The sequence below is a fragment of the Mycolicibacterium iranicum genome (genome assembly GCF_014190915.1).
GTDB lineage: Bacteria > Actinomycetota > Actinomycetes > Mycobacteriales > Mycobacteriaceae > Mycobacterium > Mycobacterium iranicum_B.
In genome coordinates this window covers 1-114,963 of sequence record NZ_JACHVU010000011.1, presented here as the reverse complement: position 1 = coordinate 114,963, position 114,963 = coordinate 1, and the positions used below count along the sequence as shown (strand labels likewise).

At 68.9% G+C, this 114,963-nt stretch carries 105 protein-coding genes (1 of these 105 only partly in view); 57 read left to right on the top strand and 48 right to left on the bottom strand.

Annotated elements, in window-relative coordinates; translation table 11 throughout:
• Positions 1-107, bottom strand: the start of a protein-coding gene (locus FHR72_RS20895) for a competence/damage-inducible protein A (protein WP_183471710.1). Its footprint begins 1,171 nt before the window's first position; only the first 107 of its 1,278 coding nucleotides appear in the window; it begins with the start codon at positions 105-107; its stop codon lies beyond the left edge, outside the window.
• Positions 108-184: 77 nt separating this feature from the next.
• Positions 185-931 (bottom strand): glucose 1-dehydrogenase, encoded by a 747-nt coding sequence (locus FHR72_RS20890; protein ID WP_183471708.1) that lies wholly within the window; start codon positions 929-931, stop codon positions 185-187.
• A 79-nt stretch (positions 932-1,010) separates the two neighbouring features.
• Here FHR72_RS20890 and FHR72_RS20885 point away from each other — a divergent pair, with 79 nt between their 5' ends.
• Positions 1,011-2,087: an NAD(P)H-dependent amine dehydrogenase family protein gene (locus FHR72_RS20885; protein ID WP_183471706.1), complete on the top strand. Its 1,077-nt coding sequence runs from the start codon at positions 1,011-1,013 to the stop codon at positions 2,085-2,087.
• Here the strand turns inward: FHR72_RS20885 and FHR72_RS20880 are convergent, their stop codons facing one another.
• Both FHR72_RS20880 and FHR72_RS20875 read right to left on the bottom strand, forming a co-directional pair.
• Positions 2,088-2,534 carry an ATP-binding protein gene (locus FHR72_RS20880; protein WP_183471704.1) on the bottom strand — a complete coding sequence of 149 codons (447 nt, stop codon included), beginning with the start codon at positions 2,532-2,534 and terminating at the stop codon, positions 2,088-2,090.
• 45 nt (positions 2,535-2,579) lie between these two features.
• Positions 2,580-2,969 carry an STAS domain-containing protein gene (locus FHR72_RS20875; protein WP_183471702.1) on the bottom strand — a complete coding sequence of 130 codons (390 nt, stop codon included), beginning with the start codon at positions 2,967-2,969 and terminating at the stop codon, positions 2,580-2,582.
• Between the two features lie 262 nt (positions 2,970-3,231).
• On the opposite strand from FHR72_RS20875, the gene FHR72_RS20870 reads away from it, so the two are divergent.
• Together FHR72_RS20870 and FHR72_RS20865 are read left to right on the top strand one after the other, a co-directional pair.
• Positions 3,232-3,981: an HAD family hydrolase gene (locus tag FHR72_RS20870; RefSeq protein WP_311736215.1), complete on the top strand. Its 750-nt coding sequence runs from the start codon at positions 3,232-3,234 to the stop codon at positions 3,979-3,981.
• 54 nt (positions 3,982-4,035) lie between these two features.
• Complete coding sequence (locus tag FHR72_RS20865; protein WP_183471698.1) at positions 4,036-5,169, top strand: nitronate monooxygenase; 1,134 nt, start codon at positions 4,036-4,038, stop codon at positions 5,167-5,169.
• A gap of 40 nt (positions 5,170-5,209) precedes the next feature.
• Here the strand turns inward: FHR72_RS20865 and FHR72_RS20860 are convergent, their stop codons facing one another.
• A complete protein-coding gene (locus FHR72_RS20860; protein ID WP_183471696.1) occupies positions 5,210-7,594 on the bottom strand; it encodes an ATP-binding cassette domain-containing protein in 2,385 nt (794 codons plus the stop codon).
• Between the two features lie 107 nt (positions 7,595-7,701).
• Between FHR72_RS20860 and FHR72_RS20855 the strand changes: the two genes are divergently transcribed.
• Together FHR72_RS20855 and FHR72_RS20850 are read left to right on the top strand one after the other, a co-directional pair.
• Complete coding sequence (locus tag FHR72_RS20855) at positions 7,702-8,289, top strand: TetR/AcrR family transcriptional regulator (protein WP_183471695.1); 588 nt, start codon at positions 7,702-7,704, stop codon at positions 8,287-8,289.
• 7 nt (positions 8,290-8,296) lie between these two features.
• Positions 8,297-10,558, top strand: a complete 2,262-nt coding sequence (locus FHR72_RS20850) for a molybdopterin-dependent oxidoreductase (protein ID WP_183471693.1) — start codon at positions 8,297-8,299, stop codon at positions 10,556-10,558.
• Here FHR72_RS20850 and FHR72_RS20845 read toward each other — a convergent pair.
• Complete coding sequence (locus tag FHR72_RS20845; protein WP_183471691.1) at positions 10,555-11,055, bottom strand: hypothetical protein; 501 nt, start codon at positions 11,053-11,055, stop codon at positions 10,555-10,557. The genes FHR72_RS20850 and FHR72_RS20845 overlap by 4 nt on opposite strands.
• Positions 11,056-11,229: 174 nt before the next feature.
• On the opposite strand from FHR72_RS20845, the gene FHR72_RS20840 reads away from it, so the two are divergent.
• The gene (locus tag FHR72_RS20840) at positions 11,230-12,483 is read left to right on the top strand and encodes a cytochrome P450 (protein ID WP_183471689.1); all 1,254 of its coding nucleotides are present in this window, start codon (positions 11,230-11,232) and stop codon (positions 12,481-12,483) included.
• Here FHR72_RS20840 and FHR72_RS20835 read toward each other — a convergent pair.
• Positions 12,480-13,844, bottom strand: a complete 1,365-nt coding sequence (locus FHR72_RS20835) for an FAD-dependent oxidoreductase (RefSeq protein ID WP_183471686.1) — start codon at positions 13,842-13,844, stop codon at positions 12,480-12,482. The genes FHR72_RS20840 and FHR72_RS20835 overlap by 4 nt on opposite strands.
• Positions 13,845-13,900: 56 nt before the next feature.
• On the opposite strand from FHR72_RS20835, the gene FHR72_RS20830 reads away from it, so the two are divergent.
• The gene (locus FHR72_RS20830; protein ID WP_183471684.1) at positions 13,901-14,545 is read left to right on the top strand and encodes a TetR/AcrR family transcriptional regulator; all 645 of its coding nucleotides are present in this window, start codon (positions 13,901-13,903) and stop codon (positions 14,543-14,545) included.
• Here the strand turns inward: FHR72_RS20830 and FHR72_RS20825 are convergent.
• Positions 14,535-14,852, bottom strand: coding sequence for a hypothetical protein (locus FHR72_RS20825; RefSeq protein WP_183471682.1), 318 nt, complete (start codon positions 14,850-14,852; stop codon positions 14,535-14,537). The genes FHR72_RS20830 and FHR72_RS20825 overlap by 11 nt on opposite strands.
• Before the next feature lie 152 nt (positions 14,853-15,004).
• Here FHR72_RS20825 and FHR72_RS20820 point away from each other — a divergent pair, with 152 nt between their 5' ends.
• Positions 15,005-15,736, top strand: coding sequence for an MmyB family transcriptional regulator (locus tag FHR72_RS20820; RefSeq protein ID WP_183471861.1), 732 nt, complete (start codon positions 15,005-15,007; stop codon positions 15,734-15,736).
• 86 nt (positions 15,737-15,822) lie between these two features.
• Positions 15,823-16,248, top strand: coding sequence for a lipoprotein LpqH (locus FHR72_RS20815; RefSeq protein WP_183471680.1), 426 nt, complete (start codon positions 15,823-15,825; stop codon positions 16,246-16,248).
• Positions 16,249-16,258: 10 nt separating this feature from the next.
• Here FHR72_RS20815 and FHR72_RS20810 read toward each other — a convergent pair whose 3' ends face one another.
• From FHR72_RS20810 to FHR72_RS20795, 4 genes are all read right to left on the bottom strand, one after another.
• Positions 16,259-17,047 (bottom strand): L,D-transpeptidase, encoded by a 789-nt coding sequence (locus FHR72_RS20810; RefSeq protein ID WP_183471678.1) that lies wholly within the window; start codon positions 17,045-17,047, stop codon positions 16,259-16,261.
• 102 nt (positions 17,048-17,149) lie between these two features.
• Complete coding sequence (locus tag FHR72_RS20805; protein WP_183471676.1) at positions 17,150-17,773, bottom strand: Pr6Pr family membrane protein; 624 nt, start codon at positions 17,771-17,773, stop codon at positions 17,150-17,152.
• Between the two features lie 51 nt (positions 17,774-17,824).
• Entirely contained in the window at positions 17,825-19,126 is a 1,302-nt protein-coding gene (locus FHR72_RS20800) for a DUF7159 family protein (RefSeq protein WP_183471674.1), read from the bottom strand.
• A gap of 67 nt (positions 19,127-19,193) precedes the next feature.
• Positions 19,194-20,147 (bottom strand): threonine ammonia-lyase, encoded by a 954-nt coding sequence (locus FHR72_RS20795; RefSeq protein WP_183471672.1) that lies wholly within the window; start codon positions 20,145-20,147, stop codon positions 19,194-19,196.
• A gap of 98 nt (positions 20,148-20,245) precedes the next feature.
• Between FHR72_RS20795 and FHR72_RS20790 the strand changes: the two genes are divergently transcribed.
• Both FHR72_RS20790 and speB read left to right on the top strand, forming a co-directional pair.
• The gene (locus tag FHR72_RS20790; protein WP_183471859.1) at positions 20,246-20,644 is read left to right on the top strand and encodes an acyl-CoA thioesterase; all 399 of its coding nucleotides are present in this window, start codon (positions 20,246-20,248) and stop codon (positions 20,642-20,644) included.
• Positions 20,645-20,735: 91 nt separating this feature from the next.
• On the top strand, positions 20,736-21,758 hold the full coding sequence (gene speB / locus FHR72_RS20785; RefSeq protein WP_183471857.1) for an agmatinase: 1,023 nt from the start codon (positions 20,736-20,738) through the stop codon (positions 21,756-21,758).
• Here the strand turns inward: speB and FHR72_RS20780 are convergent.
• A complete protein-coding gene (locus FHR72_RS20780) occupies positions 21,742-22,623 on the bottom strand; it encodes a cyclopropane mycolic acid synthase family methyltransferase (RefSeq protein ID WP_183471670.1) in 882 nt (293 codons plus the stop codon). The genes speB and FHR72_RS20780 overlap by 17 nt on opposite strands.
• A gap of 223 nt (positions 22,624-22,846) precedes the next feature.
• Here FHR72_RS20780 and FHR72_RS20775 point away from each other — a divergent pair, with 223 nt between their 5' ends.
• From FHR72_RS20775 to FHR72_RS20755, 5 genes are all read left to right on the top strand, one after another.
• A complete protein-coding gene (locus tag FHR72_RS20775; protein WP_183471668.1) occupies positions 22,847-23,050 on the top strand; it encodes an Rv3202a family protein in 204 nt (67 codons plus the stop codon).
• A 67-nt stretch (positions 23,051-23,117) separates the two neighbouring features.
• Positions 23,118-24,293, top strand: a complete 1,176-nt coding sequence (locus FHR72_RS20770; protein ID WP_183471666.1) for a serine hydrolase domain-containing protein — start codon at positions 23,118-23,120, stop codon at positions 24,291-24,293.
• Positions 24,294-24,312: 19 nt separating this feature from the next.
• Positions 24,313-24,774, top strand: coding sequence for an SRPBCC family protein (locus FHR72_RS20765; protein ID WP_183471664.1), 462 nt, complete (start codon positions 24,313-24,315; stop codon positions 24,772-24,774).
• A gap of 19 nt (positions 24,775-24,793) precedes the next feature.
• Positions 24,794-25,189 carry a hypothetical protein gene (locus FHR72_RS20760; RefSeq protein WP_311736212.1) on the top strand — a complete coding sequence of 132 codons (396 nt, stop codon included), beginning with the start codon at positions 24,794-24,796 and terminating at the stop codon, positions 25,187-25,189.
• A 17-nt stretch (positions 25,190-25,206) separates the two neighbouring features.
• A complete protein-coding gene (locus FHR72_RS20755; RefSeq protein ID WP_183471660.1) occupies positions 25,207-26,520 on the top strand; it encodes a cytochrome P450 in 1,314 nt (437 codons plus the stop codon).
• A 6-nt stretch (positions 26,521-26,526) separates the two neighbouring features.
• Here FHR72_RS20755 and FHR72_RS26615 read toward each other — a convergent pair whose 3' ends face one another.
• The 3 genes from FHR72_RS26615 to FHR72_RS20740 all read right to left on the bottom strand — a co-directional run bounded on the left by FHR72_RS26615 (position 26,527) and on the right by FHR72_RS20740 (position 29,389).
• A complete protein-coding gene (locus tag FHR72_RS26615; protein ID WP_260156147.1) occupies positions 26,527-27,126 on the bottom strand; it encodes a hypothetical protein in 600 nt (199 codons plus the stop codon).
• Between the two features lie 125 nt (positions 27,127-27,251).
• The gene (locus FHR72_RS20745) at positions 27,252-28,358 is read right to left on the bottom strand and encodes a glycosyltransferase (protein WP_183471658.1); all 1,107 of its coding nucleotides are present in this window, start codon (positions 28,356-28,358) and stop codon (positions 27,252-27,254) included.
• 83 nt (positions 28,359-28,441) lie between these two features.
• Positions 28,442-29,389, bottom strand: coding sequence for a dienelactone hydrolase family protein (locus FHR72_RS20740; protein ID WP_183471656.1), 948 nt, complete (start codon positions 29,387-29,389; stop codon positions 28,442-28,444).
• 108 nt (positions 29,390-29,497) lie between these two features.
• Here FHR72_RS20740 and FHR72_RS20735 point away from each other — a divergent pair, with 108 nt between their 5' ends.
• Genes FHR72_RS20735 through FHR72_RS20725 form a run of 3 tightly spaced genes read left to right on the top strand, consistent with a single transcriptional unit; the run spans position 29,498 to position 33,521 of the window.
• Positions 29,498-31,288 (top strand): N-acyl-D-amino-acid deacylase family protein, encoded by a 1,791-nt coding sequence (locus FHR72_RS20735; protein WP_183471654.1) that lies wholly within the window; start codon positions 29,498-29,500, stop codon positions 31,286-31,288.
• 43 nt (positions 31,289-31,331) lie between these two features.
• Positions 31,332-31,748, top strand: coding sequence for a nuclear transport factor 2 family protein (locus FHR72_RS20730; RefSeq protein WP_183471855.1), 417 nt, complete (start codon positions 31,332-31,334; stop codon positions 31,746-31,748).
• A 9-nt stretch (positions 31,749-31,757) separates the two neighbouring features.
• Complete coding sequence (locus tag FHR72_RS20725; RefSeq protein WP_183471652.1) at positions 31,758-33,521, top strand: N-acyl-D-amino-acid deacylase family protein; 1,764 nt, start codon at positions 31,758-31,760, stop codon at positions 33,519-33,521.
• On the opposite strand, the gene FHR72_RS20720 is transcribed toward FHR72_RS20725, so the two are convergent.
• The 7 genes from FHR72_RS20720 to bfr form a co-directional block, all read right to left on the bottom strand.
• A complete protein-coding gene (locus FHR72_RS20720) occupies positions 33,518-34,003 on the bottom strand; it encodes an SRPBCC family protein (protein WP_183471650.1) in 486 nt (161 codons plus the stop codon). The two genes, FHR72_RS20725 and FHR72_RS20720, sit on opposite strands and share 4 nt — an antisense overlap.
• Positions 34,004-34,005: 2 nt before the next feature.
• Entirely contained in the window at positions 34,006-34,341 is a 336-nt protein-coding gene (locus FHR72_RS20715) for an ArsR/SmtB family transcription factor (RefSeq protein ID WP_183471649.1), read from the bottom strand.
• 46 nt (positions 34,342-34,387) lie between these two features.
• Complete coding sequence (locus FHR72_RS20710) at positions 34,388-35,494, bottom strand: amidohydrolase family protein (RefSeq protein WP_183471647.1); 1,107 nt, start codon at positions 35,492-35,494, stop codon at positions 34,388-34,390.
• Positions 35,495-36,847, bottom strand: a complete 1,353-nt coding sequence (locus FHR72_RS20705) for a type I glutamate--ammonia ligase (protein WP_183471645.1) — start codon at positions 36,845-36,847, stop codon at positions 35,495-35,497. It lies immediately after the preceding gene.
• 29 nt (positions 36,848-36,876) lie between these two features.
• Positions 36,877-37,359: a carboxymuconolactone decarboxylase family protein gene (locus FHR72_RS20700; protein ID WP_183471643.1), complete on the bottom strand. Its 483-nt coding sequence runs from the start codon at positions 37,357-37,359 to the stop codon at positions 36,877-36,879.
• A 21-nt stretch (positions 37,360-37,380) separates the two neighbouring features.
• A complete protein-coding gene (locus FHR72_RS20695) occupies positions 37,381-39,477 on the bottom strand; it encodes an MDR family MFS transporter (RefSeq protein WP_183471641.1) in 2,097 nt (698 codons plus the stop codon).
• 119 nt (positions 39,478-39,596) lie between these two features.
• Positions 39,597-40,076: a bacterioferritin gene (bfr, locus tag FHR72_RS20690; RefSeq protein WP_183471639.1), complete on the bottom strand. Its 480-nt coding sequence runs from the start codon at positions 40,074-40,076 to the stop codon at positions 39,597-39,599.
• 240 nt (positions 40,077-40,316) lie between these two features.
• On the opposite strand from bfr, the gene FHR72_RS20685 reads away from it, so the two are divergent.
• Both FHR72_RS20685 and FHR72_RS20680 read left to right on the top strand, forming a co-directional pair.
• A complete protein-coding gene (locus tag FHR72_RS20685; RefSeq protein WP_183471637.1) occupies positions 40,317-40,949 on the top strand; it encodes a fatty-acid--CoA ligase in 633 nt (210 codons plus the stop codon).
• Positions 40,950-40,952: 3 nt separating this feature from the next.
• Positions 40,953-41,147, top strand: coding sequence for a (2Fe-2S)-binding protein (locus FHR72_RS20680; protein ID WP_183471635.1), 195 nt, complete (start codon positions 40,953-40,955; stop codon positions 41,145-41,147).
• On the opposite strand, the gene FHR72_RS20675 is transcribed toward FHR72_RS20680, so the two are convergent.
• On the bottom strand, positions 41,148-41,900 hold the full coding sequence (locus FHR72_RS20675) for an enoyl-CoA hydratase/isomerase family protein (RefSeq protein ID WP_183471633.1): 753 nt from the start codon (positions 41,898-41,900) through the stop codon (positions 41,148-41,150).
• Positions 41,897-42,643, bottom strand: a complete 747-nt coding sequence (locus FHR72_RS20670) for an EthD domain-containing protein (RefSeq protein WP_183471632.1) — start codon at positions 42,641-42,643, stop codon at positions 41,897-41,899. Before FHR72_RS20670 ends, FHR72_RS20675 begins: the two co-directional genes overlap by 4 nt.
• Before the next feature lie 31 nt (positions 42,644-42,674).
• On the opposite strand from FHR72_RS20670, the gene FHR72_RS20665 reads away from it, so the two are divergent.
• Positions 42,675-44,687 (top strand): FUSC family protein, encoded by a 2,013-nt coding sequence (locus FHR72_RS20665; protein WP_183471630.1) that lies wholly within the window; start codon positions 42,675-42,677, stop codon positions 44,685-44,687.
• Here FHR72_RS20665 and FHR72_RS20660 read toward each other — a convergent pair.
• The gene (locus tag FHR72_RS20660; RefSeq protein WP_183471628.1) at positions 44,659-45,285 is read right to left on the bottom strand and encodes a PaaI family thioesterase; all 627 of its coding nucleotides are present in this window, start codon (positions 45,283-45,285) and stop codon (positions 44,659-44,661) included. The genes FHR72_RS20665 and FHR72_RS20660 overlap by 29 nt on opposite strands.
• Before the next feature lie 182 nt (positions 45,286-45,467).
• Here FHR72_RS20660 and FHR72_RS20655 point away from each other — a divergent pair, with 182 nt between their 5' ends.
• From FHR72_RS20655 to FHR72_RS20630, 6 genes are all read left to right on the top strand, one after another.
• The gene (locus tag FHR72_RS20655; RefSeq protein WP_183471626.1) at positions 45,468-46,937 is read left to right on the top strand and encodes an FAD-dependent oxidoreductase; all 1,470 of its coding nucleotides are present in this window, start codon (positions 45,468-45,470) and stop codon (positions 46,935-46,937) included.
• Between the two features lie 104 nt (positions 46,938-47,041).
• Positions 47,042-47,665, top strand: coding sequence for a TetR/AcrR family transcriptional regulator (locus FHR72_RS20650; RefSeq protein WP_183471624.1), 624 nt, complete (start codon positions 47,042-47,044; stop codon positions 47,663-47,665).
• Entirely contained in the window at positions 47,658-48,719 is a 1,062-nt protein-coding gene (locus tag FHR72_RS20645) for a hypothetical protein (RefSeq protein ID WP_183471622.1), read from the top strand. Before FHR72_RS20650 ends, FHR72_RS20645 begins: the two co-directional genes overlap by 8 nt.
• Positions 48,655-50,334 (top strand): tetratricopeptide repeat protein, encoded by a 1,680-nt coding sequence (locus FHR72_RS20640; RefSeq protein WP_183471620.1) that lies wholly within the window; start codon positions 48,655-48,657, stop codon positions 50,332-50,334. Before FHR72_RS20645 ends, FHR72_RS20640 begins: the two co-directional genes overlap by 65 nt.
• 41 nt (positions 50,335-50,375) lie before the next feature.
• Positions 50,376-50,855 carry a nucleoside deaminase gene (locus FHR72_RS20635; protein WP_183471618.1) on the top strand — a complete coding sequence of 160 codons (480 nt, stop codon included), beginning with the start codon at positions 50,376-50,378 and terminating at the stop codon, positions 50,853-50,855.
• A complete protein-coding gene (locus FHR72_RS20630) occupies positions 50,852-52,156 on the top strand; it encodes an alpha-amylase family protein (protein ID WP_183471616.1) in 1,305 nt (434 codons plus the stop codon). The genes FHR72_RS20635 and FHR72_RS20630 overlap by 4 nt, the downstream gene beginning before the upstream one ends.
• Before the next feature lie 4 nt (positions 52,157-52,160).
• On the opposite strand, the gene FHR72_RS20625 is transcribed toward FHR72_RS20630, so the two are convergent.
• Positions 52,161-52,586, bottom strand: coding sequence for a DUF1810 domain-containing protein (locus FHR72_RS20625; RefSeq protein WP_183471614.1), 426 nt, complete (start codon positions 52,584-52,586; stop codon positions 52,161-52,163).
• 282 nt (positions 52,587-52,868) lie between these two features.
• Between FHR72_RS20625 and FHR72_RS20620 the strand changes: the two genes are divergently transcribed.
• The 6 genes from FHR72_RS20620 to FHR72_RS20595 all read left to right on the top strand — a co-directional run bounded on the left by FHR72_RS20620 (position 52,869) and on the right by FHR72_RS20595 (position 59,206).
• On the top strand, positions 52,869-53,870 hold the full coding sequence (locus FHR72_RS20620; RefSeq protein ID WP_183471612.1) for an esterase family protein: 1,002 nt from the start codon (positions 52,869-52,871) through the stop codon (positions 53,868-53,870).
• Positions 53,871-54,131: 261 nt separating this feature from the next.
• Complete coding sequence (lon, locus tag FHR72_RS20615) at positions 54,132-56,474, top strand: endopeptidase La (protein WP_183471610.1); 2,343 nt, start codon at positions 54,132-54,134, stop codon at positions 56,472-56,474.
• 105 nt (positions 56,475-56,579) lie between these two features.
• Entirely contained in the window at positions 56,580-56,912 is a 333-nt protein-coding gene (locus FHR72_RS20610; protein ID WP_183471608.1) for a TfoX/Sxy family protein, read from the top strand.
• Between the two features lie 37 nt (positions 56,913-56,949).
• On the top strand, positions 56,950-57,582 hold the full coding sequence (locus FHR72_RS20605) for an HhH-GDP family DNA glycosylase (RefSeq protein ID WP_183471606.1): 633 nt from the start codon (positions 56,950-56,952) through the stop codon (positions 57,580-57,582).
• Positions 57,583-57,602: 20 nt separating this feature from the next.
• Entirely contained in the window at positions 57,603-58,202 is a 600-nt protein-coding gene (locus FHR72_RS20600) for a hypothetical protein (protein ID WP_183471604.1), read from the top strand.
• A 14-nt stretch (positions 58,203-58,216) separates the two neighbouring features.
• Positions 58,217-59,206: a malate dehydrogenase gene (locus FHR72_RS20595; RefSeq protein WP_183471602.1), complete on the top strand. Its 990-nt coding sequence runs from the start codon at positions 58,217-58,219 to the stop codon at positions 59,204-59,206.
• An 18-nt stretch (positions 59,207-59,224) separates the two neighbouring features.
• On the opposite strand, the gene FHR72_RS20590 is transcribed toward FHR72_RS20595, so the two are convergent.
• The gene (locus FHR72_RS20590) at positions 59,225-60,706 is read right to left on the bottom strand and encodes an acetyl-CoA acetyltransferase (protein ID WP_183471600.1); all 1,482 of its coding nucleotides are present in this window, start codon (positions 60,704-60,706) and stop codon (positions 59,225-59,227) included.
• A gap of 14 nt (positions 60,707-60,720) precedes the next feature.
• Positions 60,721-63,102 (bottom strand): CaiB/BaiF CoA-transferase family protein, encoded by a 2,382-nt coding sequence (locus FHR72_RS20585; RefSeq protein ID WP_183471598.1) that lies wholly within the window; start codon positions 63,100-63,102, stop codon positions 60,721-60,723.
• A gap of 87 nt (positions 63,103-63,189) precedes the next feature.
• Between FHR72_RS20585 and FHR72_RS20580 the strand changes: the two genes are divergently transcribed.
• Positions 63,190-65,700 carry a phosphoketolase family protein gene (locus tag FHR72_RS20580; RefSeq protein WP_183471596.1) on the top strand — a complete coding sequence of 837 codons (2,511 nt, stop codon included), beginning with the start codon at positions 63,190-63,192 and terminating at the stop codon, positions 65,698-65,700.
• A gap of 19 nt (positions 65,701-65,719) precedes the next feature.
• On the top strand, positions 65,720-66,481 hold the full coding sequence (locus tag FHR72_RS20575) for a CPBP family intramembrane glutamic endopeptidase (RefSeq protein WP_183471594.1): 762 nt from the start codon (positions 65,720-65,722) through the stop codon (positions 66,479-66,481).
• Between the two features lie 117 nt (positions 66,482-66,598).
• Here the strand turns inward: FHR72_RS20575 and FHR72_RS20570 are convergent, their stop codons facing one another.
• Together FHR72_RS20570 and FHR72_RS20565 are read right to left on the bottom strand one after the other, a co-directional pair.
• Positions 66,599-66,907 (bottom strand): GlsB/YeaQ/YmgE family stress response membrane protein, encoded by a 309-nt coding sequence (locus FHR72_RS20570; RefSeq protein WP_183471592.1) that lies wholly within the window; start codon positions 66,905-66,907, stop codon positions 66,599-66,601.
• A 152-nt stretch (positions 66,908-67,059) separates the two neighbouring features.
• Positions 67,060-68,088 carry an APA family fibronectin-binding glycoprotein gene (locus FHR72_RS20565; RefSeq protein WP_183471590.1) on the bottom strand — a complete coding sequence of 343 codons (1,029 nt, stop codon included), beginning with the start codon at positions 68,086-68,088 and terminating at the stop codon, positions 67,060-67,062.
• Positions 68,089-68,416: 328 nt separating this feature from the next.
• Here FHR72_RS20565 and FHR72_RS20560 point away from each other — a divergent pair, with 328 nt between their 5' ends.
• The 3 genes from FHR72_RS20560 (at position 68,417) to FHR72_RS20550 (ending at position 71,646) form a co-directional block, all read left to right on the top strand.
• Positions 68,417-69,088 carry an SDR family oxidoreductase gene (locus FHR72_RS20560; RefSeq protein ID WP_183471588.1) on the top strand — a complete coding sequence of 224 codons (672 nt, stop codon included), beginning with the start codon at positions 68,417-68,419 and terminating at the stop codon, positions 69,086-69,088.
• 100 nt (positions 69,089-69,188) lie between these two features.
• The gene (locus tag FHR72_RS20555) at positions 69,189-70,118 is read left to right on the top strand and encodes an LLM class F420-dependent oxidoreductase (protein WP_183471586.1); all 930 of its coding nucleotides are present in this window, start codon (positions 69,189-69,191) and stop codon (positions 70,116-70,118) included.
• A gap of 154 nt (positions 70,119-70,272) precedes the next feature.
• On the top strand, positions 70,273-71,646 hold the full coding sequence (locus tag FHR72_RS20550; RefSeq protein WP_183471584.1) for a type II NADH:quinone oxidoreductase Ndh: 1,374 nt from the start codon (positions 70,273-70,275) through the stop codon (positions 71,644-71,646).
• Here FHR72_RS20550 and FHR72_RS20545 read toward each other — a convergent pair.
• The 8 genes from FHR72_RS20545 to FHR72_RS20510 form a co-directional block, all read right to left on the bottom strand.
• Positions 71,643-72,269, bottom strand: coding sequence for an urease accessory protein UreD (locus FHR72_RS20545; protein WP_183471582.1), 627 nt, complete (start codon positions 72,267-72,269; stop codon positions 71,643-71,645). The two genes, FHR72_RS20550 and FHR72_RS20545, sit on opposite strands and share 4 nt — an antisense overlap.
• Positions 72,270-72,294: 25 nt before the next feature.
• Positions 72,295-72,987: an urease accessory protein UreG gene (gene ureG / locus FHR72_RS20540; RefSeq protein WP_183471580.1), complete on the bottom strand. Its 693-nt coding sequence runs from the start codon at positions 72,985-72,987 to the stop codon at positions 72,295-72,297.
• 13 nt (positions 72,988-73,000) lie between these two features.
• Positions 73,001-73,645 carry an urease accessory protein UreF gene (locus FHR72_RS20535; RefSeq protein ID WP_183471578.1) on the bottom strand — a complete coding sequence of 215 codons (645 nt, stop codon included), beginning with the start codon at positions 73,643-73,645 and terminating at the stop codon, positions 73,001-73,003.
• Positions 73,645-75,366 (bottom strand): urease subunit alpha, encoded by a 1,722-nt coding sequence (locus FHR72_RS20530; protein WP_183471576.1) that lies wholly within the window; start codon positions 75,364-75,366, stop codon positions 73,645-73,647. The genes FHR72_RS20535 and FHR72_RS20530 overlap by 1 nt, the downstream gene beginning before the upstream one ends.
• Complete coding sequence (locus FHR72_RS20525; RefSeq protein ID WP_183471574.1) at positions 75,363-75,677, bottom strand: urease subunit beta; 315 nt, start codon at positions 75,675-75,677, stop codon at positions 75,363-75,365. The genes FHR72_RS20530 and FHR72_RS20525 overlap by 4 nt, the downstream gene beginning before the upstream one ends.
• A 13-nt stretch (positions 75,678-75,690) precedes the next feature.
• Positions 75,691-75,993 carry an urease subunit gamma gene (locus tag FHR72_RS20520; RefSeq protein ID WP_183471565.1) on the bottom strand — a complete coding sequence of 101 codons (303 nt, stop codon included), beginning with the start codon at positions 75,991-75,993 and terminating at the stop codon, positions 75,691-75,693.
• A gap of 70 nt (positions 75,994-76,063) precedes the next feature.
• Complete coding sequence (locus FHR72_RS20515) at positions 76,064-76,465, bottom strand: PaaI family thioesterase (RefSeq protein ID WP_183471563.1); 402 nt, start codon at positions 76,463-76,465, stop codon at positions 76,064-76,066.
• A 180-nt stretch (positions 76,466-76,645) separates the two neighbouring features.
• Positions 76,646-77,422, bottom strand: a complete 777-nt coding sequence (locus FHR72_RS20510; RefSeq protein ID WP_183471561.1) for an iron reductase — start codon at positions 77,420-77,422, stop codon at positions 76,646-76,648.
• Between the two features lie 243 nt (positions 77,423-77,665).
• On the opposite strand from FHR72_RS20510, the gene FHR72_RS20505 reads away from it, so the two are divergent.
• The 4 genes from FHR72_RS20505 (at position 77,666) to FHR72_RS20490 (ending at position 82,104) form a co-directional block, all read left to right on the top strand.
• On the top strand, positions 77,666-78,082 hold the full coding sequence (locus FHR72_RS20505; RefSeq protein WP_183471559.1) for a BlaI/MecI/CopY family transcriptional regulator: 417 nt from the start codon (positions 77,666-77,668) through the stop codon (positions 78,080-78,082).
• Between the two features lie 14 nt (positions 78,083-78,096).
• Positions 78,097-79,032, top strand: coding sequence for a M56 family metallopeptidase (locus FHR72_RS20500; protein WP_183471557.1), 936 nt, complete (start codon positions 78,097-78,099; stop codon positions 79,030-79,032).
• A 93-nt stretch (positions 79,033-79,125) separates the two neighbouring features.
• Positions 79,126-80,580: an NADP-dependent phosphogluconate dehydrogenase gene (gndA, locus tag FHR72_RS20495; protein WP_183471555.1), complete on the top strand. Its 1,455-nt coding sequence runs from the start codon at positions 79,126-79,128 to the stop codon at positions 80,578-80,580.
• Positions 80,581-80,667: 87 nt separating this feature from the next.
• Positions 80,668-82,104 carry a GuaB1 family IMP dehydrogenase-related protein gene (locus tag FHR72_RS20490; RefSeq protein ID WP_183471553.1) on the top strand — a complete coding sequence of 479 codons (1,437 nt, stop codon included), beginning with the start codon at positions 80,668-80,670 and terminating at the stop codon, positions 82,102-82,104.
• On the opposite strand, the gene FHR72_RS20485 is transcribed toward FHR72_RS20490, so the two are convergent.
• From FHR72_RS20485 to FHR72_RS20475, 3 genes are read right to left on the bottom strand one after another with little or no spacing between them, the layout of a single operon-like run.
• The gene (locus FHR72_RS20485) at positions 82,057-83,142 is read right to left on the bottom strand and encodes an ABC transporter ATP-binding protein (protein WP_311736211.1); all 1,086 of its coding nucleotides are present in this window, start codon (positions 83,140-83,142) and stop codon (positions 82,057-82,059) included. The two genes, FHR72_RS20490 and FHR72_RS20485, sit on opposite strands and share 48 nt — an antisense overlap.
• Entirely contained in the window at positions 83,135-84,685 is a 1,551-nt protein-coding gene (locus FHR72_RS20480; RefSeq protein ID WP_183471551.1) for an ABC transporter permease, read from the bottom strand. The genes FHR72_RS20485 and FHR72_RS20480 overlap by 8 nt, the downstream gene beginning before the upstream one ends.
• Positions 84,686-84,689: 4 nt before the next feature.
• The gene (locus FHR72_RS20475; protein ID WP_183471851.1) at positions 84,690-85,718 is read right to left on the bottom strand and encodes an iron ABC transporter substrate-binding protein; all 1,029 of its coding nucleotides are present in this window, start codon (positions 85,716-85,718) and stop codon (positions 84,690-84,692) included.
• A gap of 319 nt (positions 85,719-86,037) precedes the next feature.
• Here FHR72_RS20475 and FHR72_RS20470 point away from each other — a divergent pair, with 319 nt between their 5' ends.
• The 7 genes from FHR72_RS20470 to FHR72_RS20440 all read left to right on the top strand — a co-directional run bounded on the left by FHR72_RS20470 (position 86,038) and on the right by FHR72_RS20440 (position 96,656).
• Positions 86,038-87,411, top strand: coding sequence for a hemolysin family protein (locus FHR72_RS20470; protein WP_183471849.1), 1,374 nt, complete (start codon positions 86,038-86,040; stop codon positions 87,409-87,411).
• Entirely contained in the window at positions 87,404-88,465 is a 1,062-nt protein-coding gene (locus FHR72_RS20465; RefSeq protein WP_183471549.1) for a hemolysin family protein, read from the top strand. The genes FHR72_RS20470 and FHR72_RS20465 overlap by 8 nt, the downstream gene beginning before the upstream one ends.
• Before the next feature lie 6 nt (positions 88,466-88,471).
• Positions 88,472-89,332: a 3-methyladenine DNA glycosylase gene (locus FHR72_RS20460; RefSeq protein ID WP_183471547.1), complete on the top strand. Its 861-nt coding sequence runs from the start codon at positions 88,472-88,474 to the stop codon at positions 89,330-89,332.
• 84 nt (positions 89,333-89,416) lie between these two features.
• Positions 89,417-91,633, top strand: coding sequence for a malate synthase G (locus tag FHR72_RS20455; protein ID WP_183471545.1), 2,217 nt, complete (start codon positions 89,417-89,419; stop codon positions 91,631-91,633).
• Positions 91,634-91,676: 43 nt separating this feature from the next.
• Positions 91,677-93,608, top strand: coding sequence for a substrate-binding domain-containing protein (locus FHR72_RS20450; RefSeq protein ID WP_183471543.1), 1,932 nt, complete (start codon positions 91,677-91,679; stop codon positions 93,606-93,608).
• Positions 93,609-93,645: 37 nt separating this feature from the next.
• Entirely contained in the window at positions 93,646-95,217 is a 1,572-nt protein-coding gene (locus FHR72_RS20445; RefSeq protein WP_183471541.1) for a peroxidase family protein, read from the top strand.
• 248 nt (positions 95,218-95,465) lie between these two features.
• On the top strand, positions 95,466-96,656 hold the full coding sequence (locus FHR72_RS20440; RefSeq protein ID WP_183471539.1) for an alkane 1-monooxygenase: 1,191 nt from the start codon (positions 95,466-95,468) through the stop codon (positions 96,654-96,656).
• Here FHR72_RS20440 and FHR72_RS20435 read toward each other — a convergent pair.
• Complete coding sequence (locus FHR72_RS20435) at positions 96,636-97,493, bottom strand: SDR family NAD(P)-dependent oxidoreductase (RefSeq protein ID WP_183471537.1); 858 nt, start codon at positions 97,491-97,493, stop codon at positions 96,636-96,638. The genes FHR72_RS20440 and FHR72_RS20435 overlap by 21 nt on opposite strands.
• 763 nt (positions 97,494-98,256) lie before the next feature.
• Here FHR72_RS20435 and FHR72_RS20430 point away from each other — a divergent pair.
• The 5 genes from FHR72_RS20430 to FHR72_RS20410 all read left to right on the top strand — a co-directional run bounded on the left by FHR72_RS20430 (position 98,257) and on the right by FHR72_RS20410 (position 104,051).
• Positions 98,257-99,396, top strand: coding sequence for a PE-PPE domain-containing protein (locus FHR72_RS20430; RefSeq protein ID WP_311736210.1), 1,140 nt, complete (start codon positions 98,257-98,259; stop codon positions 99,394-99,396).
• Between the two features lie 165 nt (positions 99,397-99,561).
• Complete coding sequence (locus FHR72_RS20425) at positions 99,562-101,043, top strand: flavin-containing monooxygenase (RefSeq protein WP_183471533.1); 1,482 nt, start codon at positions 99,562-99,564, stop codon at positions 101,041-101,043.
• A 60-nt stretch (positions 101,044-101,103) separates the two neighbouring features.
• Positions 101,104-101,769 (top strand): cutinase family protein, encoded by a 666-nt coding sequence (locus tag FHR72_RS20420; RefSeq protein WP_183471847.1) that lies wholly within the window; start codon positions 101,104-101,106, stop codon positions 101,767-101,769.
• 236 nt (positions 101,770-102,005) lie between these two features.
• Complete coding sequence (locus FHR72_RS20415; RefSeq protein WP_311736209.1) at positions 102,006-103,205, top strand: PE-PPE domain-containing protein; 1,200 nt, start codon at positions 102,006-102,008, stop codon at positions 103,203-103,205.
• An 18-nt stretch (positions 103,206-103,223) separates the two neighbouring features.
• Positions 103,224-104,051, top strand: a complete 828-nt coding sequence (locus FHR72_RS20410; RefSeq protein ID WP_183471529.1) for a class I SAM-dependent methyltransferase — start codon at positions 103,224-103,226, stop codon at positions 104,049-104,051.
• On the opposite strand, the gene FHR72_RS20405 is transcribed toward FHR72_RS20410, so the two are convergent.
• From FHR72_RS20405 to FHR72_RS20390, 4 genes are all read right to left on the bottom strand, one after another.
• The gene (locus FHR72_RS20405; RefSeq protein WP_183471527.1) at positions 104,048-105,415 is read right to left on the bottom strand and encodes a cytochrome P450; all 1,368 of its coding nucleotides are present in this window, start codon (positions 105,413-105,415) and stop codon (positions 104,048-104,050) included. The two genes, FHR72_RS20410 and FHR72_RS20405, sit on opposite strands and share 4 nt — an antisense overlap.
• Before the next feature lie 27 nt (positions 105,416-105,442).
• On the bottom strand, positions 105,443-106,927 hold the full coding sequence (locus tag FHR72_RS20400; protein ID WP_183471525.1) for a flavin-containing monooxygenase: 1,485 nt from the start codon (positions 106,925-106,927) through the stop codon (positions 105,443-105,445).
• A gap of 33 nt (positions 106,928-106,960) precedes the next feature.
• Positions 106,961-109,270, bottom strand: a complete 2,310-nt coding sequence (locus FHR72_RS20395; RefSeq protein ID WP_183471523.1) for a PE-PPE domain-containing protein — start codon at positions 109,268-109,270, stop codon at positions 106,961-106,963.
• Between the two features lie 507 nt (positions 109,271-109,777).
• Positions 109,778-110,572: an alpha/beta hydrolase gene (locus FHR72_RS20390; RefSeq protein WP_183471521.1), complete on the bottom strand. Its 795-nt coding sequence runs from the start codon at positions 110,570-110,572 to the stop codon at positions 109,778-109,780.
• A 121-nt stretch (positions 110,573-110,693) separates the two neighbouring features.
• On the opposite strand from FHR72_RS20390, the gene FHR72_RS20385 reads away from it, so the two are divergent.
• Positions 110,694-111,866, top strand: a complete 1,173-nt coding sequence (locus FHR72_RS20385) for an LLM class flavin-dependent oxidoreductase (RefSeq protein WP_183471519.1) — start codon at positions 110,694-110,696, stop codon at positions 111,864-111,866.
• Between the two features lie 459 nt (positions 111,867-112,325).
• Positions 112,326-113,624, top strand: coding sequence for a hypothetical protein (locus FHR72_RS20380; RefSeq protein WP_183471517.1), 1,299 nt, complete (start codon positions 112,326-112,328; stop codon positions 113,622-113,624).
• Positions 113,625-113,658: 34 nt separating this feature from the next.
• Here the strand turns inward: FHR72_RS20380 and FHR72_RS20375 are convergent.
• A partial coding sequence (locus FHR72_RS20375; RefSeq protein ID WP_183471515.1) for an HNH endonuclease signature motif containing protein occupies positions 113,659-114,963 on the bottom strand: 1,305 nt, incomplete at its 5' end.

The window sequence follows — 114,963 nt, the reverse complement described above, 5'->3', positions numbered from 1 at the left end:
ACACCCAGTTCCAGCAGCCGGTCGGCGAGCCAGGGGCCGTTGCGGTCCTGGACGCGTCCGGTGAGGACCTCGGTCCCCGTCACCACGATTCCGGCCCTCACGCTCACGACACCCGACCTTACGCACCGGCCGGTGGGCCCGACGGTGCGCCCGGGGTGGGCGAGACCCGGTCCGGGACGCGCCGCTACTTGTGCGGGACGTCGTTGGTGAGGCCGCCGTCCATGACGAACTCGGCCCCGGTCGAGTAGCGGGACTCGTCGCTGGCCAGGAACACCACGAACGTGGCGACCTCCTCGGGCTGCCCGGGGCGGCCCAACGGAATTCGGAGCATGTTGTCCGGGAAGTGCTTGGTCATCGGGGTGCGGATGAAGCCGGGGTGCACCGAGTTCACGCGGATGTTGTGGGCGCCGAGTTCCAGCGCCGCGGACTTGGTCAGGCCCCGGACCGCCCACTTGGACGCGACGTAGGGGTGCACCATGACGGCGCCGCGCAGACCCTCGATCGACGAGATGTTGATGATGGACCCGCCGCCGGCGGCCTTCATCGCCTCGACCGAGGCCTGCATGCCCAGGAAGGTGCCGGTCAGGTTCACGTCGATCACGCGCTGCCACTTGGCCATGTCGAACTGACCGATCTGGCCCAGGGCGACGGTGCCCGCGTTGTTGACCAGCACGTTGAGCTTGCCGAAATCGTTCACGGCGGTGGCCACGGCGGCCTCCCACTGGTCGGCCTGGGTCACGTCGAGATGGACGTAGCGGATGGAGTCCGGTGTGGCGGCGTTGATCTCGTCGGCCAGTGCCTGACCCTTGTCATCCAGGATGTCGCCGATGACGACCTTGGCGCCCTCGGCGATCAGCGCCCGTGCGTCCTCGGCGCCCATCCCCTGTGCGCCACCACTGATGAGTGCCACTTTTCCGTCCACGCGTCCCATGGGGCGACAGGTTACCTCACGCCCCGACGCAAACTAGAACCTGTTCCAATTTCGTTCCGCACCACGCATACTGCTCGCCATGGCTATTCGTGTGGCGCTCCTCGGAACCGGAAATTGCGGCAGCCTCGCGCTGCGTCAGCTCATCGAGGACGACCGGTTCGAGCTCGTCGCCGTGTGGGTGTCGTCGAAGGACAAGATCGGCAAGGACGCCGGCGAACTCGCGCGTCTGGACGTCACGACGGGAGTGACCGCGATCAGCGACCGGGACGCCGTGATCGCCGCCGGGCCCGACTGTGCGGTCTACTGCGCGATGGGCGATATCCGGCCCCGGGAGGCCCTGGCCGACGTGCGCGCGCTGCTCGAGGCGGGCATCGATGTGGTCGGCTCCTCCCCCGGCTTTCTCGAGTATCCGTGGGGTGTCATCCCGGATCACACTATCGAGAAGGTCGAAACTGCGGCGCGACAAGGTAATTCGAGTGTCTTCATCACCGGGGTAGATCCCGGGTTCGTGACCGACCTGTTGCCGCTCGCCCTGGCGAGCACCTGTCAGAGCATCAGCCAGATCCGCACCATGGAGATCGCCGACTACGCCTCCTACGACGGGGCGACGGTGATGTTCGACGTGATGGGTTTCGGTAACGAGATCGGTGACCTGCCGTTCCTGTACCAACCCGGGATGCTGAGCGCGGCGTGGGGTGTCGGCATCCGTCAGCTGGCCGCCGGGCTCGGCGTGCAGGTCGACGAGATCAGAGACTCCGTGGAGCAGGAGCCCGCACCCGAGGATTTCGAGGTGGCCGTGGGAACCATCAAGAAGGGCACCGTGGCCGCCGTGCGGTTCGTGATCGAGGGCATGGTGGGTGGCGAGCCCGTCATCGTCGTCGAACACATCACGCGTCTGAGGGGCGATCTGCGGCCCGACTGGGCGCAGCCGGCCCAGGAGGGCGGGTCCTACCGCGTCGAGATCAGCGGGGAGCCGTCGTACGTGATGGACATCTGCCCGACCAGCCGCAACGGCGACCACAACTATGCGGCGATCCTGGCGGCCGCCGGGCGGATCGTGAATGCCATCCCGGATGTGATCGATGCCGCCCCGGGGATCCGGACGACCTTGGACCTGCCGCTGGCGACGGGAAAGGGCACGTACCGGCCGGCGTGATCAGATGCGGCTGATGCCGCGCCATTCGAGCTTGACGGTGGTTCCGCTGGTCGACGGCTCGATCGTCGCGTAGTCCGACAGCGTCTCCATCAGCGGAATCCCGCGGCCCCGGGTGCGCGGCGCGGGCTCGATCTGACGCTTGCGCCACGTACCGCGGTCCTCGATGCAGACCTCGAGCGTCTGCTCCTCGGCGTCGTAGGTCGCCTGGATGTCGATCGTGCCGGGCCGGTCGGACAGTCGGTAGGCGAATTCCGCGGCGTTGGCGAGGGCTTCGTTGATCGCCAGGACGATGTCGCTGCACCGGACGTCGTCGATCGCGAAGAACTGCCGGAGCCATTCGGTGAACTCGCGGCGCACGCGCGCGACAGCGCCCGCATCCGCAGCGAGGCCGAATCGCTCGAAGCGTTCGGCATTGGCTACCTCAGCCGGAGGCATGGAATCGATCATGGCAGTCGCTGGCTACCCCACCAAGCACGTTCTTAAGCGAGTCTTCTATGTGTCGCGCGCCGCAAGCGCCTCGTCGAGGCTTGCGTAGAGCTTCACGATATCGGCGATCCCGACCAGTTTGAGCGGACGGCTCGTCGCCGGGCCGTCGGCCACCACGCTGATCGCCACGTCGGAGCCGGCCTTGTCGTGGGCGGCCACCAGGACGCCCATGCCGGCCGAGGCCAGGAACTCGACGTCGGTGAAGTCGATCACCACCGCGCCGGGCTTCTGCTCCAGCGCGGAGTCGATCGCCGTCTCGAGCTGGGGCGAGGTGAGCATGTCGACCACGCCGGCCACCGCGACGACGGCCGTTCCGTCGACCCATCGTTCAGTGACGACGCACGTAGAAGAGGCTGTGCCTCCGCTTGCCGTGCCGTCGGCTGGTTGCTCGTCCAAAGTTCACCTTCCATGTCAGGCCGCTCATCGCATACTGCGAGGGCACACACCAGTGCAACTCACGCAGGCTGCATCCTGAACCCGGCAAGACCAAACTACCGTTGCCGTTTCCGGCGACCAGGCCACAGATTAAACCAGGAGCGGTGGCAACGCCCGTAGCATGGCACGTCAGGGGCCCCGTGCCTGCACCGTGATACGAGGAGCGGAATGTGCCCGCGGACGTGAGGAGCGACCAGGTGCGCCCGGTCGGCGGGAGCGCTCGGTGAGCGCGCCGGATCCGGTCGCCGAGATCGACGCCGCTCCGGCGGGCCCCGCGATCGGCGCATTCTTCGACCTCGACGGCACCCTCGTCGACGGGTTCACCGCCACCGCGCACGCCGGTGACCGCATCCGTCGGCGTCAGGCCCGCATCGGGGAGGTCACCGGGGTCATCGAGGCCGCGATGCGCTACCGCTTCGGCCGGGTCCATTTCGCGCGACTACTGGAGCGGGCGGCCGGCTACCTGCGCGGGGAGTTGCTGACCGACCTCGACGTGGTGGGTGAGCGACTGTTCGGCGAACGGGTGCGCTCCCGGGTCTTCCCCGCCATGCACGAGGTGGTGCTGGCGCACCAACGCCGCGGCCACACCGTGGTGATGAGTTCGTCGGCGCTGACCATCCATGCCGAGCCCGTCGCCCGCTACCTGGAGATCGACCACGTGCTGTGCAATCACTTCGAGGTCGACGACGACGGCCGGCTGACGGGCCGGATCGCCCGACCGGTGATCTGGGGGGCACGCAAGGCCGACGCCGTGCAGGACTTCTGCGCCGCACGAGGTATCGACCTGCAGGAGAGCTACTTCTATGCCGACGGCAACGAGGACATCGCCCTGATGTCGCTGGTCGGTTATCCCCGTCCGGTGAACCCCCGCCAGAAGCTCGCCGCGATGGCCGCGGCGCAGGGATGGCCGGTGCTGACGGTGGTGAACCCGGGCAAAGGCAAATACGGCGGCCTGCGTGGTGTACTAAAGTAGAACACGTTTCAGTTTTGAATCGTGTACCACCCATGGCCATACCAGGAGCGGACTATGCATACTCCCCTGTGCGACCAGCTCGGCATCGAGTTCCCGATCTTCGCGTTCACCCACTGCCGCGACGTCGTCGTCGCCGTGAGCAAGGCGGGCGGCTTCGGCGTGCTCGGCGCGGTCGGATTCACCCCCGAACAACTTGAGATCGAGTTGAACTGGATCGACGAGAACATCGGCGACCACCCCTACGGCGTCGACATCGTGATCCCGAACAAGTACGAGGGCATGGACGCCACCGATATGGATCCGGAAGTCCTCAAGAAGACCCTCAACGACCTCGTCCCCGACGAGCACATCGATTTCGCGAAGAAGATCCTGTCCGACCACGGCGTGCCCGTCGACCACAGCGACGACGACGCGCTGCAGCTGCTGGGTTGGACCGAGGCCACCGCGACCCCGCAGGTCGAGGTCGCGCTGAAGCATCCCAAGGTCACGATGATCGCGAACGCGCTGGGCACCCCGCCGGCCGACATGATCCAGCACATCCACGACGCGGGCCGCGTGGTCGCCGCCCTGTGCGGATCGCCGTACCAGGCGCGCAAGCACGCCGACGCGGGCGTGGACATCATCATCGCCCAGGGCGGCGAGGCCGGCGGTCACTGCGGCGACATCGGGTCGATCGTGCTGTGGCCGCAGGTGGTCAAGGAGGTCGCGCCCGTTCCGGTGCTCGCCGCCGGCGGTATCGGCAGCGGCCAGCAGATCGCCGCCGCGCTCGCGCTGGGCGCGCAGGGCGCCTGGACGGGCTCGCAGTGGGTCATGGTCGAGGAGTCCGAGCACACCCCCGTCCAGCACGCCGCCTACGCGAAGGCCACCAGCCGCGACACCGTGCGCAGCCGCTCCTTCACGGGCAAGCCGGCGCGGATGCTCAAGAACGACTGGACCGAGGCGTGGGAGAACCCCGACAACCCGAAGCCGCTCGGAATGCCGTTGCAGTACATGGTCTCCGGCATGGCGGTCGCGGCCACGCACAAGTATCCGAACGAGTCCGTCGACGTCGCGTTCAACCCCGTCGGTCAGGTCGTCGGCCAGTTCACCAAGGTCGAGAAGACCGCGACGGTCATCGAGCGCTGGGTGCAGGAATACCTCGAGGCGACGAACACGCTCAACGAGCTCAACGAAGCCGCCAGCGTCTGAGAGCGATTTCGGTGTAGTTGGTCACGCCGGCGTTGACGAACTACACCGAAATCCCGACGTACTCGGCGAGGTGGCGGCCGGTCAGGGTGCTCGCGTCGGCGACGAGCTGCCTGGGCGTGCCCTCGAAGACGATGCGTCCGCCGTCGTGGCCGGCGCCGGGACCGAGATCGACGATCCAGTCGGCGTGGGCCATGACGGCCTGGTGATGCTCGATGACGATCACCGACCGGCCGGCGTCGACCAGGCGGTCCAGTAGGCCCAGCAGCTGCTCGACGTCGGCCAGGTGCAGCCCGGTGGTGGGCTCGTCGAGGACGTAGACGGTGCCCGCGTCGGATCCCTTGTCGCTGAGGCGAGCCGCCAGCTTTAGCCGTTGGCGCTCCCCGCCCGACAGTGTGGTCAGCGGCTGGCCCAGCGTCAGGTAGCCCAGGCCCACATCGGCCATGTGCTGCAGGATCTTCTGTGCGGCAGGGACTCTGGCCTCCCCGGCGCCGAAGAACCCGGCGGCTTCGGAGACCGGCATCGCCAGCACGTCGGAGATGTTGCGCCCGCCGAGGGTGTAGCCCAGTACCTTGGACTGGAAGCGGCGACCCTCGCACTCCTCGCAGGTGGACTCCACCGTGGCCATTACGCCCAGCTCGGTGTAGATCACCCCGGCGCCGTTGCACGCCGGGCACGCACCCTCCGAATTGGAGCTGAACAGAGCGGGTTTGACGCCGTTGGCCTTCGCGAAGGCTTTGCGGATCGGGTCGAGCAGGCCGGTGTAGGTCGCCGGGTTGCTGCGGCGCGAACCCCGGATCGGGCTCTGATCGACCGACACCACGCCGTCGAGCGCGGCCACCGAGCCGTCGATCAACGAACTCTTGCCCGAGCCCGCCACACCGGTGACCACCACCAGCACACCCAGCGGGATGTCGACGTCGACGTCGGCCAGGTTGTGGGTGTCGGCGCCCCGGATCGGCAACGTGCCGCGGGCATCTCGCACCCAGTCCTTCAGGGCGGCGCGGTCGTCGAGATGACGGCCGGTCACGGTGTCGCTGCGGCGCAACGCGTCGACGGTGCCCTCGAAGACGACCTCGCCGCCGGCGCTGCCGGCGCCGGGCCCGAGGTCCACGACGTGGTCGGCGATGCCGATGGTCTCGGGCTTGTGCTCGACCACCAGCACGGTGTTGCCCTTGTCGCGCAGTCTGAGCAGCAGGGTGTTCATCCGGGTGATGTCGTGCGGGTGCAGGCCGATGGTGGGTTCGTCGAACACGTACGTGACGTCGGTCAGCGACGAGCCCAGATGCCGGATCATCTTGACGCGCTGGGCCTCTCCCCCGGACAAAGTCCCCGCAGGACGGTTCAGCGACAGGTATCCCAACCCGATGTCGACGAACGAGTCGAGGGTGTGCTGCAGCGCGCTCAGCAGCGGCGCGACCGTCCGCGCCTGCGTCGTGTCGCGCACCGAGCCGACCCACTGCGCCAGATCGGCGATCTGCATCGCGGACACGTCGGCGATGCTCTTGCCGTCGATCTTCGACGATCGAGCGGTCTCGGACAGCCGCGTCCCGCCGCACTCGGGGCAGGTCGTGAACGTCACCGCTCGTTCGACGAAGGCCCGGATGTGCGGTTGCATCGCCTCGACGTCCTTGGCCAGGAACGACTTCTTGATCTGCGGGATCAGGCCCAGGTAGGTGAGGTTGACCCCGTCGATCGTGAGCTTGGTGGCCTCCTTGTGCAGCAGGGCGTCGCGTTCCCGGTCGGTGAAGTCCTTGATGGGCTTGTCCGGGTCGAAGAACCCGCAGCCGTTGAAGATGCGGCCGTACCAGCCCTCCATGGAGAAGCCGGGAATGCTCAGCGCACCCTCGTTGAGCGACTTGGTGTCGTCGTACAGCGCGGTGAGGTCGATGTCGTTGACGGCGCCGCGGCCCTCACAGCGTGAACACATGCCGCCGACGATCGCGAAATCCCTGCGCTCCTTGACCGTCTTGCCGCCCCGGTCGAAAGTCACCGCGCCCGCCCCGCTGAGGGACGCGACGTTGAACGAGAACGCCTGGGGTGACCCGATGTGCGGTTCGCCCAGCCGGCTGAACAGGATTCGCAGCATCGCGCCGGTGTCCGTGGCCGTCCCGACGGTCGAGCGGGGGTCGGCGCCCATCCGCTGCTGGTCGACGATGATCGCGGTGGTGAGTCCTTCGAGGACGTCGACCTCGGGCCGTGCCAGCGACGGCATGAACCCCTGCACGAACGCGCTGTAGGTCTCGTTGATCAGCCGCTGCGACTCCGCGGCGATCGTGTCGAAGACCAGAGAGCTCTTGCCCGACCCGGACACCCCGGTGAACACGGTGAGCCGCCTTTTGGGGATCTCGATACTGACGTCGCGGAGGTTGTTCTCCCGGGCGCCGGTCACGCGGATCAGGTCGTGGGTGTCAGCCGGGTGGGTCATCGAGGTGAGCTCCTGGGCACCCGCCGATAGTACGACGGGGTTCCGCAGGCGCCGCCGATTATGTAGGGTGACATACATAGAATCCTGCGCGTCGAGGAGCCTGCACCGTGACGAGTCCCCGCGAACGAATGGTCGTGTCGGCGGCCCTGCTGATCCGGGAGCGTGGCGCGCACCCGACGGCGATCGCCGACGTCCTCGCGCACAGCGGTGCGCCCCGCGGATCGGCCTATCACTACTTCCCCGGCGGGCGCACGCAACTGCTCTGCGAGGCGGTGGACTACGCCGCAGAATTCATGGCAGACCGGCTCGCCGGCGCGTCGTCGAGCCTCGAGGTGCTCGACGGCCTCTTCGATAGCTATCGAAAGCAGCTGCAGCGCAGTGACTTCCGCGCGGGTTGCCCGGTCGTTGCGGTCGCCGTCGAGTCGGGCGACCCCACCAAGGCGGACCCGCCCAACCCGGTGATCGACCGCGCCGCCGCGGCGTTCTCGCGCTGGCAGGACGTGATCGAGCAGCGGCTGGTCGCCGACGGTGTCGCTGCGGAGAGCGCCGAGGCACTGGCGATGCTGGTGCTCACGTCCTTCGAGGGTGCGATCGTGGTCGCGCGGGCATCGCGAAACGTCGAGCCGCTCGATCTGGTTCAGGCACAACTGCGTTCCCTGATCGGCGCGCAGATCACCCCCGCTGCAGGAAAGTGAGTTCGCGATGACAGGACCGGCCACGGAATGGCAGCCCACCGCCTGCATTCTCTGTGAATGCAACTGCGGCATCGTCGTCCAGGTCGAGGACCGCCGGCTTGCGCGCATCCGCGGCGACAAGGAGCATCCCGCGTCGCGCGGATACACGTGCAACAAGGCGCTGCGCCTGGATCACTACCAGAACAACCGCAACCGTCTCACCTCCCCGATGCGCAGGCTTCCCGACGGGAGCTACGAGCCGATCGACTGGGACACCGCCGTCCGCGAGATCGCCGACGGGTTCGCGCAGATCGCCGCGGACCACGGCGGAGACAAGATCCTCTACTACGGTGGCGGCGGCCAGGGCAACCACCTCGGCGGGGCCTACAGTGGCGCCTTCCTCAAGGCGCTGGGTTCCCATCACCGCTCGAATGCCCTGGCGCAGGAGAAGACCGGTGAGCACTGGGTCGACGCGCACTTCTACGGAAACCACACCCGCGGTGAGTTCGAGCACGCCGAGGTGTCGGTGTTCGTCGGCAAGAACCCGTGGATGTCGCAGAGCTTCCCCCGCGCCCGCGTGGTGCTCAACGAGATCGCCAAGGACCCCGGCCGGTCGATGGTGGTGATCGACCCCGTGCTCACCGACACCGCGAAGATGGCCGACTTCCACCTCCGGGTCCGTCCGGGGGCCGACGCCTGGTGCCTGGCCGCGCTGGCCGGGGTGCTGGTTCGGGAGAAGCTCTGTGACGAGCGGTTTCTCGCCGAGCACGTGACCGGCGTCGACGCCGTGCGGCAGGTGCTCGCCGAGGTTCCGATCGGTGAGTACGCCGTGCGCTGCGGCGTGGAGGAGGAGCTCATCCGTAAGGCGGCCCGCCGGATCGCGGCGGCCGGCAGCGTCGCGGTGTTCGAGGACCTCGGCATCCAGCAGTCGCCCAACAGCACTCTGTGTTCGTACCTGAACAAGATGCTGTGGATCCTGACCGGCAATTTCGCCAAACGCGGAAGCCAGCACCTGCATTCGTCGTTCGCGCCGCTGTTCCGCCCGGGCGGGGTGGGCCGCACCCCGGTGACCGGCGCCCCGATCATCGGCGGGCTGATGCCCAGCAACGTGGTGCCGGAGGAGATTCTCACCGATCACCCCGACCGGTTCCGCGCGATGATCGTCGAGAGCAGCAACCCGGCCCACTCCGTCGCCGACTCGGACGCGGTGCGGCGGGCCTTCGCCGAACTGGAGTTGCTCGTGGTCATCGACGTCGCGATGACCGAGACGGCGCGAATGGCCCACTACGTGCTGCCGGCGGCCACCCAGTTCGAGAAAGTCGAGGCGACGTTCTTCAACCTGGAGTTCCCGCACAACACCTTCCATCTGCGGCACCCCCTGATGGAACCGCTGCCGGGGACCCTCCCCGAGCCCGAGATCTGGGCCCGCCTGATGCGTGCCCTGGGGGCGGTGGACGACAGTGAGCTGATCCCGCTGCGGCGCGCTGCCGACCAGGGTCTGGCCGCGTTCACCGACGCGTTCCTGGCAGCCGTCGGCGCGAACCCGGGGCTGGGCAAGGTGCTGCCCTTCGTCCTGTACGAGACGCTGGGTCCGGCACTGCCCGAGGGTCTTTCCGGCGCGGCAGCGCTGTGGGGCCTGGCGCAGAAGACCGCGATGACCTACCCGGATGCGATGCGCCGTGCCGGGCACGCCGACGGCAACGCGCTCTTCACCGCGATCCTGGAGGGCAAGTCGGGCGTCACGTTCACGGTCCACGAGTACGAGGAGGACTTCGCGCTGATCACCCATCCCGACCGGCGTATCGCGCTGGAGATCCCCGAGATGCTCGCCGACGTCCGCGCCCTGGCCGACGCGCCGGCCGGGCTCACCAGCCCGGAATTCCCGATCGTGCTGTCGGCGGGTGAGCGGCGGGCCTTCACCGCCAACGACATCATCCGGGATCCGTCGTGGCGGCAGCGGGACAGCGACGGAGCACTGCGGGTGAGCCCGCAGGATGCCGAGGCGCTGGGTCTCGTGGACGGCGGACGCGCGCGCATCACCACGGCGGCGGGCGTCGCCGAGGCGACGGTGGAGATCAGCGAGGCCATGCTGCCCGGGCACGCCTCACTGCCCAACGGATTCGGCCTGGACTTCGCCGGTGCCGACGGCACGACCCAGACACCCGGTGTCGCCCCGAACGCGCTGACCTCGTCGGCCTGGCGGGACGCCTATGCCGGGACTCCGTGGCACAAGCACGTCCCCGCGCGGATAGACAGCGTGGCCGGCGCTTTGGCCGGCGCGGCGAGCTAGGGGGCGACCGGGGGCGCGACGGGTGCGGGGCCCGCGGGAACGGCGGGCGGCGCCGCGGGACCCTGCGGCTGCGGGCCGGCCGGCATGCCGCCCGACGGCGACGCGCTCATCGGTCGCTGGGTGAGCAGCAGGAGTGCGTCGCCACCGCTGACCTCCTGGGTCCGCATCGCGTGCCACAGGTCGCGGAAGTAGCCGAGGCGGCCCTGCTGGGTCGGGGTGACGCTGGTGCCGGGCGGCAAGTTCTCGGGGCTCGCCAGATGCGGTACGCCTGCCGGCTCGGCCGGGGCGACGGGACCCGCGGCGAGCGGGACGACGGCCGCTTCGCCCGGGGCGGGGGCGGGAGCCACCGGGGCCGGGAGCACGGGGCCCGGTACCGGCGTCGGCACCGGCTGCGGCGCAGTGGGTTCGGCCATGGCCGTCGGAGCGGCCGCAACCAGCGCGGCGAACGCCGCGGCACCGACGATGGACGCTGTCCTTGCGCGGAAACCGAACCTCACGATGCACCCTCCCGGACCCTGTGTTGTCACAGAATGCATCAGATGCGCGCCCGGTTTCGTTACAACTACCGAACGAGGCCGGCCAATTCCCCGTTCTTCGCCGAACTCGGCTCGCCGCGGACGTCATGTGGTGTAGCAATGCGGGAGGCCCACGTGACGTTTAGGAGCCAACGTATGGCGACTCCCACTCTTCCCCCCGGATTCGACTTCACCGACCCCGACCTGAACTGCGAGCGCCTCCCGGTCGAGGAGCTGGCGGCCCTGCGGCGCAGCGCACCGATCTGGTGGAACGAACAGCCCATCGGCCACGGAGGCTTCGACGACGGCGGCTACTGGGTGGTGACCAAGCACCGGGACGTCAAGGAGATCTCCAAACACAGCGACGTGTTCTCCAGCCAGGACAAAACGGCCCTCCCCCGCTACCCCGCGGGCTCGACCGGCGAGCAGATCGAGACCGGCAGCCTGGTGCTGCTCAACATGGACGCGCCCCGTCACACCCACCTGCGCAAGATCATCTCGCGAGGTTTCACCCCGCGCGCCGTGGAGCGCCTGCGTGACGACCTCAACGCCCGCGCCCAGGAGATCGCCAAGAACGCGGCCGCCGAAGGGTCGGGTGACTTCGTCGAGCAGGTGTCGTGCGAGTTGCCGCTGCAGGCCATCGCGGGGCTGCTCGGTGTGCCGATCGAAGACCGCAAGAAGTTGTTCGACTGGTCCAACCAGATGGTCAGCGACGACGACCCCGAATACGCGCACTACGACAACCGCAATGCCGCAACCGAACTCATCATGTACGCCATGCAGCTGGCGGCGATCCGGGCCGAGAACCCCGGCGAGGACATCGTCACCAAACTCATCGAGGCCGACGTGGACGGCCACAAACTCTCCGACGACGAGTTCGGCTTCTTCATGGTGCTGCTGGCCGTCGCGGGCAACGAGACGACCCGCAACTCCATCACCCACGGAATGATCGCGTTCACCGAACACCCCGACCAGTGGGAGCTCTACAAGCGGGAGCGGCCCGCCACCGCCGTCGACGAGATCGTCCGCTGGGCGACCCCGGTCACCTCCTTCCAGCGCACGGCGGTCGTCGACTACGAGTTGTCCGGGGTCCAGATCAAGAAGGGTCAGCGGGTCGTGATGTCCTACCGCTCGGCCAACTTCGACGAGGACGTCTTCGACGACCCGTTCACGTTCGACATCCTGCGGGACCCCAACCCCCACGTCGGGTTCGGCGGAACCGGGGCGCACTACTGCGTCGGGGCGAACCTGGCCCGGATGACCATCGACCTGATGTTCAACGCGATCGCCGACCACATGCCGGATCTGATGTCGGCCGGCACCCCGGACCGGCTGCGGTCCGGATGGCTGAACGGCATCAAGCACTGGAAGGTGGACTACACCGGATCCGGCTGCCCGGTCGCCCACTAGAGCGCCGCGGGCAACCGGCCACGGTCGTCGGCTTCGCCGCACAGCTGCGCGAGGTCCTCGGCGGTGGGTCCGTCGGCCACCGGCGGGCGCCAGCCGGATGCGTACACCGCGCGGGCCCGTGCCTGCGGCGCGTCCAGGCTCGAGGGCAGCGCCGACATCCGGTCGTACGGAGCCACCGCAGGGCCGAGACCGGGGTCGGCCGCGGCCGCGGCCACGACGAGATCCGACGGAAGAGGTCTCGTCAGGTCGACGTCGCCGCCGCTCCACCGTCGGAGTCTGTCGCCGTCGGCGGCGACGTGATCCAGATACCACGGCCGGATGTCGGTGCGGCACCAGGCGTCGAACTCCACGGTGGCGGCCGCCGGGTCCCGGTGGGCCGCCAGGATCTCGACCAGACGCCGCGCCTGCAGGAAAGCCAGTGACACCCCGCGACCCGCCAGCGGTGTCGTCGTGCACACCGCGTCGCCGACGGCGACCAGGCCCGGCAGGACCGGCTGCCCCGACCCGTCGACCTGGGCGCGGTAGGTGTTGTACAGGCGACCGCCGGGCAGCACGGGCGTCAGGGGTTCCGCCCGGGCGGGGTCGATCCATTCGGCCAGGCCCGGGATGGCACGCACCGCGGCCTCGTACAGCGCGGGGTGGCGGAGCCGGTGGAGGCGAGAATCCGTGCCGCCGTGGGTGATCGTGACGGAGAAGGTCCGGCCCTCGTGCAGGAACATCACGGCGAAATAGCCCCGCAGCGTCAGCGACAGCCCGATGGGCGAGTTGACGGGGCCGGGGTCGGCCCCGTCGCGGAGGCGGTACTGCCTGCTGACGTACGCGGCTCCGCACGGGCTGCCCTCCACCATGCCCACTGCCCTGCGGCCGGTCCCGTCGCCGACGCGTCCGTCGCGCAACGCCCGCCCTGTGCGCCCCGACGCGTCGATGACGAGGCCGGCGTGCGCCTCGGCGCCGCCGACCCTGACACCGACGGCGCGCCCTGCACTCGTCAGAACCGCGTCCACATGCCCGGTCACCATGGTGAGCCGCCGCTGCGCCGACGCGACGTCACGCAGGACGCGCTCGAAGACCTCGCGCCGGATCCTCAGGGCCGCGGCAGCTCCGTCGGTCGCGGTGGCGATGGTGGCGCCCGCCCGACGCATCGCCACCAGCGCGTCCGGGATCTCCTGCTGCAGAGCCTCGATCGCAGGAGCGCGGAAGGTGTGAGAGTGAGCGAACTGCATGACGCCTCTGCGCCGCCACTCGTCGGGGCCCGTGGGGCCCGGGTCCCGGTCGACGACCAGGACGGATCGCCCACGGCGGGCGAGGCTGATCGCGGTGAACAGCCCGGCCGGCCCGGCTCCGACGACGATCGTGTGCATGACGCCCTCAATTCGAGTTACCTATGGTGTAATGAATAGTATGAGGGTCACCCGAAATGGCTGAGGATGTCAAGCGTGCGTACCGATCCGACCTGCGGCGGGATCAAGCACGCGACACGAGGCGGCGGATCGTCGCGGCGGCGTCGGAGCTGTTCGTCGCCGGGGGCTATGCCGGCACCACCGTCGATGCCATCGCCGAGGCGGCAGGGGTCAGTCGCAAGACGGTGTTCGGTGCGGTCGGCGGAAAGGCCGAACTACTTGCCACAGCACTGAACTGGGCTGTCGCCGGCGACGACGAACCCGTGCCGCTCGCCGACCGCGCCGAGGTGCGCGAGCTGCTGGCCCGCGAGAATCCGCACGCGCTGATCGACGGGTGGGTCGAGGTCCTGGTCGGTGTCGACGCCCGCGTGGGTGAGCTCTTCGCGGCGCTCGAGCACGCTGCGACGACCGACGAGGTCGCCCGCGCGCTGCTCACCACCCTGAACGCTCAGCGACGTGAGGGTGCCCGGGCGGTGGTCGACGCGCTGGCCGCGCTCGGCGCCCTCGACGACGGGTTGACCCGGGCCGAGGCGGTCGACGTGGCGTGCCTGTTCGCCGACCCGGTGTTCCATCGCCGTCTGGTCGGCGCACGCCGCTGGTCGATCAAGCGCTTCACGGCGTGGCTGGCGGGGACGTTGCACGGGCAACTGCTCAACGGGTGAGCTGCGGATAGTCGAGGATCGAACGCCAATAGTCCTCAGGGATCTCGGTGTCGGCACGCAGAACCAGCGCCAGTCCGGTCGCCATCGCGATGCCGAGCAGTCCGAGCCACAAGCCGGCCACCGCGATGAAGACCCACAGGGCCGCGGTCAGCGCCGGCCACGGCGACACCATCGTCAACACCGGCGCGAAGAAGAATCCGGTACCGATGTACCAGGACGATCCCGCCCGGTCGCACCGCAGCACGAATCGCAACCAGCGGGGAACCGCAGCTTCGGCAGGGTGCGGGGCCGACGTCGTCGATGCCATGATGGCCGCCTCTCTGGTGGGGAACCTCGCCCTCAGCGTCCTCGGTGGAGGTAAGGCGGGCAATTACCTGCCGGGTAATGGCCTGCGGCGGAGGTGGCACGCACACTGAGGGTGTGACGGCACTCGACCACCGGGCGACCTTCGGGTCGTTGATGCGTGATTGGCGGCAGCGACGCCGCCTCAGCCAACTGGATCTGGCCCTGGAGGCCGACGTGTCGGCCCGCCACGTCAGTTTCATCGAGACCGGGCGATCGACCCCCAGTCGGGCCATGGTGCTGCGTCTGGCCCGGGTGCTCGACATCCCGCAGCGGGAGCAGAACCGGATGCTCGTCGCCGCCGGCCTGGCGCCGGCGTACACCGAACGTTCGCTGGATGCTCCGGACATGGCGGCGGTCCGCTCCGGCATCGCTGTGGTCCTCGACGCCTACGACCCGTTCCCCTGTGTGGTCGTGGATCGCGGATGGTCGCTGCTGCAGGCGAACTCGGGCGCCGGCGTGCTTCTGGACGGTGTCGCGGGGCACCTGTTGGAGCAGCCCAACGCGCTGCGTATCGCACTGCACCCCGACGGGCTGGCGCCGCGCATCGGCAACCTGGCGCAGTGGCGCACCCGTCTCGTCGAGCGGCTGCGCCGTGAAGTCGCCTCCGGCGCCGGCGAACTGCGGGACCTGCTCGCCGAGATCGAGGGCTATCCCGGCGGACTCGACGAGTCGGCGGACCTGGGCGGTGTCGCGGTGCCGCTGGAGCTCACCACCACCGACGGTCGTCACCTGCGGTTCCTGAGCATGGTGACGACGTTCGGCACCGCCCTGGATCTGACCGCCGCCGAGCTCAGCATCGAGGCGTTCCTGCCGGCCGACGACGCGACCGCCGCCGCGTTGCGCTGAGCCGCACGCGATGTCGGCGCGCCGATTACCACCTACACCGGCATTCCGGCCGGACGGGGCCGCTCGACCGAATAGAGTCGTGCGCCATGAAGACCCGACAGATCATGGCGGCCGCCGCCGGCAGCGTCGTCGTCCTCGGCGTAGCCGGGTGCTCGACACCGGAGCCCGCGCTCGGCGGCAAGACCGCGACCGTGTCGATCGACGGCAACGACACCGGTGGGACGCACGCCGTGCGCTGTAATCAGTCGGGCTGGTCCTGGTTCATCGAGACACCGGACAAGGACAACGGGTTCGCCGCGGTGCTCTCCACCGGGGCTGAGGTCAAAGCCGATTCCGTCCAGTTCCGCAACTTCGGCGGGTTCACCGGAACGTTCTGGGCGGACAACATCGGCGACGCCGAGGTGTCGGGCCAGGGCGGCAGCTACACGATCACCGGCACCGCCGACGGCAGCTTCGACGACAAGCCCAGCGACAAGGTGACCGCGGAGTTCCGGATCCAGACGAACTGCTGAACCGGCCCGGTCAGGCCTGGACGACGATGGGGTCGCCCACCTGGACGGTGTCGAAGTACCAGGCTGCGTTGTCGGGGCTGAGGTTGATGCAGCCGTGGCTGACGTTGGCGTACCCCTGTGACCCGACGGACCACGGAGCCGAGTGCACGTAGACGCCGCCCCACGTCACCCGGACGCCGTACTCCCCTTTGATGAGATAGCCCTCCGGGTCGTCGAGCGGAATGCCGATCGTGCGTGAGTCGAAGGTGACGTTGCGCTGTTTCTCCAGCGCGGTGAACTGCCCGATCGGGGTCGGGTACTTCGCCTTGCCCATCGAGGCGGGCATCTCGCGGGCGACGACCCCGTCGATGCTGACCGTGAACGAATAGTCGCTCAGGTCCGCGACGCCGACGACCGACGAGCCGGTCTGGAAGCCGGTCGCGAAGCTGCCGACGGACACGGTCACGGGCGTGTGGGCGGGGAAGAACTCGGCGGGCTGCCACTGCACACTGCGATCGTCGAGCCAGGTGAAGGACCCGGCGCGGGGCGCGTCCGCACCCTCGGGGACGACAGCGATGGCCTGCTGTGCGGCGGTCCGGTCGGTGACGGGCGTAGCGAAGCGGACGGTCACCGGATGGGCCACGCCGACGGTCTGGCCGGGCGCCGGGGACACCGTGGCGACGGCCGCTCCGATCGCCGCGGCGCCGGTCGGAACCGGCCCGGCCACAGTCAGACCGGCAAGGAGCGCAGCGCTTCCCAGGACGGCGGCGATGCGCCGGCCAACCCGGGGTCGGGTGTGCTGCCGACGGGGTCTCAGCATGGTGCCATCCTAGTTCGTCTCCTGTTCCGCCCACGCCGATCGGCATGGCGGCAAATGCGGTCCGGCCTCGATGGGCCTATCGGCGTGCGCCGTCGGAACGTTTCACGGCAGCTCGCCGCGCACCGTCGACGCACCTCGGTTCAAGGCCAGCAACGCATAGCCCATCGCGAGCACGGAAGCGGCGATAGCAGCGACGTTCAGAGCGACCGCCGGCGCGCCGACGCTGCCGGGGTCGAGGAAGTAATACGGTGCCCGTCGTCCCGCATGGTTGAGCACCAGCAGGGCCAGGGCGAGGTAGGCGGCCGGATAGGCCAACCAGGCCACGGGTTGCCACCAGGACACCGGGACGACGCCGCGCCCGACGAGCAGCCAGTCGGCCAGCGCCAGGGCGGGCACCACGACGTGCAGCAGGAAGTTCGCCGGGGTGTATCCCATGCTGTATTCGGTGAGGAACAGATTCCAGATGACGCCGGCCATCACGACGTAGAGCACTACGGCGCCGCGCACGCCGATGCGGGAGTCGGCGCGCGGCGACAGCAGGGTCCACAGGTAGAAGGCCGCGGCCAGCAGGTTGGCCTGGTAGGTGAACGTGATGAGCCGCCAGCCGACGCCACGGTGCGACGTCAACTCGACGAGCAGCAGTGCAGCCGCGACGCACCCGATGATCGCGAGTCGCAGCCCGGTGCGCAGAAATGTCGGCCGGGACGGGGCGGCAGGCAGGCTCACCACAGCGAGGATATGCGCCGTCGAACGTGGCTGCCTCGAACGTGACCCGCGCTACGGCAGTGGCGGTGGCGGCGGCGCGGGAGGTGGCGGTGCCGCGGGAGGTGGCGCGGGAGCGGGTGCGGGGACGTCGTTGTCGCCGATGCCGGACAGGCGATCGCGGATCCGCTGCAGGATGCCGGGCCGTTCCTGCGGCACGGGCGGCACAGCCGCCGGCGGGACCGGCGGCGGGGCGTCGAGGAGTGGCGGCGCCGCCTCGGGCGGTGGTGCCACCGGTAGGGCGGGGTCGGTCGGCGCGACCTCGGGCAGCGGCGTGTCCACCGGCGGTGCGATCTCGGCGGCCGGCTCGTCGGCAACCGGCGCGGGCGCGTCCGGCGCGATCGCGGGCGCTTCGTCGACGGCGGGCGGCGGGGGTGGCGGTGCCGGCGGCGACGCGGGCCGCACCGGAGGGGCCGGGGTCTGTGTCGCCGACTCGGCCGCCGGGCGCGGCTGCGCCGGTTCGGGGGCCAGATGCAGTGCCACCGCAGCAGACACCGAGGCCACGAACGCGACCGTGCCCGCAGCCAGCAGCGCCACGGGACCGACTCTCGCCACCCGCTGCGCGGAGGATTCTCCGGCAGACGTGGCGGCCGGGCCGTCCCAGTCGCCCACGTCCCACGCGTCGACCTCGGCGGGCTGGGTGCAGGCCAGCGCGGCGCCCCTGGCCAGCGCGAGCTGTGCCTCGTCGGGTGAGAACACCGGTACCGCCAGGGCGTCCTCCAGCACCGGCAGCAGGCCGTCGAGGTCTTCGGCCGAGCCCACCAGCACCAGCGCCTCGGGCTCCCAGTCGGCGCGGGCGAACACGGAGCTGAGCCAGCCGACCAGATCGTCCTCGGTCACCACGCTGTGGTTGACGGCGGTCTGCACCGCCCCCGCACCGTCGCCGTCGTCGCCGAGCGCGACGACCAGGGCGATGAGCTGCTCGGGCTCGATGACGCAGACCGCGGTGGTGCGGTAGCCGAGCACCTGGGCGATCTGGCGGGCCAGCGCATCGGTGGCCTCGGACAGGCGCACCGGCACGATGTTCTCGAAGCCCGACTCGCTGAGCGATTTCAGTAGCAGCGAGGCTTCGGTGCCGGCGTCGTCGCTCCAGGTGACGCCGATGGAATGCACGCGGCGGCCGAGGTCGGCGGCCACGGCCTCGGTGCGCAGCACCGCAGCGGCGGCCTGCTCCGAGGTCTGCGCAGCCGTCGAGCGGCCTCTCCCGCCGACGTCGAAACTCTCACCGTCGAGGGTCACCCCGTCGTCGTCCTGCCCCTCCACCAGCACGACACCGACGGTGGACGGCGTCACCGACAAGCCGAGAACAGCGTCCACGCAACACTCCTTCGACAATCCCGGGTGACCCTACCCGCTGCCCCCGCGGAATTGCACACCTGTCAAATCAGGCGGGGGCCGGTTCGGCGAGGATCTCCTGCAATATGCGCGGTTCGACATTGCCTCCCGACAGGACCACCACGGTCTGGCCCGGCGGTGTCGCGTTCTGCCGGTAGGCGGCCAGCGCGACCGCCCCGCTGGGCTCGGCGACCAACCGGGCGCGGTAGATGAGTTCCCTTGTCGCCGAACGTATCTCCGACTCCGACACGGTGATCATGCCGTCGAGGACATGCTGCAGGTGCGCGAAGGTCAGTTCCGAGGGCTGTGACCGCAGACCGTCGGCGACGGTGCGGTTGCGGTCCTCGATGGACCAGTCCACGCGACGCCCCTCGCGCAGGCTCTGGGCGGTGTCGGCGGCGAGCTCCGGCTCGACGCCGATGATCTCGGCGTTCGGGCACAGCGCGCGGATCGAGGTGCCGATCCCCGAGGCCAGTCCCCCGCCACTGACGGGGACGAGCACCGTGCGCACCGAGGGCAGGTCCTCGGCGATCTCGATGCCGATGGTGCCCTGGCCGGCGATGACGTCGGGATGGTCGAACGGCGGGATCAGGACGCCGTCGGTCTGGGCGAGGATCTCGGCGGCGAGCATCTCGCGCCCGCCGGCCTCGGACAGCTCGACACGGGCGCCGAGGTCGCGGGTCGCCTGCACCTTCACATTCGGCGTCTCCTTCGGCATCACGATGTGTGCCCGGATCCCGAACGTCGCCGCCGCGTAGGCCACCGCCTGGGCGTGGTTTCCGCTGGAGTAGGCGACGACATCGGCGGCGGTGTCCCGGACCGCGGCCACGGCGTTGAAGGCGCCCCGCACCTTGAACGCGCCGATCGGCTGCAGGTTCTCCGGTTTGATCCACAGCGGTCGATCGGGGTTCCCCCACCGCGCGGGCAGCAGCGGGGTGCGGACCACGAAGGGGCGGATGCGTTCTGCCGCGGACCGGACGTCGTCGATCGTCACCAGCTTCATGGGTCAAGTCTGGCGCACCGCGGGTGCGGCGGCGGAACGCCTGACGTCGAGGGCGGCGGTCCTCGATGTCTAGGGTGTCTGCCGTGGAACCGTTCTCGATGCCCCTCGTGCCGCGCTATGCCGAGGTGGACCAGCAGGGGGTCGTGTTCAACGGTCACTACCTGACGTGGTTCGACGAGGCGTGCACCGGCCTGTTCGACCATCTCGGCGTGGCCTACCCCGAGCTGACGGCCGGCGGCCACGACTTCCAGGTCGTCCACACCGAGATCGATTTCGCCGCCCCGGTGCGGTGGCGCGACAGCGTGCGGGTGACGGCCGAGTGCGAGCGGGTGGGGAGCACGAGTTTCACGATCGCGTTCACGGTGCGAGCGACGACCGCCGGCGGTGCCGAGCGGGTCGCCGTGCGGGGCCGCACGGTCTATGTCGTGGTCTCCACGCAGGACTGGGCGAAGCGGCCGGTGCCCGATTTTGTGCGCTCGGCGCTGATGCCCGACTGACCCGTATCCGGTCTCGGTGAACGGTACGGTCGAGCCCATGGGCAGCCATGACCGAGAAGATCACGGACACCACAGGGAACTTCCTCCGGGTATGGCCGAGCAGCTCGACCTGGCCTACGCCGGTGTGGCGTCCTTCGGTCACCGGCCCTTCCTGACCGAGGTGTCCCAGCTGGACTCGTGGAAACCCGACGCCGCCATCGTCGGGGCGCCGTTCGACATCGCCACCACCAACCGGCCCGGCGCCCGCTTCGGGCCCAGGGCGATCCGCGCCACCGCGTACGAACCCGGGACCTACCACATGGATCTCGGGCTGGAGATCTTCGACTGGCTGGAGGTCGTCGACTTCGGCGACGCGTACTGCCCCCACGGCCAGACCGAGGTGTCTCACAACAACATTCGGGAACGTGTCCATGCGATCGCCTCGCGCGGGATCGTGCCCGTGGTGCTGGGCGGCGACCACTCGATCACGTGGCCGGCCGCGACCGCGGTCGCCGACGTGCACGGCTACGGCAACGTCGGCATTGTCCATTTCGACGCACACGCCGACACCGCCGACGAGATCGAGGGCAACCTCGCCAGCCACGGCACGCCGATGCGGCGGCTCATCGAATCCGGCGCGGTGCCCGGGTCGCACTTCGTCCAGGTCGGGCTGCGCGGCTACTGGCCGCCTCAGGACACGTTCGAGTGGATGCTCGAACAGAAGATGACCTGGCACACCATGCAGGAGATCTGGGAGCGCGGGTTCAAGGCCGTGATGGCCGACGCGGTCGGCGAAGCGCTCGCCAAGGCCGACAAGCTGTACGTGTCCGTCGACATCGACGTACTCGACCCAGCGCACGCCCCCGGCACCGGAACCCCGGAGCCGGGCGGCATCACGAGCGCGGACCTGCTGCGGATGGTGCGTCAGCTCTGCTACGAGCACGACGTCGCCGGCGTGGACGTCGTCGAGGTCTCCCCCGCCTACGATCATGCCGAGCTCACGGTCAATGCCGCGCACCGGGTGGTGTTCGAGGCGCTGGCGGGGATGGCGGCCAGGCGGCGTGACGCCGCCGCGGCCGAACCCGGTCAGCCGGCGAAGTCCTACCGGGACCGCGGCGTCACTTCGTCAGAGTGAACTGGCAGACGTCGGTGTAGCCCTCGCGGAACAGGTCGGCGCACCCGGTCAGGTACTTCATGTACCGGTCGTAGACCTCTTCGGACTGGATGGCGATCGCCTCGTCCTTGTTCTTCTCCAGCGCGGCCGACCACAGGTCGAGGGTCCGCGCGTAGTGCAGCCGCAGCGGCTGGACCAGCTTCACGTCGAAACCGGCCTTGGTCGCGTGGCTCTTGACCTTGACGGGCTGGGGCAGGTCACCGCCGGGGAAGATCTCGTCCATGATGAATTTGAAGAAGCGGATCTTCGTCATCGTGACAGGCAGCTTGCGCTCCACGAACTCCTCGTCGTCGGGCTTGACGATGGTGTGCAGCATCATCACGCCGTCGGCGGGCAGCGCCTCGTAGGCCATCTTGAAGAACTCGTCGTAGCGGTCGCGCCCGAAGTGCTCGAAAGCGCCGATGGACACGATGCGGTCGACGGGCTCGTGGAACTGTTCCCAGCCCTGCAGCAGCACGCGCTTGGTCCGCGGGCTGTCCAGCCCGTCGAGCACCTTCTGCACATGCGCCTGCTGGTTACGGCTCAAGGTGAGGCCCACGACGTTGACGTCGTACTTCTCGATTGCCCGCTTGATGGTGGCGCCCCAGCCGCAGCCGACGTCGAGCAGGGTCATCCCCGGCTCGAGTCCGAGTTTGCCCAGCGACAGATCGATCTTGGCCAGCTGCGCCTCTTCGAGCGTCATGTCATCGCGCTCGAAGTATGCGCAGCTGTACGTCTGCGTGGGATCGAGAAACAGACGGTAGAAGTCGTCTGAGAGGTCGTAGTGCGACTGGACGTCCTCGAAGTGAGGCTGCAGATCCTGAGAGCCGCTCGAAGTTTCTGGCAAAGTACCGGCCTTTGAGGTTCTGGTTACTGGTCAGTTGACGGGGCCCCACCCAGCTTGAGGGCCCGGTCTCGCTGTTCGCGCAGTTTACGCAGCGTACCCGAGAGCGTTGCGAACCCGTGAATTGAGTGGTTGCCCGCCGAGTGGGTACTCGGCGGGCCGACCGAACGCACCTATCGTGGACGTGCCGCCTGCATGTCACCGACCCGCCGGGAGAGAGACCGCCATGACGACACCTGACCGAAGCCCGCTCGGCGACGCCTCAGAAGCCGACCTGGCCGAACAGAGCATCCCTGTCATCGACACCGACGACGAGACCTGGCCCGACGCCGCCCAGGTGGGCGCCGACCGCGACTGGCAGGCCAGTGAGGCCGACCTCGTCGAACAGGCGATCGCCGTCCCCGAGGACGACTCCGACTTCGACCGCTGAGGTCCGGCCCCGGCCGGGGTCGACGAGCATGCCCGGCGCGGGTCACGCGGCGAATACTGTGAATGCGATGACTACTCGCGTCTGGCCCGCACTGCTCGCGTTGCTCGTCGCGGCGACCGGATGCGCCGGACCCACGGCGGACGGCCCGGGAAGCGAGCGCGCGCAGACCTCGAGCACCACGGCGCCGGCCACGACGATGGACGCCGAACTGACCCGCCGCCTCGACGGCGCGGTCGACCGCGTCCTGGGCGACGCCGACGTGCCGGGGGCGATCGTCGGCATCTGGGGACCCGACGGTGACTACGTCCGGGCCTTCGGCGTGGCCGACAAGAAGACGCGCGCGCCGATGAAGACCGACTTCTACACCCGGATCGGAAGCCAGACCAAGACTTTCACGGTCACCGCCGTCCTGATGCTGGCCGACCAGGGCCGCGTGGGCCTCGACGAGGCGATCGGCGCCTACGTCGACGGGGTGCCCCGCGGTGGCGAGATCACGCTGCGCCAGCTGGCCGGTATGCGCAGCGGCCTGCCCAACTACTCGGCGAACCCGGCCTTCGCCCAGCAGTTGTTCACCGACCCCCAGCGGGTGTTCACCCCGCGCCAACTGCTGGACATGGCGTTCTCCCAGCCCGCCGTGTTCGACCCTGGCGACGGGTTCCAGTACAGCAACACCAACACCATCCTGCTCGGCCTGGTGGTCGAGAAGGTCGGCGGCCAACCACTGCGTGACTTCGTGCGCGATCGCATCACCGGGCCACTGGGCATGCGCCACACCAGCTTTCCGGTCGACAACGCATTCCCCAAACCCCATGCGGCGGGCTACACCAAGCAGACGCTCGACGGTGGGGAGACGACGGCCACCGACTGGAACCCGTCGTGGGCCTGGGCGGCGGGCAGCATGATCTCCACCCTCGACGACATGCGGGTGTGGGCCCCCGCGCTGGCGACCGGGGAGCTGCTGACCCCCCGCATGCAGCAGGAGCGTCTGCAGACCGTGGACGACGACGGCGCGCCTGCGCCACACGGTTACGGTCTGGGGCTGTTCAACCTCGGCGGCTGGATCGGTCACAACGGCAGCCTGCCCGGCTACCAGACCGTGTCGGTGTACCTGCCCGAACGGCGGATCGGGCTCGTCGTGTTCGTCAACACCGACATCACGGTCGACGGAGCGGACCCGGGCACGCTGCTCGCGACGGCGATCACCACCGAACTGACACCCGACCACGTGTACGAGATCGGATGACCGAGAAGGAGTGCAGGCGATGCAGGGATCGGTGACGGTGTCCATGGCGGCTCCCCCGGAACGGATCTGGGAGGTCATCACCGACGTGGGCAGCATCGGGAAGTTCTCGCCCGAGACGTTCGAGGCGGAGTGGCTCGACGGTGCCGACGGCCCCGCACTGGGTGCGCGATTCCGAGGGCACGTGCGCCGCAACGAGATCGGCCCCGTGTACTGGACGACGTGCCGGGTCACGGCCTGCGAACCAGGACGGGAGTTCGGCTTCGAGGTGCTGCTCGGCGACCGGGCGGTGAACAACTGGCACTACCGGTTGGATCCGACGGCGGCGGGCACCGACGTCACCGAGTCCTTCCGCCTCAACCAGAGCCCGCTGATCGCCGTCTACTCCGTGGTCGGCGGCCAACTGCGGCGGCGTCGCAATCTGCGTGACATGCGCACGACGCTGGAACGGATCAAAGCGGTCGCGGAGATTGCCGGGCCCTGACCGCGGGTATCTCGGCTCGGTGACTGATGCGAGTGACGAGACGGTGGACGCCGTCGGCAAAGTGACGGAAGCACTGGAGTATCTGGAGCGGGCCCGGGGCCACCTGTATTCGTTCCATCAGCTGATGGGCCGGGCGGACCTGCTGGTCGGCGAGGCGGCCGAGGAACTGCGCGAGGCCGGCCACGAGTCGGTGGCCGAGCGCCTGGAGACCGACCTGGTCGGCCGCAACGTGCTCTACGGACGGTGGACCTTTCAGGTCATCGAGGAGTTCGAGGAGACCTACTGGACGCCGTTTCGCGAGCACGAGCGCCGGGTGCGTGACGAGCTCGTCGGCGGGGTCCGGCACGTGCACGAGGCCAGGATGAAAGAGGACCGCCGCACACAGGGCAGAAAGGGTCACGAAGGCAGGCCCTGAGGCTACGCTTGGGCTGCATGACCCTGGATCTCGGCGGCCTCACGCGCAGCAACGGAACGGCTCCCCCGGATGTGCCGCTGGCCGACGTCGACCTCGGCTCCTGGGATTTCTGGGGTCTCGCCGACGACGTGCGCGACGGCGCCTTCGCGACGCTGCGCCGCGAGGCGCCGATCTCGTTCCACCGGTCCTACGTCGCCGATCCCGACTCGGAGGTCGCCGGGCACTGGGCGCTGACGCGCTACGACGACGTGTTCTACGCCAGCAGGCATCCCGAGCTGTTCAGCTCGGCCCTGGGTATCACCGTCGGCGACCAAAGTCCGGAGCTGGCCGAATATTTCGGGTCGATGATCGCGATGGACGATCCGCGGCACACCCGGCTGCGCAACATCGTCCGTAGCGCGTTCACCCCGCGGGTGCTGGCCCTCATCGAGGACTCGGTGCGTCAGCGTGCGCGCAGCCTCGTCGAGAACATGGTGGCCTCGCACCCCGACGGCCGCGGCGAGATCGTCGCCGAGCTCGCCGGCCCGCTCCCCCTGCAGATCATCTGCGACATGATGGGCATCCCCGAGCAGGACCACCAGAAGATCTTCCACTGGACCAACGTCATCCTGGGTTTCGGCGACCCCGACATCGCCACCGATTTCGACGAGTTCGTCTCGACGGCAATGGGAATCGGGGCCTACGCCTCGGAACTCGCCGACGACCGCCGCGGCACCCCGGGCGAGGACCTGACCACGGCTCTGGTGCAGGCCGAACTCGACGGGGAGCGGCTCAGCTCCGCGGAGGTGGCGTCCTTCTTCATCCTGCTGGTGGTGGCCGGTAACGAGACGACCCGCAACGCGATCAGCCACGGGGTCCTGGCATTGAGCCGGTTCCCCGAGCAGCGGCAGCGGTGGTGGTCGGACTATCACGCGCTGGCGCCGACGGCGGTCGAGGAAGTCGTGCGGTGGGCGTCGCCCGTGGCCTATATGCGGCGCACCGCCACCCAGGACGTCGAACTCGGCGGCGTGACGATCGCGGCCGGGGACAAGGTGTCGCTGTGGTACGGCTCGGCGAATCGCGACGAGACGAAGTTCGCCGACCCGTGGATGTTCGACGTCGGCCGCCACCCCAACCCACACGTCGGGTTCGGCGGGGGCGGAGCGCACTTCTGCCTCGGGGCCAACCTCGCCCGCCGCGAGATCACCGTGGCCTTCGAGGAACTGCACCGCGTGGTTCCCGACATCCGCGCCGTGGACGAACCCGACATGCTGCACTCGGCGTTCATCCACGGCATCAAGCGGTTGCCGGTGGCCTGGACGCCGCCGGGCGGGGCAGCGCCAGACCGCTGAGCCGGGTCAGCGGCTTCGGACGTCCGGGTTCATCCGGTCCGCGGGGCCGCCCCGCGGGTCGCGGTCGCCCACGACGCCGTGCTGGCCCGGCGCGTGGTCGCCGCCGAGGGGGCCACCGAGGGGGCCGTGGTCGGTGTGGTCGGTGTGGTCGCGGTGCCTGCCGTCGTCGTGGGCAAGGCCCCCATCTCGGACACCCCCATCTCGAACGTCACCGTCTCGAACGTCACCGTCTCGAGCATCGCCGCCACGGCCGTTGTCCTTGACGCGGGGGTCCAGCTTGTCCGCGTGCTCACGGCGCGCGTCGATGTGCTGCTGCGAGCTGGACAGCGCATCGCGACGGGTGGACGCGGTGTCGGCGAGCCGGGCGGCCTCGGTGGCCTTGGCGTCGGCTTCGGCCTGTGCGGCACGGGCTTTCGCCTCCGCTTCGGCGACCAGAGAGGCCTGGCGTTCCACGCGCTGCGTGTCCTGGTGCACTTCCTGCCGGATGCGGTCGGCCTCCTCGGCGCGGCGGCGGTTGCGGCTCTTACGGGCGGCCATCACGATCGCGGCGATGACGATGATCGCGACGACGGCGGCGATGACGATCCACACGACGTTGTTGTCCATGCCGGCTCCTCGATGTCGGGGGCAGGTCGTGTTGACGGGCCCGTTGATTGGTCGGATGCCCGGAGGGTGGGTGCCCTAAACCGTGGTCACACCGTCGCGGTGGGGGCTACCGGCGCGAACGGGCCCTAGCGCACCTGCAGCGCGCTGAGCATCCCGGCGGCCGAGCGCGGCCAGGTGAACTGTTCGGCCCGGCGGCGCGCGGAGCGGCGACGGTGGTGCTCCGGGCGGGTCAGCACGGTGGCGACGGCGCGGGCGACGGAGTCTGCGTCGTTGTCGGCGGTCGCCCCGCTGTCGTGGGTCAGGATCTCGGCCAGTGCCGAGGTCCGGGACACCACCGCCGGCGTCCCGCAGGCCAGCGCCTCCAGGGCCGCCAGCCCGAACGTCTCGTGGGGACCGGGCGCCAGCGCCACATCGGCGCTGGCGAGAATGCCCGCGACGGTGTCGCGGCAGCCGACGAAGCCGGTGAAGTGGACGGGTAACCCTGCCGCCTGCCGCTGCAGCCGGGGCCGCAGCGGGCCTTCCCCGACGACGACCAGTTCCGCGTCGAGGCCCGAAGCGCGCAGCGCGGCAAGGGCGTCGATGCTGCGGTGGGGATGCTTCTCGACCGACAACCGGCCGCAGTGCACGAGCAGCAGTTGGTCGGGACCCACCCACTGTCGCCTGACGGCGGCCGAGTGCCACCGCGGGTGATACTGGTCGAGATCGACGCCGAGGGGCACCGTCATCAGGTTGGTCGCGCCGATCCGGTCGAACTCCTCGCGCGCGAATGCCGTGGTGCACACGACGGCGTCGTAGTTGGCCGCGGTGCGCCGGTTGGCCACGTCGGCGACCGCACGCGCTGCCGGCATCGGCAGGATCTGTCCGGCGAGCCGGTCCAGGCGCTCGTGGGAGATCATCACCGTCGACACGCCGCGACGGCGTCCCCACGGGCCGAGCGATCTCAGGGTCAAGCGGTCGGACACCTCGAGGGCGTCGGGGCGCAGCCGTTCCAGCAGATCGGTCACCGGGCGCGGAAGCACAGCGCGGTATCCGCCGGTGAACGGGATCAGCACTGCGGGCAGGCTGATGCGGTGGACGCCCGAGGTCAGGGTCGTCTGTTCGTGATGCCGGCCGGGCACGATCAGGAAGACGGTGTGGCCCGCGGCGCAGTACTCGGCGCCGAGGCGGTCGACGGCGGTGCGCAGGCCGCCCGAGCGTGGGCCGTAGAAATTCGCTACCTGGACGACCCGCATGGCTGCATCACAGCGTGCGCGTGTGTGCGCAACGCAACGGCGGGCAGGCGGGTTGCCGAACAGCAGGTTTCCGGTCGGCTTCCCTATCCGACGTGGGCGGCGAGCCAGTCGAGCGTCCTGGTCCACGCATCCGCGGCGGCGCGGGGGTCGTAGCGGTCTCCGGTGTCGTTGAAGAAGGCGTGGTTGGCGCCGGGTTCGGTGACCAGTTCGTGGACGAGCCCGGCCTTCGTCAGCGCGGCTTGGGCGACGGGTTCGGTAGCGTTGACGCGCTGGTCGAGTTCACCGTAGAAGCCCAGCACCGCAACGTCTTTCGAGCCTGAGAAGTCCGGGTTGTCGGGGGTCGGCCCGTAGAACGGGAGCGCGGCGGCCAGCTCCGGGGTGCCCGCGGCCAGCAGCCGCCACAGCAGGCCGCCGCCCATGCAGAAGCCGATCGATGCCACCTTGCCGCCCGGTGTCCGTCGGCTCACCTCGGCGATCCCGGAATCGAGATCGGCGACCATGTCCTCCGGTGCGCGCCTGCCCAGCGCGGCGGTGGCTTCGGCGGGGTCGGTGAAGGTCGCCGTACCCCCCTGTTCGGAGAGCAGGTCGATGGCCAGGCTCGAGTAGCCCGCGCCGGCCAGGCGGCCCGCGACCGAGCGCACCCAGTCGTTGAGTCCCTTGTTCTCGTGGATCACCAGCACCCCGCCCCGCGGCGCCGCGAGGTCCCCTGCGGTGGCGTCGGCCCAGGCGCCCTGCAGTTCACCGCGGGGCCCGGCCCAGGTGACGGGCGCCGTGGGCAGCGCTTTGTCCATCCCCGGCGGCGGCGTCGCGGGCTGTGTGCCCGCCGGCGGGGACTGCGGGGGCGACCCCGAGGAGGTGGCGGTGCCCTGCGCCTGCTGCCCGTCCTGCCCGCAGGCCGCGATCAGGGTCGTGGCCGCGGCGGTGCCGATCCCGAGCAGTGCGAGTCGGCGCAGCGCTTCGCGGCGCGAGAGCAGCCCGTCGACGTGGTCGGTGGCGATCTCTTCGGCGATGTAGCGCTGCAGGGGTGTCACAAGCCCCGATTATGCGCTTCGGCCCAGGTGCGGCCACGAGTAGACACTCGTACAAATCTGTTCACCGATTTCGTTGACACGTGACCAGTGGGGCTGTTCGATGACGGTGTGAGCTACGACACCATCATCCGCGGCGGCCGCTGGTTCGACGGCACCGGCGCGCCGTCCGCGGTGCGCACCCTCGGCATCCGGGACGGGCACGTCGCCGTCATCACCGACGGCGACCTCGACGAGACCGGCTGCCCGCACGTGATCGACGCGACGGGCAAGTGGGTGCTGCCCGGCATGCTGGACATCCACACGCACTACGACGTCGAGGTCCTCGGCGGACCCTCGCTCGCGGAGTCGCTGCGGCACGGCGTCACGACGGTGATGCTCGGGTCGTGCTCACTGTCGACGGTCTACGTCGACGGCGCCGACGCCGGCGACATCTTCGGCCGCGTCGAGGCCATCCCCCGCGAACACGTCATCGCCGCGGTGGGTCAGCACAAGACGTGGTCCAACGGCGAGGAGTACATCGCGGCCCTCGAGGCGCGACCCCTGGGCCCCAACGTGGCCGCATTCCTCGGTCACTCGGACATGCGGGCGGCGACGATGGGACTGGACCGCGCCACCCGCGACGACGAGCGGCCGACGAAGAGCGAACAGGCGCAGATGGAGCGGATGCTGATCGAGGCCCTGCGCGCCGGCTTCGTCGGGATGTCCTCCCAGCAGCTTCTCTTCGACAAGCTCGACGGCGACGTGTGCAGGTCGCGCACGCTGCCCTCCACCTATGCCAAGGCCCGCGAGTTGCGCCGACTGAAGTCGCTGCTGCGCCGCTCGAACCGCATCCTGCAGTCGGGACCGGACATCCAGAACCCCTTCAACATCGGCTCCCAGGTCTTCCAGTCCCTGGGCTTCGTGCGCAACCCGCTCAAGACCAGCCTGCTCTCGGCGGCCGACGTGAAGTCCAACCCCGTCGCGGTCAAGCTCCTGGGCCCGCTGGCGCGGCTGGCCAATCGGCTGGGTGGCAACTTCCGCTGGCAGCACCTGCCGGTGCCCTTCGAGGTCTACGCCGACGGCATCGACCTGGTCATCTTCGAGGAGTTCGGTTCGGGCGCGGCGGCGCTGCACCTCAGGGACGAGGTCGAGCGCAACGCGTTGCTGCGCGACGAGGACTACCGGCGGGCGTTCCGCAAGGACTACGACGCCAAGTTCGGCATGCGGGTGTGGCACCGCGACTTCTTCGACGCCGAGATCGTGGGGTGCCCCGACGCCACCGTGATCGGGAAGTCCTTCGGGCAGGTCGGACGCGACCGCGGTGGGCTGCACCCGGTCGATGCGTTCCTCGACCTGGTCCTCGAACACGGCGCCGCGCTGCGATGGCGCACCACCATCTCCAACCACCGCCCCGAGGTGTTGAAGAAACTCGCCGCCGACTCGGGCATCCAGATGGGGTTCTCCGACGCCGGGGCCCACCTTCGCAACATGGCGTTCTACAACATGGGCCTGCGGCTGCTGCGCCACGTCCAGGACTCGGCCCGCGCCGGGCAGCCCTTCATGACGATCGAACAGGCCGTGCATCGACTGACGGGCGAACTCGCCGACTGGTACCGCATCGACGCAGGGCACCTACGGGTGGGCGATCGCGCCGACGTCGTCGTCCTCGACCCCGAGCGGCTCGACGCGACCCTGGATGCCTACGCCGAGGAGACCGTCGACCAGTACGGCGGGCTGTCCCGGATGGTGAACCGCAACGACGACACGGTGAACGCGGTGCTCGTCGGCGGCCGTGCCGTCTTCCTCGACGGCGCGCCCACGCCGCTGGTGGGCGTCCAGCGCACCGGCCGCTTCCTGCGCGCCGCGCACAAGGCGCCCGCGTCGGTCACCAATCAGGAGGACCTGGCCCGTGTCGGTTGAGCAGGTACAGCACACCGGCGAGGTCGAGGCGGCCGTGCACGGCATGTGGGAGGCGCTGTCGGCCCGCGACTGGGAGGCGATGAAGACCTTTCTGTCGGACGACTGCATCTACCTGGACATGCCGGTCGGTCCGGCGGCGGCCGCGCGCGGCCCGGAGGACATCGTGAAGCGGTTGAAGATCGGTCTGGAGCCGCTGGCCTCCTATGAGAACTTCACCGGCCTCATGGTCAGCAACGGCGCCGACGTGATGTACGAGCATCACGAAGAATGGCGCTGGGCCACAGGGGAATCCGCCGTTCTGCAGTTCGTCACGGTGCACCGGGTCGAGGGCGGCAGGATCACGCTGTGGAAGGACTACTGGGACATGAGCGCCCTGGCCGACCACGCCCCACCGACCTGGCTGGCGGACTTCGCCGACGCCGACATGTCCTGGGTCTTCGACGCCACCGGACTGGTCTGAGGAGAAACGATGCTGGATCTGAAAATCACCGGGGGCACCGTCGTCGACGGCACCGGCGCCGACCGCTTCCGCGCGGACATCGGGGTCAAGGACGGCCGCATCGTCGAGGTCCGTCGCCGCGCCGGTGACGACGCGGGACTGCAGACCGAGGCCGCGCACGAGATCGACGCCACCGGGCGCATCGTCGCACCCGGCTTCGTCGACGTGCACACCCACTACGACGGACAGGTCAGCTGGGACGACACGCTGGAGCCGTCGAGCATGCACGGCGTCACGACGGTCGTGAGCGGCAACTGCGGCGTCGGGTTCGCCCCGGTGCGGCCCGGGCGCGAACAGTGGCTCATCGAGCTGATGGAGGGCGTCGAGGACATCCCCGGATCGGCACTGGCCGAGGGCATCACGTGGCAGTGGGAGAGTTTCCCCGAGTACCTGGATGCGATCGAGAAGCGCACCCTGGCCGTCGATTACGGCACCCAGATCGCCCACGGCGCGGTCCGCGGCTACGCCATGGGCGAGCGCGGCGCCCGCAACGAGGAGGCCACCGCCGAGGACATCGCGGCGATGGCGCGCATCGTGCAGGAGGCGATCGAGGCCGGCGCGCTGGGCTTCTCGACGTCGCGCACCGAAGCGCACCGGGCCATCGACGGCGAGCCCGTGCCCGGCACCTATGCCGCGGAGGCCGAGCTGTTCGGGCTGGGCCGGGCGATGGCCGCGGGCGGGCGCGCGGTGTTCGAAGTGTCGCCACAGGGCACCGCCGGGGAGAGCCCCGCCGAGGCCACCATGCGCGAGATGGACTGGATGACCAAACTCGCCGCCGAGATCGAGCGCCCGGTGTCGTTCACGATGATCCAGACCGGCGGGGCGCCCGACCTGTGGCGTGAACAGCTCGATCGTGCCGGCAAGGCGCTGGAGAACGGTGTCGAGGTGTACGCGCAGTTCGCCGCGCGCCCGTTCGGCATGCTGTTCGGCTTCCCCGGGTATCACGCGTTCACCCACCGGCCGACGTACCGGGCACTGAAAGCCGAACTGGGACAGGGCGAGCTGACGGCCCGCCTCGCCGACCCCGCGGTCCGGCAGGCGATCCTCGCCGAGGCCGACCTGCCGGCGCAGCCGGTGCCGCTGTTCGACGGTCTGTTCGCGCTGATCCAGCACAGCGCGGACCGCATCTTCCCGATCGGCGACCCGCCCGACTACGAGCCCACGCCGGATCAGACCGTCGCCGCGATCGCTGCGCGGCGCGGACAGGATCCGCTGGCCGCGATGTACGACCTGATGCTGGAATCCGACGGCACCGCCATGCTGATGCTGCCGTTCTTCAACTACGCCGCAGGCAATCACGACGCGATCTACGACATGATGACGCACCCTGCGGCGGTGTCGGGGCTCTCCGACGGCGGCGCGCACTGCGGGCTGATCTGCGACGCGTCCTACCCCACCTTCCTGCTGACGCACTGGGCCCGCGACCGCCACCGCGGCCCCAAGTTCTCCCTGGAGTACGTGATGCGCAAGCAGACCCTGGACACCGCAACGCTTTTCGGGTTGTCCGACCGCGGCGTCATCGAGGTCGGCAAGAAGGCCGACATGAACGTGATCGACATGGACGCGCTGCGCCTCGACGTCCCCCGGATGGTCTACGACCTGCCCGCCGGCGGCCGGCGCCTGATCCAGGGTGCCGCGGGTTACGACGCGACGGTCGTCAGCGGCGTGGTGACCCGACGCCACGGCATGGACACCGGTGCCCGGCCCGGGCGCCTCCTGCGGGGTGTCCGCTAACCGGCGACGAGATCGTCGATCTGATTGATCGCCGAGGACGCTCCCTCGACCACACCCATGTCCAGGACCTGTTGCAGGCCCTCGACCGTGGCGTACGTGCTCACGTAGGTGGCCCGGGTGCCGCCGTCGTGCTCGGTGAAGGTGAACACGTTCGCCGACACCGGCATCTCGGGGTTCGGGGTGAACTCCAAATCGGCGAAGCCGTCGTCGAAGGAGAACCCGGTGGGTTCGTCGACGGTCTTGATGTCCCAGTACCCGGCATGTTTGTCGCCTTCGGGCCCGGTCATGAAGTAGGTGACACGGCCGCCGGGCCGCAGATCGTGGTCGACGACGGTGGCCGGGTATTCCGGTGGGCCCCAGATTTTTTCGAGCTGACGCGGATCGGCGTAGACCTGCCAGATGCGCTGCACCGGCGCGGCGAAGTCGGCGATGATGGTCAGGGTGCGGTTGTCGAGGTCGTGGTGGACGTCGGTCACGGGCATGGTCACTCCTCCTGGTGTGTGGCGATCAGTTCGTCGATACGGGCGACTCTGCCGCGCCAGATCTGCTCGAGTTCGGTGAGCATGGACGCCACCGACCTCACCGCCGCGACGTCGCCACTGGCCAATTGCTCGCGGCCGCGGCGCCGTTTGGTGATGAGGCCGGCCTTGTCCAGCACGGCAACGTGTTTCTGTACCGCCGCGAAACTCATGTCGTAGTTCGCGGCAAGTGTCGAGACGGAGTGCTCGCCCGCGAGCACCCGGCGCATGATGTCGCGCCGCGTGCGGTCGGAGAGCGCGTGGAACAGCGCGTCGGCCCGTTCCTCGTCCTGCTCGATCACTCCCCCAACATACAACCAAATGGTTGTACGTTGTCAAGGGTTCGCGTCAGTCCAGCCCGTAGACCCGGCGGGCATTGACGTGTGCGATCAGATCGACGACGCGGATCGCGTCCGGCTCGCTCCAGTCGCCGGCGTCCACGAAGCGCTGCAGTGCCGCGGCGATTCCGTTGCGCCACAACCGCGCTCCGAGGAAGTGCAGCTCAGCGGGGCCGAACCCGTCGGAGGAATAGAGGATCTTCCGGAACGGCGCCATCTCCAGCAGCCGGGCGATGAACGGGGCGGAGCGGGCCCCGAGGTAGTTGATCGACAGCCCGCCGTCGACGTACACGTTGTTGAATGCCTGGGCCAGGTAGCCGGCCTCGCGTTCGTAGGGATAGCAGTGCAGCAGCATCACCGGGGTTTCGCCGCTCACGCGCAGAAAGTCGAGCAGATGCAGCGGGTTGGCGGCGTGCAGGTCGCAGTCGCGGTCGCCGAACCCGACATGGAACTGCAGGGGTTTGCCGAGCCGGAGCGCCCGGTGCAGACCGAAGCGCAGCAGCACGCGATCGAGCAGGCGGGTGCCGCCGGCGTCGCGCCAGCGCGCCGCGGCGACGGCCACCTCATCCGCTGTGGGTTCGGACAGGTCGCCGACGAATCCGCCGCGGTAGGCCAGGACGGACTTGGTGCCCACCGCGCTTCGCCCTCTGCGCCACAGGATCTCGTCGAACGCCGCGGCGTATTCCCCCGTCGCGGCGGCGGCCTCCTCGGCCACCGCCTCCAGCCGCACCACCTCGCGCACCCGGCCGGCGCCGAGTCCGGCCAGTTCGTCGAGACCGGCCACTCCGTCGGCGAAGCCGGTGTCGACGAGCCAGTCCGACACGTGCGCGGCGCCGAGGAACCGCTGCGCGAGCTCGATTTCGTCCAGGCCGCTGCGGGTCTGCCAGTACGCGTCGGCGCCGGCGTGGCGCTCCAGACCGAGGACGGGTGCGCAGTGCGCGCGCACGGCGAATCCGAGCTGAGTGTCGAAACCGGAGTCGAAAGACGCCAGAGGTTCGGTGTTGGCCTCGTTGAGTGCGTTCTCGAAATGCGCGCGATCGGCGGTGTCCAGCCAGCAGCCGTGCACGTGGTGGTCCACCAGTGACACCACGTCGGCGTGCTCGCCGAGAGCGCTCACCTACACGCTCCAGGCCAGGCGGAACTTCTCGGCGAGCTGACCGGCGTCGAGCCCTGCGAAGTGTTCGTGTTCGTAGCGGCGCACCGCGACCACGGCGTCGACCACCGGATCGCCTAGGACGGCGCGCATCCTGGCCGAGCCGTCGAGAGCGTCCAGGATCCCGGCGTGTTCGGCGCCCAGCACGGTGACCCCCGCTTCGGCCCGGGCCTCGGCGCTCAGCGTCGACGGGTCGACGGCGATCTCGGCGGGCAGGGCCGCGGTGTTCTCCAGGCCGTCGAGGGCCAGCCCGAGGACGGCTGCGGAGGCCAGATACGGGTTCGCCGACGGGTCGATGACCTTCACCTCGACATGGGCGCCGTGCGGGTTGGCCTCACCGGCGGCCACGAAACGCACGGCGGCCTCCCGGTTCTCGGTCCCCCAGCAGGCGTAGGCGCCCGACCAGTGCCCCGGTTGCATCCGCAGGCCCGACAGGATCGATCCGCTCAGCACGCCCTGGGCGTCCTGCAGCCCGGACAGCACACCGGCGACCGCGGCCGCGCCCTCCGCGGTCATCCCGGCGGGTCCGTCGGCGCCGGAGAACAGCGGGACGCCGTGCCGGGTGAGCGAGAAGTGCTGGTGGGCGCCCGAACCGACGGCGCCGGCGAACGGCACCGGCGACAGGCTGACCCTCATGCCGTGTCTGCGCGCGGCCCGGCTGACGATGATGCGCATCAGGATGACCTGGTCGGCGGCGACGACGGCGGGCTGTGGCGCCAGCGATATCTCGAACTGGTGGGCGCCGTATTCGGGATGGAACTGCTCGATCGCGACGCCCGAGGCTGTGGCGGCGGCGGTGACATCCCGCACGAACCCCTCGTGTTCCAGCACACCGGCCAGCCCGTACTGCGCCCACAGGTGTGCGGGCAGCTGCGCGCCGTCCGGCCCCACGAGGACGAACTCGAGCTCGTGTCCGACCAGTGCGTCGATTCCCGCACCGGACAGCCTGTCCTGCACGCGCTGCAGGGTGCCGCGGGCGCACCGCGGATCCGGCGTGCCGTCTTGGTCGAAGAACGACCCCGGAGCCCACGCGAATCCGTCGCCGAGGATGCGCAGTCCGGAGAGGTCGATGCGGATCCGCTGGTCTCCGACGACGCCGATGTTCTCACCGAACGCGATGCCGGACTGGTCGATGGTGAACCCGTGCCAGACGGGGCTCGCGCCGAGCCCGGGATCGGCGAACGACCCCATCCGGCGCAACGGCACGGTCTTGGCGTGGATGAGCCCCGCGGGGTTCACGACGGTGCCGATCAGGGTGGCTACTCCGTCGGCCTCGAGCTGGGCGATGGCTGCGGCGGCGAGCGGTTTGGCGGCCATGAAGCCATTCTGCAGGCGATCAGCCTGCCCTACAGGGTGATCTTGCAGCTCTGGCCGATGTCGAGGGTGCGCAGCATCCGGCCCATGCCCACCCACATGGCGCAGGAGATGGCGAGGTCGGTGAGCAGTTCGTCATCGAAGTGCACCGCGGCGCGCTCCCAGAAGTCCTCGTCGTCACGCAGCGCGGTGTGGTCGGTGGCGAACCGGTGCGCGAATTCCATCGCGATCCGCTCGGCGTCGCTGTAACCCGGCCAGGTGCGCCACTGGGTGGCGTAGTCGTAGAACTCCTCGGTGATGCCGTGGGACTCCCCCTCGGCGTCGCGGGTGTTCTGGCAGACGACGCATTCGTTGGCGTAGGCGATCACGATGCGCGCGGCTTCCCTGGTCCGCATCGGCAATCGGTTCTTGGTGTACACGGCGTTGGTGAATTGCGCCATCGCAGAACCCAATTCGGGCGACTTCACCGCGAAGCCCGTCACGTCGTCGTCAGCGAAATCTCCGATTCGGCTCATGGTGCAAAAGTGTAACGTGTTTCACTTTTGCGCTGTGGTGAGTTCGGCCCGATCGTCGTTCCATTCGCGTTGGAGAAGGAGTCGCTGGGCGATCCGCTCCAGGGCGGCCTCGACCTCGCCGCGGTCCGGGCGGCCCTCGAAGGTCGGGGAGGTCTCCAGCTTCTGCACGATGCGGCTGCTCAGCGCCGACGTGGCGGCCTCCACCTGACGCGCGCCGGACTGCGTCAGCCAGAGCTGATCGCCGGTCCGCAGCGCATGGCCCCGTTCGACGAGCCGGTCGAACGTCGGCTCCAGCACCTCGGGCGGCACCCGCAGGCGCTCGGCCATCTCGGTCAGGCGCGCCGATCCGAAGACCTGACCCTGCCGGTAGATCTGGATGAGCGCCCACAGCAGCGCGATGTCGGCTTCGCAGCCGTGCGTGCCCGCGATACTGCGCAGCTTGATCTCCGGTGAGTGCCGGACCAGCCGCCAGACCGCGGTCTCCAGCATCTGCTCGGAGGAGTCGTTGGACGGCATGCCGAAGCCCTCGCCCATGTCGAGAGCGGTGGTCGTCTCGATGTCGCGCAGTGGCACCTGCTTGAGCGTGAGGGCGACGAGGAAACCCACCGCCGCCACCGGCGCCGCGCACAGGAACACCAGCCCGAGGGAGTCGGAGTAGGCGGTGACGATGGGTGCCGCGACGGCGTCGGGCAGCTGATGCAGCACCTGCGGGGACTGCGCGGCTGCCGGGGGCGCCCCGGCCGCGGCGAGCGCGCCGGCGATGCGGGAGTCCAGGAAGTTGGCGAACAGCGATCCGAAGATCGCCGCCCCGAACGAACTGCCGATCGTCCGGAAGAACGTCACGCCCGAGGTGGCCACGCCGAGATCGGCGAAGCTCGCGGTGCTCTGCACGATGAGGACCAGCACCTGCATGCACATGCCGATGCCGGTGCCCAGCACGAACAGGTAGGCGCTCTGCTGCCAGACGGGGGTGGTGGCGTCCATCTGCGAGAGCAGCACGAAACCGAGCACCATCACCGCGGTGCCGACGACGGGGAAGATCTTGTACCGGCCGGTGCGGCTGACCAGGACGCCGCTGCCCATGGACGTCAACAGCAGGCCACCCACCATCGGCAGGGTGCGCAGACCCGATTCGGTCGCCGAGACGCCGTCGACGAACTGCATGAACGTCGGCAGGAACGTCAACGCGCCCAGCATCGCGAAACCGACGATGAACGACAGCACGCAACACACGGTGAACACCGGGCTCGCGAAGAGCCGGATGGGCAGCACCGGCTCCTCGGCGCGCAACTCGACGCGCACGAACAGCGCCAGCGCCGCGGCGGAACCGACGAACAGGCCGATGATCACCGGCGAGGACCAGGCATAGGTGCTGCCGCCCCAGCTGGTCGCCAGGGTCAGCCCCGAAGCGCCCAGCCCGATCAGCACGATGCCGGCGTAGTCGATCACCGGACGGGTCCGCCGCCCCAGCGCGGGGATGGTCGCCAGCGCGACGACGAGCACGACGATGCCGATCGGGACGTTGATCCAGAACGCCCAGCGCCAGGTCAGATGGTCGGTGAAGTAGCCCCCGAGCAGAGGGCCGATCACCGTGGTCACGCCGAACACGGCGCCGAGTGCGCCCTGATAGCGACCGCGATCACGCAGCGGGATCACCTCGCCGATCAGGGCGGTGGCGGTGACCATCAGTGCGCCGCCGCCGATCCCCTGCAGCGCACGGGACGCGACGAGCATCTCCATCGAGGACGCGATGCCGCACAGCACCGAACCGACCAGGAAGAACACCACGGCCGCTGCGAAGACGACCTTGCGGCCGAACAGGTCACCGAGCTTGCCGACGATCGCCGTGGAGATCGTCGAGGCCAGCAGGTAGCTGGTGACCACCCAGGACTGGTGGCCCGCACCGCCCAGGTCGGCCACCACGGTCGGTAGCGCGGTCGCGACGATCGTCTGGTCCAGCGCCGCCAAGAGCATCCCGAGGACCACCGCGACGAAGATGACGTTGCGGCGCTGGGAACCGACCGGGGCCGGTTCGGCGTGGGCCGCCGGTTCCGTGGACGATGCCGGTTGAGTAGACGATGCCGGTTGAGTAGACGATGCCGGGGGCGACGCTGTCATACCTGCCTTTCTGGGCGACCGTGAGGACTTCTCAGGACATCGTTAGATGACCTATGAAAGTTACGGTACCCAGCGAGGAGGTTCCCGGGACTACGGGTGCTGAACCGCTACCGCATCGTCTACTGCGGCGGGCGCGAGACGCACTGGGCCAGGTAGAGCTCCTCGCCCAACTTGGTCATCAGCTCGAGCTGGGTCTCCAGGTAGTCGATGTGCAATTCCTCGTCGGCGAGGATCTTCTCGAACAGGTTCGCCGAGGTCGCGTCGCCCTTCTCCCGGCACAGCAGGATGCCCGGCTTCAGGCGTGCGACGACCTCGTACTCGATCGCCAGATCGGCCTCGAACTGCTCCCGCACCGTCTGCCCGACCCGCAGGGAGAACAGCCGCTGGTAATTGGGTAGGCCGTCCAGGATCAGAATTCGATTGGTGATCTCCTCGGCGTGAACCATTTCTTCGAATGATTCTTTCCGCGTGTGCGCAGCCAATTCGGTGAATCCCCAGTTGTCCTGCATCTTGGAATGCAGAAAATACTGATTGATCGCCGTCAATTCGCTCGTCAATTGCTCGTTGAGCAATTTCAGAACTTCGGGATCGCCTTGCATGACGTGCTCCTCAAAGCTATGTGGACTGGTGCGTGCGATAACTGCACGGGCTGCGTGCGAGCACGTCTCAATCTAGTGCAGGCAACGGCATAAATCGCCCAGAAAGCCGGTGTCGGGCTGGTGTTTCCGCGATGTTCGCAACGCGTCGAGCCCAGATCAGCCCCCTACTCTGGACTGCCTAGGCTAAGTAAGGTTAGACTGCGCTAACTGTTTTGGCTGCGAACAAGGTAAGGGTATCCAATGGGTGAGTACGACCTGCACTCATTCATCCTTGCCTGCGATTTCCAGGTCGACGACATCGACGTGATGTGGAAATGGCTGGGTAAACACCGCGACGGCCTTTCCTCGATCGGCGCCCATCACGTCGTTCTGTACGAATCCATTTGGGAGCCCCGCCGGGTATTGGTCACCATCGGGATCCGCCAGGCGCGCTCCATTCGGGACGTCCTCGGTTCGCCGGCGATTTTCGAATGGTTCAGTATTTCCGGCGCCGACGATATCCCGCCGATTTTCGGCGGCGAGGTCGTCGAGAAGATCGACCTGGACGGACCCAGTTCCGAAGAGCATGTGGGGCGCGTCGTGGTCGGGGTGATGTCCTCCGTCGTCGACGTCGGTGAACTCATGGTCAAGATCCACGACGGTGTCGAGCGCTTCAAGCGCGGTGGCGTCCGCAAGATCTGGGTGTACCGCGCGCTCGACGACGGGCAGGAGGTGTTGATCCTGCAGGAGATCGCCGACGAGAAGAGCGCCAGGCAGTGGATCGAGCATCCCGACGCCGCCGCGGAGTGGATGTCCCACGCCGGGATGGGCGCCTATCCGACCCGTTTCGTGGGCCGCTTCGCCCACCTGATGAGCGTGGACGAGCAGGGGTAGCTGATGTTCGTATGCCTGTGCACCGGGACCACGAGCCACGTGGTCAACGAAGTCGTGGCGAAGGGGGCGCGGACCTCCCGCGAGATCGCCGAAGCCTGTGGCGCAGGCGGCGACTGCGGACGGTGCCGGCGCACGCTGCGGGCGATCATCGAGGCCCACTTCAAGGCGGTCGATTGCAGGCGCGAGAGCGTCGGCTGATCAGCCCCGGCCGGTGAACTCCGCCAGCGCTGCCGCGTTCGCGACCCCGCCGAGCAATTCCTGGAAATGCGCGTTCTCGCGCTCGGTGGCTGCGGCGATCTCGGCCCGGAACGGGGCGACGATGGTCTTCTTGACCGCGACGAGGCTCGGAATGGAGCGCGAGGCAAGGATTTCGGCGTGCTTGCGCGCCTCGGGCAGAAGGTCCTCCGGTTCGCACACCTTCCAGGCGATACCCATGCGCTGGGCCTCGTCGGCCTCGACCCACTCCGAGGACAGCAGCAGCCAGGCGGCATTCTGCCGGCCGATCAGCTGCGGCAGCAGATACGACGACGCGGCCTCGGGTGCGACACCGAGGCTGGTGAACGGGCATTTCAGCCGCGCGGTGGTGGACATGAACACCAGGTCCGCGTAACCGAGGATGGTGGCGCCGATCCCGAGACCGACACCGTTGACCGCGCAGATGAGCGGCTTGGGCAGTTCGGTCAGCGCGTCGATCATCGTCGTGAAGTGGCTGCCGCCGGTGGTCAGCGACCCGTCGGCGATGCCGGCCTGCATCTCTTTGAGATCGTTGCCCGCACTGAACGCGCGGCCCGCGCCGGTGAGAAGCACCACCGCGACGTCCGGGTCGTCAGCCGCCTCGCGCAACGCGGTCGCCGTCGCCAGGTAGAGCTCCTGGTTGAACGCGTTGAGCGCCTCGGGCCGGTCGAGGGTCAGTGTGCGGACCCGGTTCTCGTCGCTGATCTGCAGAGTCACCGGCGCAGCGTATCGCGGCCGGCGGCGGCTTCCGGCGCAGCGGCCCCGGAGAACGGGTCCCGCAGCACGTAGCGGCTTGTCGGCACGGTGTCGACGTTCTGGTTGGCGCCGAACGCCGTTGTGCTGGCGACCATCCGGGTCATCCGGTCGCTGAGGTCGGCGTCGTCGGCGGCGCCGAAGAACGCGTGCAGGTCGGTCGTCGCCTCGATCGGGAACAGCTCCTCGACGATGGCCGAGATCGGCGGAGCGCCGTCGGTCAGCGCGCGCACGACGGTGTTCTGGACGTAGCCGAACGTCGACTGCGTGTCGATCGCGACCTGGGTGTGGTCGAGATGCCAGCGGCGCAGCCAGGTCTGCTCGTCGAGGTCGTCGGGTCTGCGTAGCAGTGCCATGTTCGCCAGGCCCGGCGTGCGCTCCCCCGGTTCGGTGCGCGGGGGGGCCATCGGGACGGACTCGGTCACCAGGTAGGCCGCGAGCTCGTCGCACTCGGGTGTCAAGACCGTTGCCGCGGCGCCGATCTGAGGCCCGTAGTACTGCGACGTCCACACGCTGACCAACGCGACCACCGGCGGCGCGAGCGTCGTCAGTGTCATCAGCGAATCGGTCACCGGCGCGTCGCGGACGTGGACGGTCAGGCCCGGTGCGCCGGTGTCCAGCAGGGCCTGTGCCACCTCGGTGCGCAACCGTGTGCACCAGCCTTCGTCACCCGGCGCGCCACGCAGCGCGAAGACCACTTTCTCCACTCCGCGAACATAGCCGGGTCAGAATGGACGGGTGATCAAGGGTCTGGGGCTGCGTCCGGTGCTGCCGGACGCCGCCGCGGCCTCACGGAGCCTGGCCGGGGTGGCCGTGATCGCCGTGGCCGCCGTCCAGTGGGGGCCGGCGGGTTCGGCGACCGCAGCGGTCGGCACCGCCGCCGTCGCGGGGGCGACGGCCTTCCAGGACAGCCCCCGGTCGCGGGTGCCGCTGGTGTACCTCGTCTCGGGCCTCTCGGGTGTGGCCGTGACGCTCGGTGCAGTGACCTCGGCGGTGCCCGCGCTGTTCGTCGCCGCCGCGGTCCTGTGGTGCTTCGGCGCGGCGATGCTGTGGTCACACGGCCCCAACGCCGGGCTCGTCGGCGCCGCCTCCACCGCCCTGCTCGTCAGCACGCCGCCCCTGGCCCACACCGCGTCGGCGGTCCTCGGTACGGCGGCCCTGGCCGTCGCCGGAGGGCTGATGCAGGCGCTGATCCTCGCGCTGTGGCCGCCGCAGCGCTGGCGCGCCCAGCGCGACGCGCTCGTCGGGGCCTATCGCTCATTGGCCGCCGACACCCGCGAACTCGACGTCTGCAAGGGCCACGGGTGGGTGGTCGACAGCGGGCCGCTGGTGGCACTGCGCGAAGCGTTCACCTCCGAGGAGGGGCCCAACCGGCGCCGCTCGGCCGTCTACCGGGGCTGGTATGCACTGCCGGAGAGGATCGCTGCGACGCTGGCCGACATCGCGGGCGTGCCCTGGTCGGAGAACCTGTCGCGGGTGCTCGCCGAAGCCGCGGACACCATGGCCGCCGTGGCCGACACCAGCCGCTCCGGCAGGGTGGCCGCTGATGTGGCCATCAGCCGTTTCGACAGCGTGGCGCAGGAGGCGACGGGTCCCGAAGCAGGCGTCGTGCAACGTCTCTCGGCCCTGTTGCACGAAGCGATCGCGATGCGGCTCGGCGATTTCGTCCCGTCCACACCGGACGCCGTGCGGCTGCGGCGCCCGGAACTGCCGACGTCGGTCCGCTCGGCGATCCGCGGGGTGCGGGACCAGTCGCGCTGGCACTCCCCCGTGTTGCGGCACGCGGTGCGGGTCAGCATCGCCGTCGGCGTCGCGTGTGCGATCGACCTGTACGCCGACGCCCCGTACGGCTACTGGATCCCGCTGACCGTGCTGATGGTCCTTCGCCCGGAGACGGCGCACACCTACACCCGCTGCGTGGGCCGGGTCGGGGGCAGCGTGGTCGGTCTGGCCGTGGTCGCCGGCGTCCTGGTGGTGCTGCATCCGCCCGCCCCCGTGTCGGCGATCCTGACAGTCGCCGCCGTCGGCGTCGCCTACGCGGTGTCGGGTGTCGGGTACATCGCGATGTCCGCGGCGGTCGCCGCCGCCGCGGTCCTCCTGATCGACATCGGTCGCGCGGGTGAGGCGCCGGCGATGAGCGACCCGGTGCTCGCCACGCTCGTCGGCGGCGCGCTCGCGCTCATCGCCCACGTCGTGCTCCCCGACGACGAGCTGACAAGGCTCGCGCAGCGCGCCGGCGAACTGCTCAAGACCGAGATCGACTATGCCGCCACGGTCATCAAGGGGTACGTGCACGAGGTGGACAACCCGGCGGAGGCGATGACGGCGGCGTGGCAGCGTGCGTTCCGGGCCCGGGCGGCGTTCGAGGCGACGACCGGGGCGATGCGCATCGAGTCGCGCGAGCTGCGGCACTGGCTGCGCAGCTACCGCACCGCGCTCAACGCGGTGACGAACTCGTGCGCGACTCTGGAGGCGCATCTGCCCGCGCGCCCGACCGCCACCGGTGACCGCAATTTCGCGCTGACCGTCGACGAGTTCGTCGAGGCACTGTGCGGCGACCCGCCGACGGCCGCCTCGCCGTGGACGGTGGACGCCGCGGAGCTGGCCGCCGCCGAGCAGCGCGTGCGCGAAGCCGTCCCCCGCGGCGGCTTCGACGAGGGTCCCGCGCGTGTCCTGGTGGCCGAGGTCGGTGCGATCACCCGCACGCTGACCGCCATCGCGGTCAGCCCCGGGCCCACCTCGGTTCGATGAACACGGCTTCGGCCTCCACCGTGATGCCGGTGGCGTCGGCGATGTGCCCGACGGCGTAGGTCTTGAACCCGTCGGTGTGGGTGACGCGCGCCTCGGAGTGCAGTTTCCCCAGCGGGGTCAGCCGGCGGTAGCGCACGGTGATGGTGCCGGTGAGCCGATGGACGCCCGGCTTGCTCGCAGCATCGCCGAGGACATGGTCGAGGATCTTGGCCGACACCCCACCGTGCACATGCCCGGGCGGACCCTCGAACGCGGCGCCGAGGTAGAAGTCGCTCCTGGCCGAGCCGTCGGGTTCCTTGTGGATGACCAGCGGTGGTGCGGTCGGATTGCGGACGCCGATGACCGCGTTCCCCCACGGCATCGAATCCCCGTTCGTCGCGTACTGGATTCCAAAGGCCCCGTCGCACTGGTGGGCCCGCAACCGCGCCGTCGCCGACTCGATCTCGGCTTTCGCCAGCGCCACGGCGTCCGCGTCCACCTCGGTGCGGATCGTCGCGTCGATCAGATCGCGCACCGACCCGGTCAGCGGTTCGTAGAGGGCCCGCAGTCGTTCGATGTCGGCGGCGCTGAGGCCGTCGACGTGGGTGTAGTCCAGCACCCCTCGACTAGAACACGTGTCAACTCCGGTGTCACAGCGGGGGTGGTCCGCGGACCCCGCGCGTCGGGCTCCGGGTGAGACGTCCCCACGCCCGGGCGCGATTTCAACGACTGTTGACATATCAGACCGGCGGACTATCGTTCTAGTCACCAAGTGTTGACTTATCCGGGAAGGGCCCGAACATGCCCGAGCTGTCGTCCGCAGAACCCGTCCCCGTCCTCGTCGTCGGTGCAGGCCCGACCGGTCTGACGGCCGCGCTCGAACTCTCCCGCCTGGGTGTGTCCGTCCGCATCGTCGACCGGGCCCTCGCGCCGTCCCCGGAGTCACGGGCCCTGGCGGTGCAGGCGCGCACCGTGGAGCTCCTCCGGGTACGTGGTGTCGGCGCGCAGATGCTCGACCTGGGAAACCGGGCGCGCGCCGCGGCGCTGTATGCCTCGGGGCGGCGCCTGGCGCCGATCGAATTGCACAGAATGCCCTCGCAGTTCAATTTCATCCTGATGCTCGCGCAGTCGGAGACCGAGCGACTGCTGACCGAACAGCTCGCCCGTCAGGGGGTGAAGGTCGAGCGTGGTCTCGAGGTCACGTCGGTACGCGAGACGGGCGCCGGCGCGGAGGTCACGCTGCGCGGCGGCGCCGGGGCCGAGGTCGTGCAGGCCACCTACGTCATCGCGGCCGACGGTCCGCACAGCACGCTGCGAAAGGCGCTGGGGGTACCGTTCCCCGGTCGCACCCTCCCCCACAACTACGTGCTCGCCGACCTGCACGTCGACGGCGAACTCCCGCAGGACCAGGTGTCGATCTTCCTGGCCGGCGGTGGCTTCGTCGCGGTGTTCCCGATGGGCGACGGCCGGTTCCGCCTGATGGCGACCGACCCCGACGGGATGGCCGACGCGGCCGGTGACGTCGGGGTGGACCACATCCAGCGGTTGTTCGACAGCGTGGTGCATGTGCCCGCCCGTCTGCACACGATGAACTGGAGCTCGCGATTCCGCATCAACAGCAGGCATGTGAAGCAATTGCGCTCGGGCGCAGTGTTCTTCGGCGGCGATGCCGCCCACGTGCACAGCCCGGCCGGGGGGCAGGGGATGAACCTCGGTGTCCAGGACATGATCAATCTGTCCTGGAAGATCGCGATGGTTCTCGACGGGCGCGCGAAACCCGAACTGCTCGACACTTATTCGGCGGAACGCCTCCCCGTGATCAGGAAGCTGATCCGGCTCACCGAGATCGGTACCCGGGTGTTCAACTCGACGAACCCCCTGGTGCATGGGCTGCGGATCCGCATGGCGCCCAAAGCACTTGCACGCGAACGGGTTCAGAATGCCGCTGCGTCGATGTTCGGCCAGTTGTCGGCGGGATACCGCGACGTCGGCATGGCCGCCGGGGTGCCGGGGCCGGGCGTGGGCGAGCGGGTGCCCGACTCGGACGGCCTCTACGACGAGCTCGACCTGGGCGCCCTGACGCTGTTCACCGACGACGGTGCGGCGGCCGAGGTGGCGCGTCGCCGGCGCGGCGTGGTGGCGGTCCGTCCCGGACGGGGCCGGGGCTGGATGCTGGTGCGCCCGGACGGCTATCTCGCGGCGGCCGGCGCGCCGGGCGACACCGCGGCGCTGGACGCCGTCTTGGCGCGCTGGTTCACCTCCGCAGACTGAGGCGGCCTTCTCCGAGGGGTGGACGTCACACCGGTCCGATGACGTGGCATAGATTACCTAAGTTTTCGTGGACAACTGTAAACGAATCCTTCTAGTCTCAGAGCATGACCGACCGCGGCCGCAGCGCCGATCCCCGTGCGGAGCGGGTCCGTGCCCAGCTCCGTGGGGCCGCGTTCAACCTCGCGCACGAGGCGCCCCTCGACCGCATCTCGGTCGGTGACCTGGTGGAACGGGCCGAGGTCAGCCGGCAGGTCTTCTACCGGCACTTCCGCGACCGCGACGACGCGGTCGCGGCAGCCTTCAGCGAGGTGTTCGCCGACGTCGTCCGCGAGGCCCCCAGCGGTGACAGCGACAGTCCTGTCACCGACACCAATGGCGCGAGATCCCGGATTCTGCAACTCTTCGCGTTCGCCGAAGATCACCCCACGCTGTATCGCAACGTCGTCCCCAGCACCGTGCACCAGCACGTCCTCGGCGCCTACCGCGCCGCGCTGCTCCCCCCGTGCCGACAGATCGCCGCACAGGGGATGGCCGTGCTCGACACCGTCTCGCCCATCCCCGCCGACGCCGTCACCCGTTTTCTCGTCGGCGGCTTCATGGAGGTCCTGCGGTCCTGGATGGAAGACCCGGCCGACACCGATCTGCACTCCAGGGTCCGCGCCGCGCTCGACACCGTCGACGCGCTGCTCGGCCTCACCTCTGCTCAGAAAGGACCCGACCATGGGTAAGCACCACACCCCCGACCGTCCCGCCATCCGCAACCGCTCCGCCGTCCGGACCACCGTGCTCGCCCTGGCCGGACTGACGGTGTTCGTCCTGGCGATGGTGGCCAGCTACTCCGGCGCGTTCGCCAACCCGATGCTGCACCACATGACGGTCGCGGTGTCCGGACCCGCGCAACTCGTCGACGGTCTGCGCGAGCAGAACTCGTTGTCGGTCAACGCCGTCGGCGACGCCGCCGGCGCCAGGGCGCAGGTCTTCGACCGCGCCGCCGACACCGCGTTCGCGGTCACCCCCGATCGCCAGATGACGATCTACGTCGCCGGCGGAGGCGGGCACAGCGTCGCTGCCGCCGCCGAAACCGTCGGGCGGGCGACCGCCGAGAAGGCCGGCCTGACCCCCGTCGTCGAGGACGTCGCACCGACGACCGCAGGTGACCCCTCGGGCACCGTCGAGTTCTACGCCGTCATCTTCCTGTCCATCGGCGCCTCCCTGGGCGCCGCACTGCTCGGCCGGTTGATGGGAAGCGTCCGGACACCGGCGACGTTGGCACTGCGCACGATGTCCCTGGCGGCGTTCTCCGCGGTGCTCGCCGGTGCGGTCACCGCCTACGTCGACCCGGTGCTCGGCGCGCTGACCGGCCATCCGGGGCAGGTCTTCGCGGTGCTGTGGCTGTATGCGATGGCCGTCGGAGGAGCCGTCACCGGTGTGGCCGCAGCCTTCGGCACGGCGGCATCGGTGGTGCTGGGGCTGTTCCTCGTCGTCGTCGGCAACGCCGCCGCGGCCGGCCCCGTGGGCCGTCCGCTGCTGTCGAGCTTCTACGCGACGTTCTCGGGCATCGTCCCGCAGGGGTCCGGGGTCTCGCTCCTGCGCAGCATCTCCTACTTCGACGGCCACGGCGCCTCGACACCTCTGGTCACGCTGGCGATCTGGGCCGCGGCGGGCTGTGTTCTCGCAGTCGTCGCCACGGCGGCCCGGGTGAATTATCGTGCCCTGTATGAACGCCGCGCCGGGCGCCACGGAGCCCTACTACGACCTGGGCTCCTATCATCGGCCGACTGACACCCCGTCGAAGGCCGCGCAGCTCTGGTTCGACCGCGGCATGGTGTGGGCCTACGCGTTCAACCACGAAGAAGCGGTCCACTGCTTCGAACGCGCGCTGGAACTCGACGCGGGGTTCGCCCTCGCCCGCTGGGGTGTGGCCTACGCGATCGGGCCCAACTACAACAAGGGCTGGGACGCCTTCGACCCGGTCGATCTGGCAGCGACCCTGGCCAGGGCCAGGATGGAGCTCGGTCTCGCCGCGGACGGCCGGGCCTCTGCCGTCGATCGCGGCCTGATCGACGCCCTGAGCGCCCGGTTCCCCACCGAGGATCCCGGCGACGCCGAGGCGCTCGCCGCCGGACACCGTGCCTACGCCGATGCGATGGCCGCGCTGGCCGACGCGTACCCCGACGACGTCGACGTCGCCGCCCTGGCCGCCGACGCGCTGGTCAACGTGACGGCGTGGGCGCTGTGGGACAGCCGAACCGGTGAACCGGCGCCCGGCTCCCGCGTCGTGGAGGCCAAGCGCATCCTCGACGCGGCGCTCGCCACCGACGCCGGCCGCGCGCACCCGGGCATCCTGCACCTCTACATCCACGCCATGGAGATGTCGACCACGCCGCAGGAGGCGCTGCCCGCGGCCGACCTGCTGCGTGGACTGGTGCCCGACGCGGGTCACCTCCAGCACATGCCCAGTCACATCGACGTGCTGTGCGGGAACTACCGCGATTCGGTCGTGGCGAACCTGTCCGCGGTGGCGGTGGACCGACGCTTCGTCGAACACCAGGGCCCGCTGAACTTCTATTCGCTCTACCGCGCACACAATCTGCACTTCGTGGTGTATTCGGCCATGTTCGAAGGTCATTCGGCCACGGCGCTGGCCGCAGCCGACGAGCTCGCCGCCCAGCTGACACCCGAGCTGCTGCGTATCGAGTCGCCGCCGATGGCCGACTGGCTGGAAGCGTTCGTGCCGTTGGGTGTTCACGTGCTGGTGCGCTTCGGCCGGTGGGAGGAGCTGATCGCGACGCCGCTGCCGTCGGACACCGAGTTGTACTGCACCACCACGGCGACCATCCACTACGGACGCGGCGTCGCGCACGCTGCGCTCGGACATCTCGACCAGGCGCGCGCCGAACGGGAGCTGTTCACCGCGGCCCATGCGCGCATCCCGGAGAGCCGTTATCTGTTCAACAACACCAGCCGCGACATCCTCGCCGTCGGTGCCGCGATGCTGGACGGCGAAATCGACTATCGGGCAGAGGATTTCGACAGCGCCTTCGCTCACCTGCGCCGAGCGGTGGAACTCGACGACTCGTTGCCCTACGACGAACCCTGGGGCTGGATGCAGCCCACCCGCCATGCGCTGGGCGCGCTGCTGCTCGAGCAGGGCCGGGTCGAGGAAGCGGCCGGGGTCTACGCCGCCGACCTCGGCCTCGACCCCACCCTGGCGCGTTCCTGTCAGCACCCGGGCAACGTGTGGAGCCTGCACGGCTACCACGAATGCCTGACACGGCTCGGACGTGACGCCGAAGCCGCGATCATCGGTAAACAGCGCGAGTTGGCCTCGGCCCGCGCCGATGTGCCGATCGGCGCCTCGTGCGCCTGCAGGCTGCAGACGCACTGCTGCGACTGAGCGCCCGGTGCGCCGGAGCGGCGGCTGCGTAGACTCCGGCTGTGGCAGTCACCGATGACGACCTTGCTCACCTGCGTCGATGTGTCGAACTGGCGCGCGAGGCAGTGGACGGTGGAGACGAGCCTTTCGGATCACTGCTGCTCGACCCGCACGGGGCGGTCCGATTCGAGGACCACAACCGGGTGAAAGACGGCGACTCGACCCGGCATCCGGAGTTCGCGATCGCGAAGTGGGCCGTCGAGCACCTCAGCCCCGCCGACCGTGCCCGCAGCACGGTGTACACCTCCGGCGAGCACTGCCCGATGTGTGCCGCCGCGCATGCGTGGGTAGGACTCGGACGCGTCGTCTACGCCGCCTCGTCAGCGCAACTGACGCGGTGGCTCGACGAGTGGAACGCCACGCCACCTCCGGTGGCCGCGCTGCCCATCACGGCCGTCGCCCCCGGTGTGCCGGTGGACGGCCCCGCCGAACAGCTGACCGAGGAGATGAAAGCGTTGTACGCGAAGGCCTTTCGTCCGTGACCGCGCCTGCGTGGGTTGAGCACGCCATCTGGTGGCAGGTATATCCGCTCGGGTTCGTCGGGGCGTATCCGGCCGACCCTGCGCCCGCCGCCGACGAACACCGGCTGCGCCGCATCGTCGACTGGCTCGACTACGCCGTCGAACTCGGCGCGTCGGGGCTTGCCCTCGGGCCGGTGTTCGAGTCGCAGACGCACGGCTACGACACCACCGACCACCTTCGGATCGACCCCCGGCTCGGCGACGACGGCGACTTCGACCACCTCGTCGCCGAGGCGCACCAGCGGGGACTGCGAATCCTGCTCGACGGTGTGTTCAACCACGTGGGAACCGATTTCGGGCGCTACCGCGACGCCGTCGACGGCGGTGACAGGTCCTGGTTCCGGACGCGCGGAGACGAGTTCGCGACGTTCGAGGGCCACGGCGGCCTGATCGCGCTCGACCACCGCAACCCCGAGGTGGTCGACTACACCGTCGACGTCATGTGTCACTGGCTGGACCGCGGCGCCGACGGCTGGCGGCTCGACGCGGCCTACGCCGTGCCCGACAGCTTCTGGGCCCAGGTGCTCCCCCGCGTCCGGGACAAGCACCCCGACGCGTGGTTCGTCGGCGAGGTCATCCACGGTGACTACCAGGCCCGCGTCCACGACTCCGGATTCGACTCCGTCACGCAGTACGAACTGTGGAAGGCCATCTGGAGCAGCATCAACGACACCAACTTCCACGAGCTGGACTGGGCGCTGACGCGGCACAACGAGTTCCTGGAATCGTTTGCGCCGCTGACGTTCATCGGCAATCACGACGTCACCCGCATCGCCAGCCAGCTGACCGATCCCGAGCACGTCGAACACGCACTGGTGATCCTGCTGACGACGGGCGGCACCCCGAGCATCTACGCCGGCGACGAGGTCGCCTACCGCGGCGTCAAGGAGGAGCGCTTCGGCGGCGACGACGCCGTCCGGCCCGAATTCGGTTCTCCCTTCGACGGAGTCGGCGAGCACGGCCACCAGGTCTTCCGCGCACACCAGCACCTCGTCGGGCTGCGCCGCCGGCACCCATGGCTCTTCACCGCCAGGACCACTGCGCTGTCGGTGACGAACAGCTCCTACGTCTACATCACCCGCAACGGCGACGACGCACTCGTCGTCGCGCTCAACGTCGACGACGAACCCCTGCCGCTGGCGCTCGCGGGCCTGGGGCTGGGCCATGCCGAGATCGTCGCCGGCTCAGGGGCGCCGCCGATCGAAGTGGTCCCCGACATCGTCGTGCCCGCGCACGGCTGGCTGATCCTGGCGCCGCGCTGACCGCTCAGCCCAGCAGGTCGAGGGTGGCCGGATCCTCCTCGCCGCCGTAGAACGCGTCGAGTACGGCCCGGAAGTCGGCGGGGTCGTCGGCGGCTCGGGCGAACAGCGTCATCGACGACCGCACCTTCAGATCGTCGGGATAGCCGAGGATCTGCGTCGCCGAGCGCCCGGTATGGGTGGCGAGCAGGCGTGCGCACTCCCGCAGGCGCGGCCCCAGCACGGGATGGGCGAGGTACGCCCGGGCCTCGTCGAGTGAGGTGATGCCGTAGTGCTGTGCCGTCGAACTGCGGCCGAGACCGCGCACCTGCGGGAAGACGAACCAGATCCAGTGCGTCCGTTTCGACCCCGCGCGCAGCTCCGCCAGCACCGTGTCATAGACGCCCTCCTGCGCCGCCACGAAGCGGTCCAGGTCGAAGGTCTCGTCGGTCATCGGTCACCACCCCCCGCGTCAGGGTATCCGGACGCGCCGCGCGGCGGCGATCTTCCGACGCGCCATGCGTCATAACCTCAGGATTCACTTCATTCACACTGGTCACAGGCTGAATCCGGCCGGCGGCGAGTCCGCGCCGAGTTGCAATCGTTAGCCAACCGCGACCGTCATTCGCTGTGTCGGGCCGCAGAACACCTGGTCCGGCGGTGTTGCATTACTCGTGAAACGCGACGGCATGTTTGCGAACCAGGCGACGTGATGAGAAAGGTGTGGATTGCCGTTATGAAGTGGAAAGAGAAGTTCTCGGGTAAGTGGGGCTGGGGCCGACGGGTGGCCGCTGCCGCCCTGGCCGCGGCGACGCTGCCCGGGCTGATCGGCTTCGCCGGGGGCTCGGCGACGGCGGGGGCGTTCTCCCGGCCCGGGCTGCCCGTCGAGTATCTGGACGTGTTCTCCCCGTCGATGAACCGCAACATCCGGGTGCAGTTCCAGGGTGGCGGCCCGCACGCCGTCTACCTCCTCGACGGCCTGCGCGCACAGGACGACTACAACGGCTGGGACATCAACACCCCGGCGTTCGAGTGGTTCTACCAGTCCGGCCTGTCGACGATCATGCCCGTGGGTGGTCAGTCGAGCTTCTACACCGACTGGTACCAGCCGTCACGCGGCAACGGGCAGGACTACACCTACAAGTGGGAGACGTTCCTGACCCAGGAGCTGCCCACGTGGCTGGAGGCCAACCGCGGCGTGTCGCGGCTCGGCAACGCCGTCGTCGGCCTGTCGATGGCGGGCAGCGCCTCGCTGACCTACGCCATCCACCACCCGCAGCAGTTCATCTACGCTGCTTCCCTTTCCGGGTTCCTGAACCCGTCCGAGGGATGGTGGCCGATGCTGATCGGTCTGGCGATGAACGATGCCGGCAAGTTCAACGCCGAGAGCATGTGGGGCCCGTCCTCGGATCCGGCGTGGAAGCGCAACGACCCGATGGTCAACATCAATCAGCTGGTGGCGAACAACACCCGCGTCTGGATCTACTGCGGCACCGGCACCCCGTCGGATCTGGACACCGGCACCCCGGGCCAGAACCTGATGGCCGCGCAGTTCCTCGAAGGATTCACGCTGCGGACCAACGTCGCCTTCCGCGACAACTACATCGCCGCCGGCGGTACCAACGGTGTCTTCAACTTCCCCACCGCCGGTACCCACAGCTGGGGTTACTGGGGTCAGCAGCTTCAGCAGATGAAGCCTGACATCCAGCGGGTGCTCGGGGCCCAGGCCACCGCGTAACCCACCACACTCAGAGAGCCTGCCGTTTCCCCCGAGCGGCAGGCTCTCTGCTGTCTGCACCCTTCTCGCCCGCCCCCTTCTCGCCGAACTGGGGTTCCCGGCTGTGGTTCGGGCCGACATCACGACCGGGAATCCCAGTTCGGCGAAAGGCGCGCCTCCTGTTCCGCCCGCGGCGAAAAGGCGATCGGGAACAAACGCCCCGCGGGCAAGGTTGAGCGCATCAGATTCAACTTTGGGTTGGATTTGATCACAGGAGGATCGATGCCTGAAGCCAACGCAGCGCAACGTGCTGTGCCCATCCTTTTCGTCAGCGAACCGATCGTGCTGCCCGGCATGGTCGTCCCGATCGAGCTCGACGACGCAGCACGCGCTGCCGTCGACGCCGCGCAGGCCAGTGAGGCCGGCAAGCTGCTGATCGCACCGCGGCTCGACGACCGCTACCCCACCTACGGCGTGCTCGCGTCGATCGTCCAGGTCGGACGCGTGCCCGGCGGGGGTGCCGCCGCCGTCGTGCGGGGCGAGAAGCGCGCCCACATCGGCTCGGGAACCACCGGACCGGGTGCCGCGCTGTGGGTGCTCATTGACGAAGTAGTCGAGGTGGCACCTGGAGAGGACACCAAAGCCCTTGCCGCCGAGTACAAGAAGCTGCTGCTGGCCATGCTGCAGCGTCGCGAGGCGTGGCAGATCGTCGACGTCGTCAACAAGATCAGTGACCCGTCGGCGCTGGCGGACACCGCCGGCTACGCGTCGTACCTGACCGACGTGCAGAAGCGTGAACTCCTCGAGACCGAGGACGTCGCGGCCCGTCTGCGGCTGCTGATCGACTGGACCGGCGACCATCTGGCCGAGGTCGAGGTGACCGACAAGATCGCCGAAGACGTGCGCGCCGGAATGGACAAGCAGCAGAAGGAGTTCCTGCTGCGCCAGCAGCTGGCGGCGATCCGCAAGGAGCTCGGCGAACTGGGTCCGGACGGCGCCGCGGAGGAAGCCGACTACCGGGCCCGCGTCGAGGCCGCCGATCTGCCCGAGAAGGTGCGCGAAGCCGCACTGCGCGAGGTCGGCAAGCTGGAACGCGCCAACGACCAGAGCCCGGAGGGCGGTTGGATCCGCACCTGGCTGGACACCGTCCTGGATCTTCCGTGGAACGTCACCACCGAGGATTCCGCGGACCTGAAGGCCGCCAGGGAGATCCTGGATTCCGACCACCACGGCCTCGAGGACGTGAAAGACCGCATCGTCGAATACCTGGCCGTCCGTGCGCGCCGCGCGCAGCGGGGCATGGCCGTCGTCGGCGGTCGCGGCTCCGGTGCGGTGATGGTGCTGGCCGGCCCTCCCGGCGTCGGCAAGACGTCGTTGGGTGAATCCGTGGCGCGTGCACTGGGCCGCAAGTTCGTGCGCGTGGCCCTGGGCGGCGTGCGCGACGAGGCCGAGATCCGTGGCCACCGGCGCACCTATGTCGGCGCGCTCCCAGGCCGCATCGTGCGTGCCATCGGCGAGGCGGGATCGATGAATCCCGTTGTGCTGCTGGACGAGATCGACAAGGTCGGTTCCGACTACCGGGGTGACCCGTCGTCGGCGCTGCTCGAGGTGCTGGACCCGGCGCAGAACCACACGTTCCGCGACCACTACCTGGAGCTCGATCTCGACCTGTCCGATGTGGTGTTCCTGGCCACGGCCAACGTCATCGAGAACATCCCGTCGGCGCTGCTGGACCGCATGGAGCTGATCCAGATCGACGGGTACACCGCCGACGACAAGGTGGCGATCGCCCGGGATTACCTGCTGCCCAGGCAGTCCGAGCGGGCGGCGTTGACCACCGACGACGTCTCGGTCACCGACGACGCGCTGCGCAAGATCGCCGCGGACTACACCCGCGAGCCGGGAGTGCGTCAGTTCGAGCGGTTGCTGGCCAAGGCGTTGCGCAAGGCGACCACCAAGCTCGACGCCGACCCGACACCGATCACGATCGACGAGCCGGATCTGGTCGATTATCTGGGCCGCCCGCGGTTCATGCCGGAATCCGAGGAACGCACGGCGGTCCCGGGTGTCGCGACCGGCCTGGCCGTCACGGGCCTCGGCGGCGACGTCCTCTACATCGAGGCCGGGGCCACCGACGGTGACGCAGGGCTGCAGTTGACGGGTCAGCTCGGCGACGTGATGAAGGAGTCCGCGCAGATTGCGCTGTCCTACGTGCGTTCGCACGCCGCGGAGCTCGGTGTGGACCCCAAGGCGCTGGACCGTCGCATCCACGTGCACGTTCCCGCCGGGGCGGTGCCCAAGGACGGGCCGTCGGCCGGTGTGACCATGGTGACCGCGCTGGTCTCGATGGCCACGGGCAGGCAGGTGCGCTCCGACGTGGGCATGACCGGCGAGGTGACGCTCAACGGGCGGGTCCTGCCGATCGGTGGTGTCAAGCAGAAGCTGCTGGCCGCCCAGCGCGCCGGGCTGTCGACGGTGTTCATCCCGCAGCGCAACGAGGCCGACCTCGACGAGGTGCCGGCCGAGGTGCTGGAGGCACTGGAGGTCAAGCCGATGACCGACGTGGCGGCGATCGTCGCGCAGGCCCTCGAGCCTGCCGGTGAGGCGGTGACCGCGGCGGCCTAGGGCCGACGAGACCCACACCGCGAGCGCGCGTGTCTGTCCGCAGGTGACCGGCGTGTCACGGACAGATGCGCGCGCTCGTCGCGTGTGGGTCGTTAGCGTTCACCCATGGCCTACGACGCCGATCTCGCCGAGCGCGTCCGCGAACTCGTCGCCCCCGAGCGCGGGGTCGAGGAGAAGCGGATGTTCGGCGGATTGGCGTTCCTGATCAACGGCAACATGGCCGTCGCCGTCAGCTCCAAAGGCGGTCTGATGGTGCGGGTTCCTCCGGAGGAGACCGCGGCGTACCTCAGCCGTGAGCACGTCGGGCCGATGATCATGGCGGGCCGGGAGACACGCGGCTGGCTGCGGGTCAGCGCGGACGGCCTCGGTACGAAGCGGCAGCTCTCGCCCTGGGTCGCCCGCGGTGTCGACTACGCGAAGAGTCTCCCCGCCAAATAGCGGATTCGACGCGCAGGCGCCCGGGTAGCCGAGGGCGATGAGCAGGACCGAGACCGTGCGCCGACTCCTCGACGAGGCAGGCACCACCTACGCCGAGGAAGCCGGCATCACCCTGGCCGACAAACCCATGCCGCTCTTCGAGCTGCTGGTGCTGTGCATGCTCGCCAGCAAGCCGATCGACGCCACCATCGCGACCAGGGCCGCCAAGGAGATCTTTCACGAGAAGCTCCGCACCCCCGACGCGGTCCTGAAGGCCGACCGGCGCACGATGATCCGCGCCTTCGGGCGCGCCGGCTACGCCCGCTACGACGAGAGTTCGGCCACCCGGCTGGTCGACATCGCCACCACGGTCCGCGACGTCTACGACGGCGACCTGCGCGGTCTGGCCACCCGCGCCGAGCAGGACGTCGACCGGGCCAGGAAATTTCTGCAGCAGTTCACCGGCATCGGCGACACGGGGTCGGACATCTTCCTTCGCGAGGTCCAGGACGTCTGGACCTGGGTGCGCCCGCATTTCGACGACCGCGCGCGGCGTGCGGCCAGGGACCTCGGCCTGCCCGCGGAGCCCGCCGAGCTGGCGAAGCTCACCGACGGCGACTGCGCGCCCCTGGCGGCCGCACTGGTCCGTGTCTCGCTCGACACCGCACTGCGGGAGAAGGTCTCGTCCTAGCCGGATGGTGCAATGGGCGCATGCGAAACCTCCTGCGCGTCGCCCTGCCGGCCGTGGCGTTGACGGCTGCCGCCTGCTCGGGTCCTACCGTCGTCAACACCGAGGACGCGGCTCCGCCGGCCGAGAGCGTCGCCGCCCCTGTCCCGACGACGACCACGCCGAGTAACGCCCACCTGGCCAACGCGTTCGACTACGCCGCCGCTGTCGCCGGGCAGACGAACTACTACTTCACCTCACCGAGCGGTCGCTGGGAGTGCGCCATCATCCCGCGGATCAGCGCGGGATGTCAGGACTCGCAGTCGACGGGCAGCATCGGCATCGACGGCGCTCCCGAGGAGGTGCCGGGGCCCGACGGTGAACCGACCACCCCGACCGTCCTCGTCATCGACCGCACCGGAGAACCGCATTTCGCCGCGCTGGCGCCACCGGGGCTGGCGCTGGAGCCCGGGCCCGCCGTCGAGCTCCCGTTCAACCGCATCCTGGCGGTCGCGGGCTTCCGCTGCAATGTGCAGGAAGTGACGGGCATCTCGTGCCTGTCCGAGCTCACCGGCAAGGGCTTCACCTTCACCGCCGAGGGGTTCACCACCGCCTACACCGACGTGCCGGCCGACGCGCCCTGATTAGGGTTGGCTCCATGAGCACATCCCCCGTCACCGTCGTCGTCACCGGCGCTGCAGGCCAGATCGGGTACGCCGCTCTGTTCCGCATCGCCGCCGGGGCCATGCTCGGCCACGACACACCGGTCGCGCTGCGTCTGCTCGAGCTCCCCGACGCCGTACGGGCCGCCGAGGGCGTGGTGATGGAGCTCGACGACGGAGCGTTCCCGCTGCTGGCGAGCACGGAGATCTTCGACGACCCCGTCCGGGCGTTCGACGGCGTCGACGTCGCGCTGCTGATCGGCGCGAAGCCGCGAACCAAGGGCATGGAGCGCGCCGACCTGCTCGGCGCGAACGCCCAGATCTTCGCCGCGGCGGGCGAGGCGCTCAACGAAGGGGCCGGCGCCGACGTGCGGGTGCTGGTGGTGGGCAACCCCGCCAACACCAACGCGTTGGTGGCGTCGGCGCACGCGCCCGACATCCCGCGCGAGAGGTTCACCGCGCTCACCCGGCTCGACCACAACCGCGCGGTGGCGGCGATGGCCCGCCACACCGGCGTGCCCGTCACCGAGATCAGCCGCATGATCATCTGGGGCAACCACTCGCCGACGCAGTATCCCGACATCTTCCACTCGGTCGTCGGCGGGCGCGCCGGTGCCGACTTCGCCGCCGACACCCGGTGGCTCACCGACGAGTTCATCCCCACCGTCGCCCGCCGCGGCACCGCCATCATCGAGGCGCGCGGCGCGAGCTCGGCGGCGTCGGCCGCCAACGGCGCGATCGACCACGTCGACGACTGGGTGCACGGGACTCCGGCCGACGACTGGACGTCGGTGGCCCTGCCCTCCCCCGGCGCCTACGGCGTCGACGAGGGCCTGGTCTGTTCGTTCCCGTGCCGGTCGGTCGGAGGACGCTGGGAGATCGTCGAAGGCCTTGACATCAACCCGTTTTCGCGGGCCCGCATCGACGCCTCCGTCGACGAACTGCGGGCCGAGCGCGACGCCGTCGCCGAACTCGGCCTCCTCTGATCGCCGGCCGGACGTCGCCTACCGGTCGCCGAACGACGCGGTGCCGTCGTCGTGCACCCGGACCTGTGCGCCGGCGATGTCGTCGCGCACCGTCGCTTCGGCGTCGGCGGCATCGGTGATCACCGCGAGCACCCGCGCGTCCTCGGGGGTGCGCACGGCGAGGAACGCCTTCTCCGCCCGTCCGTCGCGGTCCACCGGCGTCGTCCACGATTCGACCGTCCCCAGCCCGCTCCAGTCCACCACCGCGGTGCGGGTCGGTTCCGCATCCACCTCGGGTTGAACGTCTTCCCAACGGAATTCGCGTGCCGGCGGTTCCGTGCCGTACACGCCGAAGCTGTGCTTGGTCAGATAACCGCCGTTCGCGGTGATCAGGCCTCGGGTGCCCGGTTGAGCGGTGAGCCGCTCGGCCATCGTGGCAATCGAGTGGGTCACGTAGTTGTTCCACGGCCCACCGGCGAAGGTCAGCCCGCCGGTCACCGTCAGCGGACGGTCCGGATCCCCCACCGGCAGTCCCAGTTCCCGCGCGGCGACCTGAACCGCCGACGGGAAGCAGGAGTAGACGTCGACGAAGTCGAGGTCGTCGACGCCCACGCCGGCCAGTTCGAGCGCCCGGGCTCCGGCGATGCGGATCGCCGGTGAAGTGTGGAATTCGGCGCGCTCGCCGATGGCGTAGGTGTCATGGGAGTCGGCGCCCGCATACGGGAACACCCAACGCTCAGTGGGGATCTGGAGGTTCTGGGCCTTCTCGGCCGAAGCGAGCACCAGCACTGCGCCCTGGTCGACCATGTTGTTGGAGTTCATCAGCTTCGTGTACGGCCAGCTGATCATCCGGTTCTTGGGCGACGGTTCGTAGATCGCCTCGGCAGTGAGCGCCTCCCGGCTCCACGCATGCGGATTGGTCGCGGCGACCGCCGAGAACTGGGACCACAGTTCACCGATGCGACGCCGGTGCTCGTCGGGCGTCTCCCCGGCCGCGATGCGCACGGCCTGCTCGAACATCGGATAGACGTACGCGGGGCGGTCGAGGTGGATCTTGAGGTCACCGGGGCCGGCCATCGGCATGTTCTCGTCGGAACCCTCGGCCAGCGGCACCGACTCGTCCTGGCGGGTCCACTGCTGCTTCCGGCCCTGTGCACGCATCCGGGTGCGGGTGCGCCACGTCTCCGCCCCGGCGATCAGCACCACGTCGGCGCGGCCCTGCTGGATGTGCAGGCAGGCCCGGTTGACCAGGGTCTGGGGAACGTTGCCGCCGATGCCGGTGTAGCGCGTTGCAGCCTTCTCGGCCCCGAGGCGTTGTGCCAGAAGAAGTCCGGGGTCCCGGTAGCGCCACGACAGCAGGTTAACGATGCGCACTGCGTCGACGGCCTCCAGCACCCGGGGGTCCGCGGCCTGGCGGGCAGCGGCCACCATGAGGTCGACGGGTTCGACATCGGGGTTCTCGTCGTGCTGGTTCACCTGGCCGTAGCCGACGAGCACCGGCGTCCTGGGGTCGATGGGCATGGCGGGAAAGCCTCCTACTTCTCGTGCTGATGCGCGGTCGTCGTGTGACTGGCGAACAACGCGCCGTCACGGATCAGACCGTCGACGTGGGCTGTGCTCATTCCGAGCACCTTCTGGCAGATCTCATAGGTGTGCTCCCCGGGCATGGGTGCCGGACGCATCTCCGCGCGCGCGATCCTGTCGAACCGGGCCGGCGCGGTCTCGGCGGGGATGGCGTCGGTCAGCAGCGGATGTGTCATCTCGGAGAACAGGTCACGGTGCAGCACCTGAGGGTCGGTGAGGAGGTCGACGGCGCGCAGCATCGGCGCCGCAGGAACCCCGCGTCGCTGCAGCGATTCGGCGACCGCCGACTTGTCCTGTGCCGCGGTCCATTCCGCGATCGCGGAGATCAGCCCGGCACGGTCCACGGGAAGCTCCGCACGCCCCAGCAGGCCGGCCAGAGCCACCCGGTGCGACGGGATCCGGATCGAGACGACACACCATTCGTCGTCGCCGGCGCACGGCAAGACCGCGTCGACGGCGTGGTCGCTGTCGATGCCGTGGACCGGAATCCCTGCGGCCCGGGCCGATTCGACCGCATAGGCTCCGGCGAGTTGACCGATGGCGGCCTCGGCCTGCGAGACGTGGACATGCCCGCCGCGCGCACCGCCCTCGTGGACGCGCCGGATGAGCACGGCCAGTGCGGCGATCGCGGTGAGCCTTCCGACGATGTGGTCGGGGAACACCGTCGTCGCGTCGAAGAAGGCGCCCGGCTCGGCGTCCGGCGACGTCCACAGCCGGGCCACGCCGCTCGCCGCCCGCACCAGCGGTCCGTAACCCATGCGGGCGCTCCACGGCCCGCGGTCGCCGAAGGCGCTGCTCTCGGCCAGCACGAGGGCGGGGTTGAGTTCGCGCAGCCGGTCGTAGGAGAAGCCCAGCGCGGCCAGCGTGCCGGGTTTGAAGTTCGCGAACACCGCGTCGGCGCCGGCCACCAGGTCGGCGAACACCTCGGCGCCCGCGGCGTTGCGCAGGTCCAGGCCGAGGCTGTACTCGTTGCGGTGCGCCAGCGCCCACGACCGGCTCAGCTGCGCACCCGGCGGCGCCTGGCGCAGACCGTCCGGGTAGGACGGGCTCTCGATCTTGATGACCTCGGCGCCGAGGTCGGCGAACAGCCGGCCCAGCTCGCCGCCCGCGACGATCACCCCGAGGTCGAGGATGCGCAGTCCCGCGAACGGGCGCGAATCTTGTTCTCCCCGGGGCGCTCCAGTCGACGGTCGCGGCGCCCACTCGGCAAGGTCGGCGCCGGCCGGCGGCGGTGCCGCGCGGTACCCCCGGTGAAGGCCGTCGACGACGAACGGGCCGACGGGGACGGTGATCGACGCCGCCGGCGACAGGCGCTCTTCGTGGAGCGCGCCGACCTGCTCGAAATGTCCCGCCGACAACGCTTCTGACGGTGTCAGGACCGCCGCGACGGGAACCCCGCGAGCCTGCCCCTCCGCCACCAGGTCGGCCATGGTCTGCGCCGCGAACAACGCCGCCATCGCGGTGTTGAGTGCCTGCGAAGCCGCATAGCGTGCGGCGATGGTGTCGAACTCGGGCCCGGCGAATTCGGCGGGCTCACCGAGCCAGGCGCGCATCCCGCGCCACTGTTTGGGGGACAGCAGACAGATGCGGACGTGGCCGTCCCGGCATTCGAAGATGGGGTAGATCTGCTGGTTGCGTGGCCTGCCCCGCCACAACTGCCCCGGCGATTTCAGCCCGACTGCGGCCTGGCCCTCGGTGCCGAACGGCGGATCCAGCGCCTGCACGACACCGTCGAAACGCGAGAAGTCGATGAATTCCCCGATGCCGCAACGTAAACGGTCGTAGTAAGCGACCATTGTCGCCCACGCAGCCTGCGCAGCGGCCGTGCCGGAGGCCACACCGTCGGGTGGCAGTACCGGGGTGCCCGACGTCGGCCCCGTGCGCGAGAGGGCCGACGACATCGCGTACAGCACGGCGTCGGTCGCCTGCCACGACGCACGGGGACCCGTGGCGCCGAAATCCGAGACCGACAACACCACGAGGTGGGCGAAGCGGGCGGCCAACTCGCGGGCCGACGTGCCGAATGCGGTTGCGCCACCTGGGTTTCCGCAGTCGATGACGATGTCTGCGTCCGAGGCCAGCTCCAGGAGCCGGTCCCGGTCCCGCGGCTCCCCAGGATCCAGCTGCGCGCACCGCTTGTTGGCGTTGCCCAGCAGAAACGGGATGCCGACCCCCGCCACCGACGGGGTGGCGCCACGCGACGGGGACCCGGCGGGCGGTTCGATCTTGAGAACGTCGGCCCCCAGGTCGGCGAGAATGCGGCCGACCGCGTCGGCGTCGCCGAGCGACAGATCGAGCACACGAAGGGACGTCGACAACGCTCCTTCGGCCATCGGAACACGATAGCGGTGGGCGAAAGATTAACGCGCACGCCATCGGGTACGAGTTGACCTCACCCCGATGCGGAGTTGGATGAAGAGATGACTACCACGACCACAGCCGACGACCTCGCGACCACCTCGTGGAAGACCGTGCAGCGGCAGCCCTTGGGCGACGCCGACATCGAGCGGATCGACCGGTGGTGGCGCGCCGCCAACTATCTGTCGGTCGGTCAGATCTACCTGCTGGACAACCCGCTGATGCGCACTCCCCTCACCCGGGAGGACGTCAAGCCGCGGCTACTCGGGCACTGGGGCACCACCCCTGGCCTGAACTTCCTCTACGCGCACCTCAACCGCGCGATCGCCGAGCGCTCCCAGTCGACGATCTACCTCACCGGTCCGGGCCACGGCGGACCCGGCCTGGTGGCCAACGCCTACCTCGACGGCACCTACAGCGAGATCTACTCCGACATCACCCAGGACACCGAAGGCCTCCGGCGGTTGTTCCGCCAGTTCTCGTTCCCCGGCGGCATCCCGTCCCACGTCGCCCCGGAGACGCCCGGATCGATCCACGAGGGCGGTGAACTCGGCTACGCGCTCTCGCACGCCTACGGTGCGGCGTTCGACAACCCCGACCTCCTGGTCGCCGCGGTCGTCGGCGACGGCGAGGCCGAGACCGGCCCGCTGGCCACCAGCTGGCATTCGAACAAGCTCGTCAACCCCGCACAGGACGGCGTGGTCCTGCCGATCCTGCACCTCAACGGGTACAAGATCGCCAACCCGACCGTGCTGGCCCGCATTCCCGAGGACGAACTGCGCAGCCTGCTCGTCGGTTACGGGCACCACCCGTACTTCTTCGAGGTGCCCGACGACCCCGACGCCTCCGGCGACACAGACGGGCACGCCGACGCGCACCGGCGGTTCGCGACGCTGCTCGACGACGTCCTCGACGAGATCGCCGACATCAAGGCCCGGGCGGCCGCGGGCGACCAGTCCCGCCCGGCGTGGCCGATGATCGTCTTCCGCACACCGAAGGGGTGGACCGGCCCGGACTACATCGACGGCAAGAGAACCACCGGGTCGTGGCGCGCGCACCAGGTGCCCCTGTCGAATGCCCGGGACACCAAGGAACACCTGGCGGTGCTGACCGAGTGGCTGAACTCTTACCGCCCCGACGAGCTGTTCGACGACGACGGGAAGCTCCTGACCGACATCGCCGAGCTCGCCCCCACGGGCCAGCTCCGGATGAGTGACAACCCGCACGCCAACGGCGGGCTGCTGCTCAAGGATCTGCGCCTGCCGGACTTTCGGTCGTTCGCGGTCGACGTGCCCGCCCCGGGCGCCACGGTCGCGGAGGCCACCCGCGTCCTCGGGCAGTGGCTCACCGAGGTGATCCGCCTCAACCCGGACAACTTCCGCATCTTCGGCCCCGACGAGACCGCCTCCAACCGGCTGCAGGCCGTCTACGACGCGACGGACAAACAGTGGAACGCCGACTTCGTCGGCCCCGAGGTCGACGAGCACCTCGAACGGGTGGGGCGGGTCGTGGAGATGCTGTCCGAACACCAGTGCCAGGGCTGGCTGGAGGGCTATCTGCTGACCGGCAGGCACGGGTTGTTCAACTGCTACGAGGCGTTCATCCACATCATCGACTCGATGCTCAACCAGCACGCGAAGTGGCTGAAGGTGACCAACCACATCCCGTGGCGGCGCCCTATCGCAAGCCTGAACTACCTGCTGTCCAGCCACGTCTGGCGCCAGGACCACAACGGCTTCTCCCACCAGGACCCGGGGTTCATCGACCACGTGATCAACAAGAGCGCCAAGGTGGTGCGGGTCTACCTGCCGCCGGACGCGAACACGCTGCTGTCGACCTACGACCATTGCCTGAGGTCGCGCCAGTACGTCAACGTCGTCGTCTCGGGTAAGCAGCCGTCGCCCAACTTCCTCACGATGGAGCAGGCGGTCGCGCACTGCACCCGCGGGCTGGGCATCTGGGAGTGGGCGGGTTCGGAGGTGCTCGGCACCGACCCCGACGTCGTCCTCGCCTCCGCGGGTGACATCCCGACGCTGGAGGCGCTCGCGGCCGCGGACATCCTCCGGCAGCACTTGCCGGACCTGAAGGTGCGGTTCGTCAACGTCGTCGACCTGATGCGTCTGCAGGACGACACCGAGCATCCGCACGGGCTGTCGACCCGCGACTTCGACATGATCTTCACCACGGACCGGCCGATCATCTTCGCCTATCACGGCTATCCGTGGCTGATCCACCGGCTGACCTACCGGCGCGCGGGTCACGCCAACCTCCATGTGCGCGGATACAAGGAGGAAGGCACGACCACGACGCCGTTCGACATGGTCATGCTCAACGACCTCGACCGCTACCACCTGGTCATGGATGTGATCGACCGGGTGCCGTCCCTGCGTTCGACGTGCGCGACGTTGCGCCAGCAGATGGCGGACAAGCGCATCGCGGCCCGCGAGTACACCCGCGCGCACGGCGACGACATCCCCGAGGTCAAGGACTGGGTCTGGCCGGCGGCGCGCGAATCCGGTTTCGGGACGGCCGGGGCCGACGCCACGTCGGCCACCGGGGGCGACAACGAATAGCCGGTAACCTGGTGCGGTTATGTCAGACGTCGCCGCCGCACCGCCGCAACCCGGCCCTGTGCTGGGGCCGCTCGCGGTCCTGGACCACTTCCGCGTCTACGTCGACATCGCGATCGTGGTCGTGGTGCTCGTCGCGGCGAACCTGGTCGCGCACTTCACGACCCCGTGGGCGAACTTCGCCGTCGTGCCGGCGGCGGCCGTCGGGCTGGTGCTGCTGGTGCGTTCCCGGGGGCTGGGCTGGAGCGAACTCGGGCTGGGGCGCGAGCACTGGCGCTCCGGGGCGGGCTATGCGGTCGGGGCGGTCGCTCTCGTCGGAACGGTGATCGCGATCGGCGCGCTGCTGCCCTGGACGCGGCCGATGTTCTTGAACGACAACTACGCGACGCTCTCGGGCGCGCTGATCGCGTCGATGATCATCATCCCGCTGCAGACGGTCATCCCGGAGGAACTGGCGTTCCGCGGCGTTCTGCACGGCGCGCTGGACCGGGCGTGGGGATGGCGCGGCGTCGCCGCCGCCGGGTCCCTGCTGTTCGGGCTGTGGCACATCGCGACGTCGCTGGGGCTGACCGCCAGCAACGTCGGTTTCACCCGGGTGCTCGGCGGTGGCGTGTTCGGCATGGTCGCCGGCGTGGTCGGTGCGGTCATCGCGACCGCCGCCGCCGGATTCGTGTTCAGCTGGCTGCGCCGCCGCAGCGGCAGCCTCATCGCGCCGATCGCGCTGCACTGGTCGCTCAACGGCCTGGGCGCCCTCGCCGCCGCCCTGGTCTGGCATCTGTCCTGACGGTCAGACCGTCAGGACAGCGGCACCGGCCGTGGCGCCGGCAGGCCGGCCAGGCCCAACGGCGCGGACGCCATCGGGCCGGGCCGGCGCACCTGCCATACACGCATCAGGGTGCGATCAGACGCGCGACCTGCCCTGCACCTTGCCGACGATCCACAGCAGGATCACCGCGCCGAGGATGGCGGTGAACAGCGTGAACCACCAGCCGCCGCCGGCGGTGTCGAGGAAGAAGGACAACAGGAAGCCGCCGATCAGCGCGCCGACGATGCCGATGACGATGTTCATCAGAATGCCGGAGCCGCCACCCTTGACGATCTTGCCTGCGATCCACCCCGCGATCGCGCCAATGATGATGTAGCCGATCCAGCCCACGCTGGTCAGCGTCGAAGAGCGGGCCAGAATCTCGGTTGCCGCGAGGACGTCCATCAGGGTCTCCTGTCGTCAGTCAGCCCCGGTGCGGCCGCACCCGGGCCATGAGCTCAGGTATACCCACCGCAGGTAACGAAACGGCTAGGCAAACGGGCGCAAAACCGGACGCAATGTGCCCACCGGCCCTGCCCGCCCCGGCCTGACGGGTGTCAGGCGGGAGGCAGCATCCCGGGCGCCGTGTTCGGGTCGACGGGAACCGGGACGCCCACGGCGGGCCGCGGCGGCGGTGCGTTGGGATCCGGCGCAGGTGCGTTCGGATCGGCCGCCACCGGTGCGTTCGGGTCGGCCGGCGGGGGCGGCGGAGGCGGGCTCCACGGCCGGATCGAGTTCGCCAGCGTGACTGCTTCGGCCTGCGGGACCGGGTTGGTCGCCGTCCCGAGCCACACCACGAACCACCGTTCCGGGGTGCGCTGACCGCGCGGCGTCCCCGGCGCGACGGGATTGCCGACCACACCGGCCCAGATCTGGCCGTTGGGCTTGTTCGTGTCGGTGAACTTCACCTCGTAGTAGGAGGCGACGCCCGTCATGCCGTTGGCTTCCAGCGGGATGGTCTGCTGGTTGACGCGGGTGCCCGGGAACGGCATGAAGAACTCGCCCATGTCGGACGCCAGCCGCTGGGCGGCCTTCGTGTTGTCGTCCTCGGCGCCGGCGAACAGCTTCAGGTCCAGGCGTCCGAGCAGCACGCTGGTGTCGTTCGGCGGCTGCGCATCCGGAGGTGACCCCTCGGGCGGAAGCTTGGTCAGCAGCGCCTGGCCGTAGGACAGCTGGGTCGCGTCGGAGACCTTCCATCCCGCGGGAACGACGTAGCTGAAGCCACCGGCAGCGTTGTCCACGCGGCCGGGCTCAGGTGCCGGAGCGGCCGGCGCGTTGGGGTCGACCGCCGGTGCGTTCGGGTCGGCCGGCGGTGCGGCCGGAGCTGGAGCGGCAGGCGGTGCGTTCGGTGCCGCGGGCGGCGGAACGGGCGCGTTCGGGTCCGCCGGGGGCGGCGGAGCGGCGGGTGCGCCCGCCGCGGGCGGCGGCGGGGTGGGCGTCGGCGGGGGTGCTGGCTGGGCGTTGGCCACCGCAGGCAGCGTCAACGCGGCTGCCAACGCGACGGTCGTCGCGCCCGTCAGTACCGAGCGCCGAAACGACGTCGGCACGCCCTTGCGGCGTTCAGGGTGCACATCCGGCTGATCCATGGGGAAGAAACTACCGTGTTGCAGCCGTGACGCAAGTGCGGGGTGGTCAAAATGTGCCGGATTGTTATATTGCTGCCAGTGAGGTCGCAGCAGATCAACAGCTTGAAGAAGTTTGCTGACACACGTCAGCGCCCGCGCGTCGCGCAGGCGGTGCGTCCGGGGGGTCTGTCCGGCCGTGTGGTGCCTCATCTGTTCATCGACGTGACCTGCGGTGTCGTTACGGACGCGCCCGGCCGGCGGCGTGCCGAGTTCCCGATCTAGCTACCGTCCAGTAACATTGGGCGCGCTCGCTGGGGTTCAGCGTCGAACACAACAGGAGGGTCCGTCGATGGATGTGCTGATCACAGGATGCGACACCGATCTGGGGCGCGCGATTGCCGAGAGCTTCTGCGAGGCCGGCCACAAGGTGTACCTCGGCGGGCGCCGCCGCGACGAGCTGGAGGTCCTGGCCAAGGAGCTCGAGGTGGATGCCCTGGTGTTCGACAACACTGATCCCGCGTCGGTCGCGGACCTGCACGGACAGGTGCCCGCGCACCTCGACACCATCATCAACGTCCCCGCTCCGGCGTGGACCGCCGGCGATCCCCGCGCCTACTCCCTCGACGACCACGCCACCGAATGGCGCAGCCTGTTCGACGCCGGACTGGTCGCGTCCATGCTCACCATCCAGGTGCTCGGCGACCACATGCGCAGTGGCGGGTCGATCATCACGGTCATCCCGGACCCGCCGCGTGAAGGCAGCGCCGCGGCCGCCGTGAAGGCCGCCGTCTCCGACTGGACCGCCGGTCAGGCCAACCACTTCGGCACCCGCGGCATCACGGTCAACGCGGTGGCCGTCGGCCGCGGCATCGATCCGGGATACGACGGTCTGGGCACCACCGCACCGTCGGTCAGCGCCGAGATCTCGCGGCTGTCGCTGTTCCTCACGACCCCGGCCGCGCGGCACATCACCGGCCAGACGCTGCACGTCACGCACGGGGCGCTGGCCAACTTCGCCTAGGTTTCCGGCTCGCGTCGACGAAGACGCCGCCATTTATTCCTGACTTCGCGTCCGGTGAAACGCGCGACGGCGATGCGGGCGTTCTGCGTAGGGTCGACACGTGACGATCCGACTTGGGCTCCAGATCAACAATTTCTCCTACGGCACCGGCGTTGCCGACCTCTTCCCCACTGTCATCTCGCAGGCGCACGAGGCGGACAGCTCGGGCTTCGACTCCGTCTTCGTGATGGACCACTTCTATCAACTGCCCGGCATCGGCTCTCCGGACCAACCGATGCTGGAGGCCTACACCGCGCTCGGGGCGCTGGCGACCGCCACCGACAACGTCGCGCTCGGCACGCTGGTCACCGGCAACACCTACCGCAACCCCACGCTGCTGGCCAAGAACATCACCACGCTCGACGTGATCAGCCAGGGGCGGGCGATCCTGGGCATCGGCACCGGCTGGTTCGAACTCGAACACGACCAGCTCGGCTATGAGTTCGGGACGTTCACCGACCGCTTCAACAAGCTGGGCGAGGCGCTGCAGATCATCCTGCCGATGATCGAAGGCGAACGGCCCACCTTCACGGGGAAGTACTACCGCGTCCAGGAGGCGATGGCCAATCCCCGTTTCCGCGACCACATTCCGCTGATGATCGGCGGCAGCGGCGAGAAGAAGACCATCCCGCTGGCCGCCCGCCACTTCGACCACCTCAACGTGATCGCCGGCTTCGACGAGCTGTCCAAGAAACTCGATGTGGTCAAGCAGAAGTGCGAGGAGATCGACCGCGATCCGGCGACCCTCGAGACCAGCATGCTGGTCGGCGCCCTCGTCGGTGAAGGTCTCAGCGTGGACATGGTCCCCGACGACTTCAAGCAGCGCATGGTGGCGGGCACCGTCGAGCAGATCGCCGAACAGGTCAAGGAGAAGGTCCTCGATGCCGGGATCGACGGGGTGATCCTGTTCGTCCCGACCCAGACCGTGGGCTACCAGCCCGGGCAGATCACCGCGCTGGGTGAAGCCCTCAAACCCCTGGTCACGGGCTGACTTTCAGCGACGCGGCGTGCGGCGGGCCGGCCTCGGGACGCGGTGGGGTATGTCACCGCGCCCCCAGGAAGTGCAACGACTAGAGTTTCCGTTGTTCTGAATGGGTAAAGAGGAACCGAGGCAGGTCCGTCAAGCACCTCGACAAGGAGTCGCAATGAGCCATCCCGGAGCCACTCCGTCCGATCGCCACAAGGTGGTCATCATCGGATCGGGTTTCGGTGGGTTGACCGCTGCCAAAGCGTTGAAGCGGGCCGATGTCGACATCAAGATGATCGCCCGGACCACCCACCACCTGTTCCAGCCGCTGCTGTACCAAGTCGCGACGGGCATCATCTCCGAGGGCGAGATCGCCCCCGCCACCCGCGTCATCCTGCGCAAGCAGAAGAACGCCCAGGTGCTGCTCGGCGACGTGACGCGCATCGACCTCGCGACCAAGACCGTGCGGTCCGAGTTGCTCGGCCACACCTACGTGACCCCGTTCGACAGCCTCATCGTGGCGGCCGGCGCAGGCCAGTCCTACTTCGGCAACGACCATTTCGCCGAGTGGGCGCCGGGCATGAAGTCCATCGACGACGCGCTGGAGCTGCGTGGCCGCATCCTCGGCGCGTTCGAGCAGGCAGAGCGCTCCAGTGACCCGGCGCGGCGCGAGAAGCTGCTGACCTTCGTCGTCGTCGGCGCCGGTCCGACAGGCGTCGAAATGGCCGGTCAGATCGCCGAATTGGCCGATCACACCCTCAGAGGCGCGTTCCGCCACATCGATTCGACCAAGGCGCGGGTCATTCTGCTCGACGCCGCTCCGGCCGTGCTGCCCCCGATGGGCGAGAAGCTCGGCAAGAAGGCCCAGGCCCGCCTGGAGAAGATGGGCGTCGAGATCCAGCTCAACGCGATGGTCACCGACGTCGACCGCAACGGCATCACGGTCAAAGACCCCGACGGGACCATGCGGCGCATCGAGGCGGCGTGCAAGGTGTGGTCGGCCGGCGTGTCGGCCAGCCCCCTGGGCCGCGACCTCGCCGACCAGTCCGGCGTCGAACTCGACCGTGCCGGCCGGGTGAAAGTGCTGCCCGACCTGTCGATTCCGGGGCATCCGAACGTCTTCGTCGTCGGCGACATGGCCGCGGTGGAGAACGTGCCCGGCATGGCGCAGGGCGCCATCCAGGGCGGCAAGTACGCCGCGAAGGCCATCGAGGCCGGGCTGAAGGGTGCCGAGCCGAGCGAGCGCGAACCGTTCAAGTACTTCGACAAGGGCTCGATGGCCACGGTGGCGCGGTTCAGCGCCGTGGCGAAGGTGGGCCCGCTGGAGTTCGGCGGCTTCATCGCCTGGCTGTCGTGGCTCGTGCTGCACCTGGTGTATCTCGTGGGCTTCAAGACCAAGATCGCCACGCTGCTGTCGTGGACGGTGACATTCCTGTCGACCAAACGCGGGCAGCTGACGATCACCGAGCAGCAGGCGTATGCGCGAATACGCATCGAGGAACTCGAAGAGATCGCCTCGACCGTGCAGGACACGGAGAAAGCGGCGAGTTAGAGCCTGTCGCCCTGCCAGGTCGTCAGACACCCTCCGCCGGCGAGCGCGAGCGTCGTTCCAGTGGTGGCGACATCGGTACGCGGGTAGTGCATCTCGCTGACGGACGCGCGGGGCGCGGCGATCTCGTCGTCGGCGGGTGAGCCGCTGCCCAGCTCCACCCGGTGGCGCAGCAGGGCGGCGCCGTCGACGTCGGCGTGCAGGGAACCCGACCAGAACCCTTGGCGCTCACCGGTTCTGCCGATCTGGACACGCTCACGAAGGCGCAGCGCCGCGGTGCGGGCCAGTGTGAGCCGCGTCGAGGTGAAATGACGCGACGTGGCCGCCACGATGGTCGGCTCCGGGTCGAGGTCCAGTTCGCCCGCGACGTCCAGGTCCCACACCGCCTGTGATTCCGTGGTGGTCGGACCCGGCAGCGCGACCGTGGCCGCGACGGTACGCACCGTCAACCTCGCACCGGGTTCCACCACCACCCGCATCGAGATGACGTCCCCGCCCAGCGGAGTGGCCACCGAGGACACCAGGTGCACCGTCTCGGGGCCCGTCCGTCGGGCCGCGATCCCACCGCGGCACTCGATGCGGTGCGAACCGTCGGCCTTGGCGATGATCACGACCTCCGAGCGCACCACGCACCCCCGCCCGGTTGTGCGCTCACAACGCCTGTGCGACCGACAGCTGTTCGCGGACCCAGCTCAGCACGAGGCTCGCCGCAGGATCCGCGGTCAGCGAGATCAGCACGAACGGGCGGTCGTCGCGCACGGTCGCCGCGTCGCGGCGCATCACGTCGAGATCGGCGCCGACCAGCGGGGCGAGGTCGGTCTTGTTGATCACCAACAGGTCCGAGAACGTGACGCCGGGTCCGCCCTTGCGTGGCACCTTGTCTCCGCCGGCGACGTCGATGACGAAGATCTGCACGTCGACCAGACCCGAGGAGAACGTCGCGGTCAGATTGTCGCCGCCGGATTCGACCAGGATGAGGTCCAGATGGTCGTGCCCGGCGATGAGGTCGTCGATCGCGTCCAGGTTGGCGGTGATGTCGTCGCGGATGGCGGTGTGCGGGCAGCCGCCGGTCTGGACGGCCGCGATCCGGTCGTCGGGCAGCACCGCGTTGCGGCGCAGAAAGTCGGCGTCCTCGGTGGTGTAGATGTCGTTGGTCAGCACGGCCACCGACAACTCGTCGCGCAGCTGCCGGCACAGTGCGGCAACGAGGGCCGTCTTCCCCGAGCCGACCGGGCCCCCGACGCCGATGCGCAGCGGCTCCCCCGGCTGCCGCACGCGACGGGGACGACCGATGTGGGTGTGCGGCCGGCCGGCCGAATCAGCGGCGAGGAAATGCGGTGGCATGTCTGCTCTTTCTCTAGGACGCGAACAACGGTCGGTCGCGTTCGGCGTGGCGTTGGGCCAGCACGTCGAGCAGCGGATCCGACAGGTCGGCCACCGCCGTGGCGGCGTCACCGGCGGTCTGCTCGCACAGCTCGGACAGTTCGAAGGTCACGGCCGCGACGTCGCCGGGGTCCAGTGCCAGCAGCCGCTGAGCCGCCGTCGCCGACCCCGTCATCGTCGTGTAGACGACCGACAGCGCGGTGTGCTCGGCCGTGAGCCCGCCCGCCTGCCCGACGGCGCCGGCGGCCACCGCGAGATGCGGGGTGGCCCCCAGCCCGTCCCATCCGTGCGCGGGCCAGGCGCGACGGGCCAGCCGGATCAGACCACGACCCTGGGCGCGGGACGCCTTCCGGGCAGCCGGAGACGGTGTGCGCGCATCGGTTTCGGTGTCCCCGGCTCCCCCGGCCACCGGGTCCAGCGCCCCGCGGTGGACCGCGGCCGACAGCGAGGCGGTCACCAGACCCGTCGTGCGGATGCGGCGCCTCAGGTAGGCGCGCAGCGTCGCCAGGTCGACGACCAGTCCGCTGCTCACCGCCTCCTCGACACCGCCGGAATGGACGTGGCCGCCGGTGGGAAGACGGGAGTCCGACAGCGTCAGCAAGGTGGTGAGATTCGACATCAGAACAGGAAGTAGCGCTGCGCCATCGGCAGTCTCTCGGCGGGCTGCTCCTGCCAGACCTCGCCGTCGATGCGCACGGTGAAGGTGTCCGGATCCACCTCGATATCGGGTGTCGCGTCGTTGAGCGGCATCTGGGCCTTGCCCACCCCGCGGACGTTCCCGACCGCAACGAGCCTGCGGTTCACCGCGATCCGGTCCGCCAGCCCGTCCTCGAGCGCGGCCGGCGACACGAAGTGCACCGACGTGGCCGCGGCCGCCGCGTGCGCCGCCCCGAACATCGGCCGCGGCAACACCGGCTGCGGCGTCGGGATCGAGGCGTTCGCATCCCCCATGGCCGCCCACGCGATCATCCCGCCCTTCACCACCGCATGCGGGCGCACACCGAAGAAGGCCGGCTCCCACAGCACGAGGTCGGCGAGCTTGCCCACCTCGACCGAACCGATCTCGTGATCGAGACCGTGCGCCACCGCCGGGCAGATCGTGTACTTCGCCACGTAGCGCCGGGCGCGGTTGTTGTCCGCGCCGGCGTCCCCCGCCAGGAAGCCGCGCCGGGTCTTCATCACATGCGCGGTCTGCCACGTGCGCAGCACGACCTCGCCGATGCGCCCCATCGCCTGCGCGTCGCTGCCGATCATCGAGATGGCCCCGATGTCGTGCAGCAGATCCTCCGCCGCGATGGTCGACGGGCGGATCCTGCTCTCGGCGAATGCGAGATCCTCGGGCACGCTCGGGTTGAGGTGATGGCACACCATCAACATGTCGAGGTGCTCGTCGAGGGTGTTGACGGTGTGCGGTCGCGTCGGATTCGTGGAGCTGGGAAGCACATTGGGCTTTCCGGCGACGGTGATGATGTCGGGAGCGTGGCCACCGCCGGCACCCTCGGTGTGATAGGCGTGGATGGACCGGCCCTTGACCGCGGCGAGCGTGTCCTCGACGAAGCCGGCCTCGTTGAGGGTGTCGGTGTGGATGTTGGCCTGCACGCCCGCGGCCTCACACACTGTCAGGCAGGCGTCGATGGCCGCGGGTGTGGTGCCCCAGTCCTCGTGCAGCTTGAAACCCGCTGCGCCGCCTCGTAGTTGCTCCCACAACGCCTCGGCGCTGACGGTGTTGCCCTTGCCGAGCAGGGCTACGTTCAGCGGCCACGTGTCGAGCGCCTCGAGCATCCTGGCCAGGTGCCACGACCCGGGCGTCACCGTGGTGGCCTTGCTGCCTTCGGCCGGTCCGGTGCCGCCGGCGACGATGGTGGTGATGCCGCCGCCGAGCGCCTCCTCCATGATCTGGGGACAGATCAGGTGGACGTGGCAGTCGATGGCGCCGGCGGTGACGATGCGCCCGTTGCCGGCGATGACCTCCGTCGACGGCCCAACCACCAGATCCGGGTGCACACCCGACATGATGTCGGGATTGCCCGCCTTGCCGATCGCGACGATGCGGCCGTCACGAATCCCGATGTCGGCCTTGATGACTCCCCAGTAATCCAGGATCACCGCGCCGGTGATGACGGTGTCGGGAGCTCCGTCTGCGCGGGTGGCCCGTGACTGCCCCATCGACTCGCGCAGAACCTTGCCGCCGCCGAACACCGCCTCCTCCCCCGCCAGTCCCGGGCCACCGCTGCGGTCCTCGGTGATCTCGATGAACAGGTCGGTGTCGGCCAGCCGGATCCGGTCACCCGTCGTCGGACCGTAGAGCGCCGCGTAGCGGGACCGGGAGAGTCGGGTCACGTTGCATCCAATCTGCCCGGCGGATCCAGGCTCAGGCCGTGCACCTCGCGACTGCCGGCCAGCGGGACGAGGACGACCCGTTGCGCCACACCGGGTTCGAACCGGATCGCGGTACCGGCGGGGATGTCGAACCGGTGACCGTGTGCGGCACCGCGGTCGAACTGCAGGGCGCTGTTCGCCTGCGGCACGTGGACGTGGCTGCCCACCTGCACCGGCCTGTCGCCGGTGTTCACGATCTCCAGCTCGAGCCGCTCGGCACCCGGATTGAGCTCGATGTCGCCGTCGCCGAAGACGATCTCGCCTGGAATCACGACATGCCCCCGGTCACGGAATCGGATGGTGGACGGTGACGAGCTTGGTCCCGTCGGGGAAGGTGGCCTCGACCTGCACGTCGTCGAGCATCTCCGGCACGCCGTCCATCACGTCGCCGCGGCCGAGAACCTCACGGCCGCTGACCATCAGCTCCGCAACCGTGCGGCCGTCGCGCGCTCCCTCCAGGATGTGGTCGGTGATCACCGCGACCGCCTCGGGATGATTGAGCTTCAGGCCGCGCGCCTGACGGCGGCGCGCGAGGTCGGCGGCATACGACAGCAGCAGCCGTTCCTGTTCATGCGGCGTCAAACGCATAGTGGGCGATACTGCCACGGCTCGCGGCAGTCAGCAGCGCTCCCGCGGCTACCTGACTGCTACCCGACGCTCACGCGTCGGTGATGTTCTGGAGCCGGACCTGACCCCTCGCCACCATCTTGTCCGCCTCGTCGGTGATCGTGATGACCCACAGCTGCTGACGCCGCCCGCGGTGAATCGGGGTCGACGTCGCGGTCACCGTGCCCGACCGGATGGCGCGCAGGAAGTCGGTGTTGTTGTTGACGCCGACGACCGTGCCGCCCCCGTTCTCGGTCAGCCAGACGTGCCCCGAGACACTGGCCATGCTCTCGATCACCGCGCAGTACACGCCGCCGTGCACGATTCCCCAGGGCTGCAACAACTTCTCGGTGATCTCCAGCTGCGCGCGGCCGCCGTCGGGGGTCATCTCCAGGTAGGTCAGTCCGAGCTGTTTGTCGAAACCGTCGCCGAGGCCACTGGGAATTTCGCTCACGCTTGGAGTTCTACACGCCCGCCGCCGTGTACCGGAAATGCAGAAGGGCCCCACGCACATGGCGTGGGGCCCTTCCTTCGGTCGGACCGGGGGTCTCTGCAGCCCTCAGGACTCCGGCACGGTCCGTTGGTTCCCGAAGTGGGTTCCGAACCCGACCTCTGAAGGATAGGCAAGGCTGCCCTAATTAATCAAGACCTTCCCCATATTCATCCGCGAGGTGCCCCGCACGGGCAGGCCGAAGCCGACGAGCGCGTCCAGCACCGCCTGGCCGCGCCGCATGCTGGTGACTTCACTGGAGCCCGCCAGCAGCGGGATCTGCGTCGCCGCGCTCACGACGGCCCCGCCGACGATGTGCCACATGGACGCCACCGGCATCGCGCCGTCACTCACGGCGGCCAGCTTGTTGAACAGCGGGCCCAGCGCGCGGTGGCTGCGGTGGGCGATCCAGGTGGTCAGCGCGGCCTCGCTGGGCAACGCCACGATCCCGGTCTGTCCGGTCCGGCCGGCGATGGTGCGGCGTCCGTGGAAGAACGGGTCGTCGTGCAGCGCACGGATCGTCGGGTCCACGACGCCGACCCAGTCGATCGCGCCCTCGGAATCCACATGCACCCAGAGGTTCTCCAGGCCGGTGTCCCACGCACGTCCTTCGAGAACGAGCAGCGGGATCACCCGTCCGACGACCACATGGGCGAACGTCGCCGCCAGCTGCTGGGCGACCGCCGCCTTGCTGTCGGTTTCGGCGACCCCGGCCTCGAACATCGACTCCAGGCGCCCGGTCGAAAGGATCTCGGCCAGAGGCCACCAGCGCCGCCGGCTCAGATCGCCCATCACCGCCACCCCGTAGACGCGGGGGCATTCCGGATAGAGCTCACGAAGGCGACGGCTGGATTCGTGGATCGGCAGCGTCCGCCCGATGACCATGCTGGCGATGAGCGGATCCTCGACGACGACGGTCACGGAGCCTCCGATCTACTTAGGTACGCCTGAATTAGGTTAGCCTTACTATAGGCACGAGCACCGAAGGAGCGAAACCCTGTGACTGGACTCACAAGGCCGGACGGACGCGCCAGTCGATCTGCCGGCGTTGGCATCTCGGGAGACGTCGTTCGTGTCGACCGACCTGCGCGGCGAACTGATACGACACGCGGTAGTAAGCCCGTAGTACCCTTTGACCTACTGCCGGTAGGAGGTGAACGGAAGATGGCGAAGCTGACTCGACTCGGGGAGCTCGAACGTTCCGTGATGGACCATCTGTGGTCCGCCGGTGAGCCGCAGACCGTGCGTCAGGTGCACGAGGCGTTGTCCGCCCATCGCGACCTGGCCTACACCACGATCATGACCGTGCTGCAGCGGCTCGCAAAGAAGAACCTGGTCGTGCAGCACCGCGACGACCGCGCGCACCGCTACGCCCCCACCCACGGCCGCGACGAACTGGTCGCCGGACTGATGGTGGACGCGCTGGATCAGGCTGCCGATTCCGGTAGTCGGGAGGCCGCGCTCGTGCATTTCGTCGAACGTGTCGGAGCCGACGAGGCCGCCGCGCTGCGCCGCGCACTCGCCGAGTTGGAGGACAAGCACCGACTCGGCGGACCCGCTGGCGAATCAGGCCCTGCCTGAGGGACACTGGCAGTGTGTCCGCGCTGGCCTTCACCATCGTCGCCCTGATTCTGTCAGGGCCGGTGCCTGCGCTGCTGGCACGAGCGACGTGGCCGCTGCGGGCACCGCGGGCCGCCATCGTGTTGTGGCAGTCCATCGCGCTGGCCGCAGTGCTCTCGGCATTCTCCGCCGGCATCGCGATCGCCAGCCGCCTGTTCGTTCCCGGGCCTGACGGACGACCCACCTCGACGATCACCAGTGAGATCGCCGTGCTCGGCTGGCCGCTGTGGGCGGCCTACGTCGTCGTGTTCATCCTGACGCTGATCATCGGCGCCCGGCTGGTCGGAGCGATCCTGCGGGTAGCCATCGCGACGCGGCGCCGTCGTGCCCACCACCGCATGGTGGTCGACCTCGTCGGTGCCCACCGGTCCCGGCCGCGGGCCAGGACCGGGCTGCGCGTCCTCGACGTCGCCGAACCGCTGGCCTACTGCCTCCCCGGAGTCCGCAGCCGCGTCGTGGTGAGCGAGGGCGCGCTGCAGACGCTCTCCGACAGCGAGGTCGGCGCCATCCTCGAACACGAACACGCCCATCTGCGGGCGCGCCACGACCTCGTCCTGGAGATGTTCACCGCGGTGCACGCCGCCTTCCCCCGCCTCGTTCGCAGTGCGCATGCGCTGAACGCCGTGCGCCTGCTCATCGAACTCCTGGCCGACGACGCCGCGGTACGGGCCGAGGGCCCGACTCCCCTGGCCCGCGCCCTGGTCGCGTGTGCGTCGGCCCGGGCGCCGCGGGGGGCGCTCGCCGCGGGCGGGCCGACCACGGTGGTGCGTGTGCGCCGGCTGGGCGGCAAGCCCAACAGCAGACTGCTGGCGGCCGGTGCCTACGCCGCCGCGGCCGCGGTGCTCGTCGTGCCGACGGTCGCTTTCGCCGTTCCGTGGCTCACCGAGCTGCACCGGCTGTTCGTCGCGTAGGCCGGGACTCGAATCGGTGCCACTGCGCGTATGTAGAAGTGTGTCTCACCGCCAGAAGCTGTGCCGCTATCGGAGATCGAAAGGGTTTCGTCTATGAGCTCGTCTGGAACCACGGGTACCGCCCAGATCGGCGTGACCGGGCTTGCCGTCATGGGGTCCAACATCGCGCGCAACTTCGCGCGACACGGATACACCGTGGCACTGCACAACCGCTCGATCGCCAAGACCGACGCGCTGCTGGCCGAACACGGTTCCGACGGCAACTTCGTCCGCAGTGAGACGATCGCCGAATTCCTTGACGCGCTGGAGAAGCCGCGGCGGGTGCTCATCATGGTGAAGGCCGGCGAGGCGACCGACGCGGTCATCAACGAGCTCGCCGATGCCATGGAGGAAGGCGACATCATCATCGACGGCGGCAACGCCCTCTACACCGACACCATCCGTCGGGAGAAGGCGATCCGCGAGCGGGGCCTGCACTTCGTCGGCGCCGGCATCTCCGGTGGCGAGGAGGGGGCGCTCAACGGGCCGTCGATCATGCCGGGTGGCCCCAAGGAGTCCTACGAGTCGCTGGGGCCGCTGCTCGAGGAGATCTCGGCCCACGTCGACGGCGTGCCGTGCTGCACCCACATCGGCCCCGACGGCGCAGGCCACTTCGTGAAGATGGTGCACAACGGCATCGAGTACTCCGACATGCAGCTCATCGGCGAGGCCTACCAGCTGCTGCGCGACGGGCTGGGCAAGACCGCCGGCGAGATCGCCGACGTCTTCGACGAGTGGAACAAGGGCGATCTGGACAGCTTCCTGGTCGAGATCACCGCCAAGGTGCTGCGCCAGACCGATGCGAAAACCGGCAAGCCCCTGGTGGACCTCATCCTCGACGAGGCCGAGCAGAAGGGCACCGGTCGCTGGACCGTCAAGTCCGCCCTCGACCTCGGCGTCCCGGTGACGGGCATCGCCGAAGCCGTGTTCGCGCGCGCACTGTCGGGCTCGGTTGCCCAGCGCAAGGCCACCACCGGTCTCGCCGCCGGTGATCTCGGCGAGAAGCCCAGCGACGCCGCGCAGTTCACCGAGGACATCCGCCAGGCGCTGTACGCATCAAAGATCATCGCCTACGCCCAGGGCTTCAACCAGATCCAGGCCGGCAGCGCCGAGTACGACTGGGACATCAAGCCCGGCGACATGGCCAGGATCTGGCGCGGCGGCTGCATCATCCGGGCCAAGTTCCTCAACCGGATCACCGACGCGTTCGACGAGGACGCCGACCTGCCGACGCTCATCGTGGCGCCGTACTTCCGCGACGCCATCGAGGCCGCCATCGACAGCTGGCGCCGCGTCGTGGTCAAGGCCACCGAACTCGGCATCCCGATCCCGGGTTTCTCGTCCGCGCTGTCCTACTACGACGGCCTGCGCACCGAGCGGTTGCCGGCGGCGCTGACCCAGGGGCTGCGCGACTTCTTCGGCGCGCACACCTACGGCCGCATCGACACCGACCGCGACAAGCGCTTCCACACGCTGTGGAGCGGTGACCACAGCGAGGTCGAGGCCTGATCTCACCGCCACTCCGGCGTGTCGCCCGCGTGTCGCACGGGTTCGCGTCTGCTCGGCGGGTGAGGCGACGCCACTAGACTCGGGGTCGTGAAGTTCCTCGATGGCCACCGGCCGCCGTACGACCTGACCTACAACGACGTCTTCGTCGTCCCGGGACGCTCGGACGTGCCGTCGCGCTTCGACGTGGACCTGTCCACCGTCGACGGTTCGGGGACGACGATCCCGGTCGTGGTGGCCAACATGACCGCGGTGGCCGGCCGCCGGATGGCCGAGACGGTGGCCCGCCGCGGTGGCATCGTGGTCCTTCCCCAGGACCTGCCGCTGTCCGCGGTCGCGCACACCGTCGATTTCGTCAAGAGCCGCGACACCGTCGTCGACACCCCGGTCATCCTGTCCCCCGACGACTCCGTGTCCGACGCGTGCGCGCTGATCAACAAGCGCGCCCACGGTGCGGCGGTCGTCGTCGCCGACAACCGTCCCGTCGGGCTCGTCACCGAGGCCGCCTGCCACGGGGTGGACCGCTTCACCCGGGTGCGCGACGTCGCCCTCTCGGACTTCGTCACCGCGCCCGTCGGTACCGAGCCCCGCAAGGTGTTCGACCTGCTGGAGCACGCGCTCGTCGACGTCGCGGTGCTCACCGAGGCCGACGGCTCGATGGCCGGTGTGCTGACCCGCACCGGCGCGGTCCGCGCAGGCATCTACACACCGGCTGTCGACGCCAAGGGCCGTCTGCGCATCGCGACCGCCGTCGGCATCAACGGCGACGTCGGGGCCAAGGCCCGCGATCTGGCCGAGGCGGGCGCCGACCTGCTCGTCATCGACACCGCCCACGGCCATCAGCGCAAGATGCTCGACGCGATCGAGGCGGTGGCGGCGATGGACCTCGGCCTGCCCCTGGCCGCGGGCAACGTCGTCTCGGCCGAGGGCACCCGCGACCTGATCAACGCCGGCGCGACGATCGTGAAGGTCGGCGTCGGACCGGGCGCGATGTGCACCACCCGCATGATGACCGGCGTGGGCCGGCCGCAGTTCTCGGCGGTCGTCGAATGTGCCTCCGCAGCACGGGAACTCGGCGGTCATGTGTGGGCCGACGGCGGTGTGCGACACCCTCGCGACGTGGCGCTGGCCCTGGCCGCCGGTGCGTCCAACGTGATGATCGGATCGTGGTTCGCCGGCACCTACGAATCACCCGGCGACCTCATGCACGACCGCGAGAACCAGCCCTACAAGGAGAGTTACGGGATGGCCTCCAAGCGGGCCGTCGCCGCGCGCACCGCCGCCGACAGTGCGTTCGACCGCGCGCGCAAGGGGTTGTTCGAAGAGGGCATCTCGACCTCGCGCATGGCTCTCGACGCCTCACGCGGGGGCGTCGAGGACCTCATCGACCACATCACCTCCGGGGTGCGCAGCACCTGCACCTACGTCGGGGCGACGACGCTTCCCGAGCTGCACGACAAGGTGGTGCTCGGGGTCCAGTCAGCTGCCGGCTTCGCTGAGGGACACCCGCTGCCCACCGGTTGGTGATGGGTAGGCGAGCACGTCACCCGCTATCTCGATTGCGACCTGGGTGCCGTCGTCGAGGCTCGTCGAGCCGGGGCTGCGCAGCTGCAGCGCGGTGCCGTCGCTGAGCGCGACGTGCACGACGGTGTCGGCGCCGTAGAAGCGGCAGGCGGTGACCCGGGCCGGCGACCCCGACCCTGCCACCCCGAACCGCAGCTGTTCGGGACGCAGCACCACCACCGCCGGCCCGTCGGCAACCGGCAGCCGGGGCCGTAACGCACCCAGGGCCGTGTGCACGGCGCCTGCGTCTGCGATACCGGCGACTTCGACTGTGCTGCCGACGAATCGGGCGTTGGCCAGCGTGCTGGGGCGGTGGTACAGATCGGCGGGGGTGCCGTGCTGGGCGACGACGCCGCCGGTGAGCAACGCGACGGAGTCGGCCAGCGACAGCGCCTCGGACTGGTCGTGGGTGACCAGGATGGCCGTGGTGCCCGCATCGCGCAGGATCGACGCGATGTCCTCGCGCACCCGCGTGCGCAGCCCGGCGTCCAGGGCGGCGAACGGCTCGTCGAGCAACAGCACCCGCGGCCTGGCGGCCAGGGCCCGCGCCAGCGCCACGCGTTGCTGCTGGCCCCCGGAGATCTCGTGGGGCCGGGCCTCGGCCAGGCCGTCGAGCCCGACGACGTCCAGCCAGTGCGCGACCTCCGCGCCGGACCCCCGGCGGGCGGAACGGCCCAGTCCGAACGCGACGTTCTCGCCCACGCTCAGGTGCGGGAACAGCGCGCCCTCCTGCGGCATCAACCCGACGCGGCGCCGGTGGACCGGGACGCTCACCCCCGGCGCGGCCACCGTCTCCCCGGCGATGGTGACGGTTCCTGCGTCGGGGTTCTCGAACCCGGCCAGGATGCGCAGCAGCGTGGTCTTTCCGCAGCCCGACGGGCCGAGCACCGCGGTGAGCGAGCCGGCGGGCATGTCGAGATCGATGCCCTGCAGCACGGCCCGCCCGCCGAACGACTTACTGACCCCGCGGGCGGTGACGGACGCGGTGGTCGGCTCAGTCACTGTGCGCCCTCACGGTATTCGAGCTCCACATGCCCAGGACGGCGGTGGGGGCCGCCGCGAACAGCAGCAGCGCGACGGCGTAGGGGGCCGCGGCGGAGTAGTCGCTGATCGCGCTGTACCCCCACAGCCGGGTGGCGAGGGTGTCGGTGCCCGTGGGATGCAGCAGCAGCGTGACCGGGAGCTCTTTCATGCAGGTCAGCAGCACCAGCGCCGCACCCGCGGCAATACCGGGAAGGGCCACCCGGGCCGTCACCGTGGTGAACGCGCGCACGGGCGCGCGGCCCAGCGACCGGGCGACCTCTTCGAGCCGGATGGGCGCAGATTCGACCGCCGAGCGCAGAGAACCGATCGCCATGGGCACGAACAGCACCGTATAGGCCAGGATCAGCAGCGGCTCGCGCTGGTAGATCGGCCGCAACAACAGGACGCCGAGCGACACCATCGAGATCGCGATCACGATCGACGGCAGGCCGTGGGCGACATAGCTCGCACCCTCCAGGGCCCGGGTGGCCCGGTCGCGGTGGCGCGCCGCGAGCACGCCCAGCGGCAGTGCCGCCGCAGTGGACACCACCGCGGCGGCGACCGACAGCCAGACCGTCGACCCGAGGGCGCTCGCCCACTCCCCGACGTCCCAGCGGGCGCCCGCGGCCGACAGCCATTCGGCGAGCTCGACGCCGGGGACCACGAGCGCGGCCGCCACCACCGCGGCGGGCACCGCCATCGCGGCCCACCCCCATCGGCCGAGCCGGTTGAGGGGGGCGGGACGTGGCGCGCCGCCCCCGATCCGCGACGCGGCGGCCAACCCGCGGGCCCGGTGTTCGGCGACCACAAGGATCACCGCGAAGACCATCAGCACCAGCGACAGCACGGCCGCGCGTGACGGGTTGAACCCGGACCGGTACGCCCCGTAGATGACCCACGTGAACGCCTCGAATCGCATGGCGGCGACGGCGCCGAAGTCGCTGAGCACGTACAGCGCCACCAACAGTGCGCCCGCGGCGATCGCGGCGCGGCTCTGGCGCAGCGTCACCCGGAACAGCACGGCGACACCGCCGAGCCCGAGTGAGCGCGCGACCTCCTCCTGGGCGGGATCCACCCGGGCCAGCGCCGCCATCGTGGTGAGCAGCACCAGCGGATAACTGACCAGGGTCAGGACCAGGGCCGCGCCCCAGAATCCGGCGACGCCCGGGTAGGCCGACACCCACAGGTAGGCGAGCAGATAACTCGGCATCGCCAACGGCAGCGTCAGCACGACCGCGAGGACGCGCCGGCCCCGCAGGTCGGTGCGGGTCACCAGCACCGCCAGGCCGACGCCGAGCACGACACACGCGCCGGTGACGACGCCGACCAGCAGCAGGGACCGCGCCACCAGATCCGCGGTGCGGGGCTGGAGGACCTCGGCGGCGACGAACGACCAGCCGCGTTCCAGTGCTCGTTCGACGAGATAGACCAGCGGTATCAGCGTGCATGCCGACACTGCCAGGGCCGGCAGCAGCAGTGAGGCGGGCGGACGACCCGGGGCCGGCCCGGCGGTGCCGGTCACCGGGTCAGTTCGTCAACAAGCCGGTGTCGACCAGCAGCTCCTGGGTGGCCTCGATGTCGTCGAGTTGTGAGAGATCCACCGCGGGGGGTTGCAGGTCGGCCAGGGGCGGCATCTCGGCCGACGGGGCCACCGCCGCGATGAGCGGGTACTCCATCGTCTCCTCGGCGAAGTACTTCTGCGCCGACTCCCCCACCAGGTAGGAGGCGAACCGCTGGGCGCCTTCGGGATTGGGCGCCGTCTTCAGGACGCCCACGCCGGCGACGTTGACCAGCCCGCCGGGGTCGCCGGCGGCCATGAACTTGTTCTCGGCCACCACGGCGTCGGGGCCTTTGGCGTGGATCAGCTCGTAGAGGTAGTAGTGATTCGCCAGGCCGAGTGCGACCTGACCGGAGTCCACGGCATCGCGCACGGCGACGTTGTTCTCGAAGGCCTGCGGATCCTGCGCCTTGAACGCGCGCAACCATTGTTCTGCGCCGTCCTCGCCGCGCACCACCCGAAGCCCGGTGACGAAGGACTGCCACGACGCGTTGCTCGGGGCGAAACCGATCTTGCCCTTCCATTCCGGGGCGAGAAGTCCGTCGATGGTGTCGGGCGGATTGGGCGCCAGCGTGGGGTTGTAGACGACGACGCGCGCCCGGCCCGAGACGCCGACCCACGTTCCGTCGGCGGCCGAGTACTGCTTCGGAACGACGGCCAGCGTCTCGGCGTCGATCGGTGCGAGCAGGCCCGCCTTGGACACCGCGCCGAGGGCGCCGGCGTCCTGGGACAGGAACACGTCGGCGGGCGACTTGTCGCCCTCGGTGATCAACTGGGCGGCCAGCTCGCCCGAGCTGGCATACCGGGCCTCCACCTGGATGCCGGTGTCGGCACTGAACTGCTCGATCAGAGGCTTGATGAGATCCTCGCTGCGGCCGGAGTAGACGACGATCTTGTCGGCGCTGTCGGCTTCGGGTTGTGATCCGCAGCCGCTGAACGCCACCATCGCGGCCACCGCTCCGAGTGCCCCCGCCAACCGGGTGATCGAGATCGCCATCTGGTGCCTTTCGCTCGGTGTGCGCACGAAACTACCATTCCTGTGAATTTAGTGTGACTAACTGAAACGGCTCGGTGGGACGTCGCCGATAGTCGGCTAACATATGTTGACAATCAGCCGATTTCGCGCATCTGTCTGTGCGCGACGGCCACTCAGACGAAAGGGACCAGGTGCCGCAGGCACTGGGTGGAAGCCCATCCGAGCCGGCCACAGCCGCCGAGCGGGCCGACCACGAACCCTGCGAGGCCGAGCCGTCCCCTAGGTGGCCGGGCCCCCGACCCGGCTCTTCGACCGGCCGCTACGCGCCCGGAGCGATGCGATGAACCTCGCGATGTCGCTGCTGTCCCTGCTGGCCTTCGTCCTGCTGACCGCGGGCACCGCCGTGTTCGTCGCCGCGGAGTTCTCCCTCACCGCACTCGAGCGCAGCACCGTCGAAGCCAACGTGCGCTCCGGTGACCGTCGCGACCAGATGGTGCAGCGCGCCCACCGCACCCTCTCGACTCAGCTCTCCGGGGCCCAGGTGGGCATCTCGATCACCACGCTGGCGACGGGCTTTCTGGCCGAACCGGTGGTCGCGCGCCTCATCCATCCGGGCCTGACCGCCCTGCACGTTCCGGAGCGTTTCGCCTCGGGGATCGCGCTGGCACTGGCGATCCTGATCGCCACGTCGATCTCGATGGTGTTCGGCGAACTGGTCCCCAAGAACCTCGCCGTGGCCAAGCCGGTGCCGACGGCCCGCTGGGCAGCCCCGATCCAGCTGACGTTCTCGTTCCTGGCCACGCCGCTGATCCGCCTCACCAACGGCACCGCGAACTGGATCCTGCGTCGTCTGGGCATCGAGCCCGCCGAGGAACTCCGGTCCGCCCGCTCCCCCCAGGAACTGGTGTCACTCGTGCGCTCGTCAGCGCAGAGCGGCTCACTGGATCCGGTCACCGCCGTCCTGGTCGACCGTTCGCTGCAGTTCGGCGATCGCACGGCCGAGGAACTCATGACACCCCGCTCCAAGATCGACACCCTCGAAGCCGACGACACCGTCGTCGACCTCAGCGAGGCCGCGATCAGCACCGGCCACTCCCGCTTCCCCGTCATCCGCGGCGACCTCGACGAGACCATCGGCATGGTCCACGTCAAACAGGTCTTCGAGGTGCCGGCCGCCGAGCGCTCGACCACCAGGCTGGCCGACCTCGTCCTTCCCGTCACCAAGGTGCCGTCCACCCTCGACGGCGACGCCGTGATGACCGAGGTGCGCGCCAACGGGCTCCAGACGGCGCTGGTCGTCGACGAATACGGCGGCACCGCGGGGATGGTCACCGTCGAAGACCTCATCGAAGAGATCGTCGGAGACGTCCGCGACGAGCACGATGTCGAGCCGCCGGACGTCGTCGCGGCGGGTCAGGGCTGGCAGGTGTCCGGTCTGCTGCGCATCGACGAGGTCGCCGAGGGCACCGCCTTCCGCGCTCCCGAGGGCGACTACGAGACCATCGGCGGTCTCGTGCTCGAAAAGCTCGGCCACATCCCCGACGAGGGCGAAACCGTAGAACTCACGGCGTTCGATCCCGACGGCCCGGTGGAGGATCCGGTGCGCTGGCTGGCGACGGTCGTCCGGATGGACGGCCGCCGCATCGACCAGCTCCGGCTCACCGAACTGGGCCGCAGCAGCGAAGCCCCGGAAGGAGTGGACGACCGTGGGTGACATCTTCGGGGTGCTGCTCACCTTCGTCCTGCTGGGCGCCAACGCCTTTTTCGTCGCCTCCGAGTTCGCGCTCATCTCCGCGCGCCGTGACCGGCTCGAAGCCCTCGCCGAGCAGGGCAAATCCAGCGCGGTGACCGTCATCCGGGCCGGCGAGCACCTGTCGCTGATGCTGGCCGGATCGCAGCTCGGCATCACGATCTGTTCGATCCTGCTGGGTCGCGTCGCCGAACCCGCCGTGGCGCACTTGCTGGAGAAACCGTTCGACCTCGTCGGGATCCCCGACGCGCTGCTGCACACGGTGTCCTTCCTGGTGGCACTGTCGATCGTGGTCACGTTGCACGTCCTGCTCGGCGAGATGGTCCCGAAGAACATCGCCATCGCCGGGCCCGAATCGACGGCTATGCTGCTCATCCCGGTCTATCTCGTGTACATCCGGATCGCACGCCCGTTCATCGCGTTCTACAACTGGTGCGCGAACGCGACGCTGCGCGCGTTCGGTGTGGAACCGAAGGACGAACTGGACGTGACGGTGTCGACGGTCGAACTGTCGGAGATGATCGCCGAATCCCTCTCCGAGGGATTGCTGGACCCCGAGGAGCACACGCGCCTGACCCGCGCGCTGCAGATCCGCAACCGCGTGGTCAACGACGTCGCCATGCCGCTGCATCAGATCCGCGCCGTGCCCGTCGCCCACGAAGGAACGGGCCCCACCGTCGGCGCGCTGGAGGAGGCTCTGCGCGAGACGGGGTACTCCCGGTTCCCGGTCGCCGACGGCAGTGGCGCCTACATCGGCTACCTGCACATCAAGGACGTGCTTCCGCTGGTGAACGGCGACTACGACGCCGCCGCGGTCGTCGAGTCCGCCATGGTCCGCCCGCTGCCGCGGGTGCCCGCGTCCCTGCCGCTCCCCGACGGGCTGACGCGGCTGCGCCGGACCAACAGCCACCTCGCGCTCGTCACCGACGCCGACGGCACCGCCACCGCGATGATCGCGCTCGAAGACCTGGTCGAGGACCTCGTCGGAACGGTGCGCGACAGCACACACCGGGTGTGATCGCGGGTGGGGGCTGAGCGCTGGCTGGACCGCGCGCTGGCACATCAGCGCCGCGCCGACGACTTCCTGGAGCCGCATCTGCGACGCCGGCGGGCCGGGGAGCCGCATCCGGTCCACGATTTCCTCTTCACCTACTACAGCCTGCGGCCGCGCCAGCTGCGAGTCTGGCACCCCGGGTACGGCGTGACCCTCGACGGCGTGGCCGCGCTGCGCTACCTCGACCGGGCCGGTTACGTCCGCACCGACGAGGGTGTCACCGTCGGGCGTGATCATCTGCGGGCTCGCGCCGGCACTGTGACGTTCATCGCCGACCTGCTTCGCGCCACCGGCTCCCGGCCGCCGCGCTTCAACTGTTTCGGGTTGCACGAATGGGCCATGGTCTACCGCACGCCCGAGGTGAGGCACGGTCGCGTCCCCCTGCGCCTCGGGGCCGAGGGCACGGATACCGTTGTCGAGTCGATGCCGTTGCGCTGCAGCCATTTTGACGCCTACCGGTTCTTCACCGACGCGGCGGCGCCACGGAATGCGCAGCCCCTGACCCGGGAGTCTCAACTCGCCACCGAGCAACCGGGGTGTCTGCACGCGGGCATGGACCTCTACAAGTGGGCCTTCAAACTGGGGCCGTTGATCGAGTCGGACCTGGTGCTGGACTGTCTCGAGCTGGCCGCGGAGGCGCGCGTGCTGGACATGCGGGCCAGTCCCTACGACCTGCGGGCCTACGGCTTCACCCCGATCAGCGTCGAAACGCCTGATGGGCGCCGCGAATACGCCCGCGCCCAAGAGGCGATCAGCGAGCGGGCCGCCCCGCTGCGGGCCCGACTTCTACACCGCTGCACCGCGCTGCAGGAGATCGCCACCGGCGTATAGCGCCTGTTACCGGTGGGTAAGCTGGTTCGACGACAAAGTAGAAGGCATGGCGCCCGAGGCGTGCGTGCAAGCGAGGGAGGAACCATGACCGAACGCGTGACGGTGGGAAACCTGCGCGTCGCCCCCGTGTTGTACGACTTCGTCAACAACGAGGCGCTACCCGGAACCGGCCTTGATCCCGACACCTTCTGGTCGGGCGTCGACAAGGTCGTGGCCGACCTGACCCCCAAGAACGAAGAACTGCTGGCCCGCCGCGACGACCTGCAGGCCCAGATCGACCGGTGGCACCGCGCGCGGGTGATCGGCGGCTTCGAGCCCGCCGACTACAAGCAGTTCCTCACCGACATCGGCTACCTGGAGCCCGAGCCCGGTGACTTCTCGATCACGACGGCAGGCGTCGACGCCGAGATCACCTCGACCGCCGGACCGCAGTTGGTCGTTCCCGTGCTCAACGCCCGGTTCGCCCTCAACGCCGCGAATGCGCGCTGGGGTTCGCTCTACGACGCGCTCTACGGCACCGACGTCATCTCCGAAGAGGGCGGCGCCGAGCCTGGCAGCTCGTACAACAAGGTCCGCGGCGACAAGGTGATCGCCTACGCCCGCCGGTTCCTCGACGGCGCGGTCGCGCTGGAATCGGGATCGTGGTCCGACATCACCGGCCTGAAGATCGAGGACGGCCGCGTCGCGGCATCGCTCGACGACGGCGGTTCCGTCGCGCTGGCCTCCCCCGAGAAGTTCGTCGGTTACCTCGGCGATGCCGACGCGCCCACCGCGGTGCTGTTGGTCAACAACGGTCTGCACATCGAGATCCTGATCGACGCCGACTCCCCCATCGGCTCGACCGACAAGGCCGGCATCAAGGACGTCGTGCTGGAGTCGGCCATCACCACGATCATGGACTTCGAGGACTCCGTGGCCGCGGTCGACGCCGACGACAAGGTGCTCGGGTACCGCAACTGGCTGGGGCTCAACCGCGGCGATCTGTCCGAGGACGTCAGCAAGGGCGGCAAGACGTTCACCCGCGTGCTCAACGCCGACCGCAGCTACACCGCCCCCGACGGCGAGTCCGAGGTGACGCTGCCCGGCCGCAGCCTGCTGTTCGTGCGCAACGTCGGTCATCTCATGACCAACGACGCGATCGTCGTCGACGACAACGGGGCCGACGGCGCCGAGGTCCCCGAGGGCATCCAGGACGCGCTGTTCACCAGCCTGATCGGGATCCACGGCCTGCGCACCGGCGACGACAACGACGGGGCCAACGGCCCGCTGGCCAACAGCCGGACCGGTTCCATCTACATCGTGAAGCCCAAGATGCACGGCCCCGACGAGGTCGCGTTCACCTGTGAGCTGTTCAGCCGCGTCGAGGACGTCCTCGGCCTGCCGCAGAACACGATCAAGGTCGGGATCATGGATGAGGAGCGGCGCACCACGCTGAACCTCAAGGCGTGCATCAAGGCCGCCGCCGACCGCGTGGTCTTCATCAACACCGGCTTCCTGGATCGCACCGGCGACGAGATCCACACCTCGATGGAGGCGGGTCCGATGATCCGCAAGGGTGCGATGAAGTCCACCGACTGGATCGCCGCCTACGAGAACCAGAACGTCGACATCGGCCTGGAGACCGGGTTGTCCGGCAAGGCCCAGATCGGCAAGGGAATGTGGGCGATGACCGATCTGATGGCCGACATGGTGGAGCAGAAGATCGGTCAGCCCAAGGCCGGCGCGACCACGGCGTGGGTGCCATCGCCGACCGCGGCCACCCTGCACGCGATGCACTACCACGAGGTGGACGTCTACGCGGTGCAGAAGGAACTGGCAGGCACGCGCCGGTCCACCATCGACGAGCTGCTGACGGTCCCGCTGGCCAAGGAACTGGCCTGGGCGCCCGAGGAGATCCGCGAAGAGGTGGACAACAACTGCCAGTCGATCCTGGGCTACGTGGTGCGCTGGATCGATGCCGGCGTGGGTTGCTCGAAGGTGCCCGACATCCACGACGTCGCGCTGATGGAGGACCGTGCGACGCTGCGGATCTCCAGCCAGCTGCTCGCCAACTGGCTGCGTCACGGCGTCATCACCGAAGAGGACGTCAAGGCCAGCCTGCGCAGGATGGCGGCCGTGGTCGACGAGCAGAACGCCGAGGACCCGGATTTCCGCCCCATGGCGACCGATCCCGAGGGAAGCATCGCGTTCCAGGCCGCCCAGGAGCTGATCCTCGACGGCGGCGCCCAGCCCAACGGTTACACCGAGCCGATCCTGCACCGCAGGCGCCGGGAGTTCAAGGCGACTAGTAACGTTGGCTGACGCAGGACGAGCAGCACTGACCGGTCGACGAGCTTAGGACGGCATGGGAAGACACAGCCTCCCCGATCCCGACGAGTCCCGCGACAAGGCGTCCGACGAACCGCAGACCGAACGCATCGGATTCGGCGCGGATGGACGGGGTGAACGCGGTTCCGGTGACCAATCCGGTTCTCCCGCAGGAGATTTCGACGACCCCGCGGAGCCGGGCCCGCAGCGCAGCGGCGGCTGGGAGAACGGCGAGTGGACAGGGAGCCACCGGGCGGTCACGCCCGGCAGGCGCGGGGTGAGCGTCCCCGTCATCGTCGCGCTCGTGTCCGTGGTCGTCGTGGTGGCGGTCGTCATCGTGTGGCGCTTCGTCGGGGACGCCCTGTCCGACCGGTCCGACGTGGCCTCTGCGCGCTGCGTCGAGGGCGAGGTCGGCGTTGCGGTGGCAGCGGATCCCGCGATCTCCGAACCGGTCTCGGCCCTGGCCGAGCAGTACAACCAGACGGCGGATCCGGTCGGTGACCGCTGCGTGAAGATCTCGGTGACCCCTGCCGACTCCGACCGGGTGATCGACGGGTTCGGTGAGGCATGGCCCTCCGAACTCGGCGAGAAGCCCGCCCTGTGGATCCCGGCGAGCTCGGTGTCGGAAGCCCGCCTGGAAACCGCGGCAGGCCCGCAGACGGTCAGCGACAGCCGGTCGCTGGTCAGCTCGCCGGTCGTGCTCGCCGTGGCACCGCAGCTCAAAGAAGCATTGGCCGAACAGAACTGGGGCACGCTGCCGGGGCTGCAGACCGACCCCACCTCGCTGGACGGACTCGGGCTGCAGGGCTGGGGCGGGCTGCGGATGGCCATGCCGCTCGCCGGTGACAGCGATGCGTCCTACCTCGCTGCCGAGGCGGTGGCGAGCGCCGCGGCGCCGCAGGGATCCCCGGTCAACGCCGGCCTCGGAGCGGTCGGCAGGTTGATGTCGGGCGCCCCCGAACTCGCCGACACCGATGCGAGCACCGCGCTGGACGCACTGGTCGGCGCCGACGACCCGGCGTCGGCCCCGGTGCACGCCGTGGTCAGCACCGAGCAACGGGTGTTCGCGCAGGGATCCGGGATGCAGGACGCGCAGGGCAAGCTCGCCGCCTGGATCCCTCCGGGACCCACCGCGACCGCCGACTTCCCGACCGTGCTGCTGGCCGGCGACTGGTTGTCCCAGGAGCAGGTCACCGCGGCAAGTGAATTCGCACGCTTCATGCGCAAGCCCGAACAGCTCGGCGAGCTCGCCAAGGCGGGCTTCCGGGTGGAGGGCACGGAACCCCCCGCCAGCGAGGTCGTGGACTTCGCCCCGGTGTCGGCGCCGCTGAACGTCGGCGACAACCAGCTGCGGACCACCATCGCCGACTCGCTGACGGCGCCGGTCGAGAGCCCGACCGTGACCGTGATGCTCGACCAGTCCATGCCCCTCGGCGAGGGCGGAGCCACGCGGCTGGCCAACGTCGCGAACGCGCTGAAGGCGCGGATCCAGGTGCTGCCACCCGATTCCGCGGTGGGACTGTGGACATTCGACGGCGTGCAGGGGCGCTCCGAGGTGGCCCTGGGTCCGCTGTCGGACGCCCTGAACGGCACGCCGCGTCCACAGGCGCTCGACTCCGCGCTGGACAGGCAGGCGGCATCGGGTGGCGGCGCCGTGTCGTTCACGACGCTGCGCCTCGCCTACACCGATGCCTCGTCGAAATTCCGTGAGGGGCAGAACAACTCGGTCCTGGTCATCACGACGGGCCCGCACACGGATCAGTCCCTGGGGGCCGCGGGTCTGCAGGACTACATCCGCGGCGCGTTCAAGCCCGACCGGCCGGTCGCGGTGAACGTCATCGACTTCGGCGACGACGCGGACCGGGCCACCTGGGAGGCCGTCACGCAGATCACCGGCGGCCAGTACCGCAACCTCGCCAGCTCGGCGTCACCGGACCTCGCCTCGGCGATCACCGAAATGACGTCCTGACCCGCATTCACGCCCACTCGGACGTATCCTTACGCCCGTGACCGGGGGTTTTTGGCGCACGTACGGCGTCAGGAACGGCGTGCGCATCGTTGCGACAACCCGTAGCGCCGCGGTCTGGCTGCTGCTGCGGCGATTGCCCGTGATCAGGTCCGCGGTGAACCGGTGGATGATCAACTCCGCCGTCTACACGATGAAGACGCGGCCCGGGGCGCTGAGCACCATGGGCGATTACACGTCGTGGGAGTCGCTACGGGACCGCACCTACAACCGGCGGTACCTCGGACGTGATCCCGCGCTGGTCGGCGCGGGCAGCCCCACCTCGGCCGCGGTGACCGAACTGTTCCGCCGCCCCGCCGGCCGGACGCTGACGTCGGAGAAGTCGACGCTGCTCTTTCCTCTGTTCGCGCAGTGGTTCGTCGACGGCTTCCTGCGGACGGACCCGACGAACCCCCTGAAGAACACCTCGACGCACGACATCGATTTGAGTCAGCTCTACGGCCAGACCCGGGACGTGACCAGGATGCTGCGCTCCGGGGTGGGCGGGCGGCTCCGAAGTCAGCAGATCGGCGGCCGTGAATTCCCGTGTCACCTGTTCGGCGACGACGGTGTGCGCGACGAGTTCGCCGAACTCCCGACCGTCTACCGGGGCGCCGACGTGAAGGCGCGCGCGATCGAGGACGTCGGCGACGACCTCCGCCCGCACCTGTTCGCACTGGGCATCCCGCGCGGCAACATCCACTACGGCTTCGCGATGATGAGCACGCTGTTCCTGCGTGAACACAACCGCGTCGCGGCGCTCGTGGCCGCAGAGCTCGGATCCGGCGACGACGACCGGATCTTCGAGACGACGCGCAACGCGATGATCGTGCTCCTCATCAAGATCGTCATCGAGGACTACATCAACCACATCACCCCGATCAGGTTCCCGCTGTTCGTGGAGCCGGGAATCGGCGTCGACGAGCGCTGGCACCGGCAGAACTGGATGTCGACCGAGTTCAACCTGTTGTACCGCTGGCACACCCTCATCCCGACCGAGGTGACGGTCGGAGGTCAGAGGCGGGCGTTCCACTCACTGGAATGGGACACCCGGCCGGTCACGAGCCACGGTCTGGCGGCCCTGTTCGACGAGGCCTCGCGCCAGCCCTGCAGCACGATCAGCCTGCTCAACACCGCGGACTGGCTGCTGCCCCTGGAGACGAAGTCGATCGACACCGCCCGGGCGGCTCAGCTCGCGTCGTTCAATGCCTACCGCAAGGCGTGCGGTTATCCCGCGCTGCGCGGCTTCGGCGATCTGTCGTCGGACGGCGATGTGCGCAAAGCACTCGAGGATTGCTACGGGTCGATCGACGAGGTCGAGCTGTACCCCGGCCTGTTCGCCGAGGATGTCCGCGCCGGCGCGACGCTCCCGCCGCTGATGACGACGATGGTGGCCGTGGACGCCTTCTCGCAGGCGCTGACCAACCCGCTTCTGGACCCCAACCTCTACACCGCGGACACGTTCTCCAAAGCAGGGCTGGCAACGATCGACGCGACGAAGACCCTCGGCGACGTCGTGCGACGCAACCTCGGTGGTGAGTCGCTCGTCCCGACCGTCAGCCTCGCGCTGTAGGGTGAAGGGACGTTCCAATATTTGCTATCGGGATTACCGGCAGCGGGTTGCGGGCGTGCGGGGAAGGTCGGCCTGAGCGTCTGCCCAGCAATGACGCGTCAGAGTCGGACAGAAAGCGAACCAAAGGGGCGGGTTCGCTGACACGATTGCAGGTACAGGGCTTCAATGGTATGACGGCGTTACCAGAATGACGCTTACGGCTGCGATGATTGCGGAACCGTCCGGCTAAGAGGGGGACACATCAATTGATGCCAACTCTGCAGCGTGCGCTGAGGCAGAACAGGGAGCCGAACACGGTTGCTCAGCAGTGGCACGACCGGAAGCGGTACGTGTGGCTGCTCGGGTTGGTGGTGCCGACGCTGGTGCCCATGTCGGGTCTGGCGGCGGAGTTGACCGGTTGGAGCCTGTTCTGGTGGTCGGGTCCGGTGCTGATGTTCGTGATCATTCCGGCGCTGGACTATCTGGTGGGGCCCGACGCCGACAATCCGCCTGACGGCGCCCTCGCCTGGCTGGAGAACGACCGGTACTACCGATGGGCGACCTACATCTATCTGCCCGCGCAATACCTCTCGCTGGTCCTGGCCTGCTGGATCTGGAGCGGGTCCGCCGGCATCCCCATGAGTGAACTCGACAAGACCGGCCTGATGCTGACCGTCGGCGGGATCGCGGGCGTCGCGATCAACACCGCTCACGAGATGGGCCATCAGCGGGCCCAGTCGGAGCGCTGGCTCAGCAAGATCGCGCTGGCGCAGACGGGCTACGGACATTTCTACGTCGAACACAACCGCGGCCACCACGTCCGGGTCGCGACCCCCGACGACCCGGCCAGCGCCCGTCTCGGGGAGAGTCTCTACACGTTCCAGTTCCGGTCCTTCTTCGGGAGTCTGCGGTCGGCGTGGCGCATCGAGCGCCGGCGCCTCGCCCGGCGACACAAGTCGGTGTTCAGCCCGCACAACGACGTGTTGAACTCCTGGGCGATGACCGCGGTGTTGTTCGCGGTGCTGATCGCCGCGTTCGGTGTCGACGTCCTGCCCTGGCTCATCGGCCAGGCGGTGGTCGGGATCTGTCTGTTGGAATCGATCAACTACCTGGAGCACTACGGCCTTCGGAGGCAACGGCGGCCCGACGGTTCCTATGAGCAGGTCCGCGCCTCGCACAGCTGGAACAGCAACTCGGTGATCTCCAACGTGCTCCTGTTCCACCTGCAGCGGCACTCCGACCATCACGCAAACCCGCAGCGGCGCTATCAGGCGCTGTGCCACGCCGACGAGGCGCCCCAACTGCCGTCGGGGTACGCCACGATGGTGCTGCTCGCCCTCTTCCCGCCGCTGTGGCGCCGGGTCATGGACCGGCGGGTGCTGGAGCACTACAACGGCAACGTGCGGCTCGCGGCGTTGAGCCCCCGCAAGGAACGCAAGCTACTCAAGCGGTACGGCTGAGGCCACCTCGCGGGTGCGCTTGAGAGCGATACCCGCGGTGCGCATCGACAGGGTGGGCGACAGCCGCTCGAGGTACCACAGTGCTTTCCACCAGCGCGGAACCACGATGATCGCTTCGTTGCGGGCGATTCCCCGCAGCGCCTTCTCGGCGAACACGCCGGCATCCATGGGGCGCAGCGCCTCGCCGAGTTTCTGCTGATCCTCCCGGCTGACCATCTTGTTCCTGCCGAACTCGCCGCCGGTCAGGATCGGGGTGCGCACCACCCCGGGGCACAGCACGGATACCCGGACGCCGTGGGAGGCTGCCTCGACGCGCATCGTCTTGGACAGGGCCACCACCGCGTGCTTGGTGGCCGAGTAGCCCCCCTGGGCCGAGGTGGTGATCAGGCCGGCCATCGAGGCGGTGTTGATGATGTGCCCGCTGCCCTGACGGATCATGGCCGGGTAGGCAGCGTGGACACCGTGGATGACGCCGCGGAGGTTCACGTCGATGATGTCGGTCCAGTCGTCGAGGGTGAGGGTGTCCACCTCGCCGCCGATCCCGATACCGGCGTTGTTGAACAGGTAGTCGATACTGCCGGCGGTGTCGACCACGGCACCGATCGCCTCGTCGAACGCCGCAGGGTCGCGAACGTCGAGTTCGACGGCGTGAGCGACGGCTCCGGCGCCCCGCAGGCGTTGGGCGAGTTCCTCGGCGACCTGGATCTGGCGGTCGGCGATCCACACCTGAGCTCCCGACAGGGTCAACTTCTCGGTCAGCGCGGCGCCGATCCCCGACGCCCCGCCGGTGATGAATGCGACTTTCCCCGCGAGTCCCGCTGCGCCTTTGGATGCCATCCGGGAAGGATAACGGCCCGATTCGGTGCCGTTCCCGAGCGAGCCTGACGGCCCGTGACGGACGGGTCCGGCCGCCCGCTGACGGGGTGCGCGCCGACCCACCCGGCACGCGTCCGGATCCCGGCCCCACAGGGGTTTGCCAGCCACCTCGGCTGGACTTACCGGCGAGTCAGTTCGCGGCGGCGGGTGCGCCGATCACGGCCCGGACACCAGCCGGTCTCGGCCCCCGGGCGTTCACCCGGGCGTTGCCGCCCTGTAAAGGTGTGCTGTTGGCGATGGTACGGACCAAGTATTTTTTTTAGCGCCGCAGCCAGCAGCAACAGCGTTAATGAGCCCGCCCGAAGCCGCGTTATAGGAAATAACGTGAATGTAGTTTTATGCACTCTGCGAATACAGCGACGCGGCCCGAGCAGCTTTCTGCGTCTATGAACTGCGATAATAACAACAGAGTCCTTGCGTCAGTTAGCACCTCGCAATGCATACGGCTAATTCTCTACCACTGTAGAGATTTCATAAACGCTGTGTAACAGCAATATAACTACCCTTTGCCAAGATTTCGCATATTAGAAATTGTTTGATTTTGCTAGGCAAAGGTTGACGCCTGCGCAATATGCTTCAGCTCGCGCCGGTCACGGCACGCGCTTCACTGCTACTAATCGGGGAGATCAAGATGCGCAGAAGCATTCGAAAAGCCGGGGTCGCCTGCGGTACGGCCTTTGCTTCAGCGGCGTTGGCGCTGTCCACGTCGACCGGTGCCTCAGCCGTGACAACGGCTGTTGCTGTCGGCGGGCTCGGAACGCCCGACATGCACGAGATCGTCATCTCGCCGCTGCTCGGTGGCAAGTTGGCCCGCGAGAACGAGATCCTCGACGGGGTCGAGTGGCCGGCCGAGGCCAAGCGCCCCGGAAGCGGTCAGACTCTCGGGCAGTCGATCAGCGTCGGAATCACCAACCTGACGACCCACTTCGACGCTGCCTACGACCGCCTCGCGGCCGGTGAGCAGTTCACGGTCGTCGGGTTCTCCGCCGGTTCGCTCGTCGTCAACGACTTCATGCGCGAACTGGCCGCCGATCCCAATGCGCCGACCAAGGACCAGGTCAAGTTCATCCTGGTGGCCGACTCGAGCCGTCAGAAGCTGCTCAACGACACCAGCAAGTACAACCCGCAGTACGACTACACCTACCGGCCTGCCCCGCAGACCATCTACGACATCGACGTCGTGACGGGTGAGTACGACGGCGCGGCCGACCTGCCGGACCGGTGGTGGAACTTCCTCGCTGTGGCGAACGCGATCGCCGGCGGGATCTTCGTCCACGTGCCGATGATGTTCTCCGACTACGAGGCGGTCACGCCCGAGGGGAACATCACGCGGGTGACCAACAGCCTGGGCGGGACGACGACCACCTACCTCGTGCCCACCGCCAAGCTGCCGATCGTGCAACTCCTGCCGTTCCTGGCTCCGCGGGAAGCCGAGCTGAAGGCCAAGATCGATGCGGGCTACACCCGCAACGACGTCAAGACCGCGACGGCCTCGCGTTCGTTTGCCGCACCGGTGTCGGTGCAGCAGACCGCCGCGGTCGTCGAGGACGACGCCGACGTCGAAGAGACCACGGATGTGGCTGACACCGACGCCGCCGCCGGCGATACCGCCGAGTCGGATGCGTCGGACTCGACCACCGGTGGCGACACGGGTGACAAGGAAGACGTCGTGGACGAGGACACCGATCTGTCCACCGCCGACGACGACGAAGCTGCGGCCGAAGAGGAAGCCGACACCACGGACTCCGACGCGGCCGAGACGGGCGACGAGGACGAGAGCGATTCCGGCGCAACGGAATCGGACTCGTCAGGGGACTCGTCGTCCGATGGATCTGGGTCGTCTGACTCCGGCTCCTCGGAGTAGCCTCCCCGAACACTCGAGGCTGCCGACGTAGGACGCCCGCCCGAAGCCCCGGCATACGCCGGGGCTTCGTGGTGTCGGCAGCTGTTCGCAGCGGGCGGTCAGAGGACTCCCAGCCTAGGATTCGCGGGCTGATGAACCATTTGCTGTGAGGTAGCGTTGTTGTCCATGGGTGATCCGCAGTACGACGTCATCGTCGTCGGTGCTGGCTTCGGCGGTATGGGGGCCGCCATCCAGCTCAAGAAAATGGGCTACGAGAACATTCTCATCGTCGACCGCGAGGATGATCTGGGCGGGACGTGGCACGTCAACCACTATCCGGGGCTGGCGGTGGACATCCCGTCGCCCACCTATTCCTACTGGTTCGAGCCAAACCCCTACTGGTCGCGGCTTTATGCGCCGGGTAACGAGCTGAAGCAATACGCCGATCACGTCGCCGACAAGTACGACGTCCGCCGGCACATGCGGTTCAACAGCCCCGTCGACGGCGCGCACTGGGACGAGGACGCCAAGGCATGGCACGTCGCCCTGTCGAGTGGTGAGACCCTCACCACGAGGTTCCTGATCACCGCCACCGGATACCTCTCGCAGCCGCGGAAGCCCGACATCCCGGGCATCGAGGATTTCGCCGGGCGCATCCTGCACAGCATGGACTGGGACGACACCTACTCCCCCGCCGGCGAACGCATCGGTCTGATCGGCACCGGCGCGACCGCCGTACAGTTGATCCCCCAACTGTCCAAAGAGGCCGCCGAACTGACGGTCTATCAGCGCACGCCGATCCACGTCGTGCCGAAGATCGACTTCCCCATTCCGCCGTTCCTCCGGCGGTTGTTCGCCCGGCTGCCCCTGCTGCAGCGGGCATTCCGGTGGACGAGCGACGTCAACCTCGAAGCGATGATGATTCTGTCGGTGCTGAACTTCAAGTACTTCCGGCAGCTCAACACCGTCGCGAACCTCACGTCGAGTGCGCTGCGGTTCGTCTCCATCCGCGACAAGGCCTTGCGCGCCAAGCTGACCCCGGAGTACGAGTTCGGCTGCAAGCGTCCGACCTACTCGAATTCCTACTACCGCATGTTCACCAAACCTCACGTGCACCTGCAGGCGGCAGGCATCGAACGCGTCGAGGCGGACGGCATCGTTTCGTGCGACGGCACCAAGACCGAGATCGACACCTTGGTCCTGTGCACGGGATTCGACCTCTGGGAGGCCAACATCCCGGCCATCGAGATCATCGGCCGCGATGCCCGCAACCTCGGGAAGTGGTGGCGTGACAACGGCTTCCAGGCTTATCAGGGCGTCTCCATCCCGGCGTTCCCGAACTTCCTGAGCCTGGCGGGTCCCTACGCCTCCAGTGGGCTGTCGTTCTTCAACACCGTCGAGTACCAGATGCGCCACATGGACCGCCTGTTCGGCGAGGTCAAACGGCGCGACGCAGTGACCTTCGAGGTGACGCCCGAGGCGAATGCCCGGTTCCGCGAGCGGATGTCGAAGCTCTTGGGCAAGACGGTGTTCGGTCTCGGAGACTGTGCGCGGTCCCGCTCGTACTACTTCAGCCCCAGCGGTGAGACCCTGGTGCGCCCGGCATCGACCAATCAGACCAACCGGGAGAACGACAACTTTCCGCTCAGCGATTATTCGATCGCCTGAATCACCAGCTCAGGGCCGGTGTGAGCCGAGCACTCACGGTGTTGTGACAGCATGGATCACATGCTGGTGAGGCGGATGTCGAGCGCGCTGGGTGCGGTGGTTCTGATGGTGATGGCAGCGGTGCAGACGGCAGTCGGTCTGCCGTCGGCGGCCGCGCAGCCCTGTCCCGATGTGGAGGTCATCTTCGCCCGCGGGACCGGTGCGCCGCCCGGGCTGGGTTGGCTGGGTAATGCTTTCGTCGACTCGCTGCGCGCGAAGATGGGTGGGCGATCGGTCGGTGCGTACGGCGTGAACTACCCGGCCAGCTTCGACTTCGACGCGTCGGCGCCGATGGGCGCCCGCGACGCGGCGGGCCGGGTTCAGTGGATGGCCGACAACTGCCCCGGCACCAAGCTCGTGCTCGGGGGGAATTCCCAGGGCGCCGGGGTGATCGACCTCATCACCGTCGATCCGCGACCGCTCGGCCGGTTCACCCCGACACCGCTGCCCGCGCATCTGGCCGACCGGGTGGCGGCTGTCGCCGTTTTCGGCAATCCGTTGCGCAACATCGACGGTGGCGGACCGCTGCCGCAGATGAGCGGCGTCTACGGCCCCAGGACGATCGATCTGTGCGGTCTCGACGATCCGTTCTGCTCGTCGGGCCTCAACTTCCCCGCACACTTCTCCTACATCAAGAACGGGATGGTGGAGGAAGCCGCGAACTTCGTGGCCGGCCGACTCCGGTAGTGGAGCCGTTCCTCAACTAGCAAACCTATGTATCCACATCGCGCAGGCGGCGGTGGGGCGCCCGTCGATGCCCTTGATGAGCGAAAAGAAGGTTGTTACGGATCCGATTCGTGACGCGTAAATCCGCTGAGCACCGTGACGGCACGCGTACGATGATGTGGTCAGCAAACGGTGCTGGCGGGATGCGGCGATTCGGGGATTCGATGGCAAGGGGAGACATGGCGAAGGTGACGCGCGTGCGGCGGAAAGCACTGGCGGTGGCCGCGGCGGCAGCGGTTCCGTTGATCGCGATCCCGGCCGGCGGGATGCCGGGTGCGTCAGCCGAGCCCTTCAACTACTTCCCCACCGAACCGACGCGCGTTCTCACGCTGAGCCTGCTGCCCGGGGGTAACGACGACGACCTCAGCGGGGTGATGTGTCAGACGCCCCGCACGTGTCAGAACGTGCCCTACTCCCGCGCGTCGTCGAGTGCGGCGGTGTCGACCCTGAACAAGGCGCTGCGCGACGGCACCACGGGCAAGCAGATCGTCTTCGCCTACAGCCAGGGTGCCCGTGTGGTCGGGCGCTGGATCCTCGAGAACGAGGGCGCCGAGGGCGCCCCGACTGCGCAGGACCTCAGCTTCGTCCTGATGGGGAACCCCGCGCGTAAATACGGTGGGTCGGACCGCGATTGGGAGACCACCTTCCCCGAGAGCGACTACCACGTCATCGACGTGTCCCAGCAGTACGACATGGCCTCGGACTTTCCCGACAACCCGTTCAACCTGCTGGCGCTGCTCAACGCCAACGCCGGATTCTTCATCACCCACCAGAACTACGAGACCGTCGACATCTACGACGAGGCCAACTATGTGTGGACCGAAGGCAACATCACGTACGTGTTCGTGCCCACCGAGAACCTGCCGCTGCTCGAGCCGTTGCGCTGGCTGGGTCTCAGCGCGCTGGCCGACGCGCTCAACACGCCCCTGAAGGAGATCATCGAGAAGGCCTACGACCGCTCCTACCTGCCCGCCGCGCCCGGTCTGCCCACCACCCCGGCGCCGGAACCCGAAGAGCCGCAAGAGGAGCTGGGGGCGCAGGACCCGACGGTGCAGTCCGTGTCCTACGCCGGGGCTTCGTCGCAGAAGTCGTCCCCGATCGACGACGAGACGGTCGAGGAGGCCGGCGGTGACGCGCCCGTCGATGCCGGCGATGCGACCGATGCCTCGGGCGACACCGGTTCGGCCGTTGACGAGGGGGGCTCGACCGACACCCCCGACGTGGTCGACGAAGCAGACCTCGACACCGGTGAGGCCGACCTCGACACCGGTGAATCCGTTGACGAGACCACCGACGACACCGCCGCGGCGGGCGACGAGGACTCGGCGCAGAACGAGGACGCGGCCCAGACCGAGGACTCGGCCCCGAGCGACGGCGGAGACTCCGGCGACGAGTAGATGTGCTTGGCTGGCCGTATGGACGTCAGCGGCCTAGCCCCCATCGAACAGACTGCGCTTCTCACCGAGTACTGCCGCGCACTCGATTCTCGCTCCGCCGAACCGATTCTCGGAGATGAGCGTGCCGACGACACCGTGCGTCGGATAGAGCACGACTTCTCCGCTCTCGGCGCGACACCCAGCGTGGTGTCGCTGGTGGCCCTGCGCGCCAAGATGCTCGACGAGCGGATCCGGGACTTCGTGTCGGCCAATCCGTCCGCCGTGGTGGTCGATCTCGGCGCCGGCCTCAGCAGCGCCGTGTTCCGGGTTCGACCACCCGGCACCGTCGACTGGTTCAGTGTCGATCTGCCCGGCATGATCGCGCTGCGCGATGCGCTCCTGCCCGCCCACGACCGCGCCCACTCGGTGGCGGCCGATGTGCTGAAACCGGGCTGGCTCGCCGGTATCCCCTCGGACCGGCCGGCGATCGTGGTCGCCGACGGGTTGTTCGCGTTCCTCGACGAGGACGCGGTCATCGGCATTCTGCGCAGCGTCAGCGCGCATTTCACCTCCGGCGTCGTCGCCTTCAACGACTACGGCCCGGTCAGCAAGGCGAACCAGTTGTTCGGACGACTGGTGACGTCGGGCAAGAAGAACTCACCGCACCGTCAGTGGAACTTCCCCGGATTCAAGGACGCCCGGGTGCCCGAGTCTTGGAACCCGGCGCTGCACCTGATCGACGAGTCCAGCGCGATGCACCGACCCGAAACCCGGCTGTTCCCCGCCGGGTTGCGGGTGGCGAGCAGACTGTCGCGCCGTGTGCCGTCGATCGCGCGCAAGGCCCGAATACTGCAGTACCGCTTCTAGCTCGAGGTTTCGGCCACCGACACGGAGCCTGTTTTGCGCGGTGCTTCCTTGCGTCTGCGGCGCACCACCGCGCGGCCACCCCGCCCCGGCGTCACCGTGACCCCGCGGCTGTGCGGCTTCTCGTCCGGCTCGGTGGTCGGCTCGAGCCGGAACTCCCGCAGCATGGTGCGCAGCGTGACGTCCATCTCCATCGTGGCGAAGGACGCGCCGATGCAGCGCATCATGCCGCCGCCGAACGGAATCCACGCGAACGGGTTGGGCGGGTTGCCCACGAACCGGTCCGGGTTGAACTTCTCGGCGTCGGGGAAGCTCTGCTCGGCGGCCATCGCCAGCTGCGTGCTCGCCATGATGGTGTCACCCTCGGGAATGACCCACTCCCCCAGGCGGATCCGCGTCCGAGCACGACGGAGCGCCGCTGTGAGCACCGGACGGGTGCGCTGCGACTCGGCGATGGTCGCCGCCATCAGCTCGGATCCGCCGGCGTCCACCTCGTCGGACAGGCGGGCGAGCAGCTCGGGATGCCGACGGATCCGCTCGATCGTCCACGCCAGCTGGGTGGACGTGGTCTCGTGCCCGGCGACGAGCATCGTCAGCAGCTCGTCCACGATGAACGAGTCCGGAATCGGCTCCCCGTTGTCGTAGCGTGCCTGCAGCAGCAGCGACAACACGTCACCGCGGTCGGCGAAGTTCGGGTCGGCCCTGGCATCGGCGATGAGCGAGGTGCAGACTTCGTCCATCCGGCGGCGGTAGCGTGCGAACTTTCCGCCGGGGCTCCACGCGCCGACGTCGCGGCGCACCACGGACGGCAGAAGCGCGATCTTGGAACCGAATTCGACCGCGGCCGGGATCACGATCCGCAGCTCGTCGAGTTCGGCGCCCTTGGCGCCGAAGACAGCGCGCAGGATCGTGTTGAGCGTGATCCGCATCATCGGTTCCAGCGTCTCGAACTCGACGCCCTCGGGCCACGACTCCATCTCGCGCATCACCTCTTGTTCGGTGATGTCCTCGTAGGCGCGCATGTTCTTGCCGTTGAACGGCGGCAGCAACAGCTTCCGGCGGGCCAGTAGCTCGTCACCTTCGAGGTTGAAGATGGAGCCGGGGCCCAGGACGTCGCCGCCCAGGTTGTTCTGTGGACGCCCGACGAGCTCACGGCTGGTGCTGAAGAGATCTTTGACCAGGACCGGGTCGCTGATGACCACGGTCTCGCCGAACACGGGCAGCTGCAGTGTGAACGTCGATCCGTAGCGACGCCCCAGTGCGGCGATCGAGCCGTAGCGGGCGGCCAGGACGACGGCGCCCTGGATGAGTTTCGGAATCCGCGGGCCGGGCGGCAGCCGCACGGGATCGGTGGTGGCCGTAGCCATTTCGTCACCCCTTCATGCTGTGGTGGGTCAGGCCATCTCGTAGTGATCGAGAGGGAAGCTGTCCTGCTCTTTGACAGCCTGACGGATCGACGTCGGGCGGAACAGCGGCGCTTCACCCGTGTTGTTGAACCAGTAGGACCGGGAGTTGGCGCAGTTGCCGAGGACGAACACCGTGTCGTCGAGCAGCGTCAGCATCCGGTCGAGGAATTCGGCGTTGGCTTCCTCGGTGACCTCGAACGTCCGGGCGCCGCGACGCTGCAGCTCACCGAAAAGCCGTTCCATGTGGCGCATCTGGCATTCCACCGTGTCGAACCACGACATGCCCACCCACGAGTACGGGCTCGCCTGGGTCAGCATGTTCGGGAACTGTGGCACGGTAACGCCCTCGTAGGCCTGGAACTTGTTCTCGCGCCACCACTTTCCGAGGTTGCGGCCCTGCCGCCCGATCACCTCGATGGCGGGCAGGTTCGATTCCCACACGTCGAAGCCCGTCGCGAGCACCAACGTGTCGACGGTGCGCTTGATGCCGTTCCGGTCGACAATCCCGTCCGGTTCGATCCGCTCGATCCCCGCGGTCTCCAGGTGCACGTGCGGCTTGGTGAACGTGCGGTAGTAGGTGTTCGACAACGTCGGCCGCTTGCAACCGAAGTCGTAGGACGGAGTGAGCTTGCGGCGCAGCGTCTTGTCGCGGATCGCTAGGAACCGGTGCAGCCCACCGATGGCGGCCGCGGCGCGGTTGACCGGGCGGAACTGCCGGAACTTCCACATCGCGATCGTCACCATGAAGTCCATGAACATGTCGCTCGACACCCGCAGGAACCGTTGCGTGGCAGGGAACTTCGCGAAGATCCGCTGAGCCGCCGGACCGAACGCGAAGTCCATCTTGGGCATCACCCAGATAGGCGTGCGCTGGTAGACCGTCAACTCCGAGACATCGTCGGCCAGCTTCGGGATCAGCTGGACACCGGTGGATCCGGTGCCGATGATCGCCGCCCGCTTGCCCTTCAGGGAGTAGTCGTCGTCCCAGTCCTGGGCGTGCAGCACGGTGCCGGCGAAGTCGTCGATACCCGGGATGTCGGGACGCCGGGGCTGGCACAGGTACCCCGTCGCCAGGATGAGGAACTGTGCCTGCAGGGTGCGTCCGCCGACCAGCGAGACGAGCCAGCTCTGGCTCTCCTCGTCCCAGCGGGCGCTCTCGACCGTGACACCGAACTGCATGTACCGGCGCAGGTCGTACTTCTCGGCGACGTGGTCGGCGTAGGTCTTCAGCTCGCTGCCGGGGGCGTAGAGCCGCGACCAGTACGGGTTCGGCTCGAACCGGTAGGAGTAGGTGGTGGACGGGACGTCAACCGTCAGCCCTGGGTAACGGTTGACGTGCCACGTTCCACCGAGATCGTCCTCACGGTCCAGAATCGCGATGTTCTGGTAGCCGAGCCTGTTGAGCTGGATGGCGGCGCCCATGCCGCCGAATCCTGCACCGACGATGACGGCGTCAAACTGCTCCGTGCTCACGGGGCGATACTACGGGCCTTTCGCGGGCCCTTCTCACTCACCGTTGCTGCCGCCACCGCTGCCCGAGCTACCTGCGGAACCGCTGTCGGAGCTGTCGCTCGACTCGGTCTTCGTCTCGGTCTTGGTCTCCGTCTTGGTCTCGGAGGCCGTCTCGGTCTCGGTCGCGCGGTGCTTGCCGCCGGCCGCTTCCTCGTCGGCTCCGGCCTCGTCCTCGTCAGCCGCGGGGGCTTCCTCGGCGGGGGCTTCCTCTGCCGGGGTCTCCTCGGCGGGGGTCTCCTCGACCGGGGTTTCCTCAGCCGGGGTCTCCTCGGCGGGGGTCTCCTCCACCGGGGTTTCCTCGGCGGGGGTTTCCTCGGCGGGGGTTTCCTCGGCGGGGGCCTGATCGAACTTGTCGAGCAGGTCCTGGACAGCAGTCGAGATGACGTCCTTCTTCGGCTCCTCGGTGGTCTCGTCGGCATTGGTACCCGACGTGGCCTTGCTCTCGTCCGCGGTGGCCTCGTCTGTGGCCTCCTCGGTGTCGGACACCAGCTGTGCGCGCAGCGTCGACGGAGTGCTGGCGGCGTCCTCCTCGGCGTCCTTCGGGGGAAGGCCCGCCTGCTCGCGCCATTCGGTGTCATCGACGTCGGTGACACCGGGCACCGCGGGGCCGATGTACTTACCGGTCTCGGCGTCGTACAGGTCCTTGACCGACGGCGGGATGTACGCGCCGGGGTAGATGTCGCGCCCGACCTTCCAGTCGGCCGGCATGAACGGGTCGACCTTGTTGCACTGCGGGCACAGGAGCTTGGCGAACGGCCGCGCCAGGTAAGCGAACGGCGTCATCTTCGGATTCCATACGTAGCTCACCGGCACGAACGGGTTCCACGTGGTGTTCAGCGCATCCAGCAGGTTCGTGAACGAACCGATCTGATCCTTCAGCGAAACCGACTTGATGCCTTCCGGCGTCGACTGCAGGTGATCCCAGAACGACTTCGACTCGGCGAACGGCTCGAGATGGATGGTGTCGCCGTACCACTCGACCTCGTCACCCTGCAGGCCGAGCTCCTGGCCCCAGTAGCCCTCGACCGCGCTGATCGGGTTGTACTGCGGTGTGATCGGATCGGTGAAGGTGAAGCCGTTCGGGTTGAACAGGTCCCACAACATCACCTTGAACATCTGGTCGGTGATCGCGGACGGGTCCTCGCACGGCGGGAAGCCGGTGCAGCCGGCGTTCATCGGCAGGTTGGCGCGCGCCCAGTAATCGGCGATCTCACCCATCGGGCCGGAGATCGACGGGATCGCGATCAGGAAGTCGACGAACGCCCGCGTCATCTCGGGGTTGGCCGGATCCCAGCCCAGCACGTTGACCGGGGTGTAGACCCACCAGCTGCCGCTGGCACGCATCGCGTTGGCGAACCGGTTGGTGCCCTGCACGGCGTAATAGGGGATGTTCGCGATCGTCTCGGCCAGGTTGATCGGCGCGTAGAAGGGGTTCTTCTCGTTCGGATCGGCGATCGGATTGGTCTTGATGCGATCGTCGCGGTCGTAACCCTGCTCGATGATGTACTGCAGCGGGCCGGTGAGCTGGTCGGCGAGCTCGTCGAGGCCCATCGAGTACAGCGGCGACAGGATCGGCAGCGTCTTGGCCGGGACGAAGACGTACTCGATGTTGCCTTCGGTCCACTTGGTGTTGGCCTCGTCGTCGAGGTCGACGTCCGAGTAGCCCTTACCGAGGTGGTTGGTGAAGAAGCCCATCGCGGCGTTCAGGGTCGCGAGGACGTTGAACGGGTTGGTGGGCATGTCGACGGTCGGGTCGTACTGCTGGGCGACGTCGATGACCTTGTAATCGCTCTCCGGCCAGGTCTGGCCCCACGGCACACCCGAGCCGCCGTACTTGCGCGACGGGTTGCCGATGACGACGAACGTCAGATTGTTCGGCGCCGGGTAGGCCTCCGGGTCGTCGAGGTGCTTCTCGAGCCACTGCGAGGCGACGACGGCGCCCTCGCTGAAGGCGAAGATCGTGGTGTCCTCGCCAGGCTTGGCTGCGAGCGCCGCTTTCAGCGCCTCCACACCCTCGGTGAACTGGCCGGGCAGGCTCCACACCGGGCGGTACTCGAGCTCGACGCAGGGCTTGCCCTCACCGTCGCAGACGGTCCCCTGGAGCTGCTTGCTCATGTCGAGAGCGTCAGGGGTCGGGTTGATCGTCACCACGCGCGCAGAGAGGGTGACCTCCTGCGTGACCTGCTTGGCGGTGGTGGCCGCTCCGAATGCCGGCGCCGGGGGCGCGAGGGGCGCGAGCGCGATGACGCTCGTGCCCACAATGGCAAGGCCCGTCGTAACGTACGGGCGAAGCGCTGAATGCATGTGCCAACCTTCCAGGTCGTTGCAATGTGATGACGATCAGATCACGGCCAAGGTGTGCGGAGATTATCACATATTGACCGAACGCAAGTAATTGCTGGAGGAAATCTCGGCGAGGGTCGAAACCCCCCGGAGAAAACCGGTTTCGGGCCGATGTCAGCCCGGCTGTCGGTGCGCATATCGCTTGCTGGACGACGCGTTGAAATCACCTGACGGCGTTGCCGATGCGCAGACGGCAAGGCGCCGAACGTCCTCGAAGGGCCGTATGGCCAGCAGGAAACTTCCCAGGCGCAGCCTCCAGCTACTCTGTGGTGACACGATGTGACCATCAGATGACGGCGCGGTTGCGAACGCGGGCTCGCCGCATTCGGCAGGGTGCCACCCTCACCTCCCAGCAACATCGGTTGCCATACCAAATGTGTTACAGACGGTTTTGCTAGCGGCGTCAATTAGCTCCAGTGCGCCAGATCACACCGATGCACACGTGTCGCAGCGGCCTCAGCGGGACGCTTACAGACCCCGCGCGGTCAACCAGGAATCGATGTGCGAGGCGACGGTCTCCCACCCCGGTTCGAGCATCATGTTGTGCCCCATTCCCGGAAAGAAGGTGGGCTCGGTGCGGTACGCGCGGGCGGTCGCGCGCACTTCCGCCGGCGTGACGGCCATGCCGTCTTCCTCGGCGCCCAGCACGAGCATCGGGGCGCGGACCAGCTTCGGACGCGGCAAAGCCAGGACTCCGTCGCGACCGGACCGTGCACTCTCCTCCTGCAGTCTCGCCGCACACGCCGCCACGATCGGCTCGGGCGTCTGCGCGGAGAAGAAGCGCTCGCGGGTCGCCTGCGGAGAGTTCACGTAGCGCAGCGATTCCCCGGTGGCCGAGGATTTGAGGAACTGCCACGGATGACGGCGGAACCACCGAATTCCCGAACCGAGATAACCCCGCGGCGGAGCCGAGGCCATCAGGACGCCGGCCGGGTTATCGCGCGACTCCAGATACTTCTGCACGATGAAGCCGCCCATCGAGTGGCCGATCACGACGGGCGGCGCCGGCAGGGTCGAGGCGACGGCGGCGACGTCGTCGACGTAGTCATGGATCGACAGGTCCCGCAGCGGTTTGTCGGAGGGGCTGTTGCCGTGGCCCCGCAGACTCAGGGCCAGTGCCCGATAGCCCCTGTCGGCGAAGAAGTTCAGGAAGTGTTCGTCCCAGCACCAGGCAGCGTGCCAGGCGCCGTGAACGAAAAGCAGCGGGACACGAGGTGTGATGCTGCTTCCCCTGTCGATCACCTCGAGCGGGCCGGACGCCATGAAAGACCTACAACCTTTTCGATCGAGTGTGGGGTTCTGCGCTGCGGAACGAGCAGGTGCAACCTACCACCGGGCCTCGCGCGGAATGCGGTGTCGCTCGGCGGTAGTACGGTCGCTAATCATGATGCTCCGATCCCGGTCCGCCGGCTCCCGCTTTCAGTTCGGACTGCTCGACGGCATCGTCAACACCCGGGTCTCCCCCACGCTGTTGCCGTCGGCCAGCATGCTGACCGCCTCGGCGACCGGCGCCGACTCGTTCTGGGTCGGCGATCACATCAATTCGCTGGTGCCCCGTTCGGTGGCGACCCCCGAGCATCTGGGCCTGGCAGCCAAACTGGTCCCGAAGGTCGATGCGATCTTGGAGCCCTGGACGATGCTCGGCCATCTGGCCGCGCGGAACCGGTTGCGGCGCCTGAGGTTCGGCGTGTGCGTGACGGACGCCAGCCGACGGCATCCGGCGGTCACGGCCCAGGCCGCAGCGACGCTGCACCTGCTCACGCGCGGGCGCGCGATCCTCGGGATCGGCGTCGGGGAGCGCGAGGGCAACGAGCCTTACGGAGTGGAGTGGACGAAGCCGGTGGCCCGCTTCGTCGAGGCGCTGGCGACCATCCGGGCCCTGTGGGAGTCCGGTGGCGACCCGGTCTCCCGGGAATCGGAGTACTTCCCGCTGCGGCATGCGGTGTTCGACCTGCCGCCGTACAAGGGCGCGTGGCCGGAGATCTGGGTGGCCGCCCACGGGCCGCGGATGTTGCGGGCCACGGGCCGGTACGCCGATGGCTGGGTGCCGTTCGTGATCTCGCGACCCGCGGACTACGCCCGGGCACTGGAGGCGGTCCGGACCGCGGCGTCGGACAATGGTCGAGATCCGATGTCGATCACCCCGGCGGTCAACAGGACGGTCGTCACGGGTCGTACGCGCGCCGACGTCGACGAGGCGCTGGATTCGGTGATCGTGAAGTCGGTGGCACTGGCGGCGCCGGCCGAGGCGTGGGCCCGCCATGGCGTCGAGCATCCGTTGGGGTCGACCTTCTCTGGAGTTCAGGATCTGGTGCCCCAGATGATCGACCAGCAGACGGCGCTCGATTACACGGCACGGGTGCCGGCGTCGTTGATGAAGGAGATCTGCTTCCAGGGGACGGCCGACGAGGTGTTGGATCAGGTTGCCGAGTGGCGTGACCACGGTCTGCGCTACCTACTGGTCATCAATGGCAGCCAGCTCAACCCCAAGTTGCGCAAGGGTGCCGCCGCGACGTTGCCCTACACCAACGTCCTCCGGGGTCTGAAGAAACTCTGACGATCGGATACGTGTTTGCCCTGGGAAGTTCTCGGCCCCGGCGGCAGATGCCTCATTCGCAGGACGGCGACGTTGCTCGATTCGTCCCGCTACGCATGGCTGCGCGCAGGCGCCGAGGGCTGGATTCGCGACAGCGGTATCCGTCGGTCGCTGGCAGGTGCTGCTGTGTCCATCCGCAGGTGCCTGGGCGAGTCACTGCTGATCCGGCACGTTGAGGCCGCCCACCACGATGTATTTCGCACAAGCGTCAATAATTCTTGCACCGGCAATGGGTTCGAAGATTTCTCGGACGAGCGCGACGGGCTGCTCACAGGGTTCTGCCAGGGTCGGAGCGACCGATGGGTGGATGATCAGGTGTGACAAATCGTCGATGTTTGCCGAAGGTGTGAGCTGTCGCGGCCCGGGCGGGGTATGGTGCTCCGGTCAATCGATGTAACTGTCGGGGAGAAGTTGGGTGTCATGCGAGTAGCTGTCAAACCGGTCATCACGACCAGCGTGGCTCTGGTTGGTGCCAGCGTCATCGCAGTAACCCCGATTCAGGCCTCTACGCCGACTCTTCGCGCCGTCGAATCCGACGTCAGCCTCTCAGCGTCCTCGTTGGCCTACGTGCCGATCAACATGATCGAGCAGGCGCTGAGTGCCCCGGCCAACATGGTCGCCGCGATGGATCGACTGGCAGCCGCGCTCGTGATCAGCGGCAGCTGGAACGAGAACCACGCGAACAACCAGTGGGGCTGGGACGAGGCGAACCCCGCGATGCTGATGGAGTTCATCAACATGGCGGTTCCGTTTCCCGCCTTCTCGGAACCCTGGGGGCGTCACCTGAACTGGTGGGCCACCGCGAACCTGCCGATGCACGAGGGCTGCAACTACGACTGCCCCGATCTGGCCGGCATGCTCGACAAGATGTTCAAGGTGCCCATGAGCGCCTTCTACAGCGAGGAGGGTTACACCTTCCCCGTGGTGAAGACCCCGTTCAACGGCGAACCGACGCCGTGGTCGGAGCAGAACGTCAAGCTCGACCCGGCCGAACCCATGAAGTCGCTGTGGGATTCGTGGACCGCCGAGCCGACGGGCATCAAGACGACCACCTGGTGGGAGGTCGTCACCGCGGTCGCGAATCTCAGTGCGGCACTTCAGATCACAGGCCACATGCCGGACTGGATCGCGGTGCGCGAGATCGAGACGTTCTTCAAGCACTTCCTGAAGCCGCCGGCCGAGGAGGCCGAGACGCCGTCGGGTGACGCCGTGGACACGTCCGAACTGGCGCTGGTGTCGACCGCGTCCGTGGCCGACGAGGACGCGCTGGTCGGCCTGTCCCCCGCCCCGCAGGTGCGTGCGCTGCGTACGGCGGCGGCCGAGGAGTCGACGGTTGAGGGCGGCGTGGAAGCGCCGGCGTCCGACGCAGCCCCGCAGGATGAAACCTCGGGTGTCGACGAGACTGTCTCCGAAGAGACCTCGGCGCCAGCGTCCATCGTGGAGACCGCGACGAACGTGTTGAAGGACAAGTTCGCGTCGGTGCAACAGGACGCTACCGACACCGACGTAGATGCCACTGAAGAGGCCGAGAGCAACGAGGCGGCCGACGACGCGGGTTCCGATGCCGCAGCGGAGGATTCGACGACCGGCGGCAAGCACCGCAAGAGCGACGACACCGCCAAGGCGGACACCTCGACCGATTCCGGTGCCGACAGCTCCGGCAGCGAGGGCTCTGGCGGAAGCGACAGCTCCGGCGGGGGCAGCAGCTCCGGCGAGTAGGCGGTTTCCCCCCAGTCGCTGACCGGGGGCCTCACTAAAACGGCGGCGGATCGCTGCCGTACTCCGTGGTGTCTCCGACGTAACCCCCTGGCGCCGTGGCAATTCCGCGATTTTCTGATGCGCGTTCAGCTGCGCGTTGGTTGGCGGTGTGTTGGCGTTGGGTGGTGATGTAGCGGGTGCGGTTGTGGGCGCGGGTGTGTGGGCGTCGGGGCATCTTGGCGCCGCGCTGTGGGGTGGTGGGGACATCGGGTGGGTCGCTGGTCCAGAGGGTGGCGGTGGGCGGGCAGAGGGTGGGGAAGAGCAGTCGGCTGCCGGGGTGGGTGGTGTAGGTGTGGCCGGTTGGGGAGGTCCATTCGATGGTGCCGTCGGGGTGTTGGCGGTCGCGCCAGCCGGTGGGGCCGGTCCAGAAGGTTTTGAGTAGGTGGTGGAACCGGCAGAGGATTTTGAGGTTGGAGGCGTGGGTGGGGCCGACGGGGTAGGGGATGGTGTGGTCGATGTCGGCGTGGGTGGCGGGGGTGTCGCAGCCGGGGAAGCGGCAGGTCAGGTCGCGGCAGCGGATGAAGTCGGCCAGTGCGCGCGAGGGGGTGTAGCGGGGTTCGGGTCCGGCGTGGCCGGGATGAATGAGTTCACGCACGGTGGTGCGGGCGCCGTGGAGCATCTCGGTCAGCAGTGGGCCGGGTATGAACCCGGCGCCGAAGATGTAGCCGGGCCGACTCTGCGGCGTCGCCCCCTGCTTTGATGCCGGCTTCGATGCCGACCGGTTGGGGATGGGTTCGGTGGGCTCGGCGTCGGCGGCCGGTACGGCGGCGGCGGGTGACTCCCCTACGGGGTTGCTGGCGGCGACGGCAGGCTCTCTCGCGGCAGCGTCCTCCACAGCCGTGCCCACGGCTGCCGCTGTGGTGGTGTGGTCGGTGAGGGTGTAGAGGGTGATCTCGCGCAGGGGGCGGGGGTTGGTGGTGACGTCGCAGTCGGGGGTGTCGCACTGGCAGGCCAGGGTGGTGATCCCGGCCAGCAGGGCTGCCAGGGCGTCGTCGCGGCGCTCGGTCATGGGGCGGGGGTCGGCTTCGCACACGCTGTAGGCCATCGCGGTCAGGGTGCGCTCCCCGGCAGCAGCGTCACCGGCGAACATGCGCGCGTAGACGGTGGTGTAGCCCGGCGCGTCGCCGGGTTGACCGAAGTCCACGCTGCGACCCACCTCGCTCTCCCGGGACTTATGCAACGCGTCGGGGTCGTGGCGGGCCACGACCGCATCGACGGCGGCTTCGGTTTTCTTGGCTGATCGGGCGCCCCAGGTCAGGATCTCGGCGGCCAGGTCGGCGTCCACGGCGGCGATCAGGTC

What these genes read in the sequence shown, in the direction of transcription:
- FHR72_RS20890 (WP_183471708.1), bottom strand. Translation starts at nt 931, where the DNA reads ATGGGACGCGTGGACGGAAAAGTGGCACTCATCAGTGGTGGCGCACAG.
- FHR72_RS20885 (WP_183471706.1), top strand. Translation starts at nt 1,011, where the DNA reads ATGGCTATTCGTGTGGCGCTCCTCGGAACCGGAAATTGCGGCAGCCTC.
- FHR72_RS20880 (WP_183471704.1), bottom strand. Translation starts at nt 2,534, where the DNA reads ATGATCGATTCCATGCCTCCGGCTGAGGTAGCCAATGCCGAACGCTTC.
- FHR72_RS20865 (WP_183471698.1), top strand. Translation starts at nt 4,036, where the DNA reads ATGCATACTCCCCTGTGCGACCAGCTCGGCATCGAGTTCCCGATCTTC.
- FHR72_RS20860 (WP_183471696.1), bottom strand. Translation starts at nt 7,594, where the DNA reads ATGACCCACCCGGCTGACACCCACGACCTGATCCGCGTGACCGGCGCC.
- FHR72_RS20850 (WP_183471693.1), top strand. Translation starts at nt 8,297, where the DNA reads ATGACAGGACCGGCCACGGAATGGCAGCCCACCGCCTGCATTCTCTGT.
- FHR72_RS20840 (WP_183471689.1), top strand. Translation starts at nt 11,230, where the DNA reads ATGGCGACTCCCACTCTTCCCCCCGGATTCGACTTCACCGACCCCGAC.
- FHR72_RS20835 (WP_183471686.1), bottom strand. Translation starts at nt 13,844, where the DNA reads ATGCACACGATCGTCGTCGGAGCCGGGCCGGCCGGGCTGTTCACCGCG.
- FHR72_RS20830 (WP_183471684.1), top strand. Translation starts at nt 13,901, where the DNA reads ATGGCTGAGGATGTCAAGCGTGCGTACCGATCCGACCTGCGGCGGGAT.
- FHR72_RS20825 (WP_183471682.1), bottom strand. Translation starts at nt 14,852, where the DNA reads ATGGCATCGACGACGTCGGCCCCGCACCCTGCCGAAGCTGCGGTTCCC.
- FHR72_RS20820 (WP_183471861.1), top strand. Translation starts at nt 15,005, where the DNA reads ATGCGTGATTGGCGGCAGCGACGCCGCCTCAGCCAACTGGATCTGGCC.
- FHR72_RS20815 (WP_183471680.1), top strand. Translation starts at nt 15,823, where the DNA reads ATGAAGACCCGACAGATCATGGCGGCCGCCGCCGGCAGCGTCGTCGTC.
- FHR72_RS20810 (WP_183471678.1), bottom strand. Translation starts at nt 17,047, where the DNA reads ATGCTGAGACCCCGTCGGCAGCACACCCGACCCCGGGTTGGCCGGCGC.
- FHR72_RS20795 (WP_183471672.1), bottom strand. Translation starts at nt 20,147, where the DNA reads ATGAAGCTGGTGACGATCGACGACGTCCGGTCCGCGGCAGAACGCATC.
- FHR72_RS20790 (WP_183471859.1), top strand. Translation starts at nt 20,246, where the DNA reads ATGCCCCTCGTGCCGCGCTATGCCGAGGTGGACCAGCAGGGGGTCGTG.
- speB (WP_183471857.1), top strand. Translation starts at nt 20,736, where the DNA reads ATGGCCGAGCAGCTCGACCTGGCCTACGCCGGTGTGGCGTCCTTCGGT.
- FHR72_RS20775 (WP_183471668.1), top strand. Translation starts at nt 22,847, where the DNA reads ATGACGACACCTGACCGAAGCCCGCTCGGCGACGCCTCAGAAGCCGAC.
- FHR72_RS20770 (WP_183471666.1), top strand. Translation starts at nt 23,118, where the DNA reads ATGACTACTCGCGTCTGGCCCGCACTGCTCGCGTTGCTCGTCGCGGCG.
- FHR72_RS20765 (WP_183471664.1), top strand. Translation starts at nt 24,313, where the DNA reads ATGCAGGGATCGGTGACGGTGTCCATGGCGGCTCCCCCGGAACGGATC.
- FHR72_RS20755 (WP_183471660.1), top strand. Translation starts at nt 25,207, where the DNA reads ATGACCCTGGATCTCGGCGGCCTCACGCGCAGCAACGGAACGGCTCCC.
- FHR72_RS26615 (WP_260156147.1), bottom strand. Translation starts at nt 27,126, where the DNA reads ATGGACAACAACGTCGTGTGGATCGTCATCGCCGCCGTCGTCGCGATC.
- FHR72_RS20745 (WP_183471658.1), bottom strand. Translation starts at nt 28,358, where the DNA reads ATGCGGGTCGTCCAGGTAGCGAATTTCTACGGCCCACGCTCGGGCGGC.
- FHR72_RS20730 (WP_183471855.1), top strand. Translation starts at nt 31,332, where the DNA reads ATGTGGGAGGCGCTGTCGGCCCGCGACTGGGAGGCGATGAAGACCTTT.
- FHR72_RS20725 (WP_183471652.1), top strand. Translation starts at nt 31,758, where the DNA reads ATGCTGGATCTGAAAATCACCGGGGGCACCGTCGTCGACGGCACCGGC.
- FHR72_RS20720 (WP_183471650.1), bottom strand. Translation starts at nt 34,003, where the DNA reads ATGCCCGTGACCGACGTCCACCACGACCTCGACAACCGCACCCTGACC.
- FHR72_RS20705 (WP_183471645.1), bottom strand. Translation starts at nt 36,847, where the DNA reads ATGGCCGCCAAACCGCTCGCCGCCGCAGCCATCGCCCAGCTCGAGGCC.
- FHR72_RS20700 (WP_183471643.1), bottom strand. Translation starts at nt 37,359, where the DNA reads ATGAGCCGAATCGGAGATTTCGCTGACGACGACGTGACGGGCTTCGCG.
- FHR72_RS20695 (WP_183471641.1), bottom strand. Translation starts at nt 39,477, where the DNA reads ATGACAGCGTCGCCCCCGGCATCGTCTACTCAACCGGCATCGTCTACT.
- bfr (WP_183471639.1), bottom strand. Translation starts at nt 40,076, where the DNA reads ATGCAAGGCGATCCCGAAGTTCTGAAATTGCTCAACGAGCAATTGACG.
- FHR72_RS20685 (WP_183471637.1), top strand. Translation starts at nt 40,317, where the DNA reads ATGGGTGAGTACGACCTGCACTCATTCATCCTTGCCTGCGATTTCCAG.
- FHR72_RS20680 (WP_183471635.1), top strand. Translation starts at nt 40,953, where the DNA reads ATGTTCGTATGCCTGTGCACCGGGACCACGAGCCACGTGGTCAACGAA.
- FHR72_RS20655 (WP_183471626.1), top strand. Translation starts at nt 45,468, where the DNA reads ATGCCCGAGCTGTCGTCCGCAGAACCCGTCCCCGTCCTCGTCGTCGGT.
- FHR72_RS20650 (WP_183471624.1), top strand. Translation starts at nt 47,042, where the DNA reads ATGACCGACCGCGGCCGCAGCGCCGATCCCCGTGCGGAGCGGGTCCGT.
- FHR72_RS20645 (WP_183471622.1), top strand. Translation starts at nt 47,658, where the DNA reads ATGGGTAAGCACCACACCCCCGACCGTCCCGCCATCCGCAACCGCTCC.
- FHR72_RS20640 (WP_183471620.1), top strand. Translation starts at nt 48,655, where the DNA reads ATGAACGCCGCGCCGGGCGCCACGGAGCCCTACTACGACCTGGGCTCC.
- FHR72_RS20625 (WP_183471614.1), bottom strand. Translation starts at nt 52,586, where the DNA reads ATGACCGACGAGACCTTCGACCTGGACCGCTTCGTGGCGGCGCAGGAG.
- FHR72_RS20620 (WP_183471612.1), top strand. Translation starts at nt 52,869, where the DNA reads ATGAAGTGGAAAGAGAAGTTCTCGGGTAAGTGGGGCTGGGGCCGACGG.
- lon (WP_183471610.1), top strand. Translation starts at nt 54,132, where the DNA reads ATGCCTGAAGCCAACGCAGCGCAACGTGCTGTGCCCATCCTTTTCGTC.
- FHR72_RS20610 (WP_183471608.1), top strand. Translation starts at nt 56,580, where the DNA reads ATGGCCTACGACGCCGATCTCGCCGAGCGCGTCCGCGAACTCGTCGCC.
- FHR72_RS20605 (WP_183471606.1), top strand. Translation starts at nt 56,950, where the DNA reads ATGAGCAGGACCGAGACCGTGCGCCGACTCCTCGACGAGGCAGGCACC.
- FHR72_RS20600 (WP_183471604.1), top strand. Translation starts at nt 57,603, where the DNA reads ATGCGAAACCTCCTGCGCGTCGCCCTGCCGGCCGTGGCGTTGACGGCT.
- FHR72_RS20595 (WP_183471602.1), top strand. Translation starts at nt 58,217, where the DNA reads ATGAGCACATCCCCCGTCACCGTCGTCGTCACCGGCGCTGCAGGCCAG.
- FHR72_RS20590 (WP_183471600.1), bottom strand. Translation starts at nt 60,706, where the DNA reads ATGCCCATCGACCCCAGGACGCCGGTGCTCGTCGGCTACGGCCAGGTG.
- FHR72_RS20585 (WP_183471598.1), bottom strand. Translation starts at nt 63,102, where the DNA reads ATGGCCGAAGGAGCGTTGTCGACGTCCCTTCGTGTGCTCGATCTGTCG.
- FHR72_RS20580 (WP_183471596.1), top strand. Translation starts at nt 63,190, where the DNA reads ATGACTACCACGACCACAGCCGACGACCTCGCGACCACCTCGTGGAAG.
- FHR72_RS20575 (WP_183471594.1), top strand. Translation starts at nt 65,720, where the DNA reads ATGTCAGACGTCGCCGCCGCACCGCCGCAACCCGGCCCTGTGCTGGGG.
- FHR72_RS20570 (WP_183471592.1), bottom strand. Translation starts at nt 66,907, where the DNA reads ATGGACGTCCTCGCGGCAACCGAGATTCTGGCCCGCTCTTCGACGCTG.
- FHR72_RS20565 (WP_183471590.1), bottom strand. Translation starts at nt 68,088, where the DNA reads ATGGATCAGCCGGATGTGCACCCTGAACGCCGCAAGGGCGTGCCGACG.
- FHR72_RS20560 (WP_183471588.1), top strand. Translation starts at nt 68,417, where the DNA reads ATGGATGTGCTGATCACAGGATGCGACACCGATCTGGGGCGCGCGATT.
- FHR72_RS20550 (WP_183471584.1), top strand. Translation starts at nt 70,273, where the DNA reads ATGAGCCATCCCGGAGCCACTCCGTCCGATCGCCACAAGGTGGTCATC.
- ureG (WP_183471580.1), bottom strand. Translation starts at nt 72,987, where the DNA reads ATGCCACCGCATTTCCTCGCCGCTGATTCGGCCGGCCGGCCGCACACC.
- FHR72_RS20535 (WP_183471578.1), bottom strand. Translation starts at nt 73,645, where the DNA reads ATGTCGAATCTCACCACCTTGCTGACGCTGTCGGACTCCCGTCTTCCC.
- FHR72_RS20520 (WP_183471565.1), bottom strand. Translation starts at nt 75,993, where the DNA reads ATGCGTTTGACGCCGCATGAACAGGAACGGCTGCTGCTGTCGTATGCC.
- FHR72_RS20505 (WP_183471559.1), top strand. Translation starts at nt 77,666, where the DNA reads ATGGCGAAGCTGACTCGACTCGGGGAGCTCGAACGTTCCGTGATGGAC.
- gndA (WP_183471555.1), top strand. Translation starts at nt 79,126, where the DNA reads ATGAGCTCGTCTGGAACCACGGGTACCGCCCAGATCGGCGTGACCGGG.
- FHR72_RS20475 (WP_183471851.1), bottom strand. Translation starts at nt 85,718, where the DNA reads ATGGCGATCTCGATCACCCGGTTGGCGGGGGCACTCGGAGCGGTGGCC.
- FHR72_RS20470 (WP_183471849.1), top strand. Translation starts at nt 86,038, where the DNA reads ATGAACCTCGCGATGTCGCTGCTGTCCCTGCTGGCCTTCGTCCTGCTG.
- FHR72_RS20455 (WP_183471545.1), top strand. Translation starts at nt 89,417, where the DNA reads ATGACCGAACGCGTGACGGTGGGAAACCTGCGCGTCGCCCCCGTGTTG.
- FHR72_RS20450 (WP_183471543.1), top strand. Translation starts at nt 91,677, where the DNA reads ATGGGAAGACACAGCCTCCCCGATCCCGACGAGTCCCGCGACAAGGCG.
- FHR72_RS20440 (WP_183471539.1), top strand. Translation starts at nt 95,466, where the DNA reads ATGCCAACTCTGCAGCGTGCGCTGAGGCAGAACAGGGAGCCGAACACG.
- FHR72_RS20435 (WP_183471537.1), bottom strand. Translation starts at nt 97,493, where the DNA reads ATGGCATCCAAAGGCGCAGCGGGACTCGCGGGGAAAGTCGCATTCATC.
- FHR72_RS20425 (WP_183471533.1), top strand. Translation starts at nt 99,562, where the DNA reads ATGGGTGATCCGCAGTACGACGTCATCGTCGTCGGTGCTGGCTTCGGC.
- FHR72_RS20420 (WP_183471847.1), top strand. Translation starts at nt 101,104, where the DNA reads ATGCTGGTGAGGCGGATGTCGAGCGCGCTGGGTGCGGTGGTTCTGATG.
- FHR72_RS20410 (WP_183471529.1), top strand. Translation starts at nt 103,224, where the DNA reads ATGGACGTCAGCGGCCTAGCCCCCATCGAACAGACTGCGCTTCTCACC.
- FHR72_RS20405 (WP_183471527.1), bottom strand. Translation starts at nt 105,415, where the DNA reads ATGGCTACGGCCACCACCGATCCCGTGCGGCTGCCGCCCGGCCCGCGG.
- FHR72_RS20395 (WP_183471523.1), bottom strand. Translation starts at nt 109,270, where the DNA reads ATGCATTCAGCGCTTCGCCCGTACGTTACGACGGGCCTTGCCATTGTG.
- FHR72_RS20390 (WP_183471521.1), bottom strand. Translation starts at nt 110,572, where the DNA reads ATGGCGTCCGGCCCGCTCGAGGTGATCGACAGGGGAAGCAGCATCACA.
- FHR72_RS20385 (WP_183471519.1), top strand. Translation starts at nt 110,694, where the DNA reads ATGATGCTCCGATCCCGGTCCGCCGGCTCCCGCTTTCAGTTCGGACTG.
- FHR72_RS20380 (WP_183471517.1), top strand. Translation starts at nt 112,326, where the DNA reads ATGCGAGTAGCTGTCAAACCGGTCATCACGACCAGCGTGGCTCTGGTT.